We start from the raw sequence: 111,678 nt of genomic DNA, 5'->3' as shown, positions 1-111,678 counted from the left end.
AACACCCGGGCCAGCACCCACCACGGCGCCTTCGGGTTCCCGTCGGCGTCGAGCACACCCCATCCGGCACCCGGCTGCAGGTCGCGGGCGGACAGGATCAGGGCACCGCGACATCCGGATCCGGATCGTCGCCAGTACTGCAGTACCTCGGTGAACGCTTCGCAGCTCGCTGCCCGTCCGAGCGCGAGATACCGCGCGGGGTCGGCCCACCGCATCTCGGCGGGGTCGACCCCGAAGATCGTGCGCACATAGTGGTCTCGTACGTCCTCGAAGTCCCACGACGCGCCGTTGTCGCGCGGCACAGCCGCCTTCCACCGCGGATGGTGACCGGCGACATTCACACTGCCGAACTCGGCCTCGATCGCCGTGTCGGAGGGCGGGATCGAGAACGCGAGGCATTCGGCGGCGAAGCGCACGCCGGCGGCACGCACGTCGCTGAGTGGACGGCGGTAACCCCCGACGCCGAAGTAGTGCGCCACACCCGAGCCCACCGCGATCGGCAGTGTGTCGCTCCCCGGGGGCGCGGAGGGTGACGACGACACCCATACCGTGCCCGGTAGCTCGCGGTCGACGATCGCAGGCAACCAGTCGTCGAGCGCCGGGATGGATGCCTCCGTCAGACCGAGCATGGCCGGTTGCTGCTCGGTTTCGCTGCCCCCGCACATCACGACGGGTGCCGGGTTCCCGCCCCATCGACGCGCCAGCGCACGGACCTCGTCCTCGAGCAGCGCGCGGAACAGCGGATCGTCGGGCGGATCGGTGGTGGCGAGCATGACGTCCTGCCACACCATGATGCCCAGTTCCGCACACGCGGAGTAGAACTCGTCGTCCTCGTAAACCATCGTGCCGGGGATGCGGATCGTGTCCACGCCCGCCGACACGCAGCGTTCGAGGATGCGCCGCGTTCCGGCCGGGTCGTTCAGTGCGATCGGGTCGGTCGGTGTCCACACCAGTCCGCGGCAGAAGACGTCGATGTCGTTGATCCGCAAGCCGAATCCGTCGCCCGAAATCTGCTCCACCGATCGGAAACCGATGGCGCCCAATTCCATCCGATGCCCGTCCAAAAGAAGTTGGGCTGCATACAGGTTCGGGTCGCCGTAGGTATGCGGCCACCACCGTTTCACCTCGGGGAGCGTCACCTGCATGTGCACGCGTGCTGTCCCGTCGGGCCCGTATTCGGGTCGGACGTGCGTCGTCGCCCCTCCGATCTCCACAGTCACCTCGGGGACGGCGATGCCGGCCAGCACGAGATCGACGTCGACGATCCCGTCGGATCCGCGCAGAGCTGTCCGTATCCCACGTTCCAGCACCACGGGTTCGCCGGAATCGACAAGACGCACGGGACGCCACGGTCCGACCGGCGCCGGAGCTCCTGCGTAGACCGGGGCACGCCCGAGCATCGTGGTGCGGAACCACCGCAATCCCTGAGCCGACACGAGCGACGAGCGCCACCGTCCGCGTGGCCGACGCCTGCGGAGTGCAGCGTCGAGCGAAGCGCACCGGATCGCGATCCGCGTCGTCGACGGCAGACGCTCGAGGACGACGGTCAGCGGCACGAACATCGACTCCGACATCGCGACGAGCGTGCCGTCGACCCACACCTCCGCGAGGGTCGCGAGTCCGTCGAAGGTCAGACGCCACGGTCCGTCGCCGGACACATCGACATCGGTGACGAACCACCAGTCGTCACTGTCGGGTGACGACGCCCGGGCCGCCGCGACTCCGTCGGCCTCCCGAATCGCGCCGGCCGCCGTCCCGGGTATACGGACCGGCAACCAACAACCCTCCTCCGGAAGGTCACCGGGATGCTCGACCGCACCGGGAGCGACACGGAGACAACGCCATCGGGTATCGTGCAGGAGATCCATGTGCGTCGAACCCCGTCACCGCACCCCGGCGGCGCGGACGACGGTCGCCATGGCGTCCTCCCAGGCGTCGGCAATCGCCGTCAGCTGGTCGCCGGGATCGACGCTGCGACCGCGTGCCGCACGCGCCATCCGGAACTGCACACTCTTCGCGCCCTCGGCGACCGCGCGGAAGCCGTCGGCCGCGGCAGCCGCACCGGGATATCCGCGACCGTCCATGTAGACGCTGACGTCCGCGGCGAGTTCGGCAGTGGCACCGCACTGGCGGAGCACCCCGAACGTCCACGGATGGAAGACGTCCATCCCACCGGTGCGGATCGAGTCGATGTCGGCGAGCACCCGCTTGCCGAGTTCGCGCACCGGATTCGAGCCCACGCGCATGCGCAGGTGCCGGAGCACCACGGTGTCGAAGGCATCGCACTGCGGTTGTGCCGCGTCGAGACGCACCTGTTCGAGATAGGGAGGCCAGGTGGGCACCGGCTCGTCGAGGCCGAACACTCCTCGGAAGTCCTCACCGGTGAGGACGTGATAGCCGCTGTTGTGGAAGTATTCGAGCGTCTCGGTGTCGCGGTCGATGAGATTGGGCACGATCGTCGTCTTCGAACGACTCTCCCGGTATCCGGTGCCCTCGGTGTCGGGCAGCCAGAAGGCGTCCACCTCGATCGTCGACAACAGGCCGGCGGCGGCGTTGTCCTCGAGGTGCTCCACCGGGCGGCGCCAGACGTTCATCTCCGCGACGTCGATCCCGTACAGCGCCAACAGATCCTCGGGACGGAATTTGAGGAAGGTCCACTGGGCGTCGTCGAACCGCGCCGAGAACGCGCACGCGGCCGCGGGGACCGGATCGTGGCCGAGCGAATGCAGCACCTCGACCCAAAGGTCGACATAACAGTTGGTCTCGGTCCAGATCCGGTCGGCAGCGTGCACGAAGTGCGGTGAGTACCCGTCGACGCGGACGTCGATGAGCCGATCGCTCACGGGAACATCCTGTCGCGTACCGCAGCGGGCCAGCGATCGACGTCGAGCCCGTGGGTCCGCAACAGCGCCAGGGCGATCCGCTCCATACCGAATCCTACGCACGCGCTGTGCGCGACTTCGCCGTCGGCCGTGCGGATCTCGAAGGTCTCGCCGAAGTGCTCGCGGTGGCAGTTGCACGAGACCACCGCGGTGCCGTCGTCGAGGTCGCCGTAGAGCCGGACGGTCAGCTCGGTCTTGAGGTTCTCGGTGCGCTGGTTGACGGCCAGCATGCGCCCGGCCCGCCCGAAGAAGGGGTCGTTGGCGGGCACGGCGGTCGCGTCGAGACTCAGCGAGTCGAGCACCTCGAGTCCTCGCTCCACCCAGGAATCACGATGCTGCGCAGCGTCGTTCTCGGTGCCGATGCGCACGAACTCGTGCATGCGGAAGACCTGCATGCGGGCGGGGTCGACGGCCGGTTCGTGCCGGAAGCAGTAGCCGAGGACGTCGAGCAGTTCGCCGCCCTCGCGCAGCGTGCCGGTGTACCGCGAGTAGGCGGGATGGCATGCGGCGGAGACGAGCACGGTGTCGGCGGGTTCGAGCCACGGATCCCACGCCTCTCCCCGCGACCGCGCGGCGAGCAGTTCGGCATGCTCGGTGTTGCTGCCCGCGAAGGTGTTCACCGCTCCGGTCAGGTGCGGGAAGGAAGCGATGTAGTCGGTGCGCTCGAAGCTCGTCCGCGGGAAGACCGGAGGGAAGCGCAGACGCGTCGCGGCCCGGCCCGGACCCGCCGCGACGACCACCCGGTCGATGCCGTCGACGATGTCCTCGAAGACACCCGACCGTCCGTAGAGGCCCGGAACACCGGTCTCCACGAGCAGTTCGGCCTCGAGCAACTGCTGCTGGAAGTCGAGGCGGGCGCGCTCGAGCTCGGACAACTCGTCGGTTGCGGTGCTGGTAATGGCTGTACTTGTCACAGCGTCCCCCGGTAGGCGATCGACAACTGGGCCGAGTTGTTCATGATGCGGTCGTTGTTGACCATCACGGCGGCACCGTGCGCGTCGCGCAGGTGGCGGCCGAGCGAGTACTGCGAATCCTCGCGGTACCCGGCGATCCCGCAGATGAGCATCGCGCGGTTCACCAGATCCACGACGAGCGTGGACGCGGTGACCTTGAGGTTGTTCATGGCGAGCGAGAAACCCATGCCCGACATCGATTCCTCCTGCGCCGACGCGGCGGCATCGAACCGGGCGGCGGACGCGGCGACGAGATCGGAGAACTGCTGGTGCACGGCGGCCGCTTCGGCGAGTCGCAGCGCACCGGGCGGGGTGACCCCCGGGCTGCGGCGGGCCGCCGAACGAACGAACGAGCGGGCCTTCTCCATCGCCGCATCGGCGATTCCGAGCCACACCGCCGACCACACACTGTGCGAGACGGGAAGCATGGTGCGCGACGAGATCTCGGCGTAGGCCGTACCGACCACGAGATCGGCGGACGTCGTGGCGGTGAGGACGAATCCGGGACTGCACGTGCCGCGCAGCCCGAGGGTGTCCCAGCTGCCGGTGGGCTCGAGAGTCACGTCGTCGCGTCGGCACACGACGAGCACCTGGTCGCTCGGCGGGCTGTCGGCGGTGCGACGCGCGGTCACCAGGATCGCGTCGGCGTACTCGCCGTACGAGATGACCGGCGCGTTCTTCGTCAGCGTGACGGTGTCGCCGTCGCGGGCCACGGCGCAGACACTGCTGCGCACGTCGCCGCCGGTGCCGAGTTCGGTGGTCGCCGAAGCGATCAGGTAATCGTTCGCCACCGCTTCGGCGACGAAGGCGGCCACACCGGGAGTGGAGTGATGCACCAGCGACAGGATCTGCGTCTGGTGCATCGCGAAGATCATCGCGGTGGAGGCGCAGTACCGGCCGAGGATGCGGGCGACGGCGCACAGCTCACCGAGGGACGCTCCCTCCCCACCCCGATCGACGGGGACGGCGCAGTTCAGCAGCTTATGGGTGCGCAGCGCGTCGACTGCCTCGTGCGGGAACCGTCCCTCACGATCCACCTCGGCGGCCGCGGGGCCGGCGCTCTCGCGTCCGACGATTTCGGCACGGGCGAGCAGTGACGGCCCGGCGTTCTCCGCGACGGTGAGGGGCGCGGACGTCGACGTCACGCGACGCCCAGTTCCGTCAACGCCGACCTGATGGCGCCGACGCTCGCGAAGGTGCTCTTGCGCAGCAGTTCGTCGGGGAATTCGACGTCGAAGGCGTCCTCGAGGGCGAGCATCACGTTCACGCTGGCGTGCGATGTCAGGCCGAGCTCGTAGAGGTCGGCGGCGGGATCGAGCGCAGTGCTGTCGACCGACAGCTTCGCGTGCTCACCGAGGACCTTGCGGATCACCTGCTCCGTCATGGATGTTCTCCAGTTTCTGCTTCGTCGACGCGGGTCGCCACGACCGTCGCGATGGCGTATTCGGGCTCGTGGGAAATCGAGACCTGAATGTCGGTCACCTGTTCATCTCGCGCCAGGGTGGCCGCGTTACCGGCCAGTACGACAGTGCATCCGCCCCAGTCCGCGCGGCGGATCTCGATGGCCCGCCAGGGAACCGCGTGCTCGCGCGGACGCAGGACCTTCATGACGGCTTCCTTCGCGGCGAAGCGCGCCGCGAGGCGTGGGGCGCGACCCGGTCCGGTGCATATCTCCAGCTCGTGCGGGGTGAACACGCGCTGCAGGTAGCGGTCGCCGAAGCGATCGATGCTCGACGCGATGTCGCGGACGGTGACGACATCGCAGCCGACACGTGTCGTCGCGACGCGGGGGCCGCTGCCATCGTTCATGGGTCACTCCTCGGGATGCGCTGCACACGCTAGCCGCAGGTCGGCGGATCTACACCACTCGAACGGCTCTGGCTCGCAGGACATCCCGGAAATCACCCCGACTTTCACCCGCCGGTCGCAGCAGTTCGCGCGGTGAACCGGGGCTCGCTACCGCAACACGTCGCGTCGATCCCGGTTCGGCGCGCGAACGACGAAAGGCCCCGACCGGGTGGTCGGAGCCTTTCGTCGGATCTGAAGTTACGCGGACGTCCGCACGGGTTCCTTGTCGCTCTCCGACTCGTCCTTCGTGGCCGACTCCTCCTTCTCCGTGGCGGGCACCGGGACGGCGTCCTGCGCGTAGTAGAAGTGCGGGCGGCGGTGTCCGAGGAAGGAACCGCACCAGGACATGACCGCGATGTAGCGGTTGCGGAAGCCGACCAGATAGACGAGGTGGACGGCGAGCCACAGCACCCACGCGATGAAGCCGGTGAGCTCGATCTTCCCGACCCGCGTGATGGCGCGGAACCGGTTGATGATCGCCATGCTGCCCTTGTCCTTGTACTGGAACGGGGTGCCCATCGCGACCTTGCCGGTGATCATCTTCGCGACGTGGCGGCCACCCTGCATGGCGAACGGCGACTGCGCCGGCAGGTTGTCGAGGGTGACCATGTCGCCGATGGCGAAGATGTTGTCGCTGCGGCCGACGGTGAAGTCGGGGTCGACGAGCAGGCGTCCGCCGCGGACCGTCTCGCAGCCGGTGCGCTCGGCGAGCACGTCGGCGAAGTCGTTGGCCTGGATACCGGCCGACCAGATGATGGTCTCCGCGGTGAGGCGGCGGGTCTGCTCGGTCGTGGGCGTGGTGAGCGTGGCACCGTGCTCGTCGATGTCGGTGACCATCGTCCCGAGGACGACGTCGACGCCGCTCTTCTCGAGCGACTCCTTGGAGTACTCGCTGAGCTTGCCGCCGAACGGGGGCAGCACCTTGTCGGCGCCCTCGACGAGCGTGACGGTGACGTCGTCGGCGCGGATGTTGCCGATGTTCTCGGCGAAGTAGCGCTGTGCGAGTTCCTTGATCTGTCCCGCGAGCTCGACGCCCGTCGGGCCGGCACCCACGACGATGAAGCTGAGCAGATTCTTCCGACGCTCGGCATCGGTGGTGACGTGTGCTTCCTCGAAGCACCGCACGATCTGGCGACGCAGCTTCTCGGCGTCCTCGACCGTCTTCAGCGCGTACGTCAGGTCGGCGAACTCGTCGCGTCCGAAGTACGCCTGGCGGGCGCCGGTCGCGGCGACGAGGTACTTGAAGCCGAGGCGGAGACGCTGGCCGCCGGCCTCGTAGACGACCGTGTTCTCCTCGGGGAGCACGTCGACGACGCGGCCCAGGCGGACGTCGGCATTGGGGTACTCGGCCAGGATCGCACGCACGGAGGGGGCGATCTCACCGGGCGAGAGGACACCGGTCGCAACCTGGTAGAGCAGAGGCTGGAAAAGATGCTCGGTGGTCTCCGAGATGAGAACGAAGGGCGTGCCTGCCTTGGCGAGCTTCTTGGCGGTGGCCAATGCTCCGAAGCCGGAACCCACGATGACTACATCTGTCCGATCGACCAGGGTCACTGTGTCCGCATCGTCCATGCTGTCGTAAACCTCCACGTACTTGTCATCTCCGTTGATGTATGACTCCCAAGGTAGGTACGAAGGACCCTTGTTATCCACTAACCTGGGATATTCGAAAAACTGTTATCTGTTTCGCTCATAAATGCAGATGGCACATTCCCCGGAGGAGCCATGGATTTCCGTCAGCTGCGCTACTTCTTCGCCGTCGGCGAGGAGGGCAGCTTCTCCCGTGCCGCCCAGCGCTGCTTCATCTCACAGTCGGCGATCAGCCATCAGATCGCGAAGCTCGAGCACGAACTGGGCACCACCCTGTTCGACCGCACCACCCGTTCGGTCAAGCTCACCTCGGCCGGCCGACGCCTGATGCCGATCGCCGCCGAAGTGCTCAGCCTCGAAGCGAAGGCCCTGGAAGTGGGCCACGAACCGCGGGAGAGCATCCGCATCACGGCGAACATGAGCTTCGCGTCGCAGAGCCTCGACGCGATCTCCAGCGTCCGCGAGCGTCACCCCAAGATCGACGTGGAGTTCGTCATCAAGGACTTCACCGACCGCGTCAACGCCGTCGCGTCCGGGGATGCCGATCTCGCGCTCATCCGCGGCGACGTCGACCGCCCGGGGCTCGAGGCGATCCGTCTCGGCATCGAGGAACTCGTCATCGTCACGTCGAGCGAGCACCCGCTGTCGGCGTTCTCCACCGTCGACCTCGGCGATCTCGCCCACTACCCGCTGCTGCTGCCGCCGCGCGGCAACCAGGTGTTGTTGCACCGCGTGGTCGAGGATGCCTTCGTCGAGGTCGGTCGTCGCGTGCGCCTCGGACCGCCGATCGCGAGCGACCACACCGCGACTCTCGAGGTGCTCACCAACCCGAGGGCGTGGACCGTGCTCTACGCCGGCACCGCGGCCGACACTCCCCGCAAGGGGCTGAAGTTCATGCGCGAGATCCACCACCGGCTGCAGGTGCCGGTGTGCGGGGTGGTGCGGAGCAACGCGACGCCCAATCCCGAACTCGAGTTCCTCATGCGGGCGCTCGCACATTCGATCGTTCCGCCGACGGACAGCACGCCCTGATCAGACCGCCCACATCGGAGCGCGAAACGGTCATCGGTGCGCGCAGTTCCGCGCTCCGCTGACCACTTCGCGCGTCGCTGGGTCCCGGGCGACTCAGTTACGCGGCGACAGCTTGTCGAGGAGTTCGAGCCCCTGGCGTGCCCACGCGATCTCGGCCTCGCCCCGGCCGATGAGACCGTCGTACGCGAACGCCTTGAACGCGATGATCCGCTCGTGGTCCTCGGCCGGATACTTCTGCACGCGTCGTGCGATGGTCGCGTTGCTGAGGTCGAGGATCGCGTCGCGCACCGTGGTCCACTGGGCGATCTGTTCGGTGTAGTGGTCGATGTGCCGCTGCAGGCACTCGCGAGCGCTGTCGGGGTCGGCCCATTCGAAGTAGGCCGCGCGCATGTGGGCGGCGTCGCGCACCGGGGCGTAGTCCAGCGGAGTGGACATCCACTCGCGGAAGGCCCGGATGCCCTCGTCGGTGATCGAGTACCGGGTCTTGGTGCTATTGGGACCCCAGCGCACCTGTTCGCCCTCGACGAGGCCCTCGCGCTCCATCCGGCGTAGTTCGGGGTAGATCTGCGAGTCGGGCGCATGCCAGACGTGCCCGACCGACCCACCGAACCGTTTCGCCGCGTCGTAGCCGGTCAGAGGCTCGGCGGTGAGCAACGCGAGCAGCGCGTATCGCAGGCTCATGGACCACCACCTTTCCCCGGGCGAGTATTCCACCCTTGCGAATAACTATATCGATAGATAGTCTGTGCCCCAGCTCACCAACTATCTATGTAGATAGTTATTTCACCTTCAGTGTTCGGAGGATCCGACATGACCGATCTCGGCCCCACCGGGGCGACCGCGAAGAACATGGCCTACCCGCTCGACGCCTGGTACGTCGTCGCCTGGGATCACGAGGTGGGTCGCCGCGAGATCCTCGCCCGCACCATCGCCGGCAAGCCGATGGCCCTCTACCGCACCGAAGAAGGCCGTCCCGTCGCCCTCGCCGATGCCTGCTGGCACCGCCTGGCGCCACTGTCGATGGGCAAGCTCATCGGTAGCGAGGGCATCCAGTGCCCCTACCACGGTCTGCAGTACAACTCCGCAGGTCGCTGCACACACATGCCCGCCCAGCAGACGATCAATCCGTCCGCGATGGTGGCGTCCTATCCCGTCGTCGAGCGGCACCGCTTCGTGTGGGTCTGGCCGGGCGATCCGACGCAGGCCGATCCCGAGCTCATCCCGGACATGTTCCAGATGGACTCCCCCGACTGGGCGGGCGACGGACGCACGATCGACGTGCAGGCCAACTACCAGCTCGTCCTCGACAACCTCATGGACCTCACCCACGAGGAGTTCGTGCACTCGTCGTCCATCGGCCAGGACGAACTGAGCGAGTCCGACTTCGTCGTCACCCACGACGACCGCACCGTCACGGTCACCCGCTGGATGCACGACATCGACGCACCGCCGTTCTGGCTGAAGAACATGCGCGACAAGTTCCCCGGCTTCGAGGGCAAGGTCGACCGCTGGCAGATCATCGAGTTCCAGGCACCGTCCACGATCCGCATCGATGTCGGTGTGGCCAAGGCCGGCACCGGTGCCCCCGAGGGCGACCGCAGCCAGGGCGTCAACGGCTTCGTCATGAACACCATCTCCCCCGTCGACGAGAGCACCGCCCTGTATTTCTGGGCGTTCATGCGCAACTACCGTCTCGACAGCCAGCTCATCACCACGCAGCTGCGCGACGGCGTGCACGGCGTGTTCGGTGAGGACGAGGCGATGCTCACCGCGCAGCAGAAGGCCATCGAGGCGAACCCGGATCACGAGTTCTACAACCTCAACATCGACGCCGGCGGCATGTGGGTGCGACGCCTGATCCAGCGCATGGTCGAAGCGGAGCGGAACCTCACCTCGGCCACCGCCGCCCCCCAGGGAGCCCGCTGACATGAGCAACAACCAGATCCGTTGGCAGCGGGCCCGAGTCGTGAGTGTCGAGCGGGCCGCCGATTCGATCGCCGAGATCACCCTCGCCGCCGACACCGCCCACCGCGTCGAACCCGGCGCCCACATCGACGTGCGTCTCCCCTCGGGAGACACGCGTTCGTACTCCCTCGCCGCGGGTGGTCCGGACGGTCGCCTCACACTCGGCGTCCACCGCTCCCCCACCTCGCGCGGTGGTTCCGAGTACATGCACTCGCTGCGCCCCGGCGACGAACTCGAGATCACCGAGCCGCTCCAGAACTTCCCGCTGCGGGTCGGCGCACCGCAATACGTCCTGCTCGCCGGTGGCATCGGCATCACCGCGGTCCGCGCGATGGGGGCCGTCCTCCGCCGCCTCGGTGCCGACTACCGCTTCGTGTATGTCGGTCGCAGTCGCTCCGCGATGGCCTTCCTGCCGGAACTCGAAGCCCTCCACGGCGACCGTCTCGACGTCCACATCGACGACGAGGGAACAGGATTGGACGTCGCCGCGCTCGTCGACGGCGTCGACCACACCACCGAGCTGTACATGTGCGGTCCGATCCGCCTCATGGACGCCGTGCGGCGCCGGTGGCACGACCGCGACCTGCCGCTGCCGAACCTCCGCTACGAGACCTTCGGCAACAGTGGATGGTTCGACGCCGAGGAGTTCACGGTCACCGTGCCCGAACTCGACGTCACCACCACCGTCGGTTCCGACGAATCGATGCTCGACGCCCTCCGGCGTGTCGGCGTCGACATGATGTTCGACTGCCGCAAGGGCGAATGCGGCCTGTGCGAGGTCTCCGTCGCCTCGCTCGACGGTCGCGTCGACCACCGCGATGTCTTCTTCAGCGAGGAGCAGAAGCGCTCCTCGCGTCGGATGTGCGCCTGCGTGTCACGCGTGGTGCGCGATTCGGCATCGCCCCGATCGACGACGGGTGTCGTCACGCTCGACCTTCCCTGACCACCGCGCATTTTCACACCACGAGGAAACACGATGGATCTTCGCGCACGCATCGACGCCTCGCCGATGCATCCCTACCAATGGATGGTCGTCGCCCTGTGCGTCGTGCTGAACATCCTCGACGGGTTCGACGTCATGGCCCTGGCGTTCACCGCCAAGAGCATCGGCAGTGACTTCGGCCTCGGCGGATCGGAACTCGGCGTGCTGCTCAGCGCGGGTCTGATCGGCATGGCCGTCGGTGCTCTCGCTCTCGCCCCGATGGCCGACCGGATCGGCCGACGGCCCCTGATCCTCATGTCGGTCGCGCTCGCCACCGCCGGGATGGGGCTGTCCGCGAGCGCCGGATCGGCGTGGGAACTCGGTATCTGGCGGGTCCTCACCGGACTCGGCATCGGCGGCGTCCTCGCCTGCACCACCGTCATCGCGAGCGAATACTCGTCGGCCCGCTGGCGTGGTCTGGCCATCAGCATCTACACCGCCGGATACGGCGTGGGCGCCACGATCGGCGGCATGGCTGCCGTCGGTCTGCAGAGCGAATACGGTTGGCGTGCAGTCTTCGTCACCGGTGCCGGCCTCACCGGTCTGGTGCTCGCGCTCCTCGTCGTCCTGCTGCCCGAATCCCTCGATTTCCTCACCAACCGGGGACGTGCTGGCGATCTCAACCGGGTCAACAGCATCGCGCGACGCATCGGCCAGAGCCCGGTCCCTGCGCTCACCCGCTCGGGCGACAAGGCGGCACCGCGGGCAGGACGAATCTCGGACCTGTTCTCCGGAAGCAACACCCGCTCGACGGTGCTGCTGTGGGCGGCCTTCTTCGCCACCATGTTCGGCTTCTACTTCGTCAACTCGTGGACGCCGTCGCTGCTCGAAACCGCCGGTCTCACGAAGGACCAGAGCGCCACGGCGGGCATGATGCTCACCCTCGGCGGCACCGTCGGGTCGGTGCTCTTCGGAGTGTTCGCCAGCCGCTGGGCCACCCGATCGGTCCTGCTCACCTTCACCATCGCCGCCGCCGCGACCATGACCGTCTTCATCATGTCGATCTCGACGCTGACGCTGGCGTTCGCGCTCGGCATCCTGATCGGCGGACTCATCAACGGGTGCATCGCCGGCCTGTACACCCTCGCGCCGTCCCTCTACGGACCGCAGGTGCGGGCCACCGGTGTCGGTTCCGCCATCGGCATCGGCCGAGCGGGCGCCATCCTCGCACCGACCGCGGCCGGTGTGCTCCTCGATGCGGGATGGACGCCCGAACAGCTCTACTTCGGAGTGGCCGGCGTGGTCGTGCTCGCCGCGGTGGCACTGTTCGCGCTGCGCCCGGCACGCTCGGCGGACGCCTCGTCCGAGCCGGTGCCTGCCGCCGTCTCCACCGACTCGGCACGCTGAGCCGGTTCCACCACGATGTCGACGCGCTCGTTGCCGGTGTCCAGGGGGTTCGCGATCTCGTCCGCGAACATCCGGCCGGCGACGAGCGCGATCAGCATCAGCACCAGCGGTGCCACGCCGGCCACGGTGAACAGCACCCACCGCGGCACCACCGTGGACAGCGGTCCCGTCACCGCGATCGACACCGGCATGAGGGCGAGCGAGACGAAGAAGTCCAGGCTCGCCACCCGGCCGATCATGCCGAGCGGTACGCGCCTCTGCAGCAGGGTCCCCCACAGGACCATGCCCGCCGCGTCGGCGAATCCGATGACGAACGTCGCGATGATCATGACCGTGAACGACGTCGTGAAGGCGAAGACGGCCAACGGCAGAGTTCCCACACCCCAGCACATCAGCATGATGGTCAGGTAGCGACGCGGCAGAGGTCGCGACGACACCGCCAACGAACCCAGGGCTCCACCCACACCGAAGGCCGCGAGGATCGTGCCGAACCGTTGCTCCCCGTTGTCGAACAATTCGCGGGTGATGAACGGCAGCAACACCTCGACCGGTCCCATGACGACGAAGGTCATGACGCACGCGGCGATCAGGGTCCACAACAGCCACGGTGTGGTGATCGTGAAGGAGATGCCCTCCTTCAGATCGGCGAGCACACTCGTCTTCTCCTGCGACTCGGTCTCTTCCATCCGTTCCCGGGGGACGCGCACGCACAACAACAACACGAGCGCACACGCGTGGAAGGCGGCGACGACGAACGCGCCCGTCGCCGGGATGAACGCCCCGACCACCATTCCGGCCACGGCCGGTCCGGCGCCCTGCTGGAGGGTCGGTCGCAGCGCGCCCTCCATCCCGTTCGCGGCGAGAAGTTCCTCCGCGGGCAACACATTCGGCAACAGTGCGGTGTAGGTGGGGAAGAAGAACGCCGTGCCCGCGCCCAGCACCGCCGACGCAACCGCCATGTGCCACAGCGCTATCGCGTCGGAGAGCGCCAGCGCCGTCACGAGAGAAACCATCACGAGGTTCACCGCCTGCACCGCGACCAGCACGGCCCGTTTCGGCAACCGGTCGGCCGCGATCCCGCCCACGAGCGCGAACGCGAGCAGGCCGGCGCTCAGGCACGCCGCGACCATCGACAGGGCGGTCGGGGTGTCGCGGATGGCGATCACCTGGAAGACCATCACGACCGTCCACATCCCGGCCGCGAACAATTCCGCCGCGACGGCACCGATCAGCAGGCGGTAGTCGCGGTGCCGCAGGGGTGCCAGTGCGCGCACCCGAGCGTTCATGGCTTCGGTCCTTTCCGGGTGCATTCCTTCGGGGCGAGCCCCAACGCCAGGTGCGGCCAGTGGGCGATGTCCCGTCGCATCTGCCGGTCGTGGGTGGCCACGGCGACCGCGGCGTCGGTTGCCCCCAGGGCGTCGGTCAACTCGTCCACCAGCGTGATCGACAGGTGGTTGGTGGGCTCGTCGAGCAGCAGCACGTGCGGTCGCGCGGCGAGCACCATCGCCAGGTCGAGGCGTCGTTGCTGTCCCATCGACAGGTCACGGACCCGCTTGCCGAGGTCGCGTTCGGTGAACAGTCCGAGTTCGTCGAGATCGACGGCTCCCTGGTCGGGGACGAGTCCGGCGACGATCAGTTCGCCGACGTGCGCGTCGTAGACCTGTTGCACCCGCGCCGCCGACGGTGCCGGCGATTCCTGGGCGAGCCGCCCGATCCGCACGACGGGATCGCTCTCACGGGTCCCCGACGTCGGTTCGACCTCACCGGCCAGCACTGCGAGCAGCGTCGACTTGCCGGCGCCGTTGGGTCCGGTGATGACGAGCCGCGAACCGGCGAGGACGGCCAGGCTGACCGGACGGTCGAGCCGGCCGCGCACCATGACGTCCTCGACGCGCACCAACGGTGTGTCCGGGTCGATCCCGTCGGCCTCTGCACCGAGCGCCGGCATCGAGAACTGCAGCGGCGGTACCGGTACCGCCACCGCATGGTCGTCCAGCACTTCCTGACGGCGGTGCACCGACTGCACGAGCGCCGGCGCACGGGTGGCACGCTGGTGCTTGCCGGTGCCCTTCTCCGGCCGCCAGCCGGTGACGAGCCGATCCTGCGCGGATTCGAGGTCCGACTCCAGCCGGGCCCGCTCGGCCTGCTCGCGGGCGTATTCGCTCACCCAACGGGCGTATTCGGCCTCGCGTCCAGTCCGGAAGCCGGCATATCCCCCGCCGTACAGGCGCGGACGACCGTCGCGGCTCGGGTTCAGGTCGAGGATCGACGTGGCGACGTCGGTCAGCAGGGCGCGGTCGTGGCTGACGAGGACCACGCCGCTGCGGGTCTGCTGCAGGCGTTCGGTGAGGTAGTCGAGTCCCGACGCGTCGAGATGGTTGGTCGGCTCGTCGAGCAGCAGGAAATCGTGTTCGGCGCCGAGCAGTGCGGCCAGGCGCACGCGGTAGCGCTGCCCGACCGACATCTCCGCCAGCGGTCGCGAACGGTCGGTGACGGCGCCGAGCGCTTCGAGGGCGGTATCGACCCGGCGGTCGGCGTCCCACGCGTCGAGTTGCTCGGCGATCTCGAGAGCGTCGGCGTACGCGTCGGCGGCTCCCGGACGCTCGTCGGCGAGCGCTGCGGTGCTCTCGTCGAGCGCACGCAGAGCGGCGCGGACGTGCGCCAGCTCGATGTCGACGAGATCGCCGACGGTGCGCCCCTGCGCGACGGTCATCTCCTGCTCGGCGATGCCGAACGAACCGAACCGGCGCACGGTCCCCGAGTCCGGTTCGAGGCGGCCGGCGAGCACGTGCAGCAGTGTGGATTTGCCGCGTCCGTTCTCGCCGACGACGCCGAGCCGGGACCCCGGCGTGACCGCGAGGTCGACGCCGCGCAGGACGGGATGGCCGTCCCGAGCGAGGTGGACGTCGACGGCGCCGAGTTGGGCGCGGGAGCGCCGGGGCAGGGTGATGCTGATGGTCATGTGGTTTCCTCCGGGCGGAGGCGCACTCGTCCCCGGATCACAGGTGGGAGGATGCGCTCGCTGACGAACGGCCGGACACGCGGCCGTATTCGGGTACGGCTCGGACCGCGACCTCGGAGCACGTCCGAGCCGCGGAAGGGGTGTCGTCAGTGGAAGTAGAGCGCCTGGATCATGATCTCCAGGGTACCGAGCGCCCGAGCACCGTCAATCGGATTTCGGTCCTCGGCCACGGCGCACGTCCGCCTCGGCGGCGAACCGTTCCTCGTATGCCGCAGCAAGTTCCTCGAGGGTCGCGGCGCAGTCACCCTCGTAGGCCGGGGCGTGCATGGGTGCGAGAGTGCTCGGGTGCAGGTCCGCGAGCGCGTGGATGGTGGGTCCGAGTTCGGGGGTCAGGCACGTCGCACGACCCAGGTCCTCCGCCTGCAGAGCGGGGCCGACGATCTCGCTCGTCGTCCGTGCCGGATACCTGCCGAACGCCGTGAACAGATCACCGCACAACAGGGTGGATGTCGTCTCCTCGAACATCAGACCCGCATCCCATCCGTGCGGAACGTGCGGGGTGTCGATGTGCCGCACCCGACGGCGCCCGGTGTCCAGGACTTCCCCGTCCTGCAGGGGATGCGGTGGACGATCCGCAAGGTCGGCGACCTGGACGAAACAACCCATCGCACCGTGGGCGACCTCCGCCGCCGGCGCCACTTCGAGCCAGGAGTTCATCGATCCACACTCGTCGGCCTCGACGTGCCCGAAGGTGATCCACCGCAACCGATCCAGCGGTATCAACCGTGCCACCGCCTCCGACACCGACGGGAACAACGCCCGATATCCGGTATGGAACAGCAGAGGCTCGTCACCGTTCACGAGGAACTGGTTCATCGTCAGGTTCGCCGCGTCGAGAAATGTGGACACGCGGTAGACATCCGGAGCGATCTCGGTGATCTCGGTTTCCATCACAGGTCTCCTCGGTCGCACCCCCCCTTCTTTCGAGCGTGCCTCTGTCTCCGGCCGGACACAAGCCTCCGAGCCGGTACTCGTGCAAGGATGCGAGGAACAGCTGTCGACGAGGCCGCAGGAGGCGCTCATGGAGCACACCGAATCGTCGTTCACCGGCGTCGGCGCGATCCCGATCGTGTACGACGTGTGGTCGCCGGAGGCCCCCACCGGTGTGTTGATCCTCAGCCACGGGTTGGGCGAGCACGCGCGTCGCTACGACCACGTCGTCGCGCGGCTCACCGATCTCGGTCTCGTCGTGTACTCCCCCGACCATCGCGGTCACGGGCGGTCGGGCGGCAAGCGTGTGCACGCCCAGGAGATGCGCGAGTTCACGGACGACCTCGACAGCCTGATCGACCTGGCGACCCATGCGCATCCCGGTCTGCCGGTCTTCATGCTCGGTCACTCGATGGGCGGGGCGATCGCGCTGGCCTATGCGCTCGACCATCAGGACCGGCTCGCCGCGCTCGTGTTGTCGGGGCCGGCCGTGATCGTCACGTCGGGCACGCCGAAGCCGGTCGTGGAGATCGGCAAGCTCATCGGGCGTTTCCTGCCGGGTGTTCCGGTGCAGAAGCTCGACAGTAAGGCGGTCTCGCGCGATCCCGCGGTGGTCGCGGCGTACGACGCCGATCCGCTCGTGCATCACGGTCTCGTGCCCGCCGGGCTCGCGCGGGTGCTGGTGCTCAACGAGCAGAGCGTCGAACAGCGCCTTCCGAGCCTGACGTTGCCGTTGCTGGTCATGCACGGAACCGCCGACGCTCTCGCCGATCCGGCCGGGGCGCAGCTCATCGCCGATCGTGCGGGTTCGAAGGACCTGACGCTGAAGTTGTACGACGGGCTGTACCACGAGGTGTTCAACGAGCCGGAGAAGGATCACGTGCTCGACGACCTGACGGCCTGGTTGAAGGCCCGGCTCGACAACTGAGGCTCGACAACCGGGAGGAGGGGGCGTGTCGTCACGCATGCCGGTCGCGTTCGTCGGCCACGGCAGTCCACTCAACGCGCTCGAGTCGAATCGGTACACGCAGGCCTGGGCGGCGTTCGGGCGGTCCGTGCCGACGCCCCGCGCGATCCTGGCGATCTCCGCCCACTGGTTCATCAATGCGACCGCGGTGACCGCGATGCGGTCGCCGCGCACGATCCACGACTTCTTCGGGTTCCCGCAGGAGTTGTTCGACGTCGAGTATCCGGCGCCGGGCGCTCCGGAACTGGCCGAGGAGATCGCCGATCTCGTCCATCCGACGTGGGTCGGTGCCGACGTCGATTCGTGGGGCATCGACCACGGCACCTGGTCGGTGCTCACCCACGCCTTCCCGGACGCGGATGTCCCGGTGGTGCAGCTCAGCCTCAACGCATACAAGTCGCTCGACTATCACGTCGATCTCGGTGCCCGTCTCGCCGGACTCCGCGATCGCGGGGTGTTGATCGTCGCGAGCGGCAACGTCGTCCACAATCTCGGCGCGATGGATCCGCGGCGCCCGGAGGCGGGCTTCGACTGGGCGCACCGATTCGACGAGGACGCCTTCGCCGTCCTACGCAACCGTCCCGGCGACGCCGCTACGTTGGGTGAGCATCCCGATTACCGCCACGCGGTGCCGACCCCGGACCATTTCCTGCCGTTGCTGTACGTCGCGGGTCTGGCCGCCGAGTCCGGGGAACAACCGGCGATCCTCGTGGACGGCGTCGAATACGGATCGTTGTCGATGACGTCCTACGCCATCGGCGGGAACTACCCGACGCGCGACGGGGACGGCCACGGCGCCGGACTACCCGAGAGCCCGGAGCCGCCCGACACCAACCTGTGAGTGCTCAGGCAGCGTCGTCCACTGCGACGATCGCGCGTCGCGCGAACCGGGTGCTGAGCCCGATCAGTTCCATGGCCTCGGGGATCGCGCGGGCCAGGACCGGCCACGCGTGGATCTGCCCACGCCACAGATGTGTCTCCACGGTCCGTCCCGCCGACGCGAGTCGTTCGGTCATGATCTCCACGTCCGGCCGGGTCAGCTCGTATTCGGCGGCGCACATGAACATCGGAGGGAACAGCGAGGGGTCGGCGTCGACGGGGTTCATCTCGCCTTCGATCGCCTCCTCGCCGGCGAACCAGCGGGGCCGGATCTTCCCGAGGGCCTTGATCGGCAGGTAGGCGTCCTTGGCCATGTACTTCGGGTCGTGCTTGTCGAGGTCGAGGTTGAGCAGCGGCGAGTAGCCGATCACCGCGGCCGGTCGCTGAATGCCGCGACGCGCGGCGAGTTCGGCGACCTTCGCCGCGAGATAACCGCCGGCCGAGTCGCCGCCGACGACGATGCGGGTGGGATCGTCGGCCACCTCGAGCAGAGCGGTGTAGGCGTTCATCGCGTCCTGCACCGAACCTGCGATCGGCACCGCGGGCACCTGCCGGTAGTCCATCGAGTACACCGGGGCGCCGGAATCGAGCGCGAGCTGCACGCACAGCTGACGGTGGGTGGACGGGCCGCAGAAGATGAAGCCGCCGCCGTGGAAGTAGAGGATGGTGGCGTCGTCGAGCGGGTCGTCGACCGGCTTCGGGGAGATGATCCGCTCCCCGGGCACTCCGCCGAGTTCGGTCTGCGTGACGTGCACGGCGCGCGGCGTGGGCGTGATCCTGTCGACCACCCACGACAGCCGGCCGAGCACGGCGATGCCGAAGTCGTTGCTCGGCCAGAGACTCAGAATCGGCTTGAAGAGGATCCGGACCACCCACAGGAGGATCAGCGCGACCCTACTGCTGCGGTCGTGCCAGGTCACCGCATCGGTACGCATGTGCACACACTATGTGACCGATGCGGTTCGGGCATCGAGAGTTCCGACACCCGGCGGTCCCGGACCTCGATCGCGTCACCCGATCCGCAGCAGCGGCACGAGCAGTTCCTCGTCGGTCAACGCCCCGTGCTGCCCGGGCAGGTTCGACATGACCTGCTCACCGTCGCTGCGGATCACCGTCGATTCGCCGCGACCGACGGCCACGATGTCGCCGATCCGCTTGGTCAGCGCCGGATCGGGATCGGATCCGAACAGGCACGCCGCGAACGCGTCGTCGCGGGTGCCGACCCACGCGTCGTCGCCGAGTTCATTGCGCCAGCGTTCGAGGACCCGGTCGACGTGGTCGGTGTAGATGTGACGGCACCGCGGTTCCCCCGCGATGACGGTGACGTCCTCACCGAGACCCGGGGTGTGGTCGAAGTCGATGCGACGGCCACGCGAGGCGTCGACCATGCCGTGATCGGCGGTGACGAGCAGGCGGGTGCCGGCCGGTAGCGTGTCGGCGAGTTGCTCGACGAAACGATCGACCACCGTGAGCTGCGCGAGCCACGCCGCGGACTCCGGCCCGTAGACGTGCCCGAGCGTGTCGACCTCGCCTATGTAGCAGTAGACGAGGCTGCGATCGCCGGCGCTCACCGCGGCGACGACCTGCGCGAGCAGATCACCGTAGGCGGAGACCCCGACGAAGTTGCCGCCGCGCAGTACGGCACGGGTGAGGCCGCTGCCCTCGAATGCCTTCGGCACGACGGTGGTGACGTTCAGGCCCGCCTCGCGGCCGCGTTCGAACACCGTCGGATGGGGTTGCACGGTCTCGGGGACGAGGTCGTCGCGCTGGTCGATCGCGGTTCCGGCGAGGGTCCAGCGGAGCCAGTTGACCGGGGCCTCGATCTCGTCGACGTACGACTGGTAGCCGGTGATGCCGTGGAGACCGGAGGGCAGGCCCGTCCCGAGGGAGGCGAGGCTGACGGCCGTGGTCGTCGGGAAGCCGGCACGCATCGGGCTCCCCGGCGCCTGCGTCAGGTACGGGGCTGCTTTCGCGTTGCGCTGCAGCAGTTCCCATCCCATTCCGTCGACGAGCAGGACGACGGTGTGATCGACGGGGGTGAGATCGAGTCGGTTGGTCTCACCGGCGACCCCCGCGGACGAGAGCACCGACGGCATCAGGTCGGCGAGGGTCGGCTCGGCGTAGACGTCGCGCAGCGGCAGGCTCATAACCCGAGTATGAGCCACTCCCCTGCGCCTGGGGTCACTTGATGTCGGAGCCGTGCTTCGTCAGCGGCATGATCTCGATGTTCATGTAGGGGAACAGCGGCAGGTTCCACAGGATCTCGTGCAGTTCGTCGGCCGACTCGACGTCGAAGATCGAGATGTTGCTGTACTGGCCGACGATCCGCCAGATCTCCCGCCACTTGCCCTGGCGCTGGAGATCCTGGCTGTACGCCTTCTCCTTCGCGACGGTCTCGGCGCGCACGTCGGGGTCGAGATCGCGGGGGATGTCGACGTCCATCCGAACGTGGAACAGTGCCATGATGTTTCTCCTTCTTCTGTTCTGACGAGAGCGCGGGTCAGGAACGCGCGTACTTCTTCACGACGTCCATGTCGAGTTCGACGCCGAGTCCCGGCCCCTCGGGCAGGTGCACCTGACCCTCGGAGTAGTCGAGCGGCTTCTGCAGCAGTTCGACGGCGAACAACTGCGGACCGAACAGTTCGGTGCCGTAGTCGATCCCCGGTTCGGCGCACGCGAAGTGGATGGACGCGGCGGTCCCGATGGGACCTTCGATGGAGGTCGCGCCGTGGCACCGCAGACCGGCCGCCTTCGCGACAGCGACGACCTGCTTGCTGCGCTGCAGTCCGCCGCACTTGGTGGTCTTGAGCGCGACGACGTCGGCGGCGCCGAGCTTGGCCACCTCGTACGCGTCGTGCGGGGTCTGCACGGACTCGTCGGCCATCACCGGCGCCGAGACGCGGCGGTTGATTTCGGCGAGCACATCGAGTTGATCTGCGGGAGTGGGCTGTTCGATGAGTTCGACACCACCGTCGACGAGTTGCGGTACGTGGCGCAGCGCGGTGAAGCGGTCCCAGCGGGCGTTGACGTCGATACTGAATCCGACCTCGCCGCCGAACGCCTCGACGATCTTGACGACGCGATCGGTGTCGACTGCCGGGTCGAGCGCGCCCATCTTGAGCTTGAAGGAGTAGTTCAGGCGCTGCTCACGCTTGTGGGTGACCTCCTCGACGATCTCCTCGAGCGGCGCGGCACCGAGCGCCCACCGTACGTCGACGCCGGTCCGGAAGGCACCTCCGAGCAGCGACGCGACCGGCACACCCAGGGCGCGTCCCCACGCGTCGTGCATCGCGACGTCGACGGCGGCCTTCGCGAATCGCGCGTTGGCGACGATGCGCTCGATATCGACCATGACGCCGCTGATCTCGTCGGCCCCGCGCCCGATGATGTACGGCCCGATGTAGCGGTCGACGATCTGCTGCATCGTCTCGACCGATTCGCCGCCCCACCACGGTCCGCCCGGCACGACGCCCTCACCGTAACCGGTGACGCCACCCTCGGTGGTCACCGCGACGAGCAGGATCGGCTGCGCTTCCGCGGTGGTGGTGGCGAACTTGTGGGGTCGGATCAGAGGTACGTCGATGATCGTCGTGGTGACGGAGGCGATCTTCAGATCGGGGTCGGACATCGGAATTGCTCACAATCGGATCGGGGTGTGACAGGGGAATACGTCGACCCTGCATTCAGCACGAATGCCGGTACCCCAGTGGGGCACCGGCATTCGTTACGCAGAACCGACTCGCGCGCGGGGGCCGGATCGGGCGGTTTCCGCGGTGCGGATCACGCTTCGGGGTCGAGCACGAAGTTGTAGGTCACTTCGTCGATGCCGTCGGCGTTGGGCTGCGGATCCAGGATGAGCTCGGGCTTGACGGCCGTGGCGACGTCGTCCTCGACCCACTCGCCGCCCTTGAAGTACAGCTGGGTGGTGATGGCGCGCTTGCCGGGAGCCTTCACCATGAGGTGCAGGTGGGCCGGACGCCAGGGGTGTCCGCCGTAGGAGCTGATGAACCAGCCGGTCGGGCCGTCGGCCGGGATCTTGTAGGGAGCCGGCTTGAGCGTGGTGATCTCGAAGTTGCCGTTCTCGTCGACCTCGACGGTGCCGCGCAGGTTCCACTCGGGGATGCCGGGGGCGAACTGCGAGTAGAAGCCCTCTTCGTCGGCGTGCCACAGTTCGACGGTGGCGCCGGGCAGACCGTTGCCCTCGAGGTCGGTGACCTGGCCCTTGAAGATCAGCGGAGGAGCAACCTTGTCCTTCTCGCGCATCGGCATCGTGCACTTGGCCGGGAGCTTCGGGCTGTTCGGCACGTAGTAGGGGCCTTCGATGGAGCCCTTGGTGCCGGCGAAGCCCTTGCGCTCGTAGTGCACCTTCTCGATCTCGTGCTCGACGAAGACGTCCAGCCACAGCGGCCACTCGCCGTACTCACCCACGTCGATCAGCCACTGCTTGAGCACGCGGTACTCGTCGTAGGTGACCTGGTGCTTCTGGATGATGTCGGCGAAAGCCCCGATCACGTCCTGGAAGATCGCCGACGCGCGCTCGACCGAGGTGTCGGACGTGACCCGCTCGGACTTGAACTTGTCGGTCGCAGCGTTGCCGGACCCGTGGGCGGTGGGGTTCTCCATGGTGGTCATGGGCTCTCCTCGTGAGGGACTGAACTATCGGGAAGTGTGGGGCCGGTGCGACACGGGGGCTGCGGTGATCACCGGTCTGTACGCTGTGCGTACTTGTGTATCGCAGTGCGTACACCACATACTGTGCGTGGTGTCACACAGCTTGTCAACACCGGATCGGGCAGTATCAACAAGTACGCAGGTAGGAGGCAGGATGCCGAGTATCGACCTAGGTAATGGTCCTAGCAACGATCGGGACTTCATCCAGAGCATCGAGCGTGGTTTCGCGGTATTGCACGCCTTCGACGACAAGGACCCCAACCCCAGCCTGGCCGAGCTCGCCGCCAAGACCGACCTGTCGCGACCCGCGGTCCGCCGGATCCTGCTCACCCTGCAGAAACTCGGCTACGTCACGTCGCACGGTACGCGGTGGGCGCTCACTCCGCGCGTGCTCAGCATCGGCCGGCACTACACCGAATCCCACACCCTCGTGGACTCGGCGTTGCCGAAACTCGTCGAGATCGCCGAGCACACCAACGAATCCGCATCCCTCGGCGTACTCGACGGCACCGAGGTCGTCTACGCCGCACGCGTCCCGGTTCGCCGGATCATGAGCATCAACGTCTCCGTCGGCACCCGCGTCCCCGCCTACGCGACGTCGATGGGCCGGGCGCTGCTGGCCTGGTCACCGCGCGAACTCGTCGACCGCGTGCTCGAGGAGACCGAGTTCGTACGGCTCACGAGCGCGACGATCGACAACCCGGACGACCTGCGCGCCGAACTGGCCCACGTGCGCAACCGCGGCTACGCGATCACCTCCGCCGAGCTCGAGGAAGGGCTCATCACGATCGCCGCCCCCGTCTTCGACCCCTCCGGCTGCGCCGTCGGAGTGCTCGCGTGCTCGACGTCGACCGGTCGCCACACCCTCGATTCGTTCCGCGATCTTGCCGCGAAAAGGGTCGTGAACTGCGCGGAAAGGCTCAGCAGCGAGCTCGGCTACCGCCACAACTGACGACTCCCCGGTCACCCGCGCAGCGTGACCGAGGGCGCCACCCCGTACTTGCGCTTGTAGGCCGCCGCGAACCGGCCGGTATGGGTGATGCCCCACTTCAGAGCCACATCGGTCACCGACAGTTCCGTCGCGTCGCCCACCGCGAGTTCCTCGTGGATGCGCTCGAGGCGCAGGTCGAGCAGGTAATCGCGCGGGCAGACCCCGAGATACTCGCGGAAGCCCTCCTGCAGGCGCCGCACACTGACACCGGCCACCTCGGCCATCTCCGCGGTGGTCCACGCCGAGGCGGGATCCTCGTGCAACCGGTCGAGGACACGCTTGATGAGGCGCGGACGCGCACCGCCGGTCGGATCCGCGTCCTCCGGCATGACCGCGAGGATGAACGAGGTAGTCAGAGCGCCCGACAACTGCTCTGCGACAAGCGGATTCCGCCAGAGCGATTCGTCCGCTTTGAGCTGTTCCACGACCGAGCGCAACAGCGTCATCCAGCTCTGGCCCGCCTGCGTCGTCAGATCCACCCGGTTCGGGAGCTGCAGGTCGGGACGGGCGAGGATGCGCGACATCTCGCGCTGCAGATAGTCGCGTTCGAGCTTGATCCCGACGATCTCGCAGTCGTTCGTCCACTTCTGCTCCGGAGCTGCGGTGTCGGGACGGAAGACGGCGGCGTGCCCGACCTCCGACACCAACCCGTTGCCGGCGGCGATCCGACCGGCGATCGGAATGTTCACCGCGTACGCCCCGGGATGTTCGCTGCGGATCGACACCGCTGCTCCCCAGCCGATGCGCGCGAGACGGATCGGCCCGAGTGGCAGCGTGCGGAGCCGGAGCGAGGGCGCGACGTCGTCGAGCGGCGTCAGTTCGTGCTCGAAATAGGCATTCGAGACGACCTCTTCCACCTCTTCCCAATCGACCGGCCCCGGAGTCGGCTCCATTGCCATCGGCCCCTCACCTTCGTTTCCAGCTCGTCGTCGGCGCTCCGACCTGCGCATCCGTGTGGTTCGAGCGCGTGCGATCCAGTGTGATGCGGAACACGGTCCTAGGCAAACAGGGCCCTTCGGCCCACTCACCGCGCTAGGTGGATAGTGACCGCGCTCACTGGATCGCACAAGCTCCACGACGTCCATATGGTCTGTGTCACATCGAATCGAAGTCCACCACAACCCGCACCGGACAGGAGGACGCAGACATGGATCAGCGCACACTCCGCAACATCTTCGGACAGTTCGCCAGCGGCGTCACCGTCATCACCTGCGCGAACAGCGACGGAGAGCCCCACGGCGCGACCGTCACCGCCTTCACCGCCGTCTCGCTCGAGCCCCGCCTGTGCCAGGTCACCCTGACCCGCACCTCCAAGGCCTGCCGGTTCCTGTCCGACGCGCCGTTCGCGGTCAACATCCTCGCCGCAAACCAGCTCGACACCGCACTGCACTTCGCGGGACGCCCCCAGTCGCCCGAGCCGGTCTGGGAGCAGGGCCCCACCGCCCCGATCCTCGCCGGCACCGCCGCGACACTGTCGTGCACGCCCTGGCGCGAATACGACGGCGGCGACCACATCATCTACATCGGCGAGATCGTCGACGCCACCTTCGACGAGACGGTAGACCCGCTCCTGTTCTACCGCAGCACTTTCCACGATCTCGGCGCCCCGAGCACGTCCACCGCGTGGAACGGTTCGCTCGACGACCCGCACAGCGGATGGTTCGACTCCCAGACCCGCTTCGTGCCGTTCGAACTCGCCCCGGCTCACGTCTGAACCCGGTCCGCGCCCGAGACACAGTCCGCCCGAACCCTCTTCATCCCCACCGGACAAGGAGAAACTCCATGACCACCACCGAGCCCCGGCCCACGGAAACCGTCGACCGCTCCAAGGTCAACGTCGCCGCAGACCACCCGGCCAACCAGCAGAAGAACTTCGCCTCCCGCCCGATGACCGGCGACGAGTACATCGCCTCCATCGACGACGGCCGCGAGATCTACCTGCACGGTGAGCGAGTCAAGGACTTCACCAACCATCCGGCCTTCCGCAACTCCATCCGGATGACGGCGCGCCTCTACGACGCCCTCCACACCGGTGAGCACGTCAACACCCTCACCACCCCCACCGACACGGGCAACGGCGGCGTGACCATGCCGTTCTTCCGCACCCCGAAGTCCGCCGACGACCTGCGCGCCGACCGCGACGCCATCGCCGCCTGGGCCCGCATGACCTACGGCTGGATGGGTCGCAGCCCCGACTACAAGGCCTCCTTCCTCGGCACCCTCGGTGCGAACGACGAGTTCTACTCCCCCTTCCAGGACAACGCGAAGCGCTGGTACCGCGAGTCGCAGGAGAAGGTCCTGTACTGGAACCACGCGATCATCAACCCGCCGGTCGACCGCTCGCTCCCGCCGGACCAGGTCGGCGACGTGTTCATGAAGGTCGAGAAGGAGACCGACGCCGGCCTCATCGTCTCCGGCGCCAAGGTCGTTGCCACCGGCTCAGCGATCACCAACTACAACTTCATCGCCCACTACGGTCTGCCGATCAAGAAGAAGGAATTCGCGCTGATCTGCACGGTGCCGATGGACGCACCCGGCATCAAGCTCATCTCGCGCGCCTCCTACTCGCAGAACGCCAACGTCGCGGGCTCCCCGTTCGACTACCCGCTGTCCTCGCGACTGGACGAGAACGACGCGATCTTCATCTTCGACAAGGTCCTCGTGCCCTGGGAGAACGTCTTCATGTACGGGGACGTCGACAAGATCAACAACTTCCTCGGTGGTTCCGGCTTCCTCCAGCGCTTCACGCTGCAGGGCTGCACGCGACTCGCGGTCAAGCTCGACTTCATCGCCGGTCTGCTCATGAAGGCCCTCGACGCCACCGGCGCCGGCGGATTCCGCGGCGTGCAGACCCGCGTCGGTGAGGTCATCGGATGGCGCAACCTGTTCTGGTCGCTCTCCGACGCCATGGTCAACAACCCCGAGCAGTGGATCGACGGCACCGTCATCCCCAAGCTCGAATACGGCCTCACCTACCGCATGTTCGCGATGCAGGGCTACCCGCGCATCAAGGAGATCATCGAACAGGACGTCGCCTCGGGCCTGATCTACCTGCCCTCGTCCGCCGCCGACTTCAAGAACCCCGACGTGCGCCCGTACCTCGACAAGTACGTCCGCGGCTCCGACGGCATCCAGGCCGTCGATCGCGTGAAGGTCATGAAGGCACTATGGGATTCGATCGGCTCCGAGTTCGGTGGCCGCCACGAACTCTACGAGCGGAACTACGCCGGCAACCACGAGAACGTCAAGGCCGAGCTCCTCTTCGCGGCCGAGGGTCGCGGCGACGTCGCCTCCATGAAGGGCTTCGCGGAGCAGTTCATGAGCGAGTACGACCTCGACGGCTGGACCGTGCCCGACATGATCGGCAACTCCGACGTCAGCGCGTTCTACAAGTAACCGACTCCCGCGCGCGGGCGGATGATCTCCGTTCTCCTGCCCGTCCGCGCGCGGCCCCCAACATCCACCCACTGCGAAGGAGCGTCCGAGATGACCACGACCGCTTCGACCTCCGTGTCCCATCCCCCTGCACCGGAATTCGACGCGGTGGTCCTCGGACGCTCCTTCGCCTCCCAGCGGGTCTCGGCCCGGTTGCGCGACGAACTACGGCTGGCGGTCCACGAGATCGGCACCGCGAGCACCGTCCGCTACGACGACATCGACCATCGATGGGAGATCCTCATCGGCGGCACCGTCGTCGGCCGAGCGAAGTTCGTCGTCGACGGGCACGGTGGCCTCACACTGCAGGGCCGAGACGGCGCCGCGCTCGAGCGCGATGCCCTGACGGTGCACGGATTCCCGAATCTGTTCCGCCCCATCGTCGGTACGCGCACGGACCCCGTCGGGTACACGGTGTCCTGCATCGAGTACATGCGCAGCAACGGTCTGGACTACGTCGAGCGACGCCTGCGGACGCCGGTCGCGGACGATGACTTCCCCGAGTTGTCGTTCGATCGGCCCACACCGATCCTCTGGTTCGGTTGAGCGGTCCGGGGAGGACGCACGAGCGGGTGACGACCACGAGGTCGTCACCCGCCTCCGTGCGTCCGTGTCCGCATGCGCTCAACCCCTCAGGACTTCCGTGGGGGTGACGCCGTACCGCTTCCGGAAGGCGGCGGCGAAACGTCCCGGATGGCTGAAACCCCACCGAAAAGCTATATCTGCCACCGTGATTCCCCCAGCAGCGAGATCCGCGTGGGCGCGATCGAGCCGGATGTCGCGCAGACACGCGGACGGACTGCTGCCCACGTACTCGGAGAACGCCTCCTGCAACCTGCGCACACTGGTTCCGGCGATCTCCGCCATGTCGGCTGCCGTCCAGACACGACCCGGATCCTCCTGCAGAGCGTTCAACACCCGCCGGACCATGCCCGGGCGGGGTGCCGGTGACACGTCGTCGGCCGGCGCGACCGCCAGGACGAAGGCCGTGGTGACCGCACCGCCGAGCTGGGCCGACACGAGAGGATTCGTGAGCACCCGGGTCGGCCCGGCGAGCTGCTCGCTCAGCGATGCCACGAGGCGGTGCCATTCCTGCGCCGACCCCCGCAGATCGAGGCGGTCGGGGAGTTCGAGGCGCGACCGCAACGGACCACCGAGGATGCGGTCCGCTTCGCGTTCGAGATGATCTCGATCGAACTTGATTCCGAGGACCGAACATTCGGCGTCCCACCGTGTGATGAGCGACGGGGTGTCCGCGCGGAACACCGTCGCCGAGCCGGGTTCGGAGACGACGGTGCCCGAGCGCCCCTGCGATTCGAGCCGCCCGCTCAGCGGAATGTTCACCTCGTAGGCACCGGGATAATCGCATTCGATCGCGACATCCGCTCCCCAGCTCATCCGGCCGATCGTGACGCCTCCGAGATCGGCCGAGACCAATTCGAGCTCAGGACGATCCACCTTTCCGAGGTCCGTCAACCGGTGCGGGAAGTACACGTCCGCCACGACGCGCGAGGCGTCGTCCCAGTCCTCGATCTCGGGCACACTCACGCCTTCGAGACTAACCGCTGCCGAGACCTGGATCACATAGTCGCGTGATTCGTCCAGGGACCGCGCAATGTGCATCGACCGGCCCGTCGGCCGACTCGTATGGTCCTGGCCACGTCAACAACGGCCCGGCCGTCGCCGGACGGCTCCCGACCCGGAGGTACACCGATGACCAGCACTCTTTCGTGGCTCGACGAGATCACCATGGAAGAACTCGAGCGCAATCCGTACCCGGTCTACGAGCGCTTGCGCGCCGAAGCTCCGATCGCCTTCGTGCCCGTCCTCGGCGCCTACGTGGCGTCCACGACCGAAGCGTGCCGTGCGGTCGCGGCCGGCGACGACTTCGACGGCATCATCACCCCCGCCGGTGGCCGCACCTTCGGTCATCCCGCGATCATCGGCGTCAACGGCGACATTCACCGCGACCTGCGGTCGATGGTCGAACCCGCCCTTCAGCCCGCCGAGGTGGACCGCTGGATCGAGGATCTCGTCCGCCCGATCGCACGACGCTACGTCGAGGCGTTCGAAGCCGACGGCAGAGCCGATCTCGTGGCCCAGTTCTGCGAGCCGGTGAGTGTGCGGTCGCTCGGAGACCTGCTCGGACTGAAGGACGTCAGTTCGGACAAACTGCGCGAATGGTTCCACAAGCTGTCGGATTCGTTCACCAACGCAGCGATGGACGAGGACGGAAACTTCCTGAGCCAGGAACGTTTCGACGAGGGCGACCGCGCCAAGGAGGAGATCCGTTCCGTCGTCGATCCGCTGATCGACCACTGGATCGAGCATCCCGACGACAGCGCCATCTCGCACTGGCTGCACGACGGGATGCCCGAAGGGCAGACGCGGGACCGCGACTACATCTACCCGACGCTGTACGTCTTCCTCCTCGGTGCCATGCAGGAACCGGGAGACGCGATGAGTTCCACCCTGGCCGGCCTGTTCACCCGCCCCGAGCAGTTCGAGGCCGTGGTGGACGAACCGGGGCTCATCCCCCGCGCGATCGCCGAGGGGATGCGCTGGACCTCCCCGATCTGGTCCGGCACCGCACGTATCGCCAAGCGCGACACCGTCGTGTCGGGAATCGAGTTCAGCGAGGGTTCGGTGGTGATGCTGTCCTACGGGTCGGCGAACCACGACATCGACGTGTTCGACGCCCCCAGCCGCTACGACCTGACCCGCCCGCCGCTCCCCCACCTCGCCTTCGGTGCCGGCAAGCATGCCTGCGCGGGAATCTACTTCGCGAACAACGTGAGCCGCATCGGTCTCGAAGAACTGCTCGAGACCATCCCCAATCTCGAGCGGGACACCTCCGAGGACGTCGAGTTCTGGGGCTGGGGTTTTCGCGGCCCGAAGACCCTGCACGCCCGGTGGGAGATCTGACCATGTCGTACACACTGACCGCGGACACCGGCGTCGTTCCCTGCGAACCCGGCCGGACGGTGCTGGAAGCGTTCCTGCGCAACGGCAACTGGATGCCCAACTCCTGCAACCAGGGCACCTGCGGTACCTGCAAGATCAAGGTCCTCGACGGCGAACTCGATCATCGGAACTCGCCGGAGGAGACGCTCACCGCCGACGAACTCGCGGCCGGATTCGTCCTCGCGTGCCAGGCCACCCCGCGCGGCGACGTCGTCTTCGAGACCCCGGCAACGGAGGGATCCGCCGGCACGCATGTGCTGCGCGACGTCGTCGCCACCGTCGCCGAGGTGCGCGACATCGCTGCCGACACACGCAAGGTGTTGCTCACCGCCGACGAACCGCTCGAGTTCTCGGCCGGGCAGTACGTGGAGGTGACAGTTCCCGGGACCGAGATCCGCCGGCAGTACTCGCTCGCGAATCCGCCGTCCGAGGCCAAGCAGTTCGAACTGCACATCCGCCGGCAACCCGGTGGAGTCGCGAGCGAATGGGTCTTCGAGCGCATCGAGGTGGGTGAACGAGTAGCCGTCACCGGCCCGTACGGCGATTTCACCTTCGATCCGGAGGGCACCGGCCCGATCGTCCTGCTCGGCGGTGGGACGGGCCTCGCCCCGCTCGAGGCGATCGTCCGGCAGGCGCTCTCCCTCGTCCCCGACCGGCAGATCCTGCTCTACCACGGGGTCCGTACCTGCGCGGATCTGTACGACGTCGACTTCCTCCGCGAACTGGAGACCCGCCATCCCGGCTTCCGCTACATCACCTGCGTGAGCAGGGAGAGCGGCGGAGACCGCGACGGTTACGTCACCGACGCCTTCCTCGAGGACGTCGCGTCCGCGAAGGAGTTCACCGGTTACATCTGCGGATCGGACGCGTTCGTGGAGGCGTCGGTGAAGGCGTTCAAGCGTCGCCGCATGTCGCCGCGGCGCATCCGGCGCGAACGGTTCACCCCGGCCGGCTGAATACCGTCTCCTCGTACCGCTCGTGCGCCCGCGTTGCTCCGGCACCGCGATGCGCACGAGCGGTACGGCCGTGTCGAGGGGTCTTTCCGCCTCCGGTCGCTCGAGGGCCTTTCGGCCCTCCGCCCAGGGGTCCTAGGTATCCCTAGGCATTTGCCTGGTGTGACCGTAGCCACAGGCTGTCATCGTGGAGATATCGCCGGACACATCGCGTCGAGCCGGACCGGAAGAACCCGGTCATCACGAATCTTCAGTACAGGCTCGGCCGCGTCGGACACCGCCCCGTCCGTCCCGGGAACGAAGCCCGATACCTGGAGGATCCCATGACCGACATCGTGGAGCACGTGCGCACTCGCCTCGACGGCGCACTCGTCGAAGACCCGAGCACCGGGCGGTACCAGATCCGCCGTGACGTCTTCACCGACGAGGAGATCTTCGAACTCGAGATGAAGCACATCTTCGAGGGCAACTGGGTGTACCTCGCCCACGAGAGCCAGGTCCCGAACGTCGGTGACTACTTCACCACGTACATCGGCCGCCAGCCCGTCGTCATCAGCCGCGACAAGGAAGGCGAGCTGCACTGCCTGATCAACGCGTGCAGCCACCGCGGCGCGATGCTGTGCCGTCGCAAGACCGACAACCGCACCACCTTCACGTGCCCCTTCCACGGCTGGACGTTCCGCAACAACGGAAAGCTGCTGAAGGTCAAGGATCCCCGCGACGCCGGCTACCCCGAGCAGTTCAACACCGACGGCAGCCACGACCTGCGGAAGGTCGCTCGTTTCGAGAGCTACCGCGGTTTCCTGTTCGGCAGCCTCAATCCTGACGTCAAGTCGCTCGAGGATCACCTCGGCGACACCACGAAGATGATCGACATGCTGGTCGACCAGTCGCCCGAGGGCCTCGAGGTGCTGCGCGGTTCGTCCACCTACACCTACGACGGCAACTGGAAGCTGCAGGCGGAGAACGGCGCCGACGGCTACCACGTCTCGGCCACCCACTGGAACTACGCGGCGACCACCGCGCGTCGCACCGCCGGTGAGTCCAGCAACGAGACCAAGGCGATGGACGCCGGCACCTGGGGCAAGCAGGGCGGCGGCTACTACTCGTTCGACCACGGCCATCTGCTGCTGTGGATGTGGTGGGGCAACCCCGAGGACCGCCCGCTGTACCCGCGCAAGGACGAGCTGGCGAAGGAGTTCGGCGAGAAGAAGGCCGAGTTCATGGTCGGGGCGTCGCGCAACCTGTGCCTGTACCCGAACGTGTACATCATGGACCAGTTCTCTTCGCAGATCCGGCACTTCCGCCCGATCTCCGTGGACAAGACCGAGGTGACGATCTACTGCATCGCACCGAAGGGTGAGAGCGCCGAGTCCCGCGCCAACCGGATCCGTCAGTACGAGGACTTCTTCAACGCGACCGGCATGGCCACCCCGGACGATCTCGAGGAGTTCCGCTCCTGCCAGAAGACCTACCTCGCGACCGCCGCACCCTGGAACGACATGAGCCGTGGCGCGACCCACATCCTCAACGGACCCGACGAGGTCGCGAAGGATCTCGGGATGACGAAGGTGCTGTCGAGCGGTGTGAAGACCGAGGACGAAGGCCTGTACCCGATCCAGCACGGCTACTGGCTCGAAGCGATGCGCGAGGCCATCGCCGCCGAGAGCTCCGCCGCCGACCCGTCCGCGCTCTGAGAGGAACCGGAATCATGACTGCCGTACACGAATTCACGCAGACCGACATCGAACAGTTCCTCTACCGCGAGGCCCGGCTGCTCGACGACCGCGAGTTCGAGCAGTGGCTCGAGTGCTACCACCCCGACGCCGAGTACTGGATGCCGGCCTGGGACGACGACGGCACTCTCACCGAGAACCCGCAGACCGAGATCTCGCTGATCTACTACCCGAACCGCGGTGGCCTCGAGGACCGGGTGTTCCGCATCCGCACCGACCGTTCGTCGGCGACCTCGCTGCCCGAACCCCGCACGGGACACAACATCACCAACGTCGAGATCCTCGAGCGTCGCGGCACCGAGATCGATCTGCGGCACAACTGGTTCTCGTTGTACTTCCGCTACAACACCACCGACACCTACTTCGGAACCACCTTCCTCACCCTCGACGTCTCGGGCGCACAGCCGGTGATCAAGAAGAAGAAGATCGTCCTGAAGAACGACTACATCCACCACATCGTCGACGTCTACGTCGTCTAGTTCCACCCCGATCACGAAAGGAGGCACGTGCCATGGCTTACCAGGTGGCATTGAGCTTCGAGGACGGGGTCACCCGCTTCATCAAGGTCAACCCGAACGAGACCGTCGCCGACGCCTCGTACAAGGCACGCATCAACATTCCGCTCGACTGCCGTGACGGCGCGTGCGGAACCTGCAAGGCCTTCTGCGAATCGGGCAGCTACGACGGCGGCGACTACATCGAGGACGCCCTCACCGACGAAGAGGCCGAGCAGGGTTACTGCCTGCCGTGCCAGATGATGCCGGAATCCGATCTGGTGGTGCAGATCGCGAGCACCTCCGATGTCGCGAAGACCGCGGCCGCCTCGTACAGCGCGACCATCACGGATCTGCGCCGCTACTCCGAGAGCGTGGTCGGGTTCACCGTCGAGATCGACAACCGTGACGATCTGGTGTTCCTGCCCGGTCAGTACGTCAACATTGGTGTGCCCGGCAGCGACGACGGCACCGGTAAGGCCGCGACCCGCTCGTACTCGTTCAGCACCGGCCCGCACGAGAATTCGCTCGCGTTCCTCGTGAAGATCACCGAGGGCGGTCTGATGTCCGAGTACCTGCGCGACCGCGCGCAGGTCGGCGACACCCTGGAGTTCACCGGCCCGTTCGGCAGCTTCTTCCTGCGCGAGCGCAAGCGCCCGTCGCTGCTGCTCGCCGGCGGTACCGGCCTGGCGCCGCTGCTGTCGATCCTGTCGAAGATCGAGGCCGACGGCTCGGACCAGCCGGTGCACCTGATCTACGGTGTCACCTTCGACCACGATCTCGTCGAGCTCGACGCGCTCGAGGAGTACACGAAGCGGTTGCCGAACTTCACGTTCGACTACTGCGTCGCCGACGAGGCGTCGTCCGCTCCGAACAAGGGCTACGTGACGGGTCTGTTCGAGCCGTCGCATCTCAACGACGGCGATGTGGACATCTACCTGTGTGGCCCGCCGCCCATGGTGGAGGCAGTGCGTAACCACCTGTCCGAGAACGGCATCGAGCCGACGAACTTCTACTTCGAGAAGTTCAACACCTCGGCCACCCCGGGTGGGGCAACCGCACCTGCTGCCACCGACGCCGAGAAGGCCGCGGCGGAGAAGGCTGCCGCCGAGACCGGTCGTCCGGTGGTGCTCGAGAACCCCGAGCCCGGCAACTACGAGATCGGCGAGGAGCATCCGCCCGTCGCCGAATCGGACGAGCAGTTCGATGCCCGCATGGCCCTCGAACTCGGCGTCGTCGAACTCACGATCGGCCGGCTCACCCCGGAGCAGCTCGTCGAGTTCCGCATCCTCGCCGAGGCCTCCGGCGCGTCGGTCGAAGGCGACCACTTCACCGACGCCGCGGCGTTCACCGACACCAACGCGGCCTTCCACGAGTTCCTCTTCCGTTGCTGCACCAACCCGGTGTTGCTCGAGGCGTACAACAAGCTCGAGGTCACCCGGTTGATGAAGCAGGTCCTGCGCGACGCGCAGTGGATCGAGGAGCACATCGTCGACGAGCACCTGCAGCTGGTCGAGGCGTTCGAGAAGGGCGACAAGGCCGCCGCGCGCGACCTGATCGTCGTCCACTCCCAGCACGCCAAGGAGACGATGCGCCGTGCCATCGCCACCAACGCCCCGGCAGGTGCCTCTTCATGACCGAGACGAAGATCTTCCCGGGCCGGTTCGACGGCCGGTGCCTGACGATCACCGGCGCCGCGCAGGGCATCGGCCTCACGGTGGCGACGCGCATCGCCGCCGAGGGCGGTGAGGTCGTGCTCGTCGACCGCGCGGATCTCGTCCACGAGGTGGCCGAGCAGCTGCGCGAGGCCGGCGGCAAGGCGCATTCGGTGACGGCGGATCTCGAGACCTTCGAGGGCGCGGAGGAGGCGATCTCCCACGCCGTGCGCACCACCGGTCGCATCGATGTGCTGATCAACGTCGTCGGCGGCACGATCTGGGCCAAGCCGTACGAGCACTACGCGCCGGAGGAGATCGAGAAGGAGATCCGGCGGTCGCTGTTCCCCACGTTGTGGACGTGCCGCGCCGCCGCTCCCCATCTCATCGAGCGCCGCGCCGGCACGATCGTGAACGTCTCGTCGGTCGCGACCCGCGGCGTCAACCGCGTGCCGTATTCGGCGGCGAAGGGTGGGGTCAACGCGATCACCGCGTCGCTGGCCCTCGAACTCGCCCCCTACGGGATCCGCGTGGTGGCGACCGCACCGGGCGGCACCGTCGCTCCGGAGCGGCGAATCGCGCGCGGTCCGTCGCCGCAGTCCGAGCAGGAGAAGGCCTGGTACCAGCAGATCGTGGACCAGACCGTCGACTCCTCGCTGCTCAAGCGGTACGGCACGCTCAACGAGCAGGCCGCCGCGATCTGTTTCCTGGCCTCCGAGGAGGCCTCCTACATCACCGGCTCGGTTCTTCCCGTCGCCGGCGGCGATCTGGGCTGACCGCCCCTCGCTCGGCCTCACCGGAGGCGCCCGTCCCTCCGGTGAGGCCACTTTTCTCCCCGAATTCGCTTGTGACTCCACTCACAGACCGGAGCAACGCATGACCCACGCCACGCAGACCTGGGCCAGTCCACAACATCGGCGCAGCGTCGTCTGGATCGTCGCGCTCGCCACCCTCGCGATCATCTTCGACGGCTACGACCTCGTCGTGTACGGCACCGTCCTCCCGACCCTGATGGCCGACCCGACCCAGCTCGGGGAGATCTCCGCCCAGCAGGGTGGCGCCCTCGGCTCCTACGCCCTCATCGGCGTCATGGTCGGCGCACTGCTGACCGGAGCGTTCGGCGACCGCGTCGGCCGCCGGAAGATGATGTTGATCAACATCGTCTGGTTCTCCGTCGGCATGGGTGCGGCGGCCTTCTCCACGAGCATCACGATGTTCGGTGCGCTCCGCTTCTTCACCGGCATCGGCGTCGGCGGTCTCGTTGCCACCGCCGGAGCCGTCGTCGCCGAGTTCGCTCCGCCCGGCAAGCGCAACCTGTTCAACGCCATCGTCTACAGCGGTGTCCCCGCCGGTGGTGTGATGGCCTCGCTGCTCGCGATCCTGCTGCGCGACGCCATCGGCTGGCGCGGGCTGTTCCTCATCGGCGCGTTGCCGCTGATCGTCCTGCTCCCGCTGGCACTGATGAAGCTTCCCGAGTCGCCGGCCTGGCTGCAGTCGCGGGGACGCTCCGAGGAGGCGCAGCAGGTGTGCGCGAAGTTCGGTTTCCCGCTGCCGTCCGCGGCACCTGTCGCCTCCACCGAGAAGATCGGTTTCGCGGCGCTCGCGACCCGGAAGTACGCCCTCGGTACGGGACTGCTCGGCATGATGAGCTTCGCCGGCCTGCTGCTCACCTACGGCCTCAACACGTGGCTGCCGAAGATCATGGCCGACGCCGGCTACAACGCCAACGGCTCGCTCGCCTTCCTGCTCGTCCTCAACGGCGGCGCCATCATCGGCGGCCTGCTCGCCTCGAAGGTCGCCGACGGCCGCGGACCGCAGTCCGTCATCGTCACCACCTTCTTCCTCGCGGCCGTGGCCCTGGTGCTGCTGACACTCGGCTTCCCGCTGCCGGTACTGCTCACCGCCGTCGCGATCGCCGGTGTCGGAACGATCGGCACCCAGGTGCTCATCTACGGGTTCGTGTCCAACTACTACGACACTCCCGCACGCGCCGCAGGCGTGGCGTGGTGCGCCGGCTTCGGTCGCCTGGGCGGCATCGTCGGCCCGGTCATCGGCGGTCTGCTCATCGGGGCGGGCTTCGCGAACAACGTGAACTTCTACATCTTCGCGGGTATCGCGCTCGCCGGTGGTCTGGTCACGTGGTTCGTGCCCCGCCCGGTCCAGTCCGTCCCGCCGGTCCGCGGTGCCGATCGCCCCGTGCCGACTACCGTGGATGTGTGACGGACAACGCTGTGCTGATCGGCCGGAACTCCGAGTTGATGCAACTCGAACGCCTCCTCGACGAAGCCCGCGCGGGTGTCCCCTCGCTGGTCCTCGTCGAGGGGGCGTCCGGCGTCGGAAAATCCTCCCTCGTCTCGTATTTCGTCGCTCGCCACGACAACCTCGCCGTGCACGACGCCACCGGAGCCCGCTGGGAGGCCGACCATCCCTGGTCCGTGCTCGAACAGCTGCTCGGTGACACCGTCACGGCGGGCGACCCGGTGGAGGCGGCACGCACGCTCCTCGACCGGATCGACGACGCGACGGTGATCGTCGTCGACGACGCGCACTACGCGGATGTCGAGTCGTTGCAGTCGCTGTCGTCGTCGCTGAGGCGAGCGCACGGACGTCCCCTGCTCATGATCTGGATCGTGCCCGACGTGCTTCCCGACGACGTCGCCCCGGCGACCGCCGACCTCCTCTCGAACAGCCACCGCGTGGACACCCTCCACGTCGGCGCGCTGGCGCCGCCCGACGTCGCGCAGCTCGCGTTGCATCGCATCGGCGTCGCCCTGTCCGCGTGGACGGCGCGTCGCCTGCAGGAACACACACTCGGGAACACCCGCTCGATCCTGCAGCTCCTCGACGAGATCCCCCGCGACGAATGGCACCGCTGGCAGGCACGCTTCCCGGCACCGAGACAACATGCGGGGAAGGTGGGCCGCATCCTCGACCGGTGCTCACCGGACACGCGCGCCCTCGTCGAATCGGTCGCCGTCCTGGACACCGCCGCGACACGGGGAGCCACCGAATCCCTCGCGCTCGTCGCCGAACTCGCCGAGGTCGGCGACACGACCGGGCCGCTCGACGAGGCCCACCGGCTCGGTCTGCTCACGATGCGTGAGCAACGGGGTGTGGTGTCGTTGTCGTTCCCCGATCCCATGACCCGCGCCGCCGTGGCCGACGAGATCGGTCCCGCGCGCTGGCACAGCCTGCACGCGCGGGCCGCCTCGCTCGTCGACGACGAGGGTGCCCGGCTGTTCCACCTGGTGTCCGCAACACCGACCGGAAACGAGGAACTCGCCGCCGACCTCGACGCCTACGCCCGGCGGTGCGCCGCCGACGGCGCGTGGTCCCAGGCCGCCGAAGCGCTCATCACCGCGAGCCGCATCACCCTGGACCGAGAACTGCGGACCCGCAGGATGATCCGCGGTGTCGACGCGCTGACCGGTGCGGCGGACCTCCCCCAGGCCCAGACGTTCGTGCCCGAGATCGAGAGCGTGCCGAGCGGACCGATGCGCAACGCGGTGCTCGGCTATCTCGCGATCCAGCGGGGGCGGGCCGCAGAAGCGCACCACCTGCTCACCGAGGCGTGGGCGATGCTCGACGATCCGGAGTCCGAACCCGAACTCGCCGCGACGATCTCGCAGCGCATGGTGCTGCACTCGCTGGCACGGCTGCGCGGCGACGATCTCGTCCTGTGGGCCGATCGTGCGGCGGACACCCTTCCCGAGACGGCTCCACCCGTCGTCGAGTCCCGGGCCATCCGCGGACTCGGACTGGCGATGACCGGTCGCGTCGACGAGGCGGTCGAGTCGTATTCGGCTCTGTCCGATGTCATCCGGCTCGGGGCGCAGAGCCAGCGCATCCGCATGGCGGAGGGATGGCTGGCGCTGGTGCTCGACCGCCCCGATCTCGCACGGACCGAACTCGAGACAGCCGAGCCCACCACCTTCCGCGGCGGATCGCTGCGTATCTCGCTGTGGGCGCAGGCGTGGCTCGCGCGAACACAATTCGCGCTCGGTGCGTGGTCCGACGCGCTGCGCACCGTCGATCGCGCGGCGGCGCAGCTCGACGCGACGCAACTCGACCTGCTCCGACCGCTCGTCCACTGGACCGGCGCCCAGGTCCAGGCATTGCGCGGAAACTGGACCGCGGCACGGGAACACGCCCACCGTGCCCGCGCCGGGAACAACGACTACCCGCTCATGCTCGTACCGGCCTGCCTGTGCCTGGCGCAGTGCGCCGAGGTGGTCTCCGACTACACGAGCGTGTTGCGCTATCTGCAACCGATCGTCACCATGCGCGATCGGGGCGCGGTCGACGAACCCGGCCACTGGCCGTGGCCGGATCTCTACGGCAACGCCCTCGTGATCACCGGACGCGTCGACGAGGCGGACGAATTCCTGCGGCCGCACGAGGAACTCGCCGCCGCACGCGGTCACCGTTCCGCCAAGGCCCGTCTCGGTTATGTGCGCGGGCGGATCCTCGGTGCCCGCGGCGACATCGATGCCGCCCGCGACGCTTTCGAACGCGCACTCGACGAGATCGACACGTTGCCATTGCCCTACGACCGCGCGCGCATCAACTTCGCGTACGGCCAGACGATGCGCCGGGCGGGGCGTCGCCGCGACGCCGACGCGGTGATCCGCACCGCCCGCGAGCTGTACTCGTCGCTCGGTGCCGTCTCGTACGTCGAGCGCTGCGACCGGGAACTCAAGGCCGGTGGTCTTCGTACCGGCGACAGCGAGACCAACGCGCCGCGTTCGGATTTCACGACACTCACCCCGCAGGAACGTGCCGTTGCCACTCTCGTGGCGTCGGGCCGCACGAACAAGGAGGTCGCCGGTGAGCTGTTCCTGTCCGTCAAGACCGTGCAGTACCACCTGACCCGCGTGTACTCGAAGTTCGGCATCCGCTCGCGCAGCGAGCTTGCCGCGAAGTTCCGACAACAGGATCGAGGTTGACCATTGACCGCCGTGGACGATCGCCCCACCGCCGAGACCGATCTGTTCGAACGCCCCGTGCGTCCCGTCGTCGGGCCGCGCGGGATACTCCGGGATCTCGGCCCGCGATACGCCGCGAACGGTCTGATCGGGCTCATCTTCTCGTGCACCGGACCGGTCGCGGTGATCCTCGCCGCCGGCGCCGCGGGCGGGCTGAGCGCACCGCAGTTGGCGTCGTGGATCTTCGGGGTGTTCGTCCTCAACGGGCTGCTCACCATCGTGATGAGCGTCGCCTACCGGCAACCGCTCGGGTTCTTCTGGACCATCCCCGGCACCGTGCTGGTCGGCGGGTCGCTCACCCATCTGAGCTGGGCGGAAGTGGTCGGCGCGTTCTTCGTGACCGCGGCGCTGGTGACGGTACTGGGTGCCTCGGGGCTGGTGCGCCGGGTGATGGAGGCGCTGCCCATGCCCATCGTCATGGCGATGGTCGCGGGGGTGTTCCTGAAGTTCGGCATCGATCTGGTTTCGGCGCTCGGTTCCGACGTCGCGATCGCCGCCCCGATGGTGATCGTCTTCCTCCTGCTCAGTTCCGTTGCGGTCCTCGGTAAGTGGATGCCGCCCATCCTGGGTGCCCTGCTCGCCGGGGTGGGCGCGGTCGCGCTGTCGGGCCGGTTCTCACCGTCCGGCACCGACAGCGCGGTCTTCGCCGCACCGGTGTTCACCGCACCGCAGTTCACGTGGGCGGCGATCCTCGAACTCGTCGTGCCGCTCGCGATCACCGTGCTGGTCGTGCAGAACGGGCAGGGCATCGCGGTGCTGCGCTCGGCGGGTCACAACCCGCCCGTCAACATCTCGGCGATCGCGTGTGGGCTGTGGTCCTTCCCCGCCGCGTGCGTCGGCGCCGTGTCGACCTGCCTGACCGGGCCGACCAACGCACTGCTCGTGTCGTCGGGGGAACGTGCCCGTCAGTACACCGCGGCGATCACGTGCGGGACGCTGGCGATCGTCTTCGGACTGTTCGCGCCGCTGTTCGTCCGGTGGATGATCGCCGCGCCCGCCTCGTTCGTCGCGACGCTCGGCGGCCTGGCGATGCTCAAGGCGTTGCAGGGCGCCTTCGTGGCCGGGTTCGCGAGCACACACACGATGGGTGCGCTCGTCGCGTTCGTGGTCACCGCCTCGAACATCACCGTCTGGAACATCGGCGCGGCGTTCTGGGGGCTCGTCGCGGGTGTGGCCGTGTCGTGGCTGATGGAGCGTCCGGACTTCAGCCGCTGACCCCGACCCCGACGTACTCGGCGAGGTGTTCGCCGGTGAGCGTCGACCGCTGCTCCACCAGCTCGGTGGGGGTGCCCTCGAAGACGATGCGTCCGCCGTCGTGGCCGGCGCCGGGGCCGAGGTCGATGATCCAGTCGGCGTGCGCCATCACGGCCTGGTGGTGTTCGATGACGATCACCGACTTACCGGACTCGACGAGCCGGTCGAGCAGACCGAGCAGCTGTTCGACGTCGGCGAGGTGCAGGCCCGTGGTGGGTTCGTCGAGGATGTAGGTCTCCCCCTTCTCGGCCATCGCGGTGGCGAGCTTGAGCCGCTGCCGCTCACCACCCGACAGGGTGGTCAGGGGCTGGCCGAGCCGCAGATAGCCGAGGCCGACGTCGGACAGTCGCTGCAGGATCTTCGACGCCGCCGGGGTGCGTGCCTCGCCGTCGGCGAAGTACTCCTGGGCCTGCGCGACGGACATACCGAGCACCTCGGCGATGTTCTTCCCCGCCAGGGTGTACTCGAGCACGGCGGCCTGGAAGCGCTTGCCCTCGCAGTCCTCGCAGACCGATTCGACGGTGGCCATCACCCCGAGGTCGGTGTAGACGACACCGGCGCCGTTGCAGGTCGGGCAGGCACCCTCGGAGTTGGAACTGAACAGGGCCGGCTTGACTCCGTTGGCCTTCGCGAACGCCTTGCGGATCGGTTCGAGCAGACCCGTGTAGGTCGCGGGGTTGCTGCGACGCGAGCCCTTGATCGGGCTCTGGTCGATCGTGACCACGCCGTCGCGGTCGGCCACCGAACCGTGGATCAGCGAGCTCTTGCCCGAACCGGCCACACCGGTCACCACGACGAGCACGCCGAGCGGGATGTCGACGTCGACATTCTGCAGGTTGTGCGTGTCGGCGTCGCGGACCTCCAGGGCGCCCTTCGGGGTGCGCACCGTCGGTTTCAGCGACGCCCGGTCGTCGAGGTGACGACCGGTGAGGGTGTCGGCACGACGCAGTTCGTCGACGGTGCCTTCGAAGACCACCTGTCCACCCTCGGTGCCGGCGCGCGGGCCGAGATCGACGATGTGATCGGCGATCGCGATGGCCTCGGGCTTGTGTTCGACGACGAGCACGGTGTTGCCCTTGTCGCGCAGCTGCAGCAGCAGGTTGTTCATCCGCGCGATGTCGTGCGGGTGCATGCCGATCGTCGGTTCGTCGAACACGTAGGTGATATCGGTGAGCGACGATCCGAGATGACGGATCATCTTGATGCGCTGCGATTCTCCGCCGGACAGGGTGCCGGTGGGGCGGTCCAGCGACAGATATCCCAGCCCGATATCGGCGAAGGAGTCGAGCAGATGCCCGAGGCTCTTCAGCAGCGGAGCGACCTGCGGAAGATCCAGTCCGCGAACCCATTCGGCGAGATCGCTGATCTGCATCGCGCACACGTCCGCGATGCTCCTGCCGTCGATCTTCGACGACCGCGCTTCGGGGGCGAGACGCGTCCCCTCACAGTCCGGGCACGTGGAGAAGACGACGGCCTTCTCGACGAACGCGCGGATGTGCGGTTGCATCGCGTCGAGATCCTTGGACAGGAACGACTTCTGGATCTTCGGGATCAGACCCTCGAAGGTGACGTTGACGCCCTCGACCTTGACCTTGGTGGGTTCCTTGTAGAGCAGGTCGTGGAGTTGCCGCTTGGTGAACTTCGCGATCGGCTTGTCGGGATCGAAGAAGCCACACCCCCGGTAGATCCGGCCGTACCAGCCGTCCATGCTGTAGCCGGGGATCTTCAGGGCGCCTTCGTTCAGGGAGAGACTGTCGTCGTAGAGCACGGTCAGGTCGAAATCGGAGACGTTGCCCTTGCCCTCGCATCGCGGGCACATGCCACCGAGCCGGTTGAAGGTCACCTTCTCGGCCTGGGTCTTCCCCGCGCCCCTCTCCACCGTCACCGCACCGCTGGCCCGCACCGACGGCACGTTGAACGAGTAGGCGTTGGGCGGACCGATGTGCGGCTCCGCAATCCGGCTGAACAGGATGCGGAGCATCGCGTTGGCATCGGTGGCCGTGCCCACCGTCGAGCGCGGGTTCGATCCCATCCGTTCCTGGCCGACGATGATCGCCGCGGTGATGCCGTCGAGCACGTCGACGTCCGGGCGGGCCAGGGTCGGCATGAATCCCTGCACGAACGCGCTGTACGTCTCGTTGATCAGACGCTGCGACTCGGCGGCGATCGTGCTGAACACCAGAGAACTCTTGCCCGAGCCGGACACACCGGTGAACACCGTCAATCGCCGCTTCGGGATCTCCACGCTGATGTCGCGGAGATTGTTCACGCGCGCTCCGTGGACCCGGATCGCGTCGTGGGTGTCGGCGACGTGCGCTGCGTGGGCCGGTGTGTCCTTCGTCGAGGTCATGTTCGAAGACTCCAGTGGTCGTATGGATGCGGACGGAACGGGTGCGACGATCGGAGAGTAAGGCCGATCGTGGGATCGGTCAGCGCAATTGCTGGATGCGGACCATGTTTCCCGCGGGGTCGCGGAGAGCGCAGTCGCGGACGCCGTACGGCTGGTCGGTGGGTTCCTGGACGATCTCGGTGTCGCCGGCCTGCAGTTGCTCGAACGCCCCGTCGAGGTCCTTCGTCGCCAGGATGATCGACGCGAAGGTGCCCTTGGCCATCATCTCGGCGATGGTGGCGTTCTCCTCCTCGGTGATGCCGGGGTCGGCGTCCGGCGGGTACAGCACCAGGGACGTACCGGGAGTGTCGCTGCGGCCGAGGGTGATCCAGCGCTTCCCGGCGTAGCCGACGTCGTTGAGGACTTCGAAGCCGAGCGTGTCGCGGTAGAACGCGAGGGACGCCTCGGGATCGGTGTGCGGAAGGAATGTCTGGTGAATGGTGATGTCCATGCCGATCACGGTATGACCGGCGGACCCGTCCGCGCTTCTCGATTCCTGATCGGTCTGGTGACATTCTTCGCCACGCACGACGGGATGCCGTTCGTCTCCTCGGCCGCCTGCTTGCGGTACACGCTCGGGGGCACGCCGACGAGTTCCGTGAAACGGGTACTGAAGGTGCCGAGCGACGAACAGCCCACCTCGAAGCACACCTCGGTGACGGTGAGGTCGCCGCGTCGCAGCAGCGTCATCGCCCGCTCGATGCGCCGGGTCATGAGATACGAATAGGGCGACTCGCCGTACGCGAGCCTGAACTGGCGGCTGAGATGGCCGGCGGACATGTTCACGCCGCGGGCGAGGGCCTCGACGTCGAGGGGTTGGGCGTACTCGCGGTCGATGCGGTCGCGGACGCGTCGCAGCAACGCGAGGTCGCGCAGGCGCTGATCGGTGACGGGTTTACCGGGCACGGGTCCGATCGTGCCACGATGCGCCGTCTCGATCCTGTCGTCGTGCGCCTCCACAGCACATCCGCCCCGCGAGGATCCCGGGACCACAAACCGGACCCGCCGGGACCGGAAAACTGACACTCTGTCGATACCTGCCCGTACGGATGAAAGGTCACCGATGGCTCGTGCGGTTCGCGTCGTCGTTCTCGGATCGGGATCGTGGGGAACCACGATCGCGTCGTTGGCCACACGCAACACCCCGACGACGTTGTGGGCCCGCAACGACGACATCGCGCGTGAGATCGACACCGAGCACCGCAACCGTCGATATCTCGGTGAACGGCCACTGCCGCAGGGCCTGCGCGCGACTTCCGATCTCGAAGAGGCCGCGCGCGAGGCCGACGTCCTGGTCGTGGGTGTGCCGTCGCACGCGGTGCGCAAGACACTCGAGCAGGTCGTCGACGAGATCCGCGCGTGGGTCCCGGTCGTCTCGCTCGTGAAGGGCCTCGAGCCGGGCACCCGTCTCCGGCCCACCGAGGTGATCGCCGAATGCCTTCCGGGGCACCCCGTCGGGCTGCTCGCGGGTCCGAACATCGCCGGGGAGATCGCCGACGGCATGGCCGCCGCGTCGGTGGTCGCGATGCAGGACGAAGCGGTGAGTGCGGCGCTGCAACCGCTGTTCGCCACGTCGCTGTTCCGCGTTTACCGCAACACCGACGTGCTCGGCTGCGAACTGGGCGGGATCCTCAAGAACATCGTGGCGATCGCGGCCGGCATGGCCGAGGGGCTCAGCGTCGGCGACAACACCCGCGCGATGGTCCTCTCCCGCGGACTGGCGGAGATGACGCGCCTCGGCGAGGCCATGGGTGCGGATCCGCGCACGTTCGCGGGCCTCACGGGGATGGGCGATCTCATTGCGACGTGCACGAGCCCGTCGTCGCGGAATCGCCGGATCGGTGAAGCGCTGGCGCGCGGGCTCAGCATCGACGAGGCCGTCGAGGCGCTGGGGCAGGTCGCCGAAGGGGTGAAGACCGCGCCGACGGTCATGGAACTCGCTCGCGAGTACGGGGTGGAGATGCCGATCGCCGCCGAGGTCGCGGCCGTGGTGACCGGGAAGAGCACCCCCACCGACGCTTATCGGGGACTGCGCCGCGTCACTCCCGGCGACGAGAAGGACATCGTCTGACCTTCTCTACAGCTTTCTCGGGAGAATCGTAGAAAGTGGAATATTCACCTGTCGTGTGCTCGCGGCCGGCTGAACGAACGCTCGGTGAAGTGCTGTGCCATCGTGGTGGCATGACTTCTGCCGCCGACACGCTGTCGTCCCTGCTCGACACCCGTTTCAGCTGCCGCGCGTTCCTGACGAAGCAGGTCCCGCGCGAGGACATCGAACGCATGCTGCAGATGGGTCAGCGCACCGCGTCCTGGTGCAACTCGCAGCCCTGGCAGGTGCACATCGTCAGCGGCGACGCCACCGACCGCCTGCGCGACGCCGTCTACGCGCAGGCCACCTCGGGGAACATGGATCCCGACATCCCGGGACCGGCCGAATACCGCGGTGCCTACGCCGAGCGTCGCCGCGGCGCCGGCTACGCCCTGTACAACGCGCTGGGCATCGCGCGCGACGACTACCAGCGCCGCACCGAGCAGATGCTCGAGAACTACCGCTTCTTCGGCGCACCGCACGTCGCGATCATCACCTCCGACAAGGTCCTCGGCGTGTACGGCGCCGTCGACTGCGGCGGCTACGTCTCGACCTTGCTGCTCGCCGCCGAATCGCTCGGCATCGCTGCCGTCCCGCAGGCCGCCGTCGCGATGACGGCCACCGCGCTGCGACGCGAACTGAACATCGGCGACGACCGCGACATCGTCTGCGCCATCTCGTTCGGTTACGCCGACGAGGCGCACCCGGCCAATGCGTGTCGCACGGATCGCGCGTCGCTCGACGAGACCGTCGAGTGGGTCGACTGAACTTTCGATCGTCCCGGCTGTCGGTCAGTCGTTCTGGGCGCGCAGGTAGCGCCCGAAGTGCGGAACGGTGAACCCGATGAACCCGCGCTCGGCGGAGTAGATCAGGCCCTTCTTGATCAATCCGTCGCGCGCGGGTGACAGGGAAGCCGGTTTCCGTCCGAGTTCGACGGCGATCTTCGAGGTCGCGACGGGTCCGTCGTCGCCCGACAGATCCGCCATGGCCCGCATGTATTCGCGTTCGGCGGGGGTCGCCCGTTCGTAGCGGGAGCCGAAGAAGCCGACGGCGAGTTCCTCTTCCGCCGTGGGTGCCGCGACCCGCACGTCGTCGGCGGTGATCGGCGAATCCGCTGCGACGTCCCAGGTCGCCTTGCCGTAGGCCTGCACGAAATACGGGTAGCCGTCGGCGGTTTCGTACAGCAGGTCGAGGGCGTCCTGCGTGAACTCGACGTCCTCTCGTGCCGCGGGCGCGATGAGCGCGAGATCCGCTGCCGCACGGTCGAGCCGGTCGATGCGGTGGTAGGTGAACAACCGCTCGGAGTAGGACTTCGATGCCGACAGCACGGCGGGCAGGTGCGGCAGGCCGGCCCCGACGACGATGAGCGGCGCGGCGTCCTGGCTCAGCTCGTGGCAGGCACCGCAGATCGCCGAGACATCGTCGGGGCCCAGATCCTGCATCTCGTCGATGAACAACGCGATGCCCACGCCCACGTCGCGCGCGAGTCCTGCTGCGTCGACGAGCAGTTCGACGAGGTCGATCTCGATGTCGCCCGAGTCCGCCCGTCCTTTCACGGCCGGGGCGTCGATGCCGGGTTGCCAGCGTTCGCGCATGCCCTTGTCGGCGGTGGCCCGCAGCGCGAACGACTTGAGCACGCCGAGGAAGTACTCCACCGATTCCGGATCCGGATGTGCGGCAGCGATCTCGCGGACCGCCATGTGCAGCGCCGACGACAGCGGGCGTCGAAGTCCTTGATCGGGACGGGCCTCGATCTTGCCGGTGCCCCAGCTCTTCGCGATGGCGGCGGAGCGCAGATGGTTGAGAAGGACGGTCTTGCCGACCCCGCGGAGTCCGGTGAGGACGACGCTGCGTTCGGGTCGTTCCCTGGCGATCCGTTCGAGAACCACTTCGAACGCGGTGAGTTGCTTCTCGCGGCCGGCGAGTTCGGGCGGGCGCTGTCCCGCGCCCGGGGCGTACGGGTTGCGGACAGGATCCATCCGTCGATGCTAACGGCGAGCTCATCGGATTCTGAGCTCATCTAGTGCGTGTCGTAGACGGCGGTATTCGTCTATGTCCGAGCTCGAAACCGCAGTTGTTGTCGACATTTCGGCGAATTCTCGACAACAACTGCAACCTCGGCGGTCCGGAGCTACATGCACGCATGCGCATTTCAGACTTTGACATTCATTTTCGATAGTGGCTATTTCTTTCCCCATGACAACCCTCTCCCGCTACGGCGGCGCCATCCTCACGGTCGTCGCTGCAACCTTCGCCGCCGCATGCGGCGGTACCCCTGAAGCCGACACCACGGCGGCCGACACCACCGAGACGACGACCACCACCGCCGCTGCGGCCCCCGAAGTGGCGACGGCGCAGCCACGCCTCGCCCTGACCTACGACGGCGGGGTCCTCGTCGTCGACGAAGAAGAACTCACCGTCGTCGACGACTTCGCACTCGACGGTTTCAACCGCCTGTCCCCCGCCGGCGACGGACGCCACGTGCTGATCTCCACCGAGGGCGGATTCCGCGCTCTCGACACCGGCAGCTGGACGGAGGCCCACGGCGACCACGGCCACCACTACGCCGGCACACCCACGCTCACCGACCTGACGTTCGCCGCCGAGAAACCCGGACATGTCGTTCCACACGCCGGGGTCACCGCCCTGTTCGACGACGGCACCGGACGCATCGACATGTTCGACCCAGCCGACCTCGAATCGGCGACCGAACTCCCGGCGCTCGACAGCCGCACGCTTCCCGAGGCCCACCACGGCGTGGCCGTCCCGATGCCCGACGGCGGCATGCTCGTCACCCTCGGCGATTCCGACAAGCGGACGGGAGTGGCACTGCTCGACGAGAACGGCACCGAGGTCGTGCGCACCGAAGCGTGCCCGGGCGTGCACGGCGAGACGGTCGCGGCCGACGGGGTCGTCGCATTCGGGTGCGAGGACGGCATGGTGATCTTCCGCGACGGAACATTCACGAAGGCGTCGGTGCCCGACCCGTACGGCCGGATCGGGAACCAGGCCGGAAGCGAGGACTCGCCCATCGTGCTCGGCGACTACAAGACCGATCCCGACGCGGAGCTCGAGCGCCCCGAGCGGGTCGCGCTCGTGGACACCCGCACGGCGTCGGTGCGCCTCGTCGACCTCGGCACGAGTTACACCTTCCGTTCCCTCGGCCGCGGACTGGCGGGTGAAGCACTCGTTCTCGGCACCGACGGCCGCCTTCACGTGATCGATCCCGAGTCCGGCGAGATCGTCCGGCGGATCGAGGTGCTCGAGCCGTGGACCGAGCCCGACGTGTGGCAGGCACCTCGGCCCGCACTCGAGGTGCAGGGCGAAACGGCGTTCGTCACCGATCCCGCCACCGATTCCCTGTACGCGGTGGACGTGACCTCGGGTGAGATCCGTACGGCCGAACTGCCGCACACCCCGAACGAGATCAGCGGCGTCGCCTGACCCTACTACCGGAGTATTCGGCTTTCTAGGTCGAGAGCTAGAAAGCCGAATACTCCGATCGAGACCTGGGAACCGACCTACTCCCACAACGTGATCCACGTCACCCGATAAGCGTACGAAACGGAAATCTCCGTCAAAACGCTTGGGGAGACGTTATTCTCGTCGCCTGAACTCGAAGACAACGATTGTGTAACGTGGCGACGCACCTGTTTCCGACCGGGAGGTACCGCCCGTGCTGTTGACCGAAGTCCGTACCCGACCTGTTCGATCCTTGCTGATCGCCATCGGTCTGACGGTCTCGGCCCTGGCAGTCGCGGGATACCTGCGCGACGCGGTGAACGAGTACCTCATGGATCTCGACGTCTTCCGCGATGCCGGCTGGGCCTTCCTGCACCACACCCCGCTGTACACGGAGGGCTTCTTCAGCCATTCCGGCTTCCGTTTCATCTACCCACCCTTCGCGGCGTTCCTCTTCGCCCCGATGGCGCTGGTGGGCAGTACCGCCCTGCAGGTGTTGTGGACGATAGGACTGATCGCTCTCGTGTGGTGGGTGCTCGCGGTGGTCTACCGGCGACTCGACATGTCCCAGCCGAGCCTGGTCGCTGCCGCATCGCTCGGCCCCGTCCTGTGGCTCGAGCCGTTCCGCTCCAACTTCACGTTCGGGCAGATCAACATCGTGCTCATGGCGCTGGTGGTCGCCGACCTGCTCGGTGTGATCCCGAAGCGCTTCCGCGGTGTCGGCATCGCGCTGGCCGCCGCCATCAAGGTGACCCCGGCCGCCTTCGGACTGATCTTCCTGCTGCGCCGCGACTGGCCATCGGCATTCCGCGCAATAGGCGCCTTCGCCGCGACCGTCGCGTTCGGCTACTGGTTACGCCCCGATTCGACCGTCTACTTCTGGACCACGGAGTTCTTCGCGACCGACCGCGCCGGCGACCCGTCGTTCTTCCGCAACCAGGCACTCACCGGACTCATCGCCCGTTTCGACTTCTCCGACGGCACCGCCAAGGCGCTCTGGCTGGCCGGTGCGCTGATCATCGTGGCCGGTACCGCGTGGGCCGCCTACCGCTTCCTGCGTGCCGACGAACCCGTGGTCGCGGTGGCGCTGGTGGGCCTGGCGTCACTGCTCGCCGCTCCGATCGCCGTCACCCACCACTGGGTGTACGCGCTGTTCCTCGTGCCGCTGCTGGTCGCGCCGGCCTACCGTCGCTGGTGGCCCGTGCTGGTGCCCGCCGCCGTCGTCTTCCTCATCGGACCCAACCACCTGCTGCGTGAGGCGTCCTCCGGCGGCTGGGTCGAGCAGTTGCTCCTCGAAGTGCTCGGCACCTCGCAGTGCCTGGCCGCGATCGCGGTCTTCGTCGCCGCGATGATCGCCGCGCGCAGTCGTCGCCCCGGCGCCGAGGCCCCGGTGGAAGCCCGCCCGGTGGAGGCCCAGGAAGCCCCCGTGGAATCCGGCGAGAGCGCCAACGAGACCGCTCAGGTCCAGAACGCCGACGCGACGAGATAGAGGCCCGTCCCGACGACGGTGCTCAGCGCGGCGTTCCGTCGCCACAGGTGCACGGCGATCGTGCCCGCGAGACCGACGGTCGCCGGGAGCCAGGTCGACTGCCCCACGTCGCGCAGCGTGTACATCACGAGGATCACCATGACCCCCGCGGGCATCGTGCGGCCGAGGAAGTCGACGAAGGCGGAGTTCTTCAGCGCCGACAACGCGAGGAACGGCGCCGCGCGCAGCGCGACCGTCACGACGAACATCACCGCCAGGGCACCGAGGACGTATCCGGCGCCGGGCACCGACTCAGGCACGGGCCACCTTGTTCCGGTAGACGAACCGCGCGAACAGGCACACCACGAACAGACCGAGGCCGACGACGAGCATCTGCTCCTTCGCGACCAGCAATGCGACGAGACCGCAGACCAGCGCGATCACCGGTGCCGGCACGTCGCGGTTGGCGCGGAAGGCATCGATGGCGAGCACCGCGAACAGCGCCGTGAGCGCGAACTCGAGCCCGGTGAGTCCCTCCGGGAGCACCGCGCCGATCAGCGCGCCGACCGTGCCCGACACCACCCACATCAGCTGGCACAGCACCTGGACCGTGAGGATGCGGGTGCCCGTCAGCTGCTCACGTGCCTTGGGCGCGACGATCGCGTACGACTCGTCGGTGAGCGCGTACACGCCGTAGAGACGCCCGAGCCTGCTGCGGATGCGGCGCAGCGGGAACGACAGGCCGTAGAAGACGTGGCGGAAGTTCACGAGAAACGTCGCCGCCGCGACCGACGCGAGCGGGGTGACCGCCGCGATGAGACCGATCGCGAGGAACTCCATCGACCCCGCGTAGATGACGGTGGAGAAGATCGGTGCCCACCACCAGTCGAACCCGCCCTGGGTGAGCACCACTCCGAACGCGAGGCCCAGCGGAATCAGTCCGAGCCCGACGGCCCAGGAGTCCGCGACACCCGCGCGGATCTCGAGGGAGCGACGGTCGGGCATGCTCATCAGGCTATCGCCGGGCTCGCACCTGTCGTGTCCGGCCCGAAGGAAGGTGATCTGTGTCCACCTCGTTCACGGAGGTCGTGTCCTCCGCGTGGCAGGCCGTGTCGACCGTCGACGAGCCCGCACCGACGATGGTCGTCGTCGGCACGGCGATCGTCGCACTCGTGCTCGTGACCGTGCGTCCGCTGTGGTTGAAGACCCGTCACGTCATCACACAGGCGCACGAGGGATCGCACGCGCTGGTCGCAGCGCTCGTGGGCCGCAAACTGTCGGGCATCCGCCTGCACAGCGACACCTCGGGGGTGATGGTGTCGTCCGGCAATCCGCGCGGTCCCGGCATGGTCGCGACGACCTTCGCGGGATACACCGGCCCGGCCGTGCTCGGCTTCGCCGCGGCGACGCTGCTGACACTCGATCGGCCCGCCGCGGTGCTGTGGTCGATCCTCGCCGCACTCGCCGTCCTGTTGCTGCTCATCCGCAATCTGTACGGCTTCGTCTCCGTGGTGATCGCGGGAGCGCTCGTCGGTGCAGCCGCCTATCTCGGTGATCCGGTCGTTCGGTACACCGCGGCGTACCTGATCACGTGGGTGCTGCTCCTCGGCGCGACCCGCCCTGTCCTCGAACTCGCCCGCACCCATTCGCGCGGTCGCGGCCGGGGTTCGGATGCCGACCAGTTGCGCTGGCTCACCCGGCTCCCGGCCGCGGTGTGGATCGCGCTGTTCGCGATCGTCACGGCGGGTACCGCCTTCTACGGCGTCACCCGGATCGTGGTGACCCAGCTGTCCTGAGCGGTCAGGGCGCCGGCGACGTCGAGGACGGCGGGGTGCATCGTCAGCACGTCCTCGACCTCGACCGGGTAGATGTTGACGCCGCCGGACAGGATCAGGTCGGTGCGCCGCGCCGAGAGATACAGGTAGCCGTCCTCGTCGACGTGCCCGAGATCGCCGAGGGTCGTCCAGCCCTTGTCGTTGTAGGCGGCGGTTTTCGCGTCACCGGCCAGAAGGTGTGGACGTCGAATGCGCAGAACTCGACGCGCGGTCTCGCGACCATCCGCACCAACCGCGACGTGCCGAAGCACACGGGCATCACCACGATGGTCATCGACCTCACCGCGCCCGGCGTGACCGTCCGCCCGCTGCGCGAGATCAGCGGCGACTCCGCTTCGCGGTCCTCAACCTACGGCAGGTCGTGCGGGCCGTCGCCGGTGGTGATTTCGGTCCGGAGGGCAGCGTCACCAAGATGCTCATTGCCGAACACACCCAGCACGTGGGCGAACTCGCGATGCACATCGCCGGTCCTGCGGCGTTCCTCGGGGACGAGCCGGTGTGGACCCACTACTACTTGCTGGGCCGTGCGATGACCATTGCCGGCGGCACGTCGGAGATCAACCGCAACGTCATCGCCGAGCGGTTGCTGGGTCCACTCCGCGGGCACATCTCGAACTAGGCTCTGCCACAAGGGCTTCGGGTCACCATGCCGCAGCGCAAGCTCATCCGGCTGTTGCGCGCCCGCGACGGCGAGGGTGCTTTCATCCACTGGCAGAAGCGCATGGCGGCCGCGCGCGAACTCGTCGTCGGTGGACGCGAGGACGTCGAGGTGCGCGACATCCTCGATTGACCGGACCTGTTGCCGGCGATCACTTCTCGATCTCCATGGCGACGGCCCGCACCGGTGCGCCGTCGATCCCGGCGAACGGGATCGGCAACAACGAGACGAGCGGATCCGGGAAGTCGACCGCCTCGAGGTTGCGCAGGTTCTCGCAGATGATCGCTCCCGCGTCGGCGAGCACGTGGTGCGCCGCGAGCGTCTCGTCACTCGTGGGATCCACGCTCGGCGCGTCGATCCCGATCGTGCGGACGCCGCGGTCGAGCAACCAGCGGCAAGCTTCGACGCTCAGAGCCGGATGCTCGAAATAACGGTCGGTGCCGAAATACCGCGACCAGCCGGTGAGGACGAGCGCGATGTCGCCGGGACCGATCGCCGGCTCACCCCACATGTCGGGGGTGACGAGCGAACCGATGTCGACGCGGGCGCGCACGTCGAGCACCACCCCGCGCCCGACGAAGTTCTCCGGTGGCACCGCATCGATCGCGGCGCCACCGCTGCGCACGTGCCGCGGAGCGTCGACGTGGGTGCCGGTTTGCGAACCCATGTCGATGCGCATCAGGTCGAAACCGTCGGTCTCGACGGTGGCGTGCGGAGTGAAGGTCGGTGCCGGATCCCCGGGATAGACCTGGATGTCCGGGGAGACGACGTGGGTCAGGTCGACGATCCGCCGTACACGCATGCCATCACTCCTGCTCGGGTCAGCCGAAATCGACCTGCCGCTGCGCATTCGCGAGCGCGGTGACCACACCGGTTCCGAATGCACCGAGACGGTCGAACAGCACCGCCGTCCCGACCGCGATGCCTTCACTGCTGATGTGGTTGTCGGCCTCGATACCGACCTCCGGCCCTTCCGGCAGGCGGGACAGCGCCAGGGTGACATCGGAATTGATGTAGCCGACGCCCTTGTCCGACCAGTTCGTCACGAACGACGTGCCCTCACCGACGGTCGCGGTGTTGACGAACGGTGACAGTTCCTCGCCGACGATGATCGGCAGCTGCCGCGACCACAGCCGCTTGCGATCGGAGTTCTGGTGTTCCGACCGCACCCGCGTCCATCCCGGGCCGTCGCTGCCGTACCAGGACGAATACTCGAGCGGTCCGGGCTGCGTCTCCAGGGAACCGGGAGGAGGCGTCGGGGACTCGCCGCGCAACCACACCGACCCGGGCGGCGGGGCCGACTTGCGGAGGAAGGTGAGCGTCGCGCGCGCCGACACCTCTCCACCCTGCATCAGGTTCGCGTCGGCGACGCGGATGCGGTTGCCGTCGCGCACCCGGGTGGTGGTGAAGGTGATCGGCTCGTTGCGGACCGGCCTGAAGAGATCGAGCGTGAACCGGGACGGGACGAAACCCTCGACGGCATGGTGGATCTCGAGCTCGCGTGCGACCAGACCGCTCACACACGGTCCGTTGAGCATCTTGTCCGACCACGGGCTGGACGCATACTTCGTGGGCAGATAGACACCGTCGTCCTCGGTGAAATAACCGCGGTTCTTGCGCTCGTGCATTCGGGAATTCTCCCAGCACCGGCCACAGTGCGCTCATCCGGATACCCCAAGATGGGTTCGTGCACGTACACGAACCCGATGTTCCGGCCGCCCGTACCCGTCTGATCGTCGACGTCGACACCGGCATCGACGACGCTCTCGCCCTGCTCTATCTCGTCGCGAGCCCGGAAGCCGAGATCGTCGCCGCCCTGTGCACTGCGGGGAACGTGCCGGTGGACCAGGTCACCGCCAACACGTTGTCGTGGCTCGAGGTGTGCGGCCGGCCCGATATCGAAGTGGCTGCCGGATCGCAGGTTCCGCTGGTCGCGCCGCTGATGACCACCGAGGACACCCACGGTCCGCAGGGGATCGGGTATGCGGAACTTCCCGCTGCGTCGCGGTCGCGGTCGTCGCGGTCGGCCGCGCAGGCGTGGGTCGACCTCACACGCGAGCATCCGGGAGAGCTCACCGGGCTCGTCACCGGCCCGCTCACCAACCTCGCCCTCGCCCTGCGCATCGATCCGGAACTGCCGTCGCGGTTGCGTCGCCTCGTGATCATGGGTGGGTGTTTCCACCATCCGGGTAATACGACGCCGACCTCGGAATGGAACGTCGCGGTGGATCCGGAGGCCGCCAAGGTCGTGTTCGACGCGTTCTCGATCGTCCCTCCGGACCGGCGGCCGATCGTGTGCCCGCTCGACGTCACGGAGTCGATCGAGATGCATCCCGAGCATGTCGCGCGGATCGGGGACGTCGTCGGTGTACCCCGATCCGGGGAACTCTCCCCGGACGCTCCGCGCGGTACGCGGTCGACGGCCGATGTCCCTCTCGTCCGCCACATCTCCGACGCACTGCGGTTCTACATGGAATTCCACCGTGACCAGGGCCTGGGCTTCCTCGCGCACGTGCACGACCCGTTCGCCGCGGCGGTCGCGCTGGGCACGGTTCCCTATACCTCCCGGCCCGCGACGGTCGACGTCGAACTCGACGGCCGGCTCACCCGGGGCACGACGGTCGCCGATCTGTCCGGTATGTGGCAGAGGACGCCGAACGCGGATATCGTGGCGGGCACCCGTCCGGCAGAGTTCTTCGATCATTTCGTCGAGCGGGTGGGATCGTACATTCGCGACTTGAACCTACCCCCGAGTAAGAACTAGCGTCGACAGCGCACAGTTCGGGGACAAGGAGATAAACGTGGCACAGAAAGTGCGCGTCCAATATTTCGACGATATCGACGGCCAACCGATCATGGACGGCCTGGCGCAGTCGTTCCGCATCACGGTCGACGACGACGAGTACGAAATCGACCTGCGGCCGGCGAACGCAGACAAGTTCCTGGCGGTCCTCCGCCCGTGGCTGCACGAGAAGGCACCGGCGAAGCCCGCTTCGAGCACCCGCACCATCACACCGAAGCAGACGGCAACAAAGGCTCGCACGCGGACGGCGGGGACCCACAAGGCGATTCCGCCCACCCGGTCGCCGGAGCAATTGGCCGCGATCCGACACTGGGCCCGCAACAAGGGTTACGACGTCAGTTCGCGCGGCCGGATCCCGCGTCACATCCTCGAGCGGTTCGAAGCCGCTCATTCCTGAGCATCACCCCGCCGCCTCCCGCGGCAGGCCATGAACACCACCGACGACCGGTGCCGCCTCGTCACGCGACGAGATGGTGCCGGTCGTCGCGTCGGATGGTCACCGCAGCGACGATCACGCCCACGACCACGCCGATGACGGTGTCGGCGACCCGGTTGACGGCGAGGCCCGGACCCGCGTGCTGCCCGAGACCGGTGAGCAGCAACGCCATCGTCGTCACCCCGACCGAGGCGAGCCCGTAGTTCCGGGTCACCGTGAGTTCGGTGAGGGTCTGGAACAGCACGGCGGCCGCGACCACCGGCCAGTAGCCCAGGTCGAGCGCGAGCAGCACGGCAGCGATCATCGCGCCGCCGACATTTCCGATCAGACGCTGGATGCCGCGCTGAACGGTGTTGCGGTAGTTCAATCCCTGCAACGCCGCCATGGCACCCATCGCAGCCCACAACGGATGGTCGAGCCCGATCAGTGCGGCCAGCGACGCGGCGAGCAACGACGCGACGAAGATCCGGGCCGCTCCGATCAGCACGAGACGGTCGAGCAGACGACCGCATCCTTCGCGGACGAAGCCGGGCGGCGTGGGCAGCACCGGCCGCCCCTCGGCATCCACGCGCGGAATCTCGATGTCGCGCCGCGCTTTCCGAAGCTCCTTCTCGAATCGGGCGAAATCGTCGCGGCGGGCGCGGGAGGTGTCGTGCGACCCGCTGTCGAGCACCACCTCGGCCGCATCGAGGAGGACGGCCAGTTCGTGGACATGGGCGTCCGGACGTCGCGGGGTATTCAGTGCGACGGTCTCACGCGCCTTACGGATGCTCTGTCGCGCAGCGGGAACGGCGTCCGCACCGCGGATCTCGACGGCGGAGACCGCCGCGAGGGCACGCGCGACCGCCAGACGAGCGGGCGTGTGGGGATGGGAGAGCGCGGGCAGCATCGCGATGACATATCCGAGCAGCGCACCGATGGTCGCCGCAGCGGTGACCAGACCCGCGTCACCCCATCCGTCGGAGAAACCGGCGGCGCCCGCGGCGGCGAAGATGAGGATCACCGGGCCGGGGCCCATGAGCGAGAAGGCCGTGAACACCCAGTACGCGACGGCCGAGCCCAGCGAGAGCGCGACGATCTGCGCCCACAGCGGGGCGCCCATCGCGCCGAGTACAGCCCCGAAGGCGGTGTAACCGACGATGCCGAGGCCGACCCACGGAAGGCGCACGGCGAGACGCGGATACGGCTCGTATCGCAGGAAGGCACTGGTGAGTGCGCCGAGGGCGGCGAAGCCGGCGACCTGTCCGTAACCGAGCAGACCGCCGCCGACGAGGGCGAGCATCGTCGCGAACCCCACGCGCAGCGCCACGGCCACGGTCGGATCGCCGCGCCGCACTTCGAGGGCGTCCCTCCACGCGCTCGCCGACAGCGGATGCGCGAGCGCTCCCCGGGTGTGACGGAGCTGAGGGCGGTCGTCGAGTCGGCGGTCCAGCATCCGTCCACCATATTACTTCACTGGTAAAATATCTATGAAATTGTTCGTCCGCTGCCGTTAGACTTGCCACATGCCCTCCGAGACACCCCAGCCCGATTACGTCGATCGCGTACGTCTCGGATGGACTGCCCACTACCCCGACCTCGACCTGCGCCCCATCGACGTGATCGGCCGCATCACCCGCATCGGCTCGCTCGCGCTCACCTACTTCGATCGGGAACTCGAAGCGAGCGGCATCAGCCGCAGCGAATTCGAGGTCCTCAGCGCGCTCGCCCGCAGCGACCACCCGTTACGCGCCAGCGAGGTCACCTCGATCACGGGGATCTCCGGCGCGTCGACCACGAAGCACACCGAGCGACTCGCCAAACTCGGTCTCGTCGAACGCAAACGACTCGAACGCGACGGCCGCGTCGTACTGCTCACCCTCACCGGCGACGGGCGCGCACTCGTCGAGAAGGAATTCCCGCGACGCCTGGCACGCGAGCGGCAGATGCTCGACGGACTCGACGACGACGAGGTGCAGGCCCTGTCCGACCTGTTGCGCAAGGTCGTCCGCAACGTCGAGAATCACTACCCGGCCTGACCCCCGGAACAGCTCAGGGCATCTCCTGCGTCTCGGCCCGCTCGATCTCGCTCACGGCGCGACGCAGATACGCTTCGGGAGCCACGCGGCGCGCAGCGACGAGATCGGCGACGACGAGCAGGCCCGCGGCCAGATACTGCTCGGGACGGATCCTCGGGCGTTCGGTGTCGGGATCGGACACGCCGAGCGCACCCGTGAGCACGGCGACGACGGCCTCGGGTTCCAGCGACGGCAACCATCGCAGCCCGGAACGGACGGAGCGTTCGAGCACGGCCTGCACGTCCTCACCGGCGAGGCCGTCGGGATGCAGTTCCTCGAGCAACTCCCGGACCATGCCCGCGTGCACGGCCGTGACCTGCTCGTAAGGCAGGTCGACGAGCACCGCAACCGCCTCGTCGAAGGGCTCGGCCGACTCGCTGCGGGCAGCGGCGAGCGCATCGGCGGTGGCCGTCGCGATCTCCCGCGGCGTTCTCGGCCAGTGGTCGGGCCACACAGCGATCTCCTGTCCTTCCTCCGGACGCCCTATCACAGTTGTTTCTGTCACAGGCGTTCCTGCAACGCGAGCGCGTCGTGCGGTGCATAGCCTTTCATGTCGTTGTCGAAGTACACGTAGACGTCCCTGCCGTCTCCGAGCCATCCGCGGATCCGCTCGGCCCACACGTCGAGGACCTCAGGGGTGTATCCGCTTGCGTACAACTCCTTGTCGCCGTGCATCCGCACGTAGACGAAATCGCTCGTGACGTCGGTGAGGAACGGGAACTTTCCGGCCGTGTCGGCGACGACGAGCCCGATGTCGTGCGCGCGCAGCAACTCCACGGCCTCCGGGCTCGCGAGGTCGGGATGCCGCACCTCGACGGCGTGCCGCAGCGGACGCTCTGCGTCCACCTCCACCCACACCCGGTCGTCGGCGAGCTTGCCGGTGTGCCGGCGGGCGAGTTCGCCGGCGGCCGTCGTCGTGCGGGGCAACCGGTCGAAGAAGTCCGCGAGCCTGTCCTCCTCGAAACCGAGGGTCGGCGGGAGCTGCCACAGCACCGGACCGAGTTTCGGGCCGAGCGCGAGCACACCGGAGGCGAAGAAATTGGCGAGGGCGTCGTCGACACCCGCGAGCCGTTTCATGTGGGTGACGAACCGCCCGCCCTTGACGGCGTAGACGAAGTGGTCGGGTGCGGCGTCCCGCCACGCGAGATAACTGCTCGGACGCTGCAGCGAGTAGAACGAGCCGTTGATCTCGATCGACCCGAACCGCTCGGCGGCGTATTCGAGTTCCCGGCGCTGGACGAGTCCTTCCGGATAGAAGTCTCCGCGCCAGCCCGGATAGCGCCATCCCGATATCCCGATCCTCGCCACGGCCACGTTCCCGAGCGTAACCTCGGCTTCGATTCGGCACGCGAAGCAGCACAACCGCGCTTATCCTCGGGGCTACAAGATCACATCACACGCCAGGAGCCGTCATGTCCACGAGCTCGGTTTCTTCCAACGATCCGTTCCGATCACTGCTGAAGCAGATCTGGTGGGTGGTGCTGCTGCGCGGCATCCTCGCGGTTCTCTTCGGTGTCGTCGCACTCGTCTGGCCCGGCATCACCGTGTGGGCGCTGGTGGTCGTCTTCGCGGCCTACGCGATCATCGACGGCATCGTGCTGGTCGTTCAATCGATCCGCGACAAACCCGAGGGCTGGGGCTGGTGGCTCGCCATGGGCGTCGTCTCCGTCCTCGCCGGTCTCGTCGCACTGTTCTGGCCCGGCATCACCGCACTCGCACTGCTGTACGTGATCGCGTTCTACGCCATCCTGTTCGGCATCACCGGCATCGTCGGTGGTGTCCGCTTCCGGAAGGTCCCCGAGTCCGGATGGGTGTGGTCGGTGCTCGCGGGCGTCGTCGCCGTCCTGTTCGGCATCGTGCTGCTGATCTTCCCCGGCGAGGGCATCCTGAGCCTGATCGTGCTACTCGGCATCTACGCGATCCTGTTCGGCGCGCTGCTCATCATCCTGGCGTTCCAGGCACGCAGCGCAGCGAAGAAGGCCGGCGTCATCTGACCACCGGCCTTCTCCCCGATCGATCTCAGGCGTTGCGCAGACGACCCCACGCGTGCCAACGGTCGATCTCGATCCACGCGTTGACGCGCTTGCCGTCGCGCGCGTGGTACGGCTTGCCCGTGTAGTGGCGAGCGATCCGATCGATGTCCTCCAGGGACGGATCGTCGGCGAGTTCGACGACCCGCCCCTGGAGGCTCACGTGCGTGACCCAGTCCTGCGGATCCATCGCCGACAGGCTCACCCGCGGATCGTTCCGCAGGTATTCGAGGCGCTTGCGGGTCGAATCCATGTTGACGAGGATCCGGCCGTCCTCGAAGACGTACCAGGTCGGAACGGACACCGGATGACCGTCCGGGCGCAGTGAGCTGATCGTGGCGTAATTGGGCTGGGCGAGGAACTCGGCGACGGCCTCGGGTACGGGTCGTTTCGGCACGGCACTCCCTTTTCGATACGGCGGACAGGGTCTCGATATCGAGCCTAGGCCGCGATTCCCGGCGAAACCGTCCCCGGCGACGCGGGGTGGACCGACCATGGAGGTCGGGATCTCGAAAGGAGACGGTCATGCCGCGATATCTCTGGCAGGTCAACTACACCGCGGACGGCGCACGCGGGCTGCTCACGGACGGCGGTACGTCCCGGCGCGACGCCATCGTCCGGATGGTCGAAAGTGTGGGCGGGACGGTCGATTCGGTGCACTTCGCGCTCGGTGGTCACGATCTGTACGTGCTCGGCGAAGTGCCCGACGAGATCGCGGCCGCGACACTCGAACTCCGCACCATCGCCTCCGGCGCCGCGCGCTCCACGCCGATCGCCCTGCTCACCCCCGAACAGGTCGACGAGGCCGCGCGCCGCGACGCGAGTTACCGGACGCCGGGGACCGCGGACGGCTGACCGCTCGCCTCCCGCGACGCACTGCTGGGTATCGTCTGCTCATCCTGTTGCTTTCTCGAAGAAAGTGAATTCGTGATGAGTGTGCGCCCGGCCCAGCGCAGCGACCGCCGCCCGGCCCGCATCCACCCGGCATGGTGGGTCGCCGCGGTGGCCTTCCTCGCGTTGTTCGGCGCCGCCGGCTTCCGGGCGGCACCCGGCGCGCTCATGGTGCCGCTGCACGACGAGTTCGGCTGGTCGACGAGCGTCATGTCGCTCGCGGTGAGCATCAACCTCGTCCTGTTCGGACTCGTCGCACCGTTCGCCGCCGCCCTGATGGACCGGTTCGGCATGCGCCGGGTCATCTCGTCGGCGCTGTTCCTCGTGGCGCTCGGCGCCGCCGGCAGTATCGCCATGACCGCCTCGTGGCAGTTGCTCGTCTTCTGGGGACTGCTCATCGGTACCGGCACGGGGTCGATGGCCCTGGTCCTGGCGGCGACCATCGCCGACCGATGGTTCGTCGAGCGTCGCGGGCTGGTGATGGGCATCCTCACGGCCGGTTCCGCGACCGGTCAGCTGGTGATCCTGCCTCCCGTCGCCGCGCTCGCGGAGAACGTCGGGTGGCGCCAGGCCTCGCTCGTGATCGCTGCGGCGGCGCTCGTCGTCGTCCCGCTGGTGTGGGTGGTGATCCGCGATCATCCCGACGAGCGTGGCGTCCTGCCCTACGGAGCCGACCCCGACACCTATCTGCCGCCGGCCCGAGCGACCGGCGGTGCCGTCGCCCGGGCTCTCGAAGGGCTGGCCTTCGCGGTGCGTCACCGGGCGTTCTGGGCCCTCGCGATCGCCTTCGCCATCTGCGGAGCCACCACCAACGGACTCGTCGGCATCCACTTCATCCCGTCGGCCCACGACCACGGCATGCCCACGACCACCGCAGCGAGCCTCATGGCCGCCGTGGGGATCTTCGACATCGTCGGCACCATCGCCTCCGGGTGGCTGACCGACAAGTTCGATCCCCGCAAGCTGCTGGCGTTCTACTACACCTTCCGCGGCGTGGGTCTGCTCCTGCTGCCCTGGTTGCTGCAGGAGTCCGTGCACCCCAGCATGATCCTGTTCATCGTGGTCTACGGCCTGGACTGGGTCGCCACCGTGCCGCCGACCGCGATGCTGTGCCGCCGGATCTTCGGCGACCGCGGAACCATCGTGTTCGGCTGGGTGTTCGCCTCCCATCAGATCGGTGCCGCGGCGGCCGCTTTCGGAGCCGGAGTCATCCGCGACAACCTCGGCACCTACACCTACGCGTGGTGGGCCGGAGCGTCCCTGTGCGCGGTCGCCGCGTCGCTGTCGATCATCACCAGGGGCCGCGTCGCCACGACCGCACCGATGGTCCGCAACTGAGCGACGCGACCGCGTGCGGATCGTGACGACGCAGAGGCACTATCCGGTTCGGAAGTCGCGCTCGCTACCGGCCCACTCACGGGCCCACTCGCGCAGTTCCACGGCGCGGATCTTCGATCCGTTGCCCCCGACCGTGGTGGGCATCCGTTCGATGATGTGGATCGCCGTGGGCACCTTGAAGGCCGCGAGGGTCTCGCGGCACCAGGCCCGAAGGGTCTCCGAGGTCGTGTCCGCGGGTGCGTCGTCGGTGGGGACGACGAAACCGATCGCCTCGGTGTAACCGCCGTCGCCGGTGATACCGACGACCTTGGCCGTCGCCACGCCGGGATGCTCCGCCAGACGCGTCTCGATCTCGGCCGGATCGACGAGGAAGCCGCGCAGGCGCAGGACGTCGCCCATCCGGCAGATGTAGCGGAAGCCTCCGTCGCCGAGGTCGACGGCGAGGTCGCCGCTGCGGAACCAACCGTCGGCCGTGAACGCGCGCGCCGCCGCGTCGGGGTTCCCGAGATAGGCGTCGACGACGTTCGGGCCGCGGAACTGCAGTTCGCCCTGCTCACCGGCCGGGAGGACCCGATCGTCGTAGGGATCGGCGACCCGCAGTTCGATCGCGGTGTCGACCGCGCGGCCGCCACCGTTCCAGCGCACCGCTTCCGGATCGTCGGCGTTCCACAGCATCGCGAGCGCGAACACCTCCGACGAGCCGAACACACCGGAGGTGTGGGTGCCGAACTCGTCGCGCAACCATCGGGCGATCTCGTGGGAGCGGCCGAGGAAGTCGGCAATGCCGACCCAGCGCAGTGACGACAGGTCGACGCGTTCACCGTCGTGCCAGGCGTCGTAGAGACGGCCGAACAGGTCGTCGGCGCCGACCGCGTGCGTGACCCCGACCTCCCGCATCCGGTGCAGGACCGCATCGGGATCGAAGACCGTCTCCATGAGCAGCGCTCCCCCACCGGCGAGCGCTGCCATCGCGGTACTGAAACCGAAGACACCCGAGACCGGGAGCACGCACAGCGCCACGTCGCCCTCGGCGACCTTCATGATCGCGGCGTCGGCGCGTCCGTGACGGACGACCGCATTACCGCGGTGCGCGGCCAGCTTGGGCACGCCCGTGGAACCGGATGTCGTGAACGCCACCGCGATCCGGTCCTCGGGATCGTCGTCGATCCCGGCCGGGGTGAGTGTCGCGGTATCGGGTGTCTCGGGTGCGTTCGCGCCACGCGTGTCGCCACTACCCGCCGTCCACGCGCCACCACCGAGATCGAAGTCGGCCGGGGAGGCCGAGGCGTTCGCCGGTCCGGGCACCACCGCGACCACCGGGGTGGCCACGTCGGGGACGGACGCCGCGGCCTCGGTGAGCCGGCCGAACAGGTCGAGTCCGTGGAAGGCGGCCGGCACGGCCACGACGGCAGGTCGCGCGGCGGTGAGGATGTGCGCGACCTCGCGGGTGTTGTAGCGGGTGTTGACACCGATGACGTGGGCGCCGAGCGCGGAGGCCGCGAACTGCCACACGAGTGCGTCGGACCAGTTCGGCAACATCACCGCGATGCACTGGCCGGCGCGCAGGCCGATGCCGTCGAGTTCGCTGCGCACGGCCTCGACCCGGTCGCGGAACTCTCCGCGGCTGCGGGCGACCGCCACGTCGTCGACGATGTCGTAGGCGATCGGGGCATCCGGGTTCGCGGAGACGAGTCCGTCGAGCAGTGCGGGCAGGGTATCGGTGCGGGTGGTGGTCACAGCGCTGCCTCCTCGGGAACAGCGACCCGGCGCAATTCACCGATCCAGGTGTCGGCGAGCGCGGCGAAGTCGTCGATCTCCTCCATCGGATAGTGCCCGATGCCGGCCAGTGCCGTGAAGCGGGCGCGTCCGGGAAGTGCGTCGTTGATGGTCTCCGCGGCCCGGGCCACGGCGTCGGGGTCGATCCACGGGTCGTCGACTCCGGCGACGAGGTGGATCGGTGCGGTCACGCGGTCGAGGCGGTCGCGCACGTCGTGGGTTCCCCAGCCGATGAGGTCGGACGACGAGATCTCCGGGTCCTCCCGCTTGTGCATGAGCGCGATCGTGTGCGCCTTCGCCTCCGGCACCGAACGGCCCACGGATGCAAGAGTTCCCAGATAGGTGCGTTCGGAGCGCGACGGTCCGGCGACGTCCTCGAGTTCGCGGCGCAGACCGGCGACGTTGACGCGGCCCGGGCCGGGTTCGGCTTCCATCGCCACGGCACCGGACAGCGGACGGTCCGGGCGGGTCGCGAGTTCGAGGGTGAGCTTGCCGCCGATCGAGCAGCCCATGACGAACGGCCGGTCGACGCCGAGCGCGTCGAGCACCTCGCACAGCCAGTCGCCGTAGGTGATCAGGCTCGTGACGGGACCACCGGGTGCGGGTTCGGAACGTCCGTGGCCGGGCAGGTCGGGGACGATCACCCGGTAGCCGCGATCGGCGAGATCGCGGGCCACGTGGCGCCACTGCACGCCACTCTGACCGGCGGTGTGGATGCACAGGACGGTGGGCAGGTCGGTCGCGTCGAGCGCGTTGCCGGATCGTGCGTCGGGAGTGACGATCTCGACGAAGCCGAGCGCTCCGCCGATCTCCAGGTAACGGGCCTCGATCATGAGCGGGCCTTTCGGGCGAGGGCACGGGCGTGCCCGATGATCGTGTTGAGCGGCTTGGTCAGGCGCAGGTACTCGTATCCGTCTCCGGTGGAGGAGAATTCGCCGCGGATGGCGCGGCGCATGAAGTCGTTCTCCTCGGACAGGACGAGATCGGCCCAGGCGTGGTCGGGGGCCACGAAGGTGAACGTCGCGCCGTGCGGGGTGCGCCGGGTGACGTCGACGATGCGCCCCTTGTAGATGCGCAGGTGCAGTTCGGTATCGCCGCTGCGCAGTCCGATGGTGCCGTCCCAGGTGGACAGCGACGAAGTGAATTCCCGGTCTTCCGAGAGGCTCTCGGCAAGCAGTGCGCCCCAGGCCGGGGTGCAGAAGTCCAGTTCGACAACCGTCGGCTGCTCGTCGTCGAAGGTCCATGTCTCGGTGCCGGATTCACGTACTGTGCCGGTCGCGTCCACGAGCCGGATGAAGCGGCGCGCGGTCCGTCCGGACACGCGGGTGATCACGGTGTCCGTGGACACGACGTCCGATGTGGAGACGGGATCGGTTGCGTTCCAGTCGAATCCGGACGCGACACCACCGGGAACGGGCGGGACGAGCGAGGCGACGGCCAGGGCACCGAGGAGAGGTGAGTTTGCCGGCGCCACCACACCGGAGTCGGCCAGGACGTCGGCCACGGCACGCGGTTCCGAGACGGTGCGGTCCCCGACGGTGAGAGGGCGGGTGACGGTGTGTGCGCTCATGCCTGTTCGGGCCTTCCCAGGAGTTCGTCGGAGATGATGCGCATCTGGATCTCGCTGGTGCCCTCGAAGATCTTCGTCAGACGCGCGTCGCGCCAATGGCGTTCGACCTGGAAGTCGGTGGTGTATCCGGCGCCGCCGTGGATCTGCACGGCCTCACTGGTGACCTGCTCGGCCATCTCGGTGGCGACGAGTTTGCACATCGACGCCTCGAGCGAGCATCGCCGGCCGGTGTCGATGTCGGTGGCGACCGAGTACATCAGCTGGCGCGCGGCTTCGATGTCGGCGGCCATCTTCGCGATCTTGAACCTCAGGTGCTGGAAATCGCCGATGGGACGGCCGAACTGGCGGCGGGTGTGCACGTACTCGATCGAGTCCTCGAGTGCGGCGCGGGCGAGACCGATCGCGCGGGCGGCGGTGTGGGCCCGGCCCACCTCGAGACCGGAGACGGCGAGATAGAAGCCCTTGCCCTCCTCACCGAGCATCTTGTCGGCCGGGATGCGGAAGTTGTCGAACGACAGTTCCCAGGTGCTCCACCCGAAGTAGCCGATCTTGCGGACCTTGGTGCCCGAGATGCCCTCGGGGAACACGCCGCGCTCCTTCTCGACGAGGAAGGCGCTGATGCCGCGGTGCGGCTTGGCCGCGTCCTTGTTCGGATCGGTGCGGGCGAAGAGCACGAGGTAATCGGCCTCGTCGGCGTAGGTGCACCACATCTTGGTGCCGTTGACGACCCACTCGTCGCCGTCGCGCACGGCGCGGCAGGAGATGTTCGCGACGTCGGATCCGGCCTCGGCTTCCGACAGGGCGTACGCGCCGAGGTACTCACCGCGCGCGACCTTCGGCAGCAGTGCCGCCTCCTGCTCGGGGGTGAAGCCACCGCCCATGCCGTTGCCGCGGGCGAGCAGACCCGACACGCTCATCCATGCCCGCGACAGCTCCTCGGCCACGAGGCAGTACTCGAAGACGCCGAGCCCGAGACCACCGTGTTCCTCGGGGATCATGATCCCGAAGAAGCCGATCTCGGCCATCTCCTTCTTGAGGGAGTCGGGGATGGTGCCCTGGACCGGGTCGAGTTCGTTGGCGACGGGCAGCACCTTCGTCATGGCGAAGTCGCGGGCGAGGTCGCGGATCGCGAGGCGTTCCTCGGTGAGATAGCGCGGGGAATCGGTGCGCGGCTGCGAGGGGCGGTGGGTCATGGGAGGTGCACTCCTTCGATGGACCGGAGTAGGTCATTAACGCTTGTTCACCCAGTACAGCACGGCACCCATGGCCCGTCAACGGTTAGCGCGAATATCCGACCAGATTGAGCGCGTATCCGGCGAAATCGTCGGCGACCTCCTGCGCCGAGAGGGGACCGTCCTCCCGGAACCAGAGGGGGATGCCGGCGCACATCGTCAGCACCGCGGTGACCCCTTGAGGAACCCGTTCGAGCGTGAAAAGTCCTTGTTCCACACCCTCTTCCGCGATGTCGACGAAGAGCTGTTCCTGCGCGTCGCGCGAGCCCACCACACGCTTACGGTCGAGCGGACCGAGATACCGCAGTTCCGAATTCGCCACCAGGCACGCTCGCGGATTCCGCGCGGTATACAGCGCGTGGGCCGAGACCGCTGCGCGCCACCGTTCGGCCGGATCGTCGCCGACCTTGCGCAGGGCGTTGCGGGTCGCCGTGAACTGCTCGTCGCTCGCGCGGCGGAGAATTTCCACGAGCAGTTCCGACTTGTTCTCGAAATGGTTGTAGACGTTGGCAGCGCTGCAACCTGCGGCGTTGGCGATATTGCGCATCGTCGACCCGTGGAATCCGCACTCGTAGAACTCGTCGAGCGCGGTCTCGAGAATCCGTTCCCGAATGGACGAGGACGCACCGTTCGACCGGCTGTTCATCCCTGCACAGTAGGCACACATCGCGCCCACCAGCAAGAACCTTCCCGTTGACGTGGCTGTTCACCGTTGTTATGGTCCGCATCACATGAACGGTTGTTAATAACCACGCACAACGGAGGATCTGCTGTGTCCAGTCCCCATCCCGAACCGTCCCTGCTCGACCGCATCACCCGCCTCGAAGACCTCGAGGCGATCCGGAAGCTCGACGCGCAGTACTGCCGCCATCTCGACGACGGCAATTGGGACGCGCTCATGGAGCTGTTCACCGACGACGGCGAGTTCGACGGCCTGTCCCACCCGAAGGGGAAGGAGGAGATGCGCACCTTCTTCGCGGGACTCGCCAGCGGCGGACTGACCTCCTTCTGGCACTTCATCACGAACCTCGAGATCGACCTCGACGGCGACCGCGCCACGGTGCGTTCGTTCCTGTGGCAGCCGTGCGTCACCGACGGTGCACCCGCGATCGCGGCCGGTCGCTACAACGACCAGGTCGTCAAGATCGACGGCCGCTGGCTCTACAACGTCAAGCAGGTGCGCTTCCACTTCTTCGGTCCGCTCGAGGCCGGCTGGGACGAGAACCTCTTCGCGCTCGACAGCGCCCGCGGCGCGGCGGTGCGAGCATGACCGACACCGTGAACAACGCCGTCCCCGCATCCTCGACGGACGAACTCGTCTGGACGCGAATGCTCCACCTTCCCGAGATCGCGGAACTGCGTCGCCGACGCGCCCGGGTGACCAACACGCTCGGTGGCATCACCGTCGCGCTGTTCACGTCCTTCCTCGTCGCCTTCATCGGGTTCCCCGATCAGCTGGGAACCACTGACATCCTCGGCATCCCGTTGTCGCTGTGGGTGGTGTTCTCCCAGTTCGCCGGAACCTGGGTGCTGGTCTGGGCGTACTTCCGTCTCTCCCGCACCTACATCGGCCCCGCCGTCGACGACGCGGTGGCAGCCGTCGAACGGAACCGTCCCGCATCCGAGGAGGTCGCATCATGACCGGTGACGCCGATTATCTCGCCATCGCGATCTGCAGCGCCGTCATCTCCCTGACCCTGTGGGTGACCTTCGCTGCGTCCCGGCGCGCGAAGAGCGCCGACGGATTCTTCGCCGCAGGTCGCTCGATCTCGAGCTGGCAGAACGGATTCGCCATCGCAGGCGAATTCATCTCCGCCGGCAGCTTCCTCGGCACCACCGGCCTGATCTTCTCCAAGGGCGTCGACGGCACCGTCATCCTGTTCACGTCCGTCATCTCGTTCCTGCCGGTGTTGTTCCTCCTCGCGGAGAAGATGCGCAATCTCGGCAAGTACACCCTCGCCGACGTCCTCGTCTTCCGCACCGACTCGCGGAACGTGCGGGTCGCGGTCGCGCTGAGCACGATCGCCACCGGCACCTTCGTGCTGCTCGCCCAGCTCGTCGCAGCGGGTGTGCTCCTCGAATCCGTCTCGGGCATCCCGTTCTGGCTGTCGGTGGTGGTCGCCGGATCGCTCATGGGCATCTACGTCTTCGTGGGCGGTATGCTCGCCACCACCTGGGTGCAGGTCATCAAGTCGACGATCCTGTCGGTGCTCGCGATCATCGTGTGCTTCGGCATCCTGGCGCAGTTCGGCTTCGCGTTCCCGAAGGTCCTCGACGCCGCGACCGACAACGCCGTCGCGGGCGACGCGATCCTGTCCCCCGGCCTGATCTTCGGCCAGACCAGCGCGATCAACCTCATCTCCTACGCGCTCGCGTTCGCCCTGGGCACCGCCGGGATGGCGCACATCCTCATCCGGTTCTTCACCGTCCCCGAGGCCACGACCGCCCGGCGCTCGCTCGGCTGGACCGTCGCGCTGTGCAGCCTGTTCTACCTGATCGTCATCGTGATGGGCTTCGGCGCCGCGGCCGTGCTCGGACCGAACGGCACCGACCTCGTCGGGCCCGGTGGCAACCTCGCAGCACCCGTGCTCGTCACCGAACTCGGTGGCGGCGCCGGCACGATCGGTGGGTCCATCGCGCTCGCACTCGTCGCCGCGGTCGCCTTCGCGTCCATCGTCGCAGTGGTCGCCGGTGTCGTGATCTCCGCGGCCGGCACCTTCGCCCGCGACGTGTGGCCGGCGGTCACGCGGAAGGAACCGATCGAGAATCTCGACGCGGACGAGCAGGCCCGCGAGGACGAGGCCCAGGCCCGCATCGCGCGGTACGGGGCAGTGTCCTTCAGCGTCCTCGCCATCGGTCTGGCCATGCTCATCGGTGACGACACCAACATCACCTTCTTCATGGGCATGGCGTTCATGGTGGCCGGCAGTGCACATCTGCCCGCTCTCGTGTTGAGCCTGAACTGGCGGCGCTTCAACGCCACCGGCGCGGTCTGGGGTGTGCTCACCGGTCTCGTCTCGACGGTCGTGAGCCTGATGTTCACCGAGGCCCTGTGGATGGGCAGCGGGCCCGCTCCCCTGACCATCCAGCTCCCGGTGATCGTCACCATGCCGCTCGGCATCGCAGCGTGCGTGATCGGGTCGATCGTCGGCGAGAAGCGCCGGGGACGCGGCCGCCTCGAGGACGAGAAGTTCGCGGAGATGCTGGTGCGCGCCGAGACCGGCATCGGCGCGGAGGTCGCCGCCACGCACTGATCCGTCAGCGATATTTCGGGTTCGCGACCTTCAGCCGGTTCGCGGCCAACCCCCTGATCACCTCGGCGACCTGCGGGTCGTCGAGGTGATCTCGTCCTGCACGCACACCGAGGGCGAGTTCGGCTTCGGAGCGGTAGCCGAGCCCGGCGAGCCGCACCCGATAGGTCTCCCGCACCGCCGGGGCGAAGGTGGCCTCCCGCGCGGCGATGCCGAGGACGTGCGCGGCCACCCGGCTGCGGTAGCGGGTCTTCGCATCGGCGCCCGCCCCGACCTCCAGGACGAACTCGCGCACCGCGTCGAGCAGCTCTTCGACGGGCGGTGCCCCGAGGAACTGCGGGGCGGCGAGCGGAGTCTCCGTCTCCTCGTGGGGAGGAACGCCCAGCAGATCCAGCAGGTCGTGTTCGCACTCGGCGACGCGGCGGCCGATGGCGAGCAGTTCGAGGGTGTTGTCGCCACCCGTCGCTGCTGCGGCGGCCTGCATCCGGCAGATCACCGCCCATCGCAGCGAGCCGTAGACCTCCCACCAGTGGACGACCTCGGGGTCGGGACTCTCACCCGATTCGTCGGCGTACCCGCGGAACAGGTCGTCGCGGGAACCGAACCCGCCGACCGGATGCGGCGAACCGAAACGCCACGTCCGGGTGCACAGCCACCCGACGTCCTCCATCGGATCACCGACGTGCGCCAGTTCCCAGTCGAGCACCCCGCGCACGCCCTCTGCGTCGACGAGGAGGTGCCCGTTGCGGAAGTCGCCGTGTACGAACGCTTTCCCGGTCGCCGGTGGACGGTTGCGGGTGAGCCACGCGAAGGCGGCCTCGAGCGTCGGCGCAGGTTCGCCGTTGGTGAGGTACTCGTCGAACAGGGAGGTCAGCGGGTCGTGTTCCGGCAGGTTCGGTACGGCCTCGATGTCCATGCGGTGGATCCGGGCGAGGATGCGTCCGAGTTCGTAGGGCAGCGCGGCGCGGACCTCGGCCAGATTCTCGTCGCGCAGCAACTTCTGCGGGAGTGCCTCGCCGGGCACCTTCGACATCACGAGGTAGGCGCCGATCCCGGGGTGCGGTTCGTCGCCGCTGCGGTCGATGACGTCGGGCACGGGCACGCCGACGCGGGCGGCCTCGTCGAAGGACGCCGCTTCCATAGCGATCCTGCGTGCGTCCTCGCGTCCCGGCGGGTCGCGGCGCAGGATGAGTTCCCGGGTGTCGCCGGTGGCCGCCACCGCGGTGATCGCCCACGTCTCGCGGCTCGCACCGCCGGTGAGCCGTTCGATGCGCCGCAGCGTCCAACTACCGTCGAGTACCGACGAAAGACGCTTCGTCAGTTCGTCTTTCAATTCACCGCTGACGCCACCCACCGCGACCTCCCCTGTTCGGTTTCCTGCGGTGGATACTCCCACGGGGATCGGCGGTGTGCGAGCACTTCCACCGTGACGTCGCGGAGTGTCAGGCCGCGAACCCCACCGCCCCGATGACCGGGATGATCGTCATGAAGACGATGGCGATCGCGAAGAGCGTGATGGTGATCTTCTTGTCCCAGCGCGATCGCGTGCCCGTCGCGGCGAGCATGAAGAAGACGAACCCCACGCAGATCGATCCGATACCGATGACGACGGGTGTTTCCAACATGCCTTCCATCATCGCCCATGCCGGTTCCGTCGTTCTTCCGGTCCACCGCCCGTGACCGGGCTCCGTCCGGAAGACGCCGTGGAAGGTCGGGTCAGCGGTTGAGCTGCGTGATCCGTCCGGTCAGCAGCGTGGCGAACGCCGTCCACGCCGAGTACGGAGCCAGCGCGGCGCCCGCAGCCGGACTCGCTTCGGCCGTCCGGCGCGTCAGATCCGCCGTGCTGGCGGCGAGCAGGGCGGCCACCACGGTCGCGGGCATCAACCGATGCCACTTGAAGAACACCCACGACCACGACGCGTTGAGGACGAGATTCGTGGCCAGAGCCGCGATGTAGTTGCGACGACCCGCGTAGTCGTCGGCGTCGGTGTACTCGTCGATCGCGACGGCCGAGGTGACAGCGATATCGGCGTACAGCGCCGTCCAGACGATCGGGAACGCTGCGGCCGGAGGCTGGAAACCGGGCTTGCGCAACTTGCGGTACCACCGGGAGTTCGTGTCCTGGGAGGCGATCGATCCGACGATCGCGGTGGTCGTGGTGGCAGCTGCGGTCGCGAGGACGGTACTGAGTCTCATGTCTGTCGGCTCCTGTGGATGACGGTTGATCGTCGGCTACCCGAGCCGAAGGAGCACGAAACGGACACCCCGGTAGGGTGGCGGGCGGGGAGGTCGACATGAGTGGATTGCAGCAGGTCGGCGACGGGGTTTGGGCGTTCGTGCGCACACCCGGCGGCTGGGGTGAGGCCAACACCGGGTTGGTCGTCGCTCCGGGAACGGCGTCGCTGGTCGTCGACACCGCATGGGACGTCGCATGGGCACAGCGCATCGCCGAGGCCCAGGCACCGTTGGTCGCCGATGCTCCGATCACCGACGCGGTGAACACCCACAGCGACGGTGACCACTGGTGGGGCAACGACACGCTGCCGCCCGACGCGCGGATCACCACCAGCGCCGCCGCACTGGACGGGATGCGCGAGGATCTTCCACCGCGCGCCCTCACTGTGCTGGCCGGCACGGGCTCCAGGATCCGGCGCGTCCCCGGCCCCGTCGGTGCGGCCGGTGCCTACATGGCGCGGGTCCGCGGCGGTGCCCGCTTCCCGCGCCGCACCCCGCGGATGCCCGACACGACCTTCGCGACCGCCACCTCACTGGACATCGGTGGTCGCACGATCGAACTCGAGCAACTCGGGCCGTGCCACACGGCCGGCGACCTGGTCGTCCGCGTGGCCGATGCCGGGGTCGTCTTCACCGGCGACCTGCTGTTCATCGGGTCGACGCCGATCCTGTGGCACGGCCCGCTCGACAACTGGTTGTCGGCGCTCGACCGATTGCTCGGCTGGGACGCCGCGGTGTACGTACCCGGGCACGGGCCGACCTGTGGTGCAGCGGAGATCCGAGCACTACGCGACTACTGGCTGTGGCTGCGCGACGCCGCCCACGATCATCACCGGGCCGGACTCACCCCGCTCGAGACAGCACGGAAACTCGTGCGCACGAGAGACTTCGATGCGTGGCGCAACTGGGAGTCGCCGGAGCGCATCGCGTTGAGCCTGAGCACCCTGTTCGACCAGTGGAACGGCAACCCACCGGCGCCGCCCACCATCACACGTCGCGCCGCAGCCTTCATCGCGGCCGAAACACTGCTGCGCGAAGGAGCATTCGAGGCAGCCTGACCGCCGGTCAGGACAGGTGCTTCGGCTTCGGGGTCGTCTTGTGCGACCAGTCCGACCCCACGGGCGCAGTTCCGAGCGCGTCCGGGCACTCGTCGCGTCCGGCAGGAGCCAGGGAGATCACGATCGACTTGTAGGTGGGGCAGTTGCTCTTCAGCGCAGTCGAATCGAGCGGGACGAGAGGGTTGGTCTCCGGGTAGTAGGCGGCCGCGCTTCCACGTGGCAGGTCGTACTCGACGATCCGGAACCTCTTGGCACACCGATCCCGGTCGTCGCCGTCCCATCGTGTGAACAGATCGACGAAGTCCCCGTCGTCGAAACCCAGTGCGGCGATATCGTCCCGGTGCATGAACACGACACGACGGCCACCCTCGATCCCGCGGTAGCGGTCGCTGAGGCCGTAGATGGTGGTGTTGAACTGGTCGTGGCTGCGCATCGTCTGCAACAGCAGATGTCCCGGCGGAACCTGAACCACTTCCACCGGCGATACGGCGAATTCTGCCTTACCCGAATCGGTATCGAAGGTCCGGGTGTCGCGGGGCGGATGCGGCAGGATGAACCCTCCCGGACGCCGGACGTTGACCTCGTAGCCTTCGCAGCCCGGGACGACGCGGGAGATGCGCGAGCGGATGTTCGCGTAGTCGTCGCGCATCGCCTTCCAGTCGATCCCGTAACGGTCACCGAGCGTGGCCTCGGCGATGCCGGTGATGATCGCGACCTCCGAACGAAGGTGCTCGGAGGGTGGCTTCAACGGTCCCCGGGACGCGTGGACCGCGCACGTCGTGTCCTCGACCGACACGAACTGCGGCCCCGAGGCCTGGACGTCCTTGTCTGTGCGCCCGAGCGTCGGAAGGATCAATGCGGTTCTGCCGCAGACCAGATGGGAACGATTGGGTTTCGTCGAGATGTGCACGGTCATGTCGATTCCGGCCATCGCCTCGGCGGTGACGCCGGTGTCCGGCGCCGCCTGCACGAAGTTGCCGCCGAGGCCGAGGAAGAACCGCACCTTGCCGTCGCGCATCGCCTTGATCGAATCGACGGTGTCGTAGCCGTTCTCGCGAGGAGGATCGAAACCGAACTCCTTCTCGATAGCGTCGAGGAAACTCTGCGGCGCACGTTCCCAGATCCCCATCGTGCGGTCGCCCTGGACGTTCGAGTGTCCGCGCACCGGCATGAGTCCGGCACCGGGTTTACCGATGTTGCCCTGCGCGAATGCGAGATTGCAGATCTCCTTGATGGTCGCGACCGCGTTGCGGTGTTGGGTGAGGCCCATGGCCCAGCAGAAGACCGTTGCCTTCGAGCGTCGCAGCATCTGAGCGGCCTCGGTGATCTGCTGTCGGGACAGGCCGGTCGCGGCGACCACCTCGTCCCAGTCGACGTCCCGGACGTGTTCGGCCCATTCGTCGAATCCCCGCGTGTACTGCTGCACGAAGTCGTGGTCGAGTGCGTCCCATTCGACGAGCAGCGACCCGAACGCCTGCAGCAACGCAAGGTCGCCGTTGACCTTGATCGACAGGTGCAGGTCGGACAGGTCCGTTCCCCGCCCGAGCACACCGCGCGGTGTCTGCGGGTTACGGAAGTTGACCAGGCCCGCCTCGCGCAGCGGATTGATCGTCAGGATCTTCGCGCCGTTCTGCTTGGCCTCTTCGAGCGCGGTGAGCATGCGTGGGTGGTTCGTGCCGGGGTTCTGGCCCTGCAGGATGATCAGCTCGGCGTTATGGACGTCGTCGAGTATCACGCTGGCCTTGCCGATGCCGATCGATTCCTGCAGCGCGATGCTCGTGGACTCGTGGCACATGTTCGAGCAGTCGGGCAGGTTGTTCGTCCCGAACGCCCGCGCGAACAGCTGGTACACGAAAGCTGCCTCGTTCGACGCGCGTCCGGACGTGTAGAAAGTGGCCTGATCGGGGCTGTCCAGCGACTTCAGCTGCTCGCCGATGAGGGCGAAGGCCTCGTCCCACTCGATCGGGGTGTAATGCGTGGCGCCGGGCCTCTTGACCATCGGGTGCGTGATGCGGCCCTGCTTGCCAAGCCACAGTTCGCTGTGGGAAGCGAGCTCGTCGATGCTGTACCGCGCGAAGAACTCGGGATCGGCGCGTCGCTTGGTGCCCTCCTCGGCGACGGCCTTGGCACCGTTCTCGCAGAATTCGGCGATCTTGCGATGACCGGGATCCGGGTCGGGCCACGCACAGCTCGGGCAGTCGAACCCTTCGGCCTGGTTCAGCTCGAGCAGCGTCTCCGCTGAACGCACCAGCCCCATCTGCTCGAGGGATCGCTTCATCGCCACGGCGACGCCGGTGACGCCGGCGGCGGCCTTCTTGCGGTCTCCGACCTCGAGGTCGGCCTCGTCGTAGTCGGACTGCAGGTCGCTCTTCTGCATTCGCTCACCTCTCACCGAGCACAGTTCTGCGCGGCGGGTACCCGTGGTGTCCACCCCTCGAAACCCCCGATCGGTTCCCGCTCCGAGGCCGCCGATGGGACGTACCCTCGGAGAATGGGTTGGTCGAAAACGCTCGGTATCCCGGCCGCTGCGGCGGCCGCCGTCGGTGCCTACGATCTTGTGCAGAAACGACATTCGCTGCTGCGGAACTTCCCGATTCTCGGGCATGCGCGTTACGTCCTGGAGTCGCTGGGACCCGAACTGCGGCAGTACATCACGACGAACAACGACGAGGAACGTCCGTTCAACCGCGACCAGCGCAGGTGGATCTACGCATCGTCGAAGAACGTTACGAACACCTTCGGCTTCGGCAGCGACAACGACATCGAGTACACCGACGGGTACACGATCATCAAGCACCGGACGTTCTCGGATCTGCCGCCGTCGGCCGCGCCTCACGGTGGCGAGAAGGTCTCCATTCCGTCCGCGAAGATCCTCGGAGGTGCCCGGGGGCGCGCCCGCGCCTTCCGTCCCGGGTCGTTCGTCAACATCTCCGCGATGAGCTTCGGCTCGCTGTCCGGTGCCGCCGTGGAAGCACTCAACCGGGGTGCCGGCGCGGCCGGGTGTCTGCAGAACACCGGCGAAGGTGGCCTGACGAACTACCACCGCAACGGCGGAGAGTTGATCTTCCAGATCGGCACCGGCTACTTCGGGTGCCGTGACGAGGACGGCCGCTTCGACCTCGCACGGCTGAAGCGGGTCGTCGACTCGGCACCCGTCCGTGCTCTGGAGATCAAACTCAGCCAGGGCGCCAAGCCCGGACTGGGCGGACTGCTCCCCGGAGCCAAGGTCACCCCGGAGATCGCTGAGGTCCGCGGAATCCCCGTCGGCAAGGACTGCGTGAGTCCGTCCCGGCACACGGAGTTCCACGACATCGACAGTCTGCTCGACTGGGTCGAACTGCTCGCCACCGAGACGGGCCTTCCCGTGGGCATCAAGTCCGCCGTCGGCGATACCACCTTCTGGGACGAACTCACGCGGCAGATGAGCGAGACCGACCGCGGCGTCGACTTCGTCACCATCGACGGCGGCGAAGGCGGAACCGGCGCAGCACCATTGGTGTTCGCCGACGCGGTCTCACTTCCGTTCCGCAGCGGTTTCGCGCGGGTCTACGCGACGTTCGCCGAGGCCGGCCTGACCGACGACGTCACCTTCATCGGCGCCGGCAAACTCGGTCTACCCGACAACGCGGTGGTCGCCATGGCACTCGGCTGCGACATGGTCAACGTCGCACGCGAACCGATGTTCTCGATCGGATGCATCCAGGCACAGAAATGTCACACCGACCGCTGCCCCACCGGCGTCGCCACCCAGAACCGCTGGCTCACCCGAGGACTCGACGTCCCGTCGAAGGCCGACCGCGTCGCCGACTACATCGAAGCCCTACGCCGCGACGTGTTCAAGATCGCGCAGGCCACAGGAGTGGCGCATCCGGGCCTGATCACCGTCGACGACATCGAGATCGCCGACGGCAACCGGCACGCGATCACCCTGCGCGAGATGTACGGCTACCGGGACGGATGGGGACTGCCGTCGCAGGCGGACCGGGAGGAGATCACGCGTCTGATGACCGCGGAAGCGGTGACGACACCGGGTGGGACGGAGGAGTCGACGGCGACCTCGTAATCACCTGTGGTCAAAAGATCGACAAAGCGATGCGGCCGATAATGCCTCGTTATGTTAACTAGTAGATTGGTTATTCGCGCAGACTGCGAATGCAACCCCCTGCCGCCACCGCCGAGGAAGATGCCGCGGCGGTTCGTCCGAGCGCGACCTGTCGGCACGAACCAGCGATCCGCAGCCATGGCCGCTGCCAGTCCGGACGCACGTCGATCGACTCGGACACCTGCTATTCACCTCGGCACGATCGATACCCCGCGTCGATGACAAGGACCATCCCGCGTAGTGGCATGCCGGCCGAAAGACGCGACAACCGACCGCGGCGCTCGTCATGGGCAACCCAGAGACGGTCGCCTCCGTGCCGTCGGTTGGTCTTCTCGGCATGATTTTGATGGATAATCACCGTTATCCATCGAATAACCGTCACGAGTTGCGTACCACGCGAACCCGTGACGCCCACCATGGTGGAACGCGACAACCCCTCCGTGTCGACCGGCTCACGCAGGCGCTGAACTGCGGGTTCCCTGCCCATCCGTGGCGCTCCGCCTCCTCGCCGAATCCCGATGTCACACGCTCTCGCGAGGGATGTTCACCCGGTCAACGGATCTTCCCCACCCTTCTGACCTGGGGACCTTGACCCACATTCGCCATTTCCCGCCCGGTACCTCGAAATGGAACAAGATCGAGCACCGATTGTTCTCCCGGATCACCATGAACTGGCGGGGCCGGCCGTTGACCAGCCACGAGGTCGTGGTCAAGACCATCGCCTCCACCCGCACCCGCACCGGGCTACGCGTGGAGGCCGAACTGGACACCGGCGAGTATCCGACCGGGATTTCGGTGGGCCGAGACGAGTTGCGCGCGTTATCCATCCGCCCGCATGCCCAGTGCGGAACGTGGAACTACACCATCGAACCGACCCACACCGATACCGCTGCGGCTGTCGGCCGCGACCGGGAAGGCGAACGTGCCGCGGTCCTTGCGTTGCTCGCCGACCCCCGCCTGACCGGCATGACCGGTGCCGAGTTGGACGAACTCACCGCCCAATTGGCTTCGGTGCAGGCCGCCCGCGCCGAGCAACGCCGCTGGCACCAACGCGGCGGGCGGCGCCGCCGGGCGCCGGGTGCCGGCAAGCGGCGGTTGATCTCGGACGCCGCCGCGCTGCTGATCACCCTCGTGTATCTGCGGCAGGTGTGCTCCCAGCGGGTGCTTTCGGAACTGCTCGGGGTGAATCCGAACTCCATCGGCGAGATCATCGCCGAAACGCGGATGCTGCTCGACGAGCGTGGTCACCACGTCACCCCGATCATCGGGTTGCGGTTGAGCACCGCCGCCGACCTTGTCGGATTTGTCCGCGAGGACCGGGTACTCGGTCCCGCCCCGAATCGGCTGCTCCCCGAAACGTTGTCGCATCCGGCGCTGACCGGCATGGGTCGCCGGCAACTGGACGAACTCGTCGAACGTCTCGCCGTTCGGCAAGCCGCCATGGTCGAACGACGCCGCTACGCCCAACGTGGCGGCGAGCGGATGCCCGGCGGCCGCGGCGGAATCTTCCTTCAGAAGATCACCGATGCCGAACGTGTCCTGGCCACGGTGCTGCATCTGCGGCGACTGTGCACTCGCGCTGTCCTTGCCGAACTGTTCCAGGTCAGTCCGCGCACCATCGGTAATGCGCTGCTCGACGTGCGACCACTGCTCGAACAGGACGGCTACATCCCGGTGCCGGCACCCATCCGCTACCGCACCGCCGCCGAACTTCTCGCTGCCATACCACCGCACGAGAGCGACACCAGCGAATCGATACATTAATTTCTTACAGCTACAGTGCGTCCGGCATCGTTGCCAGGACGCGCCGGGCAGGGTCGCGCCGATCGCGGACACCAGGCCGGCGTGGGCGTCGGAGGTCACCAACTGCACCCCGGACAGGCCTCGGGCGACCAGCCCGCGGAAAAGCTCAGCCAGCCGGCGCCGTCCTCGGCGGAGGTGACATCGACACCCAGGATTTCGCGGTAGCCCTCGGCATTGACGCCGACCGCCACCAGGGTGTGCACGTTGACCACCCGCCCGTTCTCCCGCACTTTGAGCACCAGGGCGTCGGCGGCGACGAACGTGTAGGGACCGGCGTCGAGTGGCCTGCTGCGAAAGGCTTCGACCTGCTCGTCCAACTCTTTCGCCATGACGCTGACCTGCGACTTCGACAACGACGTGATCCCGAGGGTGTCGACGAGTTTCTCCATCCTTCGGGTGGAGACCCCGAGCAGGTAACAGGTCGCCACCACTGAGGTCAGCGCTCGTTCGGCCCGTTTGCGGCGTTGCAGCAACCAGTCGGGAAAATACGATCCTTGCCGCAACCTGGGGATGGCGACGTCGAGGGTGCCGACCCGGGTATCGAAGTCCCGATGCCGGTAACCATTGCGGACGTTGACACGGTCGCCGGAACGTTGGCCGTAGTCGGCCCCGCACAACACGTCGGCTTCGGCGCTCATCAGGGCGTCGATGAACATCGACAACAACTCGCGCAGCAGATCAGGGCTGGCGCCGGTGAGTCGGTCTTCGACAAGTCGGCGCAGGTCGATATCGTGGGCAGTGGTCATCGCGTGGTCCTGTCTCAAGTGACTTTGGTAGGTCTCTTCGAGAATCACGCGGTGGCCGTCTTTCGTTCGGTTACGACACGCCCGCAGGGTCATTCGGCTGCGGCTCGTACACCATCTTCATGGACGCAACCTCCCGCCCGAGCGGAGCATCGACGCGCAGGCTTGGGTGATCTCACCGGCGCCTCACCGCGACGTCACGGGCGTTGGCATTCGTCGAGATAGCCGCCTCGCTCTAGAACTGCAGGACCGTCCCGGAGCGGGGGAAAGCATGCTATCCCGCATTGGCAAGCCCTTGCGCGCGCGTCCGGCGAAACACTACCGAGATGGTGTCGAGCTCCCTGGGGAGCACCGAGTCCGCAAACAACCAGCGCACGAGTGATGCCACAGCGGGGCCTCAACCGAAGAAACCGTCGAACTGGCCGTTCCAAGTGCGGTCTCTGTTTCTTCTGTGTTACGGGCCACAAATGGGTCTTGCGCAATCGCACGGCATAGCGCAAACTCAAGTGCATCCAAAAGTGTATGCACTTTGAAGGAGTGTCTTGCCGATGCAAGAAACCACCGCGTCATCACGCCCGTTGTCGACAGCCGATCAACGGTCTGCAGAGGTAACCGACTTCATGCTCTACGAGGCTGAGCTACTCGATGATCTGAATGAGCGGCAATGGCTTACGGAACTGGTCAGTGCGGACATCGACTACCAGGTCCCGGTACGTGAAACAGTCGAACGCGCCCGTGGAACCGGATTCTCCACCAGCACTTTCCACCTTCGCGAGACTTATGGATCTCTCGAATCGCGGGTGACGCGGGGTGAGACGAAGTACGCATGGGCTGAGGATCCGCCGTCTCGGGTACGACATTTCGTCACCAACATCCGGGTCCGCCCCCATGAGAGCGGTGACGAACACCTGATCCGAGCCAAGAGCAACATCCTCATCTACCGCACCCGGCAGTCCCAGACCGCCCCCCAAATGCTCTCCGGCGAACGCGACGACATCTTCTGTCGCGAGAACGGCGAACTCAAGCTGCTGCGTCGGATCGTGTACTTGGACTTGAGCGTTATCGGCACGCACAACCTCTCGCTTTTCTTCTGACGATGATATCGAGCGCCCCTCGCTCGCAACTCACTTCGATCACCAAACCAGGAGTCCACGCATGAAGCCTGCGTCGAATCAGGGTTCGCTCTCCCCTCGGGTCCAGAAACTGATGGACCGCATCGAGAGCGGACTTCCAGAGGGCAGAATCCCATCCGCCATCATGGGAAACCCCGAGGTTTACCAGACAGAATTACGCAAGATCTTCGGCCGAGCCTGGGTCTACCTGGCCCACGAGTCCGAAATCGAAGCGAACGGCGACTACGTGGTCCGTAAGATCGGTGAGGACTCCTTCGTGGTCACCCGCGACGAACTCGGCAACATCAACGTCCTGTTCGATGCCTGCCGGCACCGCGGAGTGCAGATCTGCCGCTCCGACTCGGGCAATTCCTCACACTTCCGGTGCCCCTACCACGGTTGGACCTACGCTTCGGACGGCTCACTCGTCGGCGCTCCACTGTGGAAGAACGCCCTGAGCAACATGAGCAAAGAGAACAACGCCTTGGCTCGTGCGGCCAAGGTCGAGTCCTTCCACGGCTTGATCTTCGCTACTTTGGATCCCACCGCGCCTGCGTTGCGCGAATATCTCGGTGGCATGGCCTGGTACCTGGATCTGGTTTTCGGCCTCGACAAGGACGGCGTCGAGATTCTCGGCAAGCCACAGCGTTTCATAGTCGACGCAAACTGGAAGTCCGGTTCTGACAACTTCTCCGGCGACGACTATCACCTGGGCACCCTGCACAAGTCGGTATGGAGCATCGGAGCCTTCCCGGTTCCTTTCAGCGAAAACATGATGGGCTATCACATTCAGGCCTCGCCCGGACACTCACTGTCCTTCTCCATGGCCGAGTACGCCGACGAACCCGGACCCAATTTCTTCGGCTTCCCCCCGTCACTGGCAGAACACTTCGACAGCGTCAACATCACGCCGGAACAACTCGAGGTGGCACGCCGCTCCCGAGTCTTCGTCGGAAACGTATTCCCGAACTTCTCCATTCTCGCCCTGCCGATGTCCGAGGACGGCGCACACCACGCACCGACCGGCATCCTCACCATCCGCACCTGGCAACCGAAAGGACCAGGACAGATCGAGATCTGGAATTGGTTCGTCGGGTACAAGAACATGACCCCGGAACAGAAGGAACGCACCTACCGGGCCGGACTCGGCACGTTCTCTTTGGGCGGCTCGTTCGAAATGGACGACACCGAGCCATGGCTCAGTGTCACCAAGAACGGCGGTTCCGTTGCTGCCGAGCTCCTGGATTTCGAATTGAACTACGAAATGGGCCTTCCGGGAATCGGTATGGCGACACCGGTGTCCGACTGGCCTGGACCGGGTCGTGTCTTTTGGACGCGATACGAGGAAGGTGTCCAGCGAAACATGTACGCGTTCTACGCGGACATGATGCGGGCAGAGCCCGGCGAGTGGCCGGAGTTCCAGTTTTGACCCCGCAACCGACCGCCGAATCACAACTGCGCGAACGCTACCGGCGAAGCGGACTACTCGGAACTCTGACTCCCGGAAATAATCCCGGCCTGATTGTGGTGGACCTGCAGTACGGCTTCACCGAATCACAGTACGGCCCGGGATTCGACCTCAACGACGTCGTAGCCGCGACCCGCATTCTGGTCGACACCGCTCGCGCCCACAGTGTGCCCGTGTACTTCACAACGATCGCTTTTCCACCGGATGACGGGATCGGAGCCACCTGGCTGCGGAAGATGCCTGCAATGCGGGGTTTGCGTCACGGACATCGAAGTGTGGAGATCGACGCCCGGCTCGGCAGGCAGAAAGATGAACTCCTCGTGGTGAAGCAGACCGCGTCGGCTTTCGCCCACACCAATCTCGTTGATCGACTGACCACAGATGCAATCGATACCGTGATCGTCGTCGGTGCCACCACTTCGGGGTGTGTCCGTGCGACAGTGGTCGACGCCTGTGCGGCGAATCTTCCGACCTTCGTAGTCCGAGAATGCGCAGGAGACCGTGAACGCGGCCCGCACGATGCCGCGCTCCTCGACATCGATGCCAAGTACGGCGACGTCATCTCACTGGAGGTGGCACAACACATCATCACAGAGTCGTTCAACGACAGAGACACCAAGGGGTTGTCATGACAGCTGTAGCCGAATCGGCCCTGTACCGCGCCCCCGGTACCGACGCTCCGGCCAGCGTCGTCGGCGACACCCCGGCCCGCTTGGTTCTCCCCGAGACCTCATCCGGCCCTCTTGGACTGGCACAAGAACAGGCCCTCGGATACTTCGGCCCGACCGTGCAACCGGATGCCTTCATAGCCGAACTGGAGCACTCCGGGCTCCGCGGCCGAGGCGGAGCCGGGTACCCTACAGCACGCAAGTTCGCAGCTGTCGCCGCAGCGAAGGGCGAAAAGGTGGTCGTCGCGAACGGCCATGAAGGCGAACCTGCGTCGACGAAGGACCGCTGGCTTCTGCGCTACCGCCCACACCTCGTAATCGACGGCCTGTTCCTCGCCGCAGCGGTCACCGGCGCGTCAGAAGCGATCGTCTATGTCTCCGATCCGGCTGCCGCCGCCTCGGTCGAAGATGCCATCGCCGAACTTGTGACCGCCGGACTCGTTCCAAACGGATTCACCCTGCGCACCCACCGTGCCGAGCACACCTACGTAGCAGGAGAAGAGTCCGCCGTGTGCCGATCGATCGACGGTTTTGCCGCAAAACCGACTTCGAAGCCACCCCGGCCGTACGAATCCGGAGTTCGCGGCCTACCCACGCTGATCAACAATGTCGAAACGCTGGCGCATGTAGCTTGGATCCGGCGGCACGGCGCAGCAAGCTTCTCTCAGACCGGCTCCGCGACATCCAGTGGGACCGCCCTTTTCACGATAACCGGTGCAGTGTCCCGTCCCGGCGTCTACGAAATGTCGCTCGGCAAGACCATCGACGACCTGATCACGGCTGCCGGCGGTGCCACCTCGAGCATCGGTGGTCTGATGCTCGGTGGCTGGTTCGGCGGCATGCTTGCCGGTGACCGCTCCGAACTGATTTGCTGCTACGACGCGGTACGCAAAGCAGGAAGCGGACTTGGCTGCGCCGCGGTGACCGTCCTGGGCGAACACGACGACCTTGTCGAGATCGCGGCAGAACTCAGTGCCTGGTTCCAAGCCGAGTCTGCGATGCAGTGCGGTGTCTGCGTAAGCGGCACCGCGGCGATCGCCCGTGCCTTCCGGCAGATACAGCGTGGGGACGATCCAACCCTGCACCAGGAGAACCTGATGCGTTGGGGCGCCACCGTGGCCGGGCGCGGTGCCTGTGGATTTATCGACGGTGCCGCCGCGCTGGCTCGTACAGCCGGCGTCGAACTGGCTCGACGCAGTGAAAACAAGGAGTCCTGACGATGCGTGTGACAGTCGATCCCACCAAATGCGACGGGTACGGAACCTGCTTCGACATGTGCCCGTCGGTATTCCGCGCCGACGACTGGGGTTACGCCTCGACCAAAGGGGACGGCTCTGTACCTGTGGACGACGAGATAACGGTTCGCCGCGTGATCACATTGTGCGCAGAGAACGCAATCCGTGAAATCACCTGACTAACAATCTTTTTCAAATAGATCAGATTCAAGGAGTAGACGTGTACCTGGGACTCGAGAACGGCATCGCGCTGGTCACTGCAGCCTCGAAAGGAATCGGCCGGGCCACCGCCGAACGTCTGGCCAACGAGGGCATGACCGTAGTTGCCACGTCTCGATCGGCGGGACCGACCATCGAGGAGCACGGCCAGGGCCGCATCGTCCCACTCCCCCATGACCTCTCAGACGCTGCCACGACCGCAACACTGGTGAATCAGGTCGTCGAGCGGTTCGGGCGCCTGGACGTCATGGTTCTCAACACACCCGGCCCCCGAATCCTGCCCGCCCTGGACGTCGACTGGCAGGACTGGCAGGCAGCGCACGATCTGCTGCTGCGACCGGTGGTCCAGCTCGGCACCGCCGCCGCCAAGACCATGCGTAGGCAAGGCAGCGGCGCTATTGTGCTGCTGTCGTCCACCTGGGTGCGACAACCCGCCCTCGGTGGCGTCCTCTCCTCGTCGTACCGCTCGGCAGCGTCAGCGTTCGTCAAGACCCTGGCCCTCGAGCTCGGCGGCACCGGAGTCCGAATCAACCAAGTCATGCCGGGTGCCACTGGCACCGATCGGATGCAGGGCATCGTCGAGATGAAGTCGACGACCAACGGCACCACGGTCGATGAGGAGATCGCCAAAGTGGTCAAGGACATCCCGACGGGCAGATGGGGCGAAGCCAGCGAGATCGCCGATGCCGTTGCTTTCCTCGTCTCGGAACGATCTTCGTTCATCACCGGCACCGCTCTACCCGTCGACGGGGGCGCTGTCCGCGCCTCCCACTAACTCGTGCCGCCCGAACCCCCGACATCAATCACAGTTCCGAGAAGGAGCAAACCGTGCCGAAAACACTGACCGAGAACTTCGTTGAACAGTTCACACTCTGCAAGGTCACCGCCGACGAAACCATCGGCATCATCGCCGAACTAGGACAGAAAGAGGAGTATGTCGCTGCTGCAGTCGCCGCTGCACGTCAGCTCGGAGCCGGCGCTCTCGTCCTGCATGCCTCGAGCCTGTCGAATCCGATGCTGCCGCCGTACACCGCCGACGGCCGCGAGGTCGCACCTCTGCTGGCCGCGGCCGGTGAGTGCGATTTCGTTGTCGACGTCACCGTCGGTGGCCTCATCCACTCCGACGTCCGTACCCGGATCACCGGCAACGGCAAACGAATGCTGTTCGTAGCCGAACCGTCTGACGTACTCGAGCGGTTGATCGGCGACTCGGACCTGCGTGGTCGCGTGGAAACCGGTGGGAACGCATTGCGCTCGGGTTCCACTTTGCAGGTGACCAGTGCTGCAGGAACAGATCTCACCGCCGACATCTCCGGTGAAGATCTGCCCATCACTCACCAGTGGGGATACGTCGACGAGCCCGGCCGATGGGATCACTGGCCCTCAGGCTTCGTCGCCTGCTTCCCTAACGACCGGACCGCAGAGGGCAAGATCGTGCTGCAGCCCGGCGATGCACTGATCCCGTGGCAACGCTACGTCCAGGACACGGTGACCATCGAGGTCGAGAAGGGCTTCATAACGAAGATCTCCGGTAGGGGCACCGACGCCCACGTACTCAACGACTACTTCGAAGCCTGGGGCGACAGCGAAGTATGGGCTCTGAGCCACATGGGCTGGGGTCTGCTCGAGCGGGCCCGCTGGTCTGCGTTCGATGTGTACGACCCGCGCACACTCTACGGACAGGAACTGCGTTCAACCGCAGGAAACTTCATGTGGTCCACCGGCTCGAACCGATTCGCGGGCCGCGAAACCCCCGCCCACCTCGACGTGCCGATGCGCAATTGCACCGTCGAGATCGACGGAGCCGCCGTCGTGCGTGACGGCGTGCTAGTGCAGGAGTGAGCATCATGGACAAGAACGCGATCGAACAAGCCATTCTGGCCATGGCTCGCGACACAGAGCTGCTTGCCACAATCAAGGCACAGCCCGAGCGCGCCCGCGAACTGCTTGGTGTCGACCAGGAATGGGCCGAGATCATCATTACCGGCAACCGCGACCGGTTGCGCGCTGTGGGCCTCAACGACGGGCTGACGATCCTGGTCAGCCGATGGTTCAAGGACGACCTCAATGACTCCTCCAGCCAAGGTGGATTTGTAGTCGACGAGTCCATCCCAGTGCCGGCAGCGGCACTGCCGGACAACCTCGTCTTCGCAGGCGGCTGTTCGCACGTGCCGGATCTTCTGGCCAGGCCCGAGATCGATCCCGAAGTCGCGGTCGATCGACTCCTCGTGGGGTATGAGAAACTCAAGCAGGACCTCACCGCTGCTGATCCCGACGTACTGTTGGTTTCTGCGGATTGCCACTTCCAAAGTTTCGACACAGGGCACTTCGTGATCGGCACCGGCGATTGCCACCAGGGTTCGATGGAGTTCTTCAAGCGCCCGGACCTCGACCTCACCCTGGTCGGGCAGCGAGCCTTCGCCACCGCTCTCGCCGACGCGGTTCGCGCAGCGGGTCAGGAGGTGGAGGAGGCACCACATGTCGAACTCGACCACGGACTTGTCGTGCCGTTACGGCTGATCCTTCCGCGACCGGATCTGCCGGTGATCCCGGTGATCACCCAACCAGCACGATCGTTCTCACCGTTCAATGCGCGCCGTTTCGGTGAAGCAATGCGCCCAATCGTCGAACAGTCCGGTCTCAAGGTCGCTTTCCTCGCCACCGGCGGGCTTTCGCATTGGCTCGACCCCGGCCACTTCGGTGGTGTGGACGTCGAGTTCGACACATATCTACTCAAGTTGATCGAAACCGGGCGCGGCCTCGACATGTGCTCGTTGGAGCCGTTCCCGCTACTCGAGCATGGCCAGTACGAGATCATGAACTGGATGATCATGCTCGGGCTGGTCGGTCCGGGCGTGCGTGGCGAGGTCTACGCCTACGAGCCGATGGAAGCTTCGGGTGGCGGTTGGACCGTGGTCAACATGGACCTTGCGCAGGCGGCTGCCGAGCGAAACGTAAAGCCTGCCGGACACACGGAAGTACAGCTATGACCACATCTCGACACCTGGCGGTGGGCCTGACTCAGTGGCACGCAACAGCAGACCCGGAAGCGAACCTGTCTACCGCGTTGCAACTGATCGAGGAGGCTGCCGGCAGCGGAGCGGCGATAGTCGTTCTTCCCGAGAACGGTCTGATGCTCGGCACCAATACGGCGATGCGTGAGGCGGCCTTCGACCTCGACGCAGTTCCGGTCAAGGAACTGTGCGCCGCAGCCCGGCAGCACTCCGTCGTGGTTGTGCTGGGCGGGATGAAGAACCGGACCAACGATGGAATATACAACTCTGCTCTGGTTGTCGACCGGGACGGCACTATCGTAGGACGGTACGACAAGCTGCATCTGTTCGACGCCAACATCGATGGTCAGTCCTTCGAAGCGTCCTCGGTAGAACGTCCGGGCAGCGCACCGGTTCTCCTCGACGTCGATGGGGTACGTATCGGACTGACAATCTGCTACGACGTCAGGTTCCCAGAGCTGTCCCGAGAACTCGCTGCCGCCGGAGCCGAGGTTCTCCTGGTTCCTGCAGCTTTCGTCAGGTCCACCGGCGAGGCTCACTGGCACACGCTGCTACGCGCCCGTGCAATCGAGAACCTCGCCTACGTGGTGGCCCCCGCCACCGTGCATTCACCGACATCCGAGTACGTGGACGCATTTGAAACCTATGGTCATGCTCTGGTGATCTCACCGTGGGGTGAGGTACTCGCCGACCTTGGAGAATCACCCGCGGCGGTGACCGTTGTCGATCTCGACCTCGACGCAGTAGGCGCGGCGCGAGCCAAGCTACCGGTCCTGGCCGGCCGACGCGGCTTCGACGTGTATGGCGCTACACCCACGATCATTTCGATCGGAAGCGACACTTACGACAGGAGCGACGATGAGTGAGGCATCAGCAACGGATCGACTGCCGGTGCAGGATTTACCTACGGGCGTAGTCCGAGCCGACGACTGGAACGGTGTGGGCAACGAGTTCACCGGGGTGCAGTACCGCAAGGTCTGGACCCGCAACGGTGAACGATTGGAGCTGTACGTTCCGCGGGCGGAGAAACGAATTTTGCTCGACGCCATGATGCTGGAAGTGCTTGCCGGGCAGGAACCGGGTTTCTTCACCTCGATGATCGCAGCTCAACTCGGATCCGACGAGAGCTCGTGACAGCGAGTGGGACTCGTCGAGGATTGGCGGTCGATGAAATCCATGCGACCGTACGAGACCGGATCATCTCCGGAATCTATCGGCCAGGGACCGTACTGTCTCAAGTCGAGTTGGCAGCGGACCTGAGTGTGTCCCGTACTCCGCTACGCGAGGCACTGCGCCGCCTCGAATCGGAGAAACTGGTGATCAGCCGGATCAACAAAGGAGTGGTGGTAGCTCCACTCGAGTTATCAGATGTCGAAGCATCGTACGCCTTGCGATTGCTGATCGAGCCGGCTCTCGTGCCGTCGATGATTGATCGGGTCACCCCCGGGGATCTCGCGGCCATGGAAGGCGCACTGATCATGATGCGGAAACCCGGCATCTCAGCACGCGCCTTCCAACATTCCCATCGGAGTTTTCACCGGATTATGCTGCGCCGCTATCCACCGGCGATGAGCCGTGTCGTAAAAGAGCACCTCACTGTAACCGACCGCCACCAGCAGCTTTACTTCGCGGATGCCGATGTGGTACGGGACGTGGTGAAGACCGACGCGATGTTCCTGGCTGCGGTGCGCGACCAGGAGGTGCTCATCGCACGGAAGCTGCTCGAATTCCACCTGCTCGACGCTGCATTGGGCATGATCATGACCCGCGATCCGAGTCATACATTCAGTTCGCTTCCCGTAGCCCTCGAAGCCACCCCCATCACGCTGTCCGCACTCGATAACCTCGGGCGTGGAGGGCGCGCCCGAATTGATTGGGCAGACGGTCGTTTCGATGATTTCCCCGAGTTGTGTACCAAACATCTGACCTCTGCTGGACCGGACCGGGTCTACCCGAGACCAGTACCCCTGTTGGTCTTTCCCATTGAGAACGAAGGATAGGAAGCAAATGAAGGACAACTATCGGATCGGAATGATCGTTCCGAGTTCGAACACGACGATGGAGACCGAGATTCCAGCGATGCTTCGCGCGCGGGAAGAGATCCGGCCCGAGCGTTTCACGTTCCATGCGTCACGGATGCGGATGCAGCATGTAACCCCCGAGCAATTGGCCGCGATGGACGCGGACTCGTTGCGGTGTGCCGCGGAACTGGCTGATGCTCGAGTCGATGCGATGGCCTACGCCTGCCTAGTGGCGATCATGTCGCAGGGACGTGGATATCACAATGAGTCCGAACCGAACCTGGCTCGGGTCGCAAAGGAAGAAAGCGGTGAGGATATTCCCGTGCTCTCCTCTGCCGGTGCCCTCACCGAAGCCCTGGCACATCTCGGCGCCAAGAAGATTGCTGTGGTGACCCCATATATGAAGCCCCTCACCGAGACTGTGTGTGACTACATCGAGCACGAAGGTTTCGAGGTAACCGGCTCTCTGAGCCTGGAGGTCCCGGACAATCTGGCCGTGGGCCGACTGGATCCGCAGAATTTGCTCGAGCATGCGGCACGGGTGGACACCAGCGGCGCCGACGCCCTGGTCATCAGTGCGTGCGTCCAAATGCCGTCACTACCGGTGCTCGACCCCCTTCAGCAACAGTTCGACATACCGGTGTTGTCTGCAGCGGCTGCCACGACCTGGCGCCTGCTTGGCAGCCTGGGCCTCGACCCGGTCGTTCCGCGCGCCGGAGCTCTGCTCGCACCCTGATGTCGTGCCGCCGAGCAGATCAAAGACGTCCTCGTGCTCAGGTGATCTGTTCATGCTCCGAGCCCTGTCGGCTCGATCGAAGGCTCGGAGCAGCTCATTACTTTTCTCCAGCCAGGCCGGGAACGACGACTGTTCGGTACGACCGGCCTCACAAACTCTATTCACGTCGGTCTCGTCGACTCAGCGTGTCGGGACGAAAAACAGGAGCATCAATGACATTTGAAGCGCTCTTCGAGCCGGGCCGGATCGGAACCCTCGAGATTCCCAACCGGATCATCAAGTCCCCGCAGAGCACCGCCACCGCCAATTCGGACGGCACGGTGACCCAGCGCACGGTCAACCATTACCGACGGCTCGGCGAGGGCGGAGTCGGCCTGGCCATGGTCGAGTACAGCCATGTCGACGACGACGCCAGCAAAGCGATTCACAATCAGATCGGCGTGAGCCGCCGCGAGCACGTTGCGGGACTCGGTTGGCTCGCCGACGAAGTGCATTCCACAGGCGCCAAAGTCGGACTACAGATTGCCCATGGCGGTCGGCAGAAGTTCCTCGGCACCGCACCGATCAAGTCTGCGTCGAACTCCTCGTGGAAGGACGTGGAGATGCAGTACGGCGTCGTCCCCACGCCGATGACTCTCGACGAGATAGACCGAGTCGTCATCGCCTTCGGAGAGGCTGCCGCCCGTGCTCACGCCGCACGATTCGACCTGGTCGAAGTGCATGCCGGGCACGGTTACCTCATCACCAACTTCCTCTCGCCGCACACCAATTTCCGCACTGATGAGTACGGCGGCAGCTTCAGGAACCGCTCCCGCCTACTGCTGCGCATCGTCGATTCGATCCGTGCCGCGGTGCCACGGGATTTTCCGCTGAGTATCCGACTGTCGGTGACGGACTATGAAGACGACGGCATTCCGGTCGAAGAGACTGTCGAGCTGTGCCGCCTGCTCGAAGCCCATGGGGCCGACGTCATCCATGCCTCGGGAGGCCATCACGCCGGCATGGAATGGGAGGTCAGCCCCTGGTATCAGGTCCGCGCTCCGCACCGATGGGGGTGGGAGCAAATCAAGGAAGCCGTCGATATCCCGGTGATCGCCTCGGGATCACTGGTCAGTCCCGAGATAGCCGAAGAGATCATTGCCTCTGGGTCCGCGGACTTCGTTTCTCTCGGCCGGGCGATGCTTGCCGACCCGGACTGGGCCCGCAAAACCCGTGAGGGCCGCCTCCTGGAAATCACGCCGTGCATTCGGTGCAACGACGGTTGCCTCGACCGAGGCTTGAACAAGGGCCGTAGCGTCGGCTGTAGCGTCAACCCTACCGTGGCGGAGGAGGGACGCTTCCCCGTCGAATCGTCTCCCACCAAAAAACGAGTCGCCGTGGTCGGTGGCGGGCCGGCCGGTCTGCGAAGCGCCGCGCTCCTACACGACCGGGGACACGACGTCACTGTCTTCGAACCGAATCAGCTCGGTGGGATGCTCACACACGCAATGGGATCGAAGGTCAAGCAGGACTTGTCGGCGCTGGTTGCACACCTGATTCACGAAGTCGAGCGCCGGGGCGTAACGGTGCTGCGTACCATAGCCGAGCCCTCTGAACTCCTCCGAGGCGATTACGATACCGTCGTCCTGGCGAACGGCGCTCCGCTACGTGAGGCCACTTTTCCGATCACCGGTTCGTTGCCGGTCATTCCGGCCGCCGAGGTCCGTGCCGACACACCGTATGCGGGGCAGATCGTGGTGATCGGTGGTGGACTGCACGGGTGTGAGGTCTCGCTGCGGCTCACCGAAGCGGGAGCGTCGAAGGTGATTCTGCTCGAGCAGGGCGAATCACTGCTGCGCGGTAACGAGGCGTTCACCGATGTCGAACGTTTGCCTGCATTCCTCGAAGGTGCCGGTGTGGATATCCGTCTGGGCACGCGTGTGACGGCCGTCGAGGCCGACGGGGTGCGCGTGGTCGCGGACGGGGAGGAAGAGTTGATCGCTGCCGACAGCGTCGTGGTGGCGCTCGGCCGGACCGCTCCCGGCGACGAGCTGGGGGCCGAGTTGCGGGCCGCGGGACTCGAGGTTCATATTGTGGGTTCGGCCGAGCGTCCGGGGCGGGTGTTCGATGCGATTCACTCTGCGTTTTTCGCCTCACGTCTGATCTGAGGCGCGGGTCGGTGGGGGGACGAGCAGAAGGTTCGAGGTTTGTCGATGGGGTAGTACCGGGTCAGCGTCCGACCAGTAGATCCGCGCCGGACGCTGAACTCGTCCCGCCTCGTCGTGGTCGAGTGTGATGCCACGTCCACGCATCGCCACCAGCAGGGCGTCGAATTCGTGGTCCGGGTCGGCGTCGACGACCAGTCCCACGGCCGCGTCGACGAGATGGAACTCCATGATTCGTCGGGCCGAGCCGGCGTTGCGGGCGATGATGGCGTTGAGGAAGTCCTGGTCCAGCTCGACGAAGTCGTCGGGGGTGCGCTGGTGCGAGAGGTACACACTCTGGTGTCGGTGGATCATCGTGTGTAGGGACCGAGTCAGATCCCTGAACGACGGCGGGTAGCGCACCAGTGCGACGTCGTGGAAACGTTGGTGCGCTATCTGGAAACGCCGACTGTGTCCTCGGTTGTCGTTCATGTCGGCCAATGCCGCCCGCATGGCAGCGATGTCGTCCTGAGTGAGGGTGTCGATGATTGCCGCCACCGTGGGTGGTTCGACCAGTAGTCGCAGTGCGTAGTGCTGTTCGGTATCGGAGTTGACGATCGGAGCAACATGCATCCCTCGATTAGCATGTGCGACGAGCAGACCGTCCGCTTCGAGTCGCTGCAGCGCCTCGCGCAACGGAGTGCGGCTGACGTTGAATTCGGCAGCCAATTGTTCTTGGGACATGCGCTGACCGGGCGGGTACTCCCCTGAGATGATTCGGTCTTGCAAGGCTTTGCAGAGATCATCGACTGTGGTTCCGGATCGAATACGCGCGGTGTTGGAAGTCATGACCGTCCTTGATCGTGTGCCGTAGCAATCTGCATACAGTTTGCACCTCTACGTAGAGATCGTGTCCCTCTGCGGAACCCGGCACGCGCCACAGTCTCTTGAATCTCCGCGTCAACCGTTGGGCCGCAACGGAAACGCATCCGTTACCCGAGGGGGGTTCCATTTAACGTGATTCTCCCTACACTCAATGGAACTGTATTCAGTTATGTACACACTTGGAGGTGTGCGTTGCCCGCTCTATCGCCCCCCAGCAAGGACTCTGCCGGAAGCACCCCCGACGAGAACTTCAGTACCGTCGCGGTACCTACCACCATCCGCCTCGGCCGATGGCAGGTCACCATGTCGTTCTGGTCTCTGCTCAGTGCAATGGTCTGGCTGTTCTACGGCGCCCTCGCCGCAAGCCTCTACGGAACCCGCGACGCAATCATCGCGATCGTGCTTGCGACAATCGCCTTTGCCGTGATCAACGCCGCGATGACGCGACTAGGAATACGCCACGGACTGAACTCCACCCTGCTCACCAAGACCATCTTCGGACGATGGGGCGCCTTTCTGACAGCATTGCTGCTCGCAGCAACCGTGCTCTACTACGCGGTATTCGAGTCGAGCACCCTCGCGGTGGCCTTCCAGGCCTACTTCGACGCCGGCGACATCCGTATCTGGTACGCCGTGGTCGTTCTCGCAATGCTGCCGCTGATGCTCGGCAGCGTCCAGTCCTGGATGGGCAAACTCAACGGCGTCCTGTTGCCGTTCTACTTCATAGGCCTGATCGCAGCCGTGATCGCCGCCCATATCAAGTTCGGCTCCGACTCCTCCTGGCTGGACTACAGCGGGATCGTCCCCGCCGAAGGCCGCTCACTCCCCGGCTGGGTGCTATCGGCGATCCTGTACATGGGCATCTTCGTGAACATGCCGACCACTGTCGATTTCGCACGTTTCGCCAGGAAAGAGGATGAACGCTTCCACGAAGTCGTCACCTTCGGCGGAGTGTTCTACCTGGTCCTGTTCCTGATCAACGGCCTTGCCGGCATCTACCTCGTGCAGACCGTACTTCCCGACCAAGAAGCCTCCGAAATCGGCGTGGTCCTGGCCATCCTCGCAAGCCTCGGATTTGCCGGTCTCCTGTTCATCGTGGTCTCTCAAACCCGCGTCAACAGCCTGAACTACTACGTCTCCACCACCAACTTCGAACGCATCCTCAGCGGTTTCACCTCGATCCGACTCCACCGCGCAGTGTGGGTCTCCGGCGTCGCCACCCTCGTCTTCCTGTTGATGCTCACCGATGTATTCAGCTACCTACAAGCAGCCCTGACCTGGCAAGGCCTGCTCGCCGTCGGCTGGGTCGGCGTGGTGCTCACCCACTTCGTACTCGATGCCACCGACCGCACCGAAGGACCCGTCTACGACGACACCCAACTGCCCCGCATCGGACGAGGCCTGATCGCCTGGATCGTACCGGCCCTCGTGGGCATCTTCCTATTGGAAAACGACATCGTTCCGCCAGTACTGGCCCAATCGGCACAGTTGATCTCCCTGGCACTGTCGATCGTGCTCTACACAGTCATCTACTTGACCTTCGGCCCCAGACGAACGGCACCCATCACGGATTCGGACGGGACCGAACTCGCCGTCCCCTCCCAATCCTCCCATTGACGAAACAAGTTGAAAGGAAAATTCTTTCATGAAAATCTACGGTCTCGGATGGGTCGGTTCCCGCACCGCCAACTTCACCGCCATGCGTGATTTCGTCGCCGACAAACTCGGCCTGACGATGACACTCGACCAGGAGAACGCAGTCGTCTTCGCGTTCCCGGACGGCAGCGCCTTCGAGGTGTTCAAACCGACCGACGACGACCATTCCTTCTTCGAACACCCGGTACCCGGCCTCCTTGTCGACGACGTCCGGGAAGTGCGCGCCGAACTCGAGACCAAAGGCGTAGAGTTCCTCGGCGATGTACACACAGGCGTCGCCGACTCGTGGGGAACAGCCTGGTCACACTTTCGCGCCCCCGACGGACAAATCTACGTTCTGATCAGCCGCCCCCAACGGCACCCGACCGACACCGTGCGCGCCTTCGACGAACTGAGGATCTGCCTGCGCGTCGACGACCTCGACGAAGCTGTCCACACCTACCGCGACGGGCTCGGACTCCCCGTGGTCGACGAATGGACCCACCCCGGCGGACAACGTGGAATCCTGTTCGGCGTTGCTCCCGCCGCCATCGAACTGTTCGACGGCCCGCAATGGGACCTCGTCGACGACTCGGAGACCGGACAACGGACCGGCACCGACCATGCACTCCGTGTCGAAGTACGTGACCGAACCGAAATCGAATCCCTTGCAAAGAGACTCGAGTCCACCGGTGTCGGACGCACCGGAGAAATCGTCCACACTCCCTGGGATCAGGACTGCCTGCGGATGACCGGAGGCGACGGCCGTCAATTGACGCTCTTCACCTTGCCCCAGGAAGAACGGGCCGTCCGGGAAGAAGCCCGCTCGAGACTCCCCTACTGACATTCACCCACATCCACCGGGGTGCCGGTGCAATACCCGCGCCTTACGTCGGCAGCCCGGACTCATCCGTCCACTCGGGACACTCCCAGTGGACAACAACGAGGAGCAAACGAAACACCATGGGAGCATTGGACGGACAAATCGTCGTATTGACCGGCGCCGCAGCAGGAATCGGCCGTTCAGTCGTCGCCCGCTACGTCTCCGAGGGTGCCTCCGTCGTCGCCGTCGACATCTCCGATCGAGTACACGACCTCGCCGACACCCTCGGACCGGCCGTCGTCCCGGTCGTCACCGACGTCGCGACCTGGGAAGGAAATCAGATAGCAGCCGACGCCGCACTCGAGCGCTGGGGCCGGATCGACGTTTTTGTCGGCAATGCCGGCATCACCGACAGCGCACGCCCCCTTGAAGACATTCCCGGAAACGTACTACCTACCGCATTCAATGAACTATTCGGCGTCAACGTCCTCGCCCCGCTGCTCGGCGTACGAGCGTGCCTCGACGCATTGATTGCCTCGCGCGGCAATATCATCCTGACCGGCTCTTTCGCCAGCACCAACGCTGCCGGAGGCGGCCCTCTGTACACGGCCTCCAAACACGCAGTACACGGCCTAATTCGCCAACTCGCCTACGAACTTGCACCAGACGTCAGAGTCAATGGTGTAGCACCTGGTGTTGCACCCACTCGACTACGTGGGACGAGCGCACTAGGACAGGAATCCGCAAACTCCGTCCTCGAAGGCACCGACACAGCCTTGCCATTGCAGGCGGTAGCCCCGACCGATGCCTACGACAGTATCTTCACTACGCTCGCCTCTCGACACGACTCCGCTGCCATGACAGGCACTCTCGTGACTGCGGACAGCGGCCTCGCAGTCCGCGGTATTGCCAGGCCCGGTGGCCGCGTGCCGGTGCGGCCCAGGTGAAGCCCTCCGGGGGCTCGCCCGGGCCTTTACGTCGATCAATGCCTGCCCCTCGAAACGTTCTGTACCGGACCTCGTCCCTTCCCGCCGAGGGCGCGCCGGCTCTCCGCGGCAACTGCCCGACCCTTCGACATAAACTTGATGGATAATCGGGTTAGCCATGATTGATCTCTGCGGGAGAGCTGCGTGCGGATGGCACCGACCATCAGCGCCGTCCTGCGGCCCGGGAGCACTCCCCCGTCGAGATGATCGAGCTCGTTACTGACCGTTTCAGAATGACTTCCGTAGTCGTCTCAAACAGATGATGCTGCAGGCGAGTTCAAGTAGCCCTTGGTGTAGGTCGGCTCGTACCTCCGAGCGGACGCGCAAGCGTTTGAACTGGTGCAGCCACGCGAAGGTGCGCTCGACGACCCAGCGGACCTTGCCCAGACCGGAACCGTGCGCGACGCCGCGGCGAGCGATCTTCGGCGTGATGCCGCGCCGGCGCAGCAGAGCACGGTACTTGTCGTAGTCGTAACCACGATCGGCGAACACCCGACGTGGCCGGCGTCGCGGTCTGCCTCGCCGCCCCCGAATGTGCGGTATCGCCTCGATCAGCGGCAGTAGCTGGGTGACATCGTGCCGGTTCCCGCCGGTCAGCGTCACCACCAGCGGTGTGCCGTGCCGGTCGACGAGCACATGATGTTTGCTGCCCGGTCGGCCCCGATCGACTGGTGACGGACCCGTATGAGCCCCCCTTTGAGGGCTCGCACGTGCGAGCCGTCGACCGCGACGTCGTCCATGTCCAGCAGCTTCGCGGTACGGAGTTCGGAGAGCAGCAGAGCGTGTAGTCGCGGCCACACCCCGGCCTCGGTCCATTCCCGCAGCCTGCGCCAGCAGGTGATGCCGCTGCATCCGATCGTCTCGGCCGGAACATCACGCCAGCTCACATTGGTGCGCAGAACGAACAGGACGCCACCGAGCGCGACACGATCGTCGATGGGTTTGCGGCCCGGGAAGCGGGAACGGCGCGCAGGTCGAGGTGGCAACAATGGTGCTATCCGCTGCCACAGATCGTCAGGAACAAGATCATATAGCACCGGGACACTGTGCCTGACGCGGACCTCGAGCGCCACCGATCCACATAATCGGATGATGTAATCCCAGTTGCTTCACACCGCATCACCTCGGCAATCAGCCGGCCTCTTCCTATGATGCGCGAGGCGCACGGACCACCGAGAGGTACGGTCAGTCATCTGCTGATCGACTGCTCCGGTTGCAAAAGGAGAGCAAAAGGAGAGAGGCACGATGTTGTACACCGGCAGAGCCAGCGTCGACCGGATGTTCTGTGTGAAAGACGCGGACGATCGGGCCTGGGAAGAACTCCCTCCGCTGCCCGAGCCCGGCTTCGGTCTGCTCGCTGCCGACACCGGGATGGTCTACGTGTACACGGGGATGTCCATGGGACCACTCGACCTGCAGGTCGAGGTCCTCGGTGATGCTCCCGATCTCGTCGACAACGGATGGGAGGACATTGAGGAAGCATCGCTGCAGACCTACTCGGATATCGCCACGGTCCTCACCGGCGCGGAGGAACCCGTCGATGGATTCCCGGACACGGTGCTTTCGGCCGGCACCGGAACCTATCGGGTCCGCGCCTATGCCGCAGGACGCGACCTGGCGTGGGATCTCGTCGTCGACGAGGTGGTCGAGCGATACAAGCTGCAGATTTGGCCAGCACCGTACGCGCCGCCTCGTATCGTCCAGCATCGCAGCGCACACGCAGTGATGGGCTACTAGAAACTGCTGCTGGCAGGCAGGATCGAGTTGATTCCGTTGTCGAGCGGACAACCCCGCGAACACGTTAGGTCATTCTGAAACGGTCAGTTAATGGATGCGAGTTACTACTCTCTCCGGGCTCGCGGGGTCGGAAAATGTCGCAGTAGGCACGCCGACGCTGAGCGGTTCCACGCTCGGTGCTCATCGACTAGGACCTTTCGAACCGATCGAAGGGTGTTCGTCAGGACAGTGCACGCTCGTCGGCGTGGCGTCCGCGGGTGAGCAGGATGCCGAGTCCGATCATGCCGACACCGAGGGTGAAGTGCAGCCAGTCGTCGGCGTGGTTGAGCGGGATGAAGTTGATCGCGCCGTCTTTGTCGAGCAGGAGTCCGAACACCCACAGCCCGAGGTAGATCAGTCCGCCGAGGAGCAGGTAGATCCCTGCAGCGGAGGGAATGCGGGCCGAAGTGATCCCGGCGATGCCGTAGAGCACGTGGACGAGGTTGTGCAGCACGGACACCTGGAACAGTCCGAACAACATTGCGCCGGAGCTGTGTCCGGCACCGGCGAGATGGTCGAGGTCGGAGGTGACACCCGGAATGAACCCGAGGATGCCGACGAGCAGGAACACGGCGCCGACAACCAGCGCGGCGGTCTGGACCGGGGTCGCGGTGAGTGAGCGTCGAGTCGGGCGGGACGATGGAGAAGTCATCATGCGCCCCCTTTCGCACGGTCGATGCAGCATGCGCTTCTTCCGTATAGGTTTTCCGGCGTCGCTCAGCACCAAACCGCCGGGGACGGCGTAGGTCGAGGACCATCAGTGTGTATCCGACGGCTGCGGTGCGGGGCCCGGGGATGCCCAACGGTGTGTGAAGGTTTCCTCGACATCGCGGGCACGGCGCTCGAGATGGAGGCGGGTTGTGCCGTCGTGGGCGTTGATCCGATCACGTACCAGGACGAGTTGATCGTGGATTGCGCTGCGGTGCTCCTCGGTGGTCGCCTTCCATACCAACAGGTGCAGCATCGACAGCAGTGCCCCGAGGACCTCGGGGTCGGTGGCGCCGTAGAGCCGCGGCTGCGTACATACCAGATCCAGCAGGTCGGCGAAGGTCGGGCGCGCGATCACCACGCGCGCCCGGTCATCGGAGTCGCACACCGTATACGGCCCCAGGCGAGCGGGCAGCAATTCGACAAGCACTGCGGTGCACGCAACCAGTCCGTGCACCGCGGTGGTCGGATCGTTGATACCCGGGGACAGGGCCCGCACCACCACATCGGTGAGCTGACGCAGCCCGTAGCCGACGTCCTGGGCGGTGGTCCGTTCGCTGCCGGTGCGTACCGCGTCGCGGATCTGGTCGGCGAGCCGGTCGAGTGTCTCGCCGGCCAGGGGGTGTTGTGGGTGGGCGGGCCAGCAGCGCGCGATCGGTGTTCCCGCCACGAGGGGGCTGCCCACCGGACGATCGATCCGTACCAGCGCGTCGGCGTGCACCGCTGCGGTAAGGACGGTGTGTTCGTCGATTTCGATCACGAATCCGGAACCGGTCGCGTCGACGAGGTGGGCGTGCGGTGGCGGTTCGGGTAGCGGTTGTGCAGGGCCGTTGTCGGCGGTGGCCCGGGGCAGGATGTGCGCGGCGGTCGCGCAGGTGTCGGCGCGTACCTGGTCGAGGATGGTTTCGATGCGGATCTGCCGGACCAGATGGCCGAGGAAGAGCACCAGCGCCACCACGCTGGCGACGGTCAGGGCATACGCCAGGGTCACGGCCAGTGGGGGCACGAATTCGTTGGTGTCGGTGCCGGTCTCGTTGCGGACTGTTCGCAGCACCGTCAGCGCGTAGATGAAGGTGCTCAGGAACAACGCCAGGGTGCGTTGCACGACCCGGTCGGCGGCGAAGGTACGCAGCAGCCGCGGCGAGTATTGGCTGCTGGCCAGCTGCAAGGTCACCAATGTGAGGGAAAACGTCAACGAAGTGACGGTGATGAGCGAGGCGGCGATCGCGCCGAGCACCTCCCGGGCCGCGTCGGCGCCACCACCGAACAGATAGCCGGCCACTGCCGGGGGCATGTGGTCGTCGACGGCGGTGTCGAGTTCGGGCACGCCGATCCCGGCGAGGACCGCGAGCAGCACCGCCACGGCCGGCAACGGCCACAGGCGCGAGCGCAGGGCCTCGGCCAGCACGCGGCGCCGCCGACGTAGCACCTCGAGCGGATTCGTGTGCCCGGTGCTCTCGCCGGTCATGGGAGCCTCCGGGGCGTCATCGACGGTCTCCATCATGCGTATCGGGTCGCCGGTCGTCGTCTGCGGGGCGGGCCACGTCCTGGAGGGCCGAGCCGTCACCGCGCTGCTCGCAGGCGATCACACTGAAGCTGCCGTCCGTTTCGAGTACCACCGCCGCGACCTGAGCCAAGTCTCCGAACCCGGAGGCACGCACCGCTTGGCGCACCTCCCCGGGACTGACCCGCTGCTGCGCCAGCGCCCGGTCGAGCAGCACTCCATCCTCGACGAGGAGGGTGGGATCGGCGGTGAGCACCGTGCGCACGCGGGGTCGGCGGGAGGAGACGAACGCGGCCAGATACTGCAGCGCCGCCAACAGCACCAGTGCCACCGCGCCCTCGGACCACGACACATCGGAGCTGAGCAGGATCGTCGCCAGCGTCGAACCGAGCGCGACGGTCACGACCAGGTCGAAGGCGTTGAGTTTGGCCAGGGTTCGTTTTCCCGAGATTCGCAGTACGACCACCAGCCAGAGATAGGCGGCCGCACCGACGAGCACCACCCGCATCAGATCGGACCAGCTTCCGAACCACATTCGTCGGGCATACCCGCACCGGCACGCGGGTACTCGCCCGGCCATGGCCACCGATCGCACCCGAACAGATCCGTCGCTGCAACTGTCCGTCGGCCGGGAGCAGGTCGTGATCGACCACCGATACGAGACGGCCTCGATCGTCAACGACGTCCTGATCGCGGTGTTCTTCACCATCGGCAGCGTGTTGTTCTTCTTCGACTCCACCCAGACCGCCGGCACCTGGCTGTTCCTGCTCGGTTCGCTCGATTTTCTCGCCCGGCCCGTGATCCGCCTGAGCCGGCGCACGCATCTGCGGCGGCTGGGACACCGCTCCGCTCCCACCGACCGCGACTACGACTTCTGATTCTCCGAATCTCGGCCCGCACTCCCCCGAGTCACCATCGTTCGGATGGGTGACGATTGCGATGCGTCGATCCGGGAATGCGATCGTCATGCACATCGATGTCGTTCTCGCCGTGGTCGGCGGACTCGGGGTAATCGTGGCAGCGATCTCCTCGACGATGCGCCGCCTGCCGCTGTCCGAACCGCTGCTCGGTCTGGTCGCCGGGATACTGCTCGGCCCCCAGCTGCTCGACGCCGTGCCGATCACACCGGTAACGGAGGAACACGGCCTGTTCCACGAGCTCGCCCGGATCCTGCTGGCGGTCTCGGTGATGGCGGTTGCGTTGCGTTATCCCATCGCCGCGCTGCGTCGCCACCGCCGCGCCCTGGCGGTGTTGCTGCTGGTCGTCATGCCCGCGATGGCGGCAATTTCGGCCGGACTCGGCTGGGCGCTCGCCGGCCTACCCCTGGCTGCGGCGCTGTTGTTCGGGGCCGCGATCTGCCCGACCGATCCGGTGTTGGCGTCGAGTGTGGTCACCGGGGAGTTCGCCGAACGGGACCTGCCCGCCCGGGACCGGCAGTTACTGTCGCTCGAATCCGGTGCGAACGACGGCCTGGCGCTGCCGCTGGTACTTGCGGCAATCGCGGTCGCCGGTCCCCTCGGTGCCGGGGCGGCGGTCACCGAATCACTGTGGCAGGTGCTCGGCGCCTTGGCCGTCGGCGCGATTGTCGGCGCGGTCGGCGGTGCGGCCCTGCGCCTCGGCGCCCGCCACGGCGCCACCGCACACGGGCCGGCGTTGTTGTTCACCGTCGTGCTGGCGCTGGGCATTCTCGGGGTGGCTGGGCTGCTGCACGTCGACGGGGTGCTCGCCGTGTTCGTCGGTGGCCTGGCGTTCAACCTGGTCGGCACCGGCGCCGAGCGTGCCGCGGAGGTCGAGATCGACGAGGCCGTCAATCGGTTCGTGGTGTTGCCGTTGTTCTTCCTGCTCGGCGCGGCGCTGCCGTGGCAGCAGTGGGCGCAGCTGGGCTGGACGGCGCCCGCCTTGGTGGTCGCTGTCCTGCTTCTGCGGCGGATCCCGATCGTGCTGTTGTTGCGACGGCCACTGCATCTACCGCTGCCCGACGCGGTGTATCTCGGCTGGTTCGGGCCGGTGGGGGTGTCCGCATTGTTCTATCTGACGATGGAAGCCGAACGCCTCGGCGTCGACGACGCCGTGCTCGGCGCCGGTACGCTCGTGCTGACCGCGAGCACAGTGGCGTTCGGTCTCACCGCCGCAGCCGGGCGCAACCTCTACGTTCGGGCCGTAACAGGAAGAGTCGATCGGGTGCAGCCGACGCGCGCTAGGGACCGGAGGTAGACGGCAATGACGTGGTTACTCAGCGCGCTCGGCGCGGCGCTCGTCGCGGTGGCGCTGCGGGATATCTATGCGACCTTGTGGCATCCGCACGGGCTGGGCACGCTGAGCCGCTGGGTGTTCCGAATCATCTGGTCGATCGCCGGGAGGATCCGCCGCCACGGTCGGGCGCTCGGCTCCGCCGGACCGCTGGGCATGATTGCCGCGGTGTTGCTGTGGGCGGCGCTGATCGTGACCGGGTGGGCGCTGATCTACCTGCCGCACATGCCGGGCGGTTTCTCCTTTGCCTCTGCGCTGCAGCCGCAGTCGTCATCCGATCCGGTGGCGTCGCTGTATCTGTCGCTGGTGACCGTGGCCACCCTCGGCTACGGCGACATCACCCCCGTCTATCCGGTGCTGCGGCTGCTGCTCCCGGTGCAGGCGTTGATCGGGTTCGTGCTGTTCACCGCGGCGATCTCGTGGATCCTGCAGATCTACCCGGCGCTGATCCGCCGCCGCGCCGCCGCCCGGACCGTGCATCTGCTGATCTCGACCGATTCGACCGAGGTTGCCCGCCGTGGAGAGGCGAGCATTGCGTGCGCGCTACTCGACGAGCTCACCGAGGCGTTGACCACCGTGGAGTTCGATCTGCGGCAGTATGGCGAAACGTACTTCTTCCGCGACGCCGACTCCGATCGGTCCCTGGCCGCGATGCTCGGGCACGCTCCCTCTCTGGTTCGGGCCGGGGAGGCATCGACGGCGATGGAGGTGCGCCGCGCCGCAGTGCGGCTCGAGCAGCAACTCGGGTCGCTCACCGGCTATCTCGATAGCCGCTATCTGCACACCGGAGGATCGATCGAACAGATCTGCGCTGCCTACGCCGCCGACCACCGGCACCGGACCACACCACGGTGACCCGGCGCCGGCGATGCTGCGTGAGCAGGTCAGTTGAGGGCGGCGAGCAGATCGCGGCAGGCCTGCTCACAGTGCCGGCACGCCTCGGCGCAGATCCGGCAGTGCTCGTGATGGGAACTGTGCCGGTCGCATTCGTCGCCACAGACCTGGCAGGCGGTGGCGCAGGCCTCGAGCACGGCCTTGGTGACCGTCGCGTTGTTGCCGGTCTGGCGCGAGAGGATCCGGGCGGTCGCCGCACACAGGTCGGCGCAGTCGAGGTCGGTGCGGATGCAGGTGGTCAGGTCGGCGACGGTGTCCTCGGCCAGGCACGCGTCGGCGCAGGCGGTGCACGTCTGCGCGCAGTCGGTACACGCCTCGATGCAGGCGGCCAACACGCCCGTGTCGATGTCGCCCACATTCTTCGGATAGCTCTCGAGCATGCTCGCTGCAGTGCCCATGACAGTGCTCCTTTCCTCGGGTGACGGCTTCTCACGGAACAGCAAGTTCCGCTTCGTCTGTCGCGTACCCGAACAAGCACACTCTCAACATGTCGTACAGATTTTTCGGTGCCCGACAGTACCGCCGCCGCGGTGGACCAGCCCAGGAGAATCGAAAGGTCAGGTGGGGTCGTTCATCGGACACCGCTGTGGACAGCGGGTAACAATGGGCTGTGCGGGGGTGGTGTGCGGTTCGGCGGTGCGCACCGATGACCGCGCGCCACTCCTCGCCTATCACGGTGCCCCGACGGGTCGGTGCCGTCCGGCGGCTGCACGACGAAGGCTGCCGGGCCGAGCCCGACGGTCGGGGGGTCGCTGCTCAGGAGCGCTGCTGGTCAGGAGCTCTCGGGCCACGGCACGGTGGCCTGCAGCACCGCTTCGGTCAGTGCCTCGGTGCGCCAGGTGGTCACCTGCTGGTAGTCGGGGTCGGCGACCATCTGTGAAAACGCGCTGCGGGAGGGATAGCGCACCAGCAGCACCGCATCCCACTGTTGCCCCGGCTCGGCGACCAGCGCGGTCGAGCCGTCCCCGGCGTAGAGGACCTCCCCGCCGTAGCGTGGCAGAAACCTCTCGTGCAGCGCTGCGGCGTACCGGTCGTAGAGTTCCCGTCCGCCGTCGGCGAAACGCAGCAGATTCAGCATCACCACCGGCCCACCGGGATCCTCGGCAAGAAAACGTTTCAGGTCGGCACCCCGCGGATCGACAGCCATGCCCGCAGTCTGACACAGCCCGCGCTCGCGCTCGCGCCCGATTGCCGCAATTGGTGTCTTCACCGGGATGGGCATGCAGGACAGGTGCACCGGCGGTGACGTACCGTCGACCGCGTGCGTGCACCCTGCCGTGTCCTCCCCACCGGAAGGCAGAGACGATGACCGATGCTGCCGATCCCATCGTCGTTCTGCTCGTCGAAGACGATCCCGAAGACGAGTTGATGACCCGGGAAGCCTTCGCCGACCACAAGATCACCAACGTCGTGCACGTGGTGCGTACCGGCGAGCAGGCACTGCAATTCCTGTACCGGCAGGGCCCGTACAGGGAGGCACCCGGCCCGGATCTGATCCTGCTCGATCTGAATCTGCCCCGTCTCGACGGCCGCGAGGTATTAGCCCGGATCAAGGCCGATCCGGAACTGTCTGCCATCCCCGTGGTGGTGTTGACCTCCTCCGCAGCCGAAGAAGACCTGTTACGCAGCTACCGGCTGCACGCCAACGCCTACATCACCAAACCCGTCGACTTCGATCAGTTCGCGGGCGTGATCCGCACGATCGACAACTTCTTCCTGCACGTAGTGCGTCTGCCCCATCGGCCGCCGATCTCCGACGCACCGTGAGGCGATGCGCCGACGCGGGCTGCGCGCACCTGAGGTGACGCATCCCCGTGTCTAACGGTCGGCGCCCAGTTCGGGAGCTCGGACGAATACCAGTGCATCCTCGCCGGCGATCCGGTGGTCGATGATGCGGTCGATGGTCTGCCGCCACTGTGCACGCACCGCGTCGATGTCGGCGCCGGCGTCGAGTCGTTGCAAAATATTCTGTTGCGCAACGTGATAGGCCATGCGGGTATCGATGTCGAAGGAGGGCATGGGCCTGCACCCTACGGGCCACACGCGAGAAGCCCAAACACCCTGGTCGTCGTGAAGGCGATTGCCGAGCCGAAGGTTTCGCTAGGACGGCGCTCGTGTATCCGGATCGCGCCTCGAGTCATCGGGGCACCGTGGGCGCAGCCGCGAGAGCGGCATCTGTTCGCCGCCTACAACTTGGGCGAGGACAAGCTGTACGAGCATGTGAAGGCGACGAAGAACCGCACCAAGTTCCTCGAGTTCTGCCGATACCTGCGCAGCCTGTACTCGGCCGATGTCCGTATCGCGATCGTGCGTGACAACTTCTCACCGCACCTGACCACGAGTAAAGTGCCAACGGGTCGCTCGGTGGGGGAAGCGAACAACGTCGAGTTCGCGTACATCCCGACGAACAGCCCGTGGTTGAACCGGGATCGAGGCGCAGTTCACCGCGTTGCGGTACTTCGCGCTCGACGGCACCGACCACGGAAGTCACCGCACGCAGGCGTCGATGATCCGCCGTGACACCATCTGGCGCAACAACCACGCCGAGGATCGGCGGCTACGCGAGATCATCGACAAGGCAAACATTGCATGATGCGGCATCAATCGGTTCGCTCGGCCACGTTCTGCAGTTTGGGCGCGGCCCCGGCAGCAGGGGGCGGGTCGTCGCCGTGAACGATCAGAATCGGACAAGGGGCGTGTTCGGCACAGGCCATGCTGACCGAGCCCAAGAGTAGGCCGCTGAATCCCCCGTGGCCGCGGCTGCCGACAGTCAGCAATCGGGCATTGCGGCTGGCGTCGAGGAGGACGGCTGCAGCGCTTCCACGATGGACACGCTGTCGCACAGGCACGGCTGGTTCTGCGCCGAGGACGTCTCGTATCGCCTTATCCAGCATCTGCGCGGTCTCTTGTTCGGGATCCAGGTTTGCGGGCCATCCTTCGGCCGATGTCCAGGGAATGTGCCAAGCCGACACCACGTCGATGCTCAGTCCCGCAGACAGTGCTAGGAAACTGGCCCATCGTAAAGCTTGTTTCGACGGTTCGGAACCGTCCACACCCACGACGATGCGGTCCTTCTGGTCCTCGCTCACACGCGATGCCCTCTCCTCGCCCCCCTGTCGCTGTTGTCGGCGGTACAGACGGATATCGCCGGCTGTGATATCGCTCGATTCCGCATCAAGGGGATCGGTGGCCTGCGATCCGGGACGCCGTGTTCGGCACGTGTCCCGGGTGTGGCAAATTTTACGCCTGCTCGATGACACTGGTGCGAAATCTCGAAGCGGCGAGGGCGTGCATCGCGCTGTCCGTCGCGCAATACCGTGATCACCCTGACGCGTAGCAGTGACCAGCTGAGCGGCGGAGGTCTGTACGCGAGTGCGGGCCTTGACCCTGGTTCTTGGACACTCTGAATCCAGCACCTGTTGGGGAAGCGAGATGATCTTCGGTCATCTCACGAAAGAACGACTCGGAGGTGTTCCGGCGTCAGGCGGTCGAGTGGTGCGAGTCCGCACCCGGCGCGACGATCCGAGGTATCGCCGCTGACCTCGGGGGTGCGCGACACCTGTCAGGCTGGAGCGACCGGTACGCATCCCCGTGTCTAACGGTCGGCGCCCAGTTCGGGAGCTCGGACGAATACCAGTGCATCCTCGCCGGCGATCCGGTGGTCGATGATGCGGTCGATGGTCTGCCGCCACTGTGCACGCACGTCGTCGATGTCGGCGCCGGCGTCGAGTCGTTGCAAAATATTCTGTTGCGCAACGTGATAGGCCATGCGGGTATCGATGTCGAAGGAGGGTAGTGCCATGGGCCTGCACCCTACGGGCCACACGCGAGAAGCCCAAACACCCCGGTCGTCGTGATGGCGATTGCCGAGCCGAAGGTTTCGCTAGGACGGCGCTCGTGTATCCGGATCGAGTGTCGAGTCATCGGGGCACCGTGGGCGCAGCCGCGAGAGCGGATCGGCCTGTGGTGCGACGGGCACAGCGGGCGATCTCCGCACCGGAGGCGCGCACGCGGAACGGAGGGATCTGTGATGTCTTCCAGCACCGGCGAGACCAAGAAACTGTCGCTGATCGGCTCGATCGCGTTGGGCACCGGGGTGATGATCGGGGCGGGCATCTTCGCCCTGGTCGGTCAGGTCGCCGAACTGGCCGGCTCCGCGATACCGTGGGCGTTCGTCGCCGGCGCGGTCGTGGTGGCGTTCAGCGCGTATTCGTATGTGCGCTATTCGAGCACCGATCCCTCCTCGGGCGGAATCGCGATGATCCTCACCGCCGCCTACGGTCCCGGGGTGATTGCCGGGTCGTTCTCGTTGTTCATGTACGTCTCGATGATCTTGGCCGAGAGTTTGCTGGCCCGAACGTTCGGTACCTATCTGCTGCGCCCGTTCGGGATGCAGGGCTCTGCGGTGTGGGTGCCGGTGCTCGCCGTCACGGCGATCGTGGCGGCCACGATCGTCAATCTGGTGGGCAACCGATGGGTGGAAGGCTCGGCCACGGTCACCGCAGCGCTCAAGATCGCCGGCATCGGTGTGCTGGCGGTGGCCGGAATCATCGCCACCGGGATGTCGGCGCTGTCGGATGCGCTGCTGGGACGCCCCGGCGGCACCCCGCCGGACAGTGGTCTGTGGGGATTTCTGGCCGGTGTAACGTTGTGCATCCTGGCCTACAAGGGCTTTACCACCATCACCAATCAGGGTTCGGACATCCGCAATCCCGAACGCAATATCGCTCGCTCGATCGTGATCGCAATCGCGGTATGCACCGTGATCTACCTGTTGTTGACCGTCGCCGTCGTTGGAAGCCTTTCGGTCCCGCAAATCCTTGCCGCCCGCGACTACGCCCTCGCCGAGGCCGCCGAACCCCTGTTCGGCTCGTGGGGGGTGTGGTTGACAGTAGCCGTAGCCGTCGTAGCGACGTTGTCGGGTCTGGTGGCGAGTCTGTTCTCCGTCTCCCGGCTGTACGACATGCTGCGCGAGATGAAACAAGTCCCGGGTGTGCCGGTGGCGCTGAACCGGCAGTCTCTGCTCATCACCGCCACGCTGGCACTGGTGACGGCGAGCCTGTTCGACCTGAGCCGGATCGCGGCGCTCGGGGCGATGCTCTATCTGTCGATGGACATCGCCATCCACTGGGGAATGATCCGCCGACTGCGCCACCGGGTCGAGTTCACCGTGTGGATTCCGGCGGTGGCCATCGCACTCGATGTGCTCGTGCTCGTTCCGTTCGTCGTGATGAAAGCCCGCAGCGACTGGTTCACGGTGGTCATCACCGCCGCGGTGGCAGCAGTGATCATCGCCGCCCAGGCGGTGAATGCGCGGCGCCACCCCCACGACGATCCCGGACAGAACAGTTCGGCAACGTCCGAGGCGAGCTGAGACGATGCCGTCCATCTGCCGGGGTCCTTCTCCCGCGTAACCCCGCCTGCCGGATCTCGACTCAGCCGACGAGGCGGCGCACCTGCACCAACCGGTCCCCGGCCTCGAGCACCCCCGCCTCGCTCGCGCCGGCGCGCAACAGCTGCCCGTTGCGCACCACCGCGACGACCGGATCGGGCAGCCCGTGCGGTGCACACCCGATCTCCTCGGCCCGCACCTGCCGTTCGGTGAGCGCAGGACCTGTCTCGGAGGTGAGCAACTCGTCGACGAGTTCGGCGCCCGTCGGGGTCGCCACGGCCAAACCGAGCATGCGTCCGGCGGTTTCCGAGGACAACACCACCGAATCCGCACCGGCGCGACGCGCGGCACGCACATTCGCCGACTCACGGATCGCCACGGTAACCGGTACGGTCGGAGCGATCTCGCGGATCGACAAGGTCACCAGCACCGCGGTGTCGTCCCGGTCGACCGCCACCACAACGGCGGTGGCGCGCCCCGCTCCGGCCAGTCGCAGCACATCGGCTTTGATGGCCGATCCTGCGATGGTCACCAGCCCTCGTGCGGCTGCGGCGGCCTGCGCGGCCGGGTCGCTGTCCACCACCACGATCTGCGCCGGGTCGCGGCCCTCGGCGAGCATCGCGTCGATTGCCGCACGACCGGTGGTGCCGTAGCCGATCATGATCGTGTGATGACGCGCTCGGCGGCGCCACCGCCGGATCCGCCGCGCCTGCCGCGAGGTCTCGGTCAGGACCGACAAGGTGGTGCCGACCAGCACGATGAGAAAGAAGATCCGCAGCGGAGTGATGAGAACAACGTTGACCAGACGCGCGGTATCGGTCACCGGAGCGATGTCCCCGTATCCGGTGGTCGACAACGACACCGTCGCGTAGTAGAGACAGTCGAACAGGGACAGACCATCACCGCGCACATCGGTGTAACCGTCCCGGTCGAGGTAGACCACCACGACCACCGCCGCCAGAGCGGCCAGGGCGGATCCGATTCGGCGGACGATGGCCCGCCCCGGGCTGGCCTGCCGCTGCGGCACCCGAACGATGCCGGTGAGGGCGAAACTCGGGCGGTCGGTGAGGGCATCGGGGCGCGCTGCGCGCCTGCCCGGCCCGGTCATCACCGTCTTCCCGCATGGCCGATCGCACCGGCCGCGACCGCCGCACGCCTGGTCGATCGCGGCGTCGCCGCAGCATTGTTGCTGCGCTGCTCGCTCCCTCACCCATATTGCCTGCATCTCGCCGAGCACCCTAACGCGTCCGGGTTCGCCGGCAGTGCCGGGCGGGAAGCCAACGGCTGTTCGCGTTCGCCGCCCCCGGTCGGTCACTATCGTTCGATGACCGAACAACGTTGGCAGCAGGTGTCCGAGTGGCCGTTGATGGCGGCCGCGGTGGCGTTTCTCGGTGCCTATGCGTGGACCGTGCTGGGCCCGCCGGTGGGGGCATCGGCACAGTTCGCCGGGGTCATCATGTGGATCACG

The 111,678-nt window shown here is 66.6% G+C and carries 111 protein-coding genes and 3 pseudogenes (2 of these 114 running past the window's edge); 62 read left to right on the top strand and 52 right to left on the bottom strand.

The window, feature by feature from the left end; translation table 11 throughout:
* From ACPCXD_RS00855 to ACPCXD_RS00825, 7 genes are all read right to left on the bottom strand, one after another.
* Positions 1-1,868 carry the 5' portion of a glycosyl hydrolase 2 galactose-binding domain-containing protein gene (locus ACPCXD_RS00855; protein WP_423657918.1) on the bottom strand. 619 nt of this gene lie to the left of the window's left edge, so the window shows 1,868 of its 2,487 coding nt (coding positions 1-1,868); it begins with the start codon at positions 1,866-1,868; its stop codon lies off the left edge, out of view.
* Positions 1,869-1,883: 15 nt separating this feature from the next.
* Entirely contained in the window at positions 1,884-2,843 is a 960-nt protein-coding gene (locus tag ACPCXD_RS00850; RefSeq protein WP_423657916.1) for a DUF1839 family protein, read from the bottom strand.
* The gene (locus ACPCXD_RS00845; RefSeq protein ID WP_423657914.1) at positions 2,840-3,796 is read right to left on the bottom strand and encodes an amino acid--[acyl-carrier-protein] ligase; all 957 of its coding nucleotides are present in this window, start codon (positions 3,794-3,796) and stop codon (positions 2,840-2,842) included. Before ACPCXD_RS00845 ends, ACPCXD_RS00850 begins: the two co-directional genes overlap by 4 nt.
* The gene (locus ACPCXD_RS00840) at positions 3,793-4,980 is read right to left on the bottom strand and encodes an acyl-CoA dehydrogenase family protein (protein ID WP_230824765.1); all 1,188 of its coding nucleotides are present in this window, start codon (positions 4,978-4,980) and stop codon (positions 3,793-3,795) included. Before ACPCXD_RS00840 ends, ACPCXD_RS00845 begins: the two co-directional genes overlap by 4 nt.
* Positions 4,977-5,219 carry an acyl carrier protein gene (locus ACPCXD_RS00835; protein WP_024102340.1) on the bottom strand — a complete coding sequence of 81 codons (243 nt, stop codon included), beginning with the start codon at positions 5,217-5,219 and terminating at the stop codon, positions 4,977-4,979. The genes ACPCXD_RS00840 and ACPCXD_RS00835 overlap by 4 nt, the downstream gene beginning before the upstream one ends.
* Positions 5,216-5,644: a holo-ACP synthase gene (gene acpS / locus ACPCXD_RS00830; protein WP_106201052.1), complete on the bottom strand. Its 429-nt coding sequence runs from the start codon at positions 5,642-5,644 to the stop codon at positions 5,216-5,218. Before acpS ends, ACPCXD_RS00835 begins: the two co-directional genes overlap by 4 nt.
* A gap of 237 nt (positions 5,645-5,881) precedes the next feature.
* A complete protein-coding gene (locus ACPCXD_RS00825; RefSeq protein WP_423657911.1) occupies positions 5,882-7,255 on the bottom strand; it encodes an NAD(P)/FAD-dependent oxidoreductase in 1,374 nt (457 codons plus the stop codon).
* Between the two features lie 153 nt (positions 7,256-7,408).
* On the opposite strand from ACPCXD_RS00825, the gene ACPCXD_RS00820 reads away from it, so the two are divergent.
* Positions 7,409-8,305: a LysR family transcriptional regulator gene (locus tag ACPCXD_RS00820; protein ID WP_423657909.1), complete on the top strand. Its 897-nt coding sequence runs from the start codon at positions 7,409-7,411 to the stop codon at positions 8,303-8,305.
* 93 nt (positions 8,306-8,398) lie between these two features.
* Here ACPCXD_RS00820 and ACPCXD_RS00815 read toward each other — a convergent pair whose 3' ends face one another.
* Positions 8,399-8,986 carry a PadR family transcriptional regulator gene (locus tag ACPCXD_RS00815; protein ID WP_423657907.1) on the bottom strand — a complete coding sequence of 196 codons (588 nt, stop codon included), beginning with the start codon at positions 8,984-8,986 and terminating at the stop codon, positions 8,399-8,401.
* Positions 8,987-9,115: 129 nt separating this feature from the next.
* Here ACPCXD_RS00815 and ACPCXD_RS00810 point away from each other — a divergent pair, with 129 nt between their 5' ends.
* From ACPCXD_RS00810 to ACPCXD_RS00800, 3 genes are read left to right on the top strand one after another with little or no spacing between them, the layout of a single operon-like run.
* Positions 9,116-10,231: an aromatic ring-hydroxylating dioxygenase subunit alpha gene (locus ACPCXD_RS00810; RefSeq protein WP_277370512.1), complete on the top strand. Its 1,116-nt coding sequence runs from the start codon at positions 9,116-9,118 to the stop codon at positions 10,229-10,231.
* Position 10,232: 1 nt separating this feature from the next.
* A complete protein-coding gene (locus ACPCXD_RS00805) occupies positions 10,233-11,213 on the top strand; it encodes a PDR/VanB family oxidoreductase (RefSeq protein WP_423657904.1) in 981 nt (326 codons plus the stop codon).
* A gap of 33 nt (positions 11,214-11,246) precedes the next feature.
* Positions 11,247-12,599, top strand: coding sequence for an MFS transporter (locus tag ACPCXD_RS00800; protein ID WP_423657902.1), 1,353 nt, complete (start codon positions 11,247-11,249; stop codon positions 12,597-12,599).
* Between the two features lie 41 nt (positions 12,600-12,640).
* On the opposite strand, the pseudogene ACPCXD_RS00795 reads toward ACPCXD_RS00800, so the two are convergent.
* The 3 genes and pseudogenes from ACPCXD_RS00795 to ACPCXD_RS00785 form a co-directional block, all read right to left on the bottom strand.
* Positions 12,641-13,885 (bottom strand): annotated as a pseudogene (locus ACPCXD_RS00795) (MFS transporter); the annotation flags it as partial.
* Positions 13,882-15,561: an ABC-F family ATP-binding cassette domain-containing protein gene (locus ACPCXD_RS00790; RefSeq protein ID WP_423657900.1), complete on the bottom strand. Its 1,680-nt coding sequence runs from the start codon at positions 15,559-15,561 to the stop codon at positions 13,882-13,884. The pseudogene ACPCXD_RS00795 and the gene ACPCXD_RS00790, both read right to left, overlap by 4 nt.
* Positions 15,562-15,765: 204 nt before the next feature.
* Positions 15,766-16,512: an oxygen-binding di-iron domain-containing protein gene (locus ACPCXD_RS00785; RefSeq protein ID WP_085469905.1), complete on the bottom strand. Its 747-nt coding sequence runs from the start codon at positions 16,510-16,512 to the stop codon at positions 15,766-15,768.
* A 130-nt stretch (positions 16,513-16,642) separates the two neighbouring features.
* Between ACPCXD_RS00785 and ACPCXD_RS00780 the strand changes: the two genes are divergently transcribed.
* Both ACPCXD_RS00780 and ygiD read left to right on the top strand, forming a co-directional pair.
* Complete coding sequence (locus ACPCXD_RS00780) at positions 16,643-17,479, top strand: alpha/beta hydrolase (protein WP_106201045.1); 837 nt, start codon at positions 16,643-16,645, stop codon at positions 17,477-17,479.
* Between the two features lie 37 nt (positions 17,480-17,516).
* Complete coding sequence (ygiD, locus tag ACPCXD_RS00775; RefSeq protein ID WP_085469907.1) at positions 17,517-18,359, top strand: 4,5-DOPA-extradiol-dioxygenase; 843 nt, start codon at positions 17,517-17,519, stop codon at positions 18,357-18,359.
* Between the two features lie 4 nt (positions 18,360-18,363).
* On the opposite strand, the gene ACPCXD_RS00770 is transcribed toward ygiD, so the two are convergent.
* From ACPCXD_RS00770 to catA, 5 genes are all read right to left on the bottom strand, one after another.
* A complete protein-coding gene (locus tag ACPCXD_RS00770; protein ID WP_423657898.1) occupies positions 18,364-19,332 on the bottom strand; it encodes an alpha/beta hydrolase in 969 nt (322 codons plus the stop codon).
* Positions 19,333-19,407: 75 nt separating this feature from the next.
* A complete protein-coding gene (locus tag ACPCXD_RS00765; protein WP_423657896.1) occupies positions 19,408-20,544 on the bottom strand; it encodes an alkaline phosphatase family protein in 1,137 nt (378 codons plus the stop codon).
* A gap of 34 nt (positions 20,545-20,578) precedes the next feature.
* The gene (gene catC / locus ACPCXD_RS00760; RefSeq protein WP_064062455.1) at positions 20,579-20,860 is read right to left on the bottom strand and encodes a muconolactone Delta-isomerase; all 282 of its coding nucleotides are present in this window, start codon (positions 20,858-20,860) and stop codon (positions 20,579-20,581) included.
* A 37-nt stretch (positions 20,861-20,897) separates the two neighbouring features.
* Positions 20,898-22,025 carry a muconate/chloromuconate family cycloisomerase gene (locus ACPCXD_RS00755; RefSeq protein WP_106201043.1) on the bottom strand — a complete coding sequence of 376 codons (1,128 nt, stop codon included), beginning with the start codon at positions 22,023-22,025 and terminating at the stop codon, positions 20,898-20,900.
* A 152-nt stretch (positions 22,026-22,177) separates the two neighbouring features.
* The gene (catA, locus tag ACPCXD_RS00750; protein WP_423657894.1) at positions 22,178-23,029 is read right to left on the bottom strand and encodes a catechol 1,2-dioxygenase; all 852 of its coding nucleotides are present in this window, start codon (positions 23,027-23,029) and stop codon (positions 22,178-22,180) included.
* A gap of 193 nt (positions 23,030-23,222) precedes the next feature.
* On the opposite strand from catA, the gene ACPCXD_RS00745 reads away from it, so the two are divergent.
* The gene (locus ACPCXD_RS00745; protein ID WP_423657892.1) at positions 23,223-24,020 is read left to right on the top strand and encodes an IclR family transcriptional regulator domain-containing protein; all 798 of its coding nucleotides are present in this window, start codon (positions 23,223-23,225) and stop codon (positions 24,018-24,020) included.
* Between the two features lie 11 nt (positions 24,021-24,031).
* Here ACPCXD_RS00745 and ACPCXD_RS00740 read toward each other — a convergent pair whose 3' ends face one another.
* Positions 24,032-24,952: an AraC family transcriptional regulator gene (locus tag ACPCXD_RS00740; protein ID WP_423658811.1), complete on the bottom strand. Its 921-nt coding sequence runs from the start codon at positions 24,950-24,952 to the stop codon at positions 24,032-24,034.
* 254 nt (positions 24,953-25,206) lie between these two features.
* Here ACPCXD_RS00740 and ACPCXD_RS00735 point away from each other — a divergent pair, with 254 nt between their 5' ends.
* From ACPCXD_RS00735 to ACPCXD_RS00725, 3 genes are all read left to right on the top strand, one after another.
* On the top strand, positions 25,207-25,773 hold the full coding sequence (locus ACPCXD_RS00735) for a flavin reductase family protein (protein ID WP_059382682.1): 567 nt from the start codon (positions 25,207-25,209) through the stop codon (positions 25,771-25,773).
* Positions 25,774-25,841: 68 nt separating this feature from the next.
* Complete coding sequence (locus ACPCXD_RS00730; protein ID WP_059382681.1) at positions 25,842-27,455, top strand: 4-hydroxyphenylacetate 3-hydroxylase family protein; 1,614 nt, start codon at positions 25,842-25,844, stop codon at positions 27,453-27,455.
* A 90-nt stretch (positions 27,456-27,545) separates the two neighbouring features.
* A complete protein-coding gene (locus tag ACPCXD_RS00725; protein ID WP_106201040.1) occupies positions 27,546-28,040 on the top strand; it encodes a hypothetical protein in 495 nt (164 codons plus the stop codon).
* Between the two features lie 78 nt (positions 28,041-28,118).
* On the opposite strand, the gene ACPCXD_RS00720 is transcribed toward ACPCXD_RS00725, so the two are convergent.
* A complete protein-coding gene (locus ACPCXD_RS00720) occupies positions 28,119-29,042 on the bottom strand; it encodes an AraC family transcriptional regulator (RefSeq protein ID WP_423657889.1) in 924 nt (307 codons plus the stop codon).
* A gap of 165 nt (positions 29,043-29,207) precedes the next feature.
* Between ACPCXD_RS00720 and ACPCXD_RS00715 the strand changes: the two genes are divergently transcribed.
* From ACPCXD_RS00715 to ACPCXD_RS00675, 9 genes are all read left to right on the top strand, one after another.
* Positions 29,208-30,419, top strand: a complete 1,212-nt coding sequence (locus ACPCXD_RS00715) for a cytochrome P450 (protein WP_423657887.1) — start codon at positions 29,208-29,210, stop codon at positions 30,417-30,419.
* A 2-nt stretch (positions 30,420-30,421) separates the two neighbouring features.
* Positions 30,422-31,414, top strand: a complete 993-nt coding sequence (locus ACPCXD_RS00710; RefSeq protein ID WP_423657885.1) for a 2Fe-2S iron-sulfur cluster-binding protein — start codon at positions 30,422-30,424, stop codon at positions 31,412-31,414.
* A 320-nt stretch (positions 31,415-31,734) separates the two neighbouring features.
* Complete coding sequence (gene benA, locus ACPCXD_RS00705; RefSeq protein WP_088898053.1) at positions 31,735-33,108, top strand: benzoate 1,2-dioxygenase large subunit; 1,374 nt, start codon at positions 31,735-31,737, stop codon at positions 33,106-33,108.
* Between the two features lie 14 nt (positions 33,109-33,122).
* A complete protein-coding gene (benB, locus tag ACPCXD_RS00700; RefSeq protein ID WP_088898054.1) occupies positions 33,123-33,626 on the top strand; it encodes a benzoate 1,2-dioxygenase small subunit in 504 nt (167 codons plus the stop codon).
* A gap of 32 nt (positions 33,627-33,658) precedes the next feature.
* Positions 33,659-35,278, top strand: coding sequence for a benzoate 1,2-dioxygenase electron transfer component BenC (benC, locus tag ACPCXD_RS00695; protein WP_088898055.1), 1,620 nt, complete (start codon positions 33,659-33,661; stop codon positions 35,276-35,278).
* Positions 35,275-36,072, top strand: coding sequence for a benzoate diol dehydrogenase BenD (gene benD, locus ACPCXD_RS00690; RefSeq protein WP_423657882.1), 798 nt, complete (start codon positions 35,275-35,277; stop codon positions 36,070-36,072). Before benC ends, benD begins: the two co-directional genes overlap by 4 nt.
* 100 nt (positions 36,073-36,172) lie before the next feature.
* Positions 36,173-37,516: an MFS transporter gene (locus ACPCXD_RS00685; protein ID WP_423657880.1), complete on the top strand. Its 1,344-nt coding sequence runs from the start codon at positions 36,173-36,175 to the stop codon at positions 37,514-37,516.
* Entirely contained in the window at positions 37,513-40,242 is a 2,730-nt protein-coding gene (locus tag ACPCXD_RS00680; protein ID WP_423657878.1) for a helix-turn-helix transcriptional regulator, read from the top strand. Before ACPCXD_RS00685 ends, ACPCXD_RS00680 begins: the two co-directional genes overlap by 4 nt.
* A gap of 12 nt (positions 40,243-40,254) precedes the next feature.
* Positions 40,255-41,496, top strand: coding sequence for a benzoate/H(+) symporter BenE family transporter (locus ACPCXD_RS00675; RefSeq protein ID WP_423658809.1), 1,242 nt, complete (start codon positions 40,255-40,257; stop codon positions 41,494-41,496).
* Here the strand turns inward: ACPCXD_RS00675 and ACPCXD_RS00670 are convergent.
* The 3 genes from ACPCXD_RS00670 to ACPCXD_RS00660 form a co-directional block, all read right to left on the bottom strand.
* Positions 41,486-43,885: an ATP-binding cassette domain-containing protein gene (locus tag ACPCXD_RS00670; protein WP_423657876.1), complete on the bottom strand. Its 2,400-nt coding sequence runs from the start codon at positions 43,883-43,885 to the stop codon at positions 41,486-41,488. The genes ACPCXD_RS00675 and ACPCXD_RS00670 overlap by 11 nt on opposite strands.
* 79 nt (positions 43,886-43,964) lie before the next feature.
* On the bottom strand, positions 43,965-44,375 hold the full coding sequence (locus ACPCXD_RS00665) for a VOC family protein (RefSeq protein ID WP_026061047.1): 411 nt from the start codon (positions 44,373-44,375) through the stop codon (positions 43,965-43,967).
* Between the two features lie 5 nt (positions 44,376-44,380).
* Complete coding sequence (locus tag ACPCXD_RS00660; protein WP_026061046.1) at positions 44,381-44,830, bottom strand: helix-turn-helix transcriptional regulator; 450 nt, start codon at positions 44,828-44,830, stop codon at positions 44,381-44,383.
* A gap of 157 nt (positions 44,831-44,987) precedes the next feature.
* Between ACPCXD_RS00660 and ACPCXD_RS00655 the strand changes: the two genes are divergently transcribed.
* Together ACPCXD_RS00655 and ACPCXD_RS00650 are read left to right on the top strand one after the other, a co-directional pair.
* A complete protein-coding gene (locus ACPCXD_RS00655; protein ID WP_423657873.1) occupies positions 44,988-45,995 on the top strand; it encodes an NAD(P)H-dependent glycerol-3-phosphate dehydrogenase in 1,008 nt (335 codons plus the stop codon).
* A gap of 110 nt (positions 45,996-46,105) precedes the next feature.
* The gene (locus tag ACPCXD_RS00650) at positions 46,106-46,780 is read left to right on the top strand and encodes a nitroreductase (protein ID WP_423657871.1); all 675 of its coding nucleotides are present in this window, start codon (positions 46,106-46,108) and stop codon (positions 46,778-46,780) included.
* A gap of 24 nt (positions 46,781-46,804) precedes the next feature.
* Here ACPCXD_RS00650 and ACPCXD_RS00645 read toward each other — a convergent pair whose 3' ends face one another.
* Entirely contained in the window at positions 46,805-47,992 is a 1,188-nt protein-coding gene (locus tag ACPCXD_RS00645; RefSeq protein WP_060652620.1) for a DUF8462 domain-containing protein, read from the bottom strand.
* Positions 47,993-48,209: 217 nt separating this feature from the next.
* On the opposite strand from ACPCXD_RS00645, the gene aztD reads away from it, so the two are divergent.
* The gene (aztD, locus tag ACPCXD_RS00640; RefSeq protein ID WP_423657869.1) at positions 48,210-49,457 is read left to right on the top strand and encodes a zinc metallochaperone AztD; all 1,248 of its coding nucleotides are present in this window, start codon (positions 48,210-48,212) and stop codon (positions 49,455-49,457) included.
* Positions 49,458-49,689: 232 nt separating this feature from the next.
* On the top strand, positions 49,690-50,964 hold the full coding sequence (locus ACPCXD_RS00635; RefSeq protein WP_106201027.1) for a glycosyltransferase 87 family protein: 1,275 nt from the start codon (positions 49,690-49,692) through the stop codon (positions 50,962-50,964).
* On the opposite strand, the gene ACPCXD_RS00630 is transcribed toward ACPCXD_RS00635, so the two are convergent.
* The gene (locus ACPCXD_RS00630) at positions 50,934-51,263 is read right to left on the bottom strand and encodes a branched-chain amino acid transport AzlD family protein (RefSeq protein ID WP_106201026.1); all 330 of its coding nucleotides are present in this window, start codon (positions 51,261-51,263) and stop codon (positions 50,934-50,936) included. The two genes, ACPCXD_RS00635 and ACPCXD_RS00630, sit on opposite strands and share 31 nt — an antisense overlap.
* Positions 51,256-51,954 (bottom strand): AzlC family ABC transporter permease, encoded by a 699-nt coding sequence (locus ACPCXD_RS00625; RefSeq protein WP_106201025.1) that lies wholly within the window; start codon positions 51,952-51,954, stop codon positions 51,256-51,258. The genes ACPCXD_RS00630 and ACPCXD_RS00625 overlap by 8 nt, the downstream gene beginning before the upstream one ends.
* Before the next feature lie 53 nt (positions 51,955-52,007).
* Here ACPCXD_RS00625 and ACPCXD_RS00620 point away from each other — a divergent pair, with 53 nt between their 5' ends.
* The gene (locus ACPCXD_RS00620) at positions 52,008-52,739 is read left to right on the top strand and encodes a M50 family metallopeptidase (RefSeq protein ID WP_016691737.1); all 732 of its coding nucleotides are present in this window, start codon (positions 52,008-52,010) and stop codon (positions 52,737-52,739) included.
* Between the two features lie 14 nt (positions 52,740-52,753).
* Here the strand turns inward: ACPCXD_RS00620 and ACPCXD_RS00615 are convergent.
* Positions 52,754-52,939: pseudogene (locus tag ACPCXD_RS00615) on the bottom strand (acyl-CoA synthetase); the annotation flags it as partial.
* Positions 52,940-52,956: 17 nt separating this feature from the next.
* On the opposite strand from ACPCXD_RS00615, the gene ACPCXD_RS00610 reads away from it, so the two are divergent.
* Both ACPCXD_RS00610 and ACPCXD_RS00605 read left to right on the top strand, forming a co-directional pair.
* Positions 52,957-53,397 carry an acyl-CoA dehydrogenase family protein gene (locus ACPCXD_RS00610; RefSeq protein ID WP_419957106.1) on the top strand — a complete coding sequence of 147 codons (441 nt, stop codon included), beginning with the start codon at positions 52,957-52,959 and terminating at the stop codon, positions 53,395-53,397.
* Positions 53,398-53,424: 27 nt separating this feature from the next.
* Positions 53,425-53,568 (top strand): hypothetical protein, encoded by a 144-nt coding sequence (locus ACPCXD_RS00605; protein WP_226950019.1) that lies wholly within the window; start codon positions 53,425-53,427, stop codon positions 53,566-53,568.
* A 19-nt stretch (positions 53,569-53,587) separates the two neighbouring features.
* Here ACPCXD_RS00605 and ACPCXD_RS00600 read toward each other — a convergent pair whose 3' ends face one another.
* Both ACPCXD_RS00600 and ACPCXD_RS00595 read right to left on the bottom strand, forming a co-directional pair.
* Positions 53,588-54,238 carry a cyclase family protein gene (locus ACPCXD_RS00600; RefSeq protein WP_160877258.1) on the bottom strand — a complete coding sequence of 217 codons (651 nt, stop codon included), beginning with the start codon at positions 54,236-54,238 and terminating at the stop codon, positions 53,588-53,590.
* Between the two features lie 19 nt (positions 54,239-54,257).
* The gene (locus ACPCXD_RS00595) at positions 54,258-55,064 is read right to left on the bottom strand and encodes an acyl-CoA thioesterase domain-containing protein (RefSeq protein ID WP_160877256.1); all 807 of its coding nucleotides are present in this window, start codon (positions 55,062-55,064) and stop codon (positions 54,258-54,260) included.
* Positions 55,065-55,123: 59 nt separating this feature from the next.
* Between ACPCXD_RS00595 and ACPCXD_RS00590 the strand changes: the two genes are divergently transcribed.
* Together ACPCXD_RS00590 and ACPCXD_RS00585 are read left to right on the top strand one after the other, a co-directional pair.
* Complete coding sequence (locus ACPCXD_RS00590; RefSeq protein WP_423657865.1) at positions 55,124-56,200, top strand: nucleoside hydrolase; 1,077 nt, start codon at positions 55,124-55,126, stop codon at positions 56,198-56,200.
* A 37-nt stretch (positions 56,201-56,237) separates the two neighbouring features.
* Positions 56,238-56,636, top strand: a complete 399-nt coding sequence (locus ACPCXD_RS00585; RefSeq protein ID WP_088898084.1) for a histone-like nucleoid-structuring protein Lsr2 — start codon at positions 56,238-56,240, stop codon at positions 56,634-56,636.
* A 61-nt stretch (positions 56,637-56,697) separates the two neighbouring features.
* On the opposite strand, the gene ACPCXD_RS00580 is transcribed toward ACPCXD_RS00585, so the two are convergent.
* The gene (locus ACPCXD_RS00580; protein ID WP_160877252.1) at positions 56,698-58,110 is read right to left on the bottom strand and encodes an FUSC family protein; all 1,413 of its coding nucleotides are present in this window, start codon (positions 58,108-58,110) and stop codon (positions 56,698-56,700) included.
* Between the two features lie 70 nt (positions 58,111-58,180).
* Here ACPCXD_RS00580 and ACPCXD_RS00575 point away from each other — a divergent pair, with 70 nt between their 5' ends.
* Entirely contained in the window at positions 58,181-58,693 is a 513-nt protein-coding gene (locus ACPCXD_RS00575) for a MarR family transcriptional regulator (RefSeq protein ID WP_160877250.1), read from the top strand.
* A 13-nt stretch (positions 58,694-58,706) separates the two neighbouring features.
* Here the strand turns inward: ACPCXD_RS00575 and ACPCXD_RS00570 are convergent, their stop codons facing one another.
* On the bottom strand, positions 58,707-59,186 hold the full coding sequence (locus tag ACPCXD_RS00570; RefSeq protein ID WP_337201657.1) for a hypothetical protein: 480 nt from the start codon (positions 59,184-59,186) through the stop codon (positions 58,707-58,709).
* A gap of 47 nt (positions 59,187-59,233) precedes the next feature.
* Positions 59,234-60,046 carry a DUF72 domain-containing protein gene (locus ACPCXD_RS00565; protein WP_423657862.1) on the bottom strand — a complete coding sequence of 271 codons (813 nt, stop codon included), beginning with the start codon at positions 60,044-60,046 and terminating at the stop codon, positions 59,234-59,236.
* A gap of 98 nt (positions 60,047-60,144) precedes the next feature.
* On the opposite strand from ACPCXD_RS00565, the gene ACPCXD_RS00560 reads away from it, so the two are divergent.
* Positions 60,145-60,726, top strand: a complete 582-nt coding sequence (locus tag ACPCXD_RS00560) for a DUF308 domain-containing protein (RefSeq protein ID WP_160877246.1) — start codon at positions 60,145-60,147, stop codon at positions 60,724-60,726.
* 25 nt (positions 60,727-60,751) lie between these two features.
* On the opposite strand, the gene ACPCXD_RS00555 is transcribed toward ACPCXD_RS00560, so the two are convergent.
* Entirely contained in the window at positions 60,752-61,159 is a 408-nt protein-coding gene (locus tag ACPCXD_RS00555) for a TIGR03618 family F420-dependent PPOX class oxidoreductase (RefSeq protein WP_016692596.1), read from the bottom strand.
* Positions 61,160-61,287: 128 nt separating this feature from the next.
* Between ACPCXD_RS00555 and ACPCXD_RS00550 the strand changes: the two genes are divergently transcribed.
* Positions 61,288-61,617, top strand: a complete 330-nt coding sequence (locus tag ACPCXD_RS00550; protein WP_160877244.1) for a GYD domain-containing protein — start codon at positions 61,288-61,290, stop codon at positions 61,615-61,617.
* A 75-nt stretch (positions 61,618-61,692) separates the two neighbouring features.
* Complete coding sequence (locus ACPCXD_RS00545) at positions 61,693-62,991, top strand: MFS transporter (protein WP_423657859.1); 1,299 nt, start codon at positions 61,693-61,695, stop codon at positions 62,989-62,991.
* 39 nt (positions 62,992-63,030) lie between these two features.
* Here ACPCXD_RS00545 and ACPCXD_RS00540 read toward each other — a convergent pair whose 3' ends face one another.
* The 5 genes from ACPCXD_RS00540 to ACPCXD_RS00520 form a co-directional block, all read right to left on the bottom strand.
* Entirely contained in the window at positions 63,031-64,728 is a 1,698-nt protein-coding gene (locus ACPCXD_RS00540) for an AMP-binding protein (protein ID WP_423657857.1), read from the bottom strand.
* Positions 64,725-65,600, bottom strand: coding sequence for an alpha/beta fold hydrolase (locus tag ACPCXD_RS00535; protein ID WP_088898093.1), 876 nt, complete (start codon positions 65,598-65,600; stop codon positions 64,725-64,727). Before ACPCXD_RS00535 ends, ACPCXD_RS00540 begins: the two co-directional genes overlap by 4 nt.
* Positions 65,597-66,337: a hypothetical protein gene (locus ACPCXD_RS00530; protein ID WP_423657855.1), complete on the bottom strand. Its 741-nt coding sequence runs from the start codon at positions 66,335-66,337 to the stop codon at positions 65,597-65,599. Before ACPCXD_RS00530 ends, ACPCXD_RS00535 begins: the two co-directional genes overlap by 4 nt.
* Entirely contained in the window at positions 66,334-67,530 is a 1,197-nt protein-coding gene (locus ACPCXD_RS00525) for an acyl-CoA dehydrogenase family protein (RefSeq protein WP_160877234.1), read from the bottom strand. The genes ACPCXD_RS00530 and ACPCXD_RS00525 overlap by 4 nt, the downstream gene beginning before the upstream one ends.
* An 85-nt stretch (positions 67,531-67,615) precedes the next feature.
* Positions 67,616-68,215, bottom strand: coding sequence for a TetR-type transcription factor C-terminal domain-containing protein (locus tag ACPCXD_RS00520; RefSeq protein ID WP_160877232.1), 600 nt, complete (start codon positions 68,213-68,215; stop codon positions 67,616-67,618).
* A 126-nt stretch (positions 68,216-68,341) separates the two neighbouring features.
* Here ACPCXD_RS00520 and ACPCXD_RS00515 point away from each other — a divergent pair, with 126 nt between their 5' ends.
* Genes ACPCXD_RS00515 through ACPCXD_RS00505 form a run of 3 tightly spaced genes read left to right on the top strand, consistent with a single transcriptional unit; the run spans position 68,342 to position 70,823 of the window.
* Positions 68,342-68,839, top strand: coding sequence for a nuclear transport factor 2 family protein (locus tag ACPCXD_RS00515; protein ID WP_160877230.1), 498 nt, complete (start codon positions 68,342-68,344; stop codon positions 68,837-68,839).
* Positions 68,836-69,210 (top strand): DUF485 domain-containing protein, encoded by a 375-nt coding sequence (locus ACPCXD_RS00510; RefSeq protein WP_160877228.1) that lies wholly within the window; start codon positions 68,836-68,838, stop codon positions 69,208-69,210. Before ACPCXD_RS00515 ends, ACPCXD_RS00510 begins: the two co-directional genes overlap by 4 nt.
* A complete protein-coding gene (locus ACPCXD_RS00505; RefSeq protein WP_160877226.1) occupies positions 69,207-70,823 on the top strand; it encodes a sodium:solute symporter family transporter in 1,617 nt (538 codons plus the stop codon). Before ACPCXD_RS00510 ends, ACPCXD_RS00505 begins: the two co-directional genes overlap by 4 nt.
* A 4-nt stretch (positions 70,824-70,827) precedes the next feature.
* Here ACPCXD_RS00505 and ACPCXD_RS00500 read toward each other — a convergent pair whose 3' ends face one another.
* The 3 genes from ACPCXD_RS00500 to ACPCXD_RS00490 all read right to left on the bottom strand — a co-directional run bounded on the left by ACPCXD_RS00500 (position 70,828) and on the right by ACPCXD_RS00490 (position 73,016).
* Positions 70,828-72,174, bottom strand: a complete 1,347-nt coding sequence (locus tag ACPCXD_RS00500) for a phosphotransferase family protein (RefSeq protein ID WP_423657852.1) — start codon at positions 72,172-72,174, stop codon at positions 70,828-70,830.
* Between the two features lie 88 nt (positions 72,175-72,262).
* On the bottom strand, positions 72,263-72,445 hold the full coding sequence (locus tag ACPCXD_RS00495; protein ID WP_026061210.1) for a hypothetical protein: 183 nt from the start codon (positions 72,443-72,445) through the stop codon (positions 72,263-72,265).
* A 91-nt stretch (positions 72,446-72,536) separates the two neighbouring features.
* The gene (locus tag ACPCXD_RS00490) at positions 72,537-73,016 is read right to left on the bottom strand and encodes a TspO/MBR family protein (RefSeq protein WP_423657850.1); all 480 of its coding nucleotides are present in this window, start codon (positions 73,014-73,016) and stop codon (positions 72,537-72,539) included.
* A gap of 98 nt (positions 73,017-73,114) precedes the next feature.
* Between ACPCXD_RS00490 and ACPCXD_RS00485 the strand changes: the two genes are divergently transcribed.
* On the top strand, positions 73,115-74,113 hold the full coding sequence (locus ACPCXD_RS00485; protein ID WP_037190394.1) for an MBL fold metallo-hydrolase: 999 nt from the start codon (positions 73,115-73,117) through the stop codon (positions 74,111-74,113).
* Between the two features lie 7 nt (positions 74,114-74,120).
* Here ACPCXD_RS00485 and ACPCXD_RS00480 read toward each other — a convergent pair whose 3' ends face one another.
* The gene (locus tag ACPCXD_RS00480; protein ID WP_423657847.1) at positions 74,121-76,490 is read right to left on the bottom strand and encodes an FdhF/YdeP family oxidoreductase; all 2,370 of its coding nucleotides are present in this window, start codon (positions 76,488-76,490) and stop codon (positions 74,121-74,123) included.
* Positions 76,491-76,604: 114 nt separating this feature from the next.
* Here ACPCXD_RS00480 and ACPCXD_RS00475 point away from each other — a divergent pair, with 114 nt between their 5' ends.
* Together ACPCXD_RS00475 and ACPCXD_RS00470 are read left to right on the top strand one after the other, a co-directional pair.
* On the top strand, positions 76,605-78,176 hold the full coding sequence (locus tag ACPCXD_RS00475; RefSeq protein ID WP_423657845.1) for an FMN-binding glutamate synthase family protein: 1,572 nt from the start codon (positions 76,605-76,607) through the stop codon (positions 78,174-78,176).
* A 528-nt stretch (positions 78,177-78,704) separates the two neighbouring features.
* Complete coding sequence (locus ACPCXD_RS00470) at positions 78,705-79,979, top strand: ISAzo13-like element transposase-related protein (RefSeq protein ID WP_423658807.1); 1,275 nt, start codon at positions 78,705-78,707, stop codon at positions 79,977-79,979.
* 15 nt (positions 79,980-79,994) lie between these two features.
* Here ACPCXD_RS00470 and ACPCXD_RS00465 read toward each other — a convergent pair.
* Positions 79,995-80,764 (bottom strand): annotated as a pseudogene (locus tag ACPCXD_RS00465) (IS256 family transposase); the annotation flags it as partial.
* A 545-nt stretch (positions 80,765-81,309) separates the two neighbouring features.
* Between ACPCXD_RS00465 and ACPCXD_RS00460 the strand changes: the two are divergent.
* The 13 genes from ACPCXD_RS00460 to ACPCXD_RS00400 all read left to right on the top strand — a co-directional run bounded on the left by ACPCXD_RS00460 (position 81,310) and on the right by ACPCXD_RS00400 (position 93,381).
* Entirely contained in the window at positions 81,310-81,855 is a 546-nt protein-coding gene (locus ACPCXD_RS00460) for an aromatic-ring-hydroxylating dioxygenase subunit beta (RefSeq protein ID WP_423657843.1), read from the top strand.
* Positions 81,856-81,916: 61 nt separating this feature from the next.
* Complete coding sequence (locus ACPCXD_RS00455) at positions 81,917-83,302, top strand: aromatic ring-hydroxylating oxygenase subunit alpha (protein WP_423657841.1); 1,386 nt, start codon at positions 81,917-81,919, stop codon at positions 83,300-83,302.
* Positions 83,299-83,973, top strand: coding sequence for an isochorismatase family protein (locus ACPCXD_RS00450; RefSeq protein WP_423657839.1), 675 nt, complete (start codon positions 83,299-83,301; stop codon positions 83,971-83,973). Before ACPCXD_RS00455 ends, ACPCXD_RS00450 begins: the two co-directional genes overlap by 4 nt.
* On the top strand, positions 83,970-85,226 hold the full coding sequence (locus ACPCXD_RS00445; protein ID WP_423657837.1) for an NADH-ubiquinone oxidoreductase-F iron-sulfur binding region domain-containing protein: 1,257 nt from the start codon (positions 83,970-83,972) through the stop codon (positions 85,224-85,226). Before ACPCXD_RS00450 ends, ACPCXD_RS00445 begins: the two co-directional genes overlap by 4 nt.
* 2 nt (positions 85,227-85,228) lie before the next feature.
* Positions 85,229-85,423 carry a ferredoxin gene (locus tag ACPCXD_RS00440; protein WP_423657835.1) on the top strand — a complete coding sequence of 65 codons (195 nt, stop codon included), beginning with the start codon at positions 85,229-85,231 and terminating at the stop codon, positions 85,421-85,423.
* Between the two features lie 41 nt (positions 85,424-85,464).
* Positions 85,465-86,238, top strand: a complete 774-nt coding sequence (locus ACPCXD_RS00435) for an SDR family oxidoreductase (RefSeq protein WP_423657833.1) — start codon at positions 85,465-85,467, stop codon at positions 86,236-86,238.
* 53 nt (positions 86,239-86,291) lie between these two features.
* The gene (locus ACPCXD_RS00430; RefSeq protein WP_423657831.1) at positions 86,292-87,305 is read left to right on the top strand and encodes a 2,5-dihydroxypyridine 5,6-dioxygenase NicX family protein; all 1,014 of its coding nucleotides are present in this window, start codon (positions 86,292-86,294) and stop codon (positions 87,303-87,305) included.
* 5 nt (positions 87,306-87,310) lie between these two features.
* Entirely contained in the window at positions 87,311-88,453 is a 1,143-nt protein-coding gene (locus tag ACPCXD_RS00425) for a DODA-type extradiol aromatic ring-opening family dioxygenase (RefSeq protein ID WP_423657830.1), read from the top strand.
* Positions 88,450-89,343 (top strand): carbon-nitrogen hydrolase family protein, encoded by an 894-nt coding sequence (locus ACPCXD_RS00420; protein ID WP_423657828.1) that lies wholly within the window; start codon positions 88,450-88,452, stop codon positions 89,341-89,343. The genes ACPCXD_RS00425 and ACPCXD_RS00420 overlap by 4 nt, the downstream gene beginning before the upstream one ends.
* Positions 89,336-89,611: a hypothetical protein gene (locus tag ACPCXD_RS00415; RefSeq protein WP_423657826.1), complete on the top strand. Its 276-nt coding sequence runs from the start codon at positions 89,336-89,338 to the stop codon at positions 89,609-89,611. Before ACPCXD_RS00420 ends, ACPCXD_RS00415 begins: the two co-directional genes overlap by 8 nt.
* Positions 89,608-90,477 (top strand): GntR family transcriptional regulator, encoded by an 870-nt coding sequence (locus tag ACPCXD_RS00410; protein ID WP_423657824.1) that lies wholly within the window; start codon positions 89,608-89,610, stop codon positions 90,475-90,477. The genes ACPCXD_RS00415 and ACPCXD_RS00410 overlap by 4 nt, the downstream gene beginning before the upstream one ends.
* Positions 90,478-90,484: 7 nt before the next feature.
* Positions 90,485-91,234, top strand: a complete 750-nt coding sequence (locus ACPCXD_RS00405) for a maleate cis-trans isomerase family protein (RefSeq protein ID WP_423657822.1) — start codon at positions 90,485-90,487, stop codon at positions 91,232-91,234.
* A 212-nt stretch (positions 91,235-91,446) separates the two neighbouring features.
* Positions 91,447-93,381, top strand: coding sequence for an oxidoreductase (locus ACPCXD_RS00400; protein ID WP_423657820.1), 1,935 nt, complete (start codon positions 91,447-91,449; stop codon positions 93,379-93,381).
* Here ACPCXD_RS00400 and ACPCXD_RS00395 read toward each other — a convergent pair.
* The gene (locus tag ACPCXD_RS00395; RefSeq protein WP_423657819.1) at positions 93,367-94,206 is read right to left on the bottom strand and encodes a GntR family transcriptional regulator; all 840 of its coding nucleotides are present in this window, start codon (positions 94,204-94,206) and stop codon (positions 93,367-93,369) included. The genes ACPCXD_RS00400 and ACPCXD_RS00395 overlap by 15 nt on opposite strands.
* 366 nt (positions 94,207-94,572) lie before the next feature.
* Between ACPCXD_RS00395 and ACPCXD_RS00390 the strand changes: the two genes are divergently transcribed.
* The 3 genes from ACPCXD_RS00390 (at position 94,573) to ACPCXD_RS00380 (ending at position 97,647) form a co-directional block, all read left to right on the top strand.
* Entirely contained in the window at positions 94,573-95,859 is a 1,287-nt protein-coding gene (locus tag ACPCXD_RS00390; protein ID WP_423657817.1) for a purine-cytosine permease family protein, read from the top strand.
* 28 nt (positions 95,860-95,887) lie between these two features.
* Positions 95,888-96,721, top strand: a complete 834-nt coding sequence (locus ACPCXD_RS00385; protein WP_423657815.1) for a VOC family protein — start codon at positions 95,888-95,890, stop codon at positions 96,719-96,721.
* A gap of 119 nt (positions 96,722-96,840) precedes the next feature.
* Positions 96,841-97,647 (top strand): SDR family NAD(P)-dependent oxidoreductase, encoded by an 807-nt coding sequence (locus ACPCXD_RS00380; protein ID WP_423657813.1) that lies wholly within the window; start codon positions 96,841-96,843, stop codon positions 97,645-97,647.
* A 267-nt stretch (positions 97,648-97,914) separates the two neighbouring features.
* Here the strand turns inward: ACPCXD_RS00380 and ACPCXD_RS00375 are convergent.
* Positions 97,915-98,723 (bottom strand): IS5 family transposase gene (locus ACPCXD_RS00375; protein WP_423658805.1). Its coding sequence is split into 2 segments (ribosomal slippage): positions 97,915-98,375 and positions 98,375-98,723, totalling 810 coding nucleotides; the frame shifts between segments, so codons are not numbered across the junction.
* A gap of 208 nt (positions 98,724-98,931) precedes the next feature.
* On the opposite strand from ACPCXD_RS00375, the gene ACPCXD_RS00370 reads away from it, so the two are divergent.
* The gene (locus tag ACPCXD_RS00370) at positions 98,932-99,423 is read left to right on the top strand and encodes a hypothetical protein (RefSeq protein WP_423657811.1); all 492 of its coding nucleotides are present in this window, start codon (positions 98,932-98,934) and stop codon (positions 99,421-99,423) included.
* Between the two features lie 220 nt (positions 99,424-99,643).
* Here ACPCXD_RS00370 and ACPCXD_RS00365 read toward each other — a convergent pair whose 3' ends face one another.
* The 3 genes from ACPCXD_RS00365 to ACPCXD_RS00355 all read right to left on the bottom strand — a co-directional run bounded on the left by ACPCXD_RS00365 (position 99,644) and on the right by ACPCXD_RS00355 (position 102,209).
* Positions 99,644-100,114 carry a DUF4383 domain-containing protein gene (locus tag ACPCXD_RS00365; protein WP_231782007.1) on the bottom strand — a complete coding sequence of 157 codons (471 nt, stop codon included), beginning with the start codon at positions 100,112-100,114 and terminating at the stop codon, positions 99,644-99,646.
* A gap of 105 nt (positions 100,115-100,219) precedes the next feature.
* On the bottom strand, positions 100,220-101,638 hold the full coding sequence (locus ACPCXD_RS00360; RefSeq protein WP_423657809.1) for a DUF2254 domain-containing protein: 1,419 nt from the start codon (positions 101,636-101,638) through the stop codon (positions 100,220-100,222).
* Positions 101,639-101,654: 16 nt separating this feature from the next.
* Entirely contained in the window at positions 101,655-102,209 is a 555-nt protein-coding gene (locus tag ACPCXD_RS00355) for a DUF421 domain-containing protein (protein WP_219130590.1), read from the bottom strand.
* A 43-nt stretch (positions 102,210-102,252) separates the two neighbouring features.
* On the opposite strand from ACPCXD_RS00355, the gene ACPCXD_RS00350 reads away from it, so the two are divergent.
* From ACPCXD_RS00350 to ACPCXD_RS00340, 3 genes are all read left to right on the top strand, one after another.
* Positions 102,253-102,552, top strand: coding sequence for a YrhK family protein (locus ACPCXD_RS00350; protein WP_423657807.1), 300 nt, complete (start codon positions 102,253-102,255; stop codon positions 102,550-102,552).
* Between the two features lie 88 nt (positions 102,553-102,640).
* Positions 102,641-103,888 carry a cation:proton antiporter domain-containing protein gene (locus ACPCXD_RS00345; RefSeq protein ID WP_423658802.1) on the top strand — a complete coding sequence of 416 codons (1,248 nt, stop codon included), beginning with the start codon at positions 102,641-102,643 and terminating at the stop codon, positions 103,886-103,888.
* 6 nt (positions 103,889-103,894) lie between these two features.
* The gene (locus ACPCXD_RS00340) at positions 103,895-104,779 is read left to right on the top strand and encodes a potassium channel family protein (protein WP_423657805.1); all 885 of its coding nucleotides are present in this window, start codon (positions 103,895-103,897) and stop codon (positions 104,777-104,779) included.
* Positions 104,780-104,808: 29 nt separating this feature from the next.
* Here the strand turns inward: ACPCXD_RS00340 and ACPCXD_RS00335 are convergent, their stop codons facing one another.
* Positions 104,809-105,216, bottom strand: coding sequence for a four-helix bundle copper-binding protein (locus ACPCXD_RS00335; RefSeq protein WP_088898128.1), 408 nt, complete (start codon positions 105,214-105,216; stop codon positions 104,809-104,811).
* A gap of 374 nt (positions 105,217-105,590) precedes the next feature.
* The gene (locus tag ACPCXD_RS00330; protein ID WP_423657803.1) at positions 105,591-105,965 is read right to left on the bottom strand and encodes a DUF1330 domain-containing protein; all 375 of its coding nucleotides are present in this window, start codon (positions 105,963-105,965) and stop codon (positions 105,591-105,593) included.
* A 158-nt stretch (positions 105,966-106,123) separates the two neighbouring features.
* Here ACPCXD_RS00330 and ACPCXD_RS00325 point away from each other — a divergent pair, with 158 nt between their 5' ends.
* Entirely contained in the window at positions 106,124-106,585 is a 462-nt protein-coding gene (locus tag ACPCXD_RS00325; RefSeq protein ID WP_423657801.1) for a response regulator, read from the top strand.
* A 51-nt stretch (positions 106,586-106,636) separates the two neighbouring features.
* Here the strand turns inward: ACPCXD_RS00325 and ACPCXD_RS00320 are convergent, their stop codons facing one another.
* Complete coding sequence (locus tag ACPCXD_RS00320; protein WP_423657799.1) at positions 106,637-106,837, bottom strand: hypothetical protein; 201 nt, start codon at positions 106,835-106,837, stop codon at positions 106,637-106,639.
* Between the two features lie 51 nt (positions 106,838-106,888).
* Between ACPCXD_RS00320 and ACPCXD_RS00315 the strand changes: the two genes are divergently transcribed.
* Entirely contained in the window at positions 106,889-107,338 is a 450-nt protein-coding gene (locus ACPCXD_RS00315) for a transposase (RefSeq protein ID WP_423657797.1), read from the top strand.
* A gap of 80 nt (positions 107,339-107,418) precedes the next feature.
* On the opposite strand, the gene ACPCXD_RS00310 is transcribed toward ACPCXD_RS00315, so the two are convergent.
* Positions 107,419-107,907 carry a universal stress protein gene (locus ACPCXD_RS00310; protein WP_423657796.1) on the bottom strand — a complete coding sequence of 163 codons (489 nt, stop codon included), beginning with the start codon at positions 107,905-107,907 and terminating at the stop codon, positions 107,419-107,421.
* Positions 107,908-108,413: 506 nt separating this feature from the next.
* On the bottom strand, positions 108,414-108,620 hold the full coding sequence (locus ACPCXD_RS00305; RefSeq protein WP_088898131.1) for a hypothetical protein: 207 nt from the start codon (positions 108,618-108,620) through the stop codon (positions 108,414-108,416).
* Between the two features lie 54 nt (positions 108,621-108,674).
* Here ACPCXD_RS00305 and ACPCXD_RS00300 point away from each other — a divergent pair, with 54 nt between their 5' ends.
* Positions 108,675-110,192, top strand: coding sequence for an APC family permease (locus ACPCXD_RS00300; protein WP_514132883.1), 1,518 nt, complete (start codon positions 108,675-108,677; stop codon positions 110,190-110,192).
* 61 nt (positions 110,193-110,253) lie between these two features.
* Here the strand turns inward: ACPCXD_RS00300 and ACPCXD_RS00295 are convergent, their stop codons facing one another.
* Positions 110,254-111,318, bottom strand: coding sequence for a potassium channel family protein (locus tag ACPCXD_RS00295; protein ID WP_423658798.1), 1,065 nt, complete (start codon positions 111,316-111,318; stop codon positions 110,254-110,256).
* A gap of 216 nt (positions 111,319-111,534) precedes the next feature.
* Between ACPCXD_RS00295 and ACPCXD_RS00290 the strand changes: the two genes are divergently transcribed.
* Positions 111,535-111,678: the 5' end (the start) of a potassium channel family protein gene (locus ACPCXD_RS00290; RefSeq protein ID WP_088898134.1), read on the top strand. The gene runs 576 nt beyond the window's last position; 144 of the gene's 720 nt are visible here — the first part of the coding sequence; it begins with the start codon at positions 111,535-111,537; its stop codon lies off the right edge, out of view.

It is taken from the genome of Rhodococcus sp. AB351, assembly GCF_049538275.1.
GTDB lineage: Bacteria > Actinomycetota > Actinomycetes > Mycobacteriales > Mycobacteriaceae > Rhodococcus.
Note: the sequence above shows the minus strand (reverse complement) of the source record. Positions and strands in the feature narration are given on the sequence as shown.

Coding starts and splice junctions, on each gene's coding strand:
- ACPCXD_RS00835 (WP_024102340.1), bottom strand. CDS start 5,219: ATGACGGAGCAGGTGATCCGCAAGGTCCTCGGTGAGCACGCGAAGCTG.
- acpS (WP_106201052.1), bottom strand. CDS start 5,644: ATGAACGATGGCAGCGGCCCCCGCGTCGCGACGACACGTGTCGGCTGC.
- ACPCXD_RS00825 (WP_423657911.1), bottom strand. CDS start 7,255: ATGGACGATGCGGACACAGTGACCCTGGTCGATCGGACAGATGTAGTC.
- ACPCXD_RS00820 (WP_423657909.1), top strand. CDS start 7,409: ATGGATTTCCGTCAGCTGCGCTACTTCTTCGCCGTCGGCGAGGAGGGC.
- ACPCXD_RS00815 (WP_423657907.1), bottom strand. CDS start 8,986: ATGAGCCTGCGATACGCGCTGCTCGCGTTGCTCACCGCCGAGCCTCTG.
- ACPCXD_RS00810 (WP_277370512.1), top strand. CDS start 9,116: ATGACCGATCTCGGCCCCACCGGGGCGACCGCGAAGAACATGGCCTAC.
- ACPCXD_RS00805 (WP_423657904.1), top strand. CDS start 10,233: ATGAGCAACAACCAGATCCGTTGGCAGCGGGCCCGAGTCGTGAGTGTC.
- ACPCXD_RS00800 (WP_423657902.1), top strand. CDS start 11,247: ATGGATCTTCGCGCACGCATCGACGCCTCGCCGATGCATCCCTACCAA.
- ACPCXD_RS00790 (WP_423657900.1), bottom strand. CDS start 15,561: ATGACCATCAGCATCACCCTGCCCCGGCGCTCCCGCGCCCAACTCGGC.
- ACPCXD_RS00785 (WP_085469905.1), bottom strand. CDS start 16,512: ATGGAAACCGAGATCACCGAGATCGCTCCGGATGTCTACCGCGTGTCC.
- ACPCXD_RS00780 (WP_106201045.1), top strand. CDS start 16,643: ATGGAGCACACCGAATCGTCGTTCACCGGCGTCGGCGCGATCCCGATC.
- ygiD (WP_085469907.1), top strand. CDS start 17,517: ATGCCGGTCGCGTTCGTCGGCCACGGCAGTCCACTCAACGCGCTCGAG.
- ACPCXD_RS00770 (WP_423657898.1), bottom strand. CDS start 19,332: ATGCGTACCGATGCGGTGACCTGGCACGACCGCAGCAGTAGGGTCGCG.
- ACPCXD_RS00765 (WP_423657896.1), bottom strand. CDS start 20,544: ATGAGCCTGCCGCTGCGCGACGTCTACGCCGAGCCGACCCTCGCCGAC.
- catC (WP_064062455.1), bottom strand. CDS start 20,860: ATGGCACTGTTCCACGTTCGGATGGACGTCGACATCCCCCGCGATCTC.
- ACPCXD_RS00755 (WP_106201043.1), bottom strand. CDS start 22,025: ATGTCCGACCCCGATCTGAAGATCGCCTCCGTCACCACGACGATCATC.
- catA (WP_423657894.1), bottom strand. CDS start 23,029: ATGACCACCATGGAGAACCCCACCGCCCACGGGTCCGGCAACGCTGCG.
- ACPCXD_RS00745 (WP_423657892.1), top strand. CDS start 23,223: ATGCCGAGTATCGACCTAGGTAATGGTCCTAGCAACGATCGGGACTTC.
- ACPCXD_RS00740 (WP_423658811.1), bottom strand. CDS start 24,952: ATGGAGCCGACTCCGGGGCCGGTCGATTGGGAAGAGGTGGAAGAGGTC.
- ACPCXD_RS00735 (WP_059382682.1), top strand. CDS start 25,207: ATGGATCAGCGCACACTCCGCAACATCTTCGGACAGTTCGCCAGCGGC.
- ACPCXD_RS00730 (WP_059382681.1), top strand. CDS start 25,842: ATGACCACCACCGAGCCCCGGCCCACGGAAACCGTCGACCGCTCCAAG.
- ACPCXD_RS00725 (WP_106201040.1), top strand. CDS start 27,546: ATGACCACGACCGCTTCGACCTCCGTGTCCCATCCCCCTGCACCGGAA.
- ACPCXD_RS00715 (WP_423657887.1), top strand. CDS start 29,208: ATGACCAGCACTCTTTCGTGGCTCGACGAGATCACCATGGAAGAACTC.
- ACPCXD_RS00710 (WP_423657885.1), top strand. CDS start 30,422: ATGTCGTACACACTGACCGCGGACACCGGCGTCGTTCCCTGCGAACCC.
- benA (WP_088898053.1), top strand. CDS start 31,735: ATGACCGACATCGTGGAGCACGTGCGCACTCGCCTCGACGGCGCACTC.
- benB (WP_088898054.1), top strand. CDS start 33,123: ATGACTGCCGTACACGAATTCACGCAGACCGACATCGAACAGTTCCTC.
- benC (WP_088898055.1), top strand. CDS start 33,659: ATGGCTTACCAGGTGGCATTGAGCTTCGAGGACGGGGTCACCCGCTTC.
- benD (WP_423657882.1), top strand. CDS start 35,275: ATGACCGAGACGAAGATCTTCCCGGGCCGGTTCGACGGCCGGTGCCTG.
- ACPCXD_RS00685 (WP_423657880.1), top strand. CDS start 36,173: ATGACCCACGCCACGCAGACCTGGGCCAGTCCACAACATCGGCGCAGC.
- ACPCXD_RS00670 (WP_423657876.1), bottom strand. CDS start 43,885: ATGACCTCGACGAAGGACACACCGGCCCACGCAGCGCACGTCGCCGAC.
- ACPCXD_RS00665 (WP_026061047.1), bottom strand. CDS start 44,375: ATGGACATCACCATTCACCAGACATTCCTTCCGCACACCGATCCCGAG.
- ACPCXD_RS00655 (WP_423657873.1), top strand. CDS start 44,988: ATGGCTCGTGCGGTTCGCGTCGTCGTTCTCGGATCGGGATCGTGGGGA.
- ACPCXD_RS00650 (WP_423657871.1), top strand. CDS start 46,106: ATGACTTCTGCCGCCGACACGCTGTCGTCCCTGCTCGACACCCGTTTC.
- ACPCXD_RS00645 (WP_060652620.1), bottom strand. CDS start 47,992: ATGGATCCTGTCCGCAACCCGTACGCCCCGGGCGCGGGACAGCGCCCG.
- aztD (WP_423657869.1), top strand. CDS start 48,210: ATGACAACCCTCTCCCGCTACGGCGGCGCCATCCTCACGGTCGTCGCT.
- ACPCXD_RS00625 (WP_106201025.1), bottom strand. CDS start 51,954: ATGAGCATGCCCGACCGTCGCTCCCTCGAGATCCGCGCGGGTGTCGCG.
- ACPCXD_RS00605 (WP_226950019.1), top strand. CDS start 53,425: ATGCCGCAGCGCAAGCTCATCCGGCTGTTGCGCGCCCGCGACGGCGAG.
- ACPCXD_RS00600 (WP_160877258.1), bottom strand. CDS start 54,238: ATGCGTGTACGGCGGATCGTCGACCTGACCCACGTCGTCTCCCCGGAC.
- ACPCXD_RS00595 (WP_160877256.1), bottom strand. CDS start 55,064: ATGCACGAGCGCAAGAACCGCGGTTATTTCACCGAGGACGACGGTGTC.
- ACPCXD_RS00580 (WP_160877252.1), bottom strand. CDS start 58,110: ATGCTGGACCGCCGACTCGACGACCGCCCTCAGCTCCGTCACACCCGG.
- ACPCXD_RS00575 (WP_160877250.1), top strand. CDS start 58,181: ATGCCCTCCGAGACACCCCAGCCCGATTACGTCGATCGCGTACGTCTC.
- ACPCXD_RS00560 (WP_160877246.1), top strand. CDS start 60,145: ATGTCCACGAGCTCGGTTTCTTCCAACGATCCGTTCCGATCACTGCTG.
- ACPCXD_RS00550 (WP_160877244.1), top strand. CDS start 61,288: ATGCCGCGATATCTCTGGCAGGTCAACTACACCGCGGACGGCGCACGC.
- ACPCXD_RS00545 (WP_423657859.1), top strand. CDS start 61,693: ATGAGTGTGCGCCCGGCCCAGCGCAGCGACCGCCGCCCGGCCCGCATC.
- ACPCXD_RS00535 (WP_088898093.1), bottom strand. CDS start 65,600: ATGATCGAGGCCCGTTACCTGGAGATCGGCGGAGCGCTCGGCTTCGTC.
- ACPCXD_RS00530 (WP_423657855.1), bottom strand. CDS start 66,337: ATGAGCGCACACACCGTCACCCGCCCTCTCACCGTCGGGGACCGCACC.
- ACPCXD_RS00525 (WP_160877234.1), bottom strand. CDS start 67,530: ATGACCCACCGCCCCTCGCAGCCGCGCACCGATTCCCCGCGCTATCTC.
- ACPCXD_RS00520 (WP_160877232.1), bottom strand. CDS start 68,215: ATGAACAGCCGGTCGAACGGTGCGTCCTCGTCCATTCGGGAACGGATT.
- ACPCXD_RS00510 (WP_160877228.1), top strand. CDS start 68,836: ATGACCGACACCGTGAACAACGCCGTCCCCGCATCCTCGACGGACGAA.
- ACPCXD_RS00505 (WP_160877226.1), top strand. CDS start 69,207: ATGACCGGTGACGCCGATTATCTCGCCATCGCGATCTGCAGCGCCGTC.
- ACPCXD_RS00495 (WP_026061210.1), bottom strand. CDS start 72,445: ATGTTGGAAACACCCGTCGTCATCGGTATCGGATCGATCTGCGTGGGG.
- ACPCXD_RS00490 (WP_423657850.1), bottom strand. CDS start 73,016: ATGAGACTCAGTACCGTCCTCGCGACCGCAGCTGCCACCACGACCACC.
- ACPCXD_RS00485 (WP_037190394.1), top strand. CDS start 73,115: ATGAGTGGATTGCAGCAGGTCGGCGACGGGGTTTGGGCGTTCGTGCGC.
- ACPCXD_RS00480 (WP_423657847.1), bottom strand. CDS start 76,490: ATGCAGAAGAGCGACCTGCAGTCCGACTACGACGAGGCCGACCTCGAG.
- ACPCXD_RS00475 (WP_423657845.1), top strand. CDS start 76,605: ATGGGTTGGTCGAAAACGCTCGGTATCCCGGCCGCTGCGGCGGCCGCC.
- ACPCXD_RS00460 (WP_423657843.1), top strand. CDS start 81,310: ATGCAAGAAACCACCGCGTCATCACGCCCGTTGTCGACAGCCGATCAA.
- ACPCXD_RS00455 (WP_423657841.1), top strand. CDS start 81,917: ATGAAGCCTGCGTCGAATCAGGGTTCGCTCTCCCCTCGGGTCCAGAAA.
- ACPCXD_RS00445 (WP_423657837.1), top strand. CDS start 83,970: ATGACAGCTGTAGCCGAATCGGCCCTGTACCGCGCCCCCGGTACCGAC.
- ACPCXD_RS00440 (WP_423657835.1), top strand. CDS start 85,229: ATGCGTGTGACAGTCGATCCCACCAAATGCGACGGGTACGGAACCTGC.
- ACPCXD_RS00425 (WP_423657830.1), top strand. CDS start 87,311: ATGGACAAGAACGCGATCGAACAAGCCATTCTGGCCATGGCTCGCGAC.
- ACPCXD_RS00420 (WP_423657828.1), top strand. CDS start 88,450: ATGACCACATCTCGACACCTGGCGGTGGGCCTGACTCAGTGGCACGCA.
- ACPCXD_RS00415 (WP_423657826.1), top strand. CDS start 89,336: ATGAGTGAGGCATCAGCAACGGATCGACTGCCGGTGCAGGATTTACCT.
- ACPCXD_RS00405 (WP_423657822.1), top strand. CDS start 90,485: ATGAAGGACAACTATCGGATCGGAATGATCGTTCCGAGTTCGAACACG.
- ACPCXD_RS00400 (WP_423657820.1), top strand. CDS start 91,447: ATGACATTTGAAGCGCTCTTCGAGCCGGGCCGGATCGGAACCCTCGAG.
- ACPCXD_RS00395 (WP_423657819.1), bottom strand. CDS start 94,206: ATGACTTCCAACACCGCGCGTATTCGATCCGGAACCACAGTCGATGAT.
- ACPCXD_RS00390 (WP_423657817.1), top strand. CDS start 94,573: ATGGTCTGGCTGTTCTACGGCGCCCTCGCCGCAAGCCTCTACGGAACC.
- ACPCXD_RS00385 (WP_423657815.1), top strand. CDS start 95,888: ATGAAAATCTACGGTCTCGGATGGGTCGGTTCCCGCACCGCCAACTTC.
- ACPCXD_RS00380 (WP_423657813.1), top strand. CDS start 96,841: ATGGGAGCATTGGACGGACAAATCGTCGTATTGACCGGCGCCGCAGCA.
- ACPCXD_RS00370 (WP_423657811.1), top strand. CDS start 98,932: ATGTTGTACACCGGCAGAGCCAGCGTCGACCGGATGTTCTGTGTGAAA.
- ACPCXD_RS00365 (WP_231782007.1), bottom strand. CDS start 100,114: ATGACTTCTCCATCGTCCCGCCCGACTCGACGCTCACTCACCGCGACC.
- ACPCXD_RS00360 (WP_423657809.1), bottom strand. CDS start 101,638: ATGACCGGCGAGAGCACCGGGCACACGAATCCGCTCGAGGTGCTACGT.
- ACPCXD_RS00355 (WP_219130590.1), bottom strand. CDS start 102,209: ATGTGGTTCGGAAGCTGGTCCGATCTGATGCGGGTGGTGCTCGTCGGT.
- ACPCXD_RS00350 (WP_423657807.1), top strand. CDS start 102,253: ATGGCCACCGATCGCACCCGAACAGATCCGTCGCTGCAACTGTCCGTC.
- ACPCXD_RS00345 (WP_423658802.1), top strand. CDS start 102,641: ATGCACATCGATGTCGTTCTCGCCGTGGTCGGCGGACTCGGGGTAATC.
- ACPCXD_RS00340 (WP_423657805.1), top strand. CDS start 103,895: ATGACGTGGTTACTCAGCGCGCTCGGCGCGGCGCTCGTCGCGGTGGCG.
- ACPCXD_RS00335 (WP_088898128.1), bottom strand. CDS start 105,216: ATGGGCACTGCAGCGAGCATGCTCGAGAGCTATCCGAAGAATGTGGGC.
- ACPCXD_RS00330 (WP_423657803.1), bottom strand. CDS start 105,965: ATGGCTGTCGATCCGCGGGGTGCCGACCTGAAACGTTTTCTTGCCGAG.
- ACPCXD_RS00325 (WP_423657801.1), top strand. CDS start 106,124: ATGACCGATGCTGCCGATCCCATCGTCGTTCTGCTCGTCGAAGACGAT.
- ACPCXD_RS00320 (WP_423657799.1), bottom strand. CDS start 106,837: ATGCCCTCCTTCGACATCGATACCCGCATGGCCTATCACGTTGCGCAA.
- ACPCXD_RS00305 (WP_088898131.1), bottom strand. CDS start 108,620: ATGGCACTACCCTCCTTCGACATCGATACCCGCATGGCCTATCACGTT.
- ACPCXD_RS00300 (WP_514132883.1), top strand. CDS start 108,675: ATGGCGATTGCCGAGCCGAAGGTTTCGCTAGGACGGCGCTCGTGTATC.
- ACPCXD_RS00295 (WP_423658798.1), bottom strand. CDS start 111,318: ATGACCGGGCCGGGCAGGCGCGCAGCGCGCCCCGATGCCCTCACCGAC.